At 72.8% G+C, this 112,222-nt stretch carries 106 protein-coding genes (1 of these 106 cut by a window edge); 65 read left to right on the top strand and 41 right to left on the bottom strand.

Annotated features, from left to right (window positions below; translation table 11 throughout):
• Positions 1-260 precede the first annotated feature (260 nt).
• The 3 genes from ACCP09_RS21480 to ACCP09_RS21490 all read right to left on the bottom strand — a co-directional run bounded on the left by ACCP09_RS21480 (position 261) and on the right by ACCP09_RS21490 (position 3,796).
• A complete protein-coding gene (locus ACCP09_RS21480; protein WP_433749439.1) occupies positions 261-2,642 on the bottom strand; it encodes a glycoside hydrolase family 65 protein in 2,382 nt (793 codons plus the stop codon).
• Positions 2,639-3,373, bottom strand: coding sequence for an HAD family hydrolase (locus ACCP09_RS21485; protein ID WP_433749442.1), 735 nt, complete (start codon positions 3,371-3,373; stop codon positions 2,639-2,641). Before ACCP09_RS21485 ends, ACCP09_RS21480 begins: the two co-directional genes overlap by 4 nt.
• Before the next feature lie 72 nt (positions 3,374-3,445).
• Positions 3,446-3,796 (bottom strand): ArsR/SmtB family transcription factor, encoded by a 351-nt coding sequence (locus ACCP09_RS21490; protein WP_433749446.1) that lies wholly within the window; start codon positions 3,794-3,796, stop codon positions 3,446-3,448.
• Positions 3,797-3,845: 49 nt separating this feature from the next.
• On the opposite strand from ACCP09_RS21490, the gene ACCP09_RS21495 reads away from it, so the two are divergent.
• On the top strand, positions 3,846-5,261 hold the full coding sequence (locus ACCP09_RS21495; protein ID WP_433749449.1) for an amidase: 1,416 nt from the start codon (positions 3,846-3,848) through the stop codon (positions 5,259-5,261).
• Positions 5,258-6,082, top strand: coding sequence for an SCO6745 family protein (locus ACCP09_RS21500; RefSeq protein ID WP_433749452.1), 825 nt, complete (start codon positions 5,258-5,260; stop codon positions 6,080-6,082). Before ACCP09_RS21495 ends, ACCP09_RS21500 begins: the two co-directional genes overlap by 4 nt.
• Before the next feature lie 479 nt (positions 6,083-6,561).
• Here ACCP09_RS21500 and ACCP09_RS21505 read toward each other — a convergent pair whose 3' ends face one another.
• The 3 genes from ACCP09_RS21505 to ACCP09_RS21515 all read right to left on the bottom strand — a co-directional run bounded on the left by ACCP09_RS21505 (position 6,562) and on the right by ACCP09_RS21515 (position 10,286).
• Positions 6,562-6,849 carry a DUF6480 family protein gene (locus ACCP09_RS21505; protein WP_433749455.1) on the bottom strand — a complete coding sequence of 96 codons (288 nt, stop codon included), beginning with the start codon at positions 6,847-6,849 and terminating at the stop codon, positions 6,562-6,564.
• Positions 6,846-9,374, bottom strand: coding sequence for an ATP-dependent Clp protease ATP-binding subunit (locus tag ACCP09_RS21510; protein ID WP_433749458.1), 2,529 nt, complete (start codon positions 9,372-9,374; stop codon positions 6,846-6,848). The genes ACCP09_RS21505 and ACCP09_RS21510 overlap by 4 nt, the downstream gene beginning before the upstream one ends.
• Positions 9,375-9,491: 117 nt before the next feature.
• Positions 9,492-10,286, bottom strand: a complete 795-nt coding sequence (locus ACCP09_RS21515; RefSeq protein WP_027930844.1) for a SigB/SigF/SigG family RNA polymerase sigma factor — start codon at positions 10,284-10,286, stop codon at positions 9,492-9,494.
• 139 nt (positions 10,287-10,425) lie between these two features.
• On the opposite strand from ACCP09_RS21515, the gene ACCP09_RS21520 reads away from it, so the two are divergent.
• From ACCP09_RS21520 to ACCP09_RS21530, 3 genes are all read left to right on the top strand, one after another.
• Entirely contained in the window at positions 10,426-10,830 is a 405-nt protein-coding gene (locus ACCP09_RS21520) for a DUF4383 domain-containing protein (protein ID WP_433749461.1), read from the top strand.
• A 235-nt stretch (positions 10,831-11,065) separates the two neighbouring features.
• Complete coding sequence (locus ACCP09_RS21525; RefSeq protein ID WP_037322531.1) at positions 11,066-11,890, top strand: glycosyltransferase; 825 nt, start codon at positions 11,066-11,068, stop codon at positions 11,888-11,890.
• Positions 11,887-13,122: a glycosyltransferase gene (locus ACCP09_RS21530; protein ID WP_433749464.1), complete on the top strand. Its 1,236-nt coding sequence runs from the start codon at positions 11,887-11,889 to the stop codon at positions 13,120-13,122. Before ACCP09_RS21525 ends, ACCP09_RS21530 begins: the two co-directional genes overlap by 4 nt.
• Positions 13,123-13,174: 52 nt before the next feature.
• Here ACCP09_RS21530 and ACCP09_RS21535 read toward each other — a convergent pair whose 3' ends face one another.
• On the bottom strand, positions 13,175-14,041 hold the full coding sequence (locus tag ACCP09_RS21535) for a manganese catalase family protein (protein WP_433749467.1): 867 nt from the start codon (positions 14,039-14,041) through the stop codon (positions 13,175-13,177).
• Between the two features lie 138 nt (positions 14,042-14,179).
• On the opposite strand from ACCP09_RS21535, the gene ACCP09_RS21540 reads away from it, so the two are divergent.
• The 11 genes from ACCP09_RS21540 to ACCP09_RS21590 all read left to right on the top strand — a co-directional run bounded on the left by ACCP09_RS21540 (position 14,180) and on the right by ACCP09_RS21590 (position 26,042).
• Positions 14,180-14,713: a MarR family winged helix-turn-helix transcriptional regulator gene (locus tag ACCP09_RS21540; RefSeq protein WP_433749470.1), complete on the top strand. Its 534-nt coding sequence runs from the start codon at positions 14,180-14,182 to the stop codon at positions 14,711-14,713.
• 513 nt (positions 14,714-15,226) lie between these two features.
• Positions 15,227-16,048 carry an EamA family transporter gene (locus tag ACCP09_RS21545; RefSeq protein ID WP_433749473.1) on the top strand — a complete coding sequence of 274 codons (822 nt, stop codon included), beginning with the start codon at positions 15,227-15,229 and terminating at the stop codon, positions 16,046-16,048.
• Between the two features lie 52 nt (positions 16,049-16,100).
• A complete protein-coding gene (locus tag ACCP09_RS21550) occupies positions 16,101-17,039 on the top strand; it encodes an NAD-dependent epimerase/dehydratase family protein (RefSeq protein WP_433749476.1) in 939 nt (312 codons plus the stop codon).
• A 60-nt stretch (positions 17,040-17,099) separates the two neighbouring features.
• Entirely contained in the window at positions 17,100-18,728 is a 1,629-nt protein-coding gene (locus ACCP09_RS21555) for a carbamoyltransferase family protein (RefSeq protein ID WP_433749479.1), read from the top strand.
• A complete protein-coding gene (locus ACCP09_RS21560) occupies positions 18,725-20,215 on the top strand; it encodes an HAD-IIIA family hydrolase (RefSeq protein WP_027930835.1) in 1,491 nt (496 codons plus the stop codon). Before ACCP09_RS21555 ends, ACCP09_RS21560 begins: the two co-directional genes overlap by 4 nt.
• Positions 20,212-21,225 carry a glycosyltransferase family 9 protein gene (locus tag ACCP09_RS21565; protein WP_433749482.1) on the top strand — a complete coding sequence of 338 codons (1,014 nt, stop codon included), beginning with the start codon at positions 20,212-20,214 and terminating at the stop codon, positions 21,223-21,225. The genes ACCP09_RS21560 and ACCP09_RS21565 overlap by 4 nt, the downstream gene beginning before the upstream one ends.
• Positions 21,222-21,785 (top strand): D-sedoheptulose-7-phosphate isomerase, encoded by a 564-nt coding sequence (locus ACCP09_RS21570; protein ID WP_027930833.1) that lies wholly within the window; start codon positions 21,222-21,224, stop codon positions 21,783-21,785. Before ACCP09_RS21565 ends, ACCP09_RS21570 begins: the two co-directional genes overlap by 4 nt.
• Positions 21,782-23,143, top strand: coding sequence for a D-glycero-beta-D-manno-heptose 1-phosphate adenylyltransferase (rfaE2, locus tag ACCP09_RS21575; protein ID WP_433749485.1), 1,362 nt, complete (start codon positions 21,782-21,784; stop codon positions 23,141-23,143). The genes ACCP09_RS21570 and rfaE2 overlap by 4 nt, the downstream gene beginning before the upstream one ends.
• A gap of 10 nt (positions 23,144-23,153) precedes the next feature.
• Entirely contained in the window at positions 23,154-23,843 is a 690-nt protein-coding gene (locus tag ACCP09_RS21580) for an SDR family oxidoreductase (RefSeq protein WP_123682695.1), read from the top strand.
• Entirely contained in the window at positions 23,840-24,784 is a 945-nt protein-coding gene (locus ACCP09_RS21585; RefSeq protein WP_433749488.1) for a glycosyltransferase family 9 protein, read from the top strand. Before ACCP09_RS21580 ends, ACCP09_RS21585 begins: the two co-directional genes overlap by 4 nt.
• Before the next feature lies 1 nt (position 24,785).
• On the top strand, positions 24,786-26,042 hold the full coding sequence (locus ACCP09_RS21590) for a UDP-glucose dehydrogenase family protein (RefSeq protein WP_433749491.1): 1,257 nt from the start codon (positions 24,786-24,788) through the stop codon (positions 26,040-26,042).
• A gap of 3 nt (positions 26,043-26,045) precedes the next feature.
• On the opposite strand, the gene ACCP09_RS21595 is transcribed toward ACCP09_RS21590, so the two are convergent.
• Both ACCP09_RS21595 and ACCP09_RS21600 read right to left on the bottom strand, forming a co-directional pair.
• On the bottom strand, positions 26,046-26,420 hold the full coding sequence (locus ACCP09_RS21595) for an STAS domain-containing protein (RefSeq protein ID WP_431902226.1): 375 nt from the start codon (positions 26,418-26,420) through the stop codon (positions 26,046-26,048).
• Between the two features lie 317 nt (positions 26,421-26,737).
• On the bottom strand, positions 26,738-27,118 hold the full coding sequence (locus ACCP09_RS21600; RefSeq protein WP_027930827.1) for an ATP-binding protein: 381 nt from the start codon (positions 27,116-27,118) through the stop codon (positions 26,738-26,740).
• Positions 27,119-27,218: 100 nt separating this feature from the next.
• Here ACCP09_RS21600 and ACCP09_RS21605 point away from each other — a divergent pair, with 100 nt between their 5' ends.
• The 8 genes from ACCP09_RS21605 to ACCP09_RS21640 are packed head-to-tail and all read left to right on the top strand — an operon-like array spanning position 27,219 to position 31,799.
• Complete coding sequence (locus tag ACCP09_RS21605; RefSeq protein WP_123682690.1) at positions 27,219-27,776, top strand: hypothetical protein; 558 nt, start codon at positions 27,219-27,221, stop codon at positions 27,774-27,776.
• Positions 27,776-28,036: a BON domain-containing protein gene (locus ACCP09_RS21610; protein ID WP_123682689.1), complete on the top strand. Its 261-nt coding sequence runs from the start codon at positions 27,776-27,778 to the stop codon at positions 28,034-28,036. The genes ACCP09_RS21605 and ACCP09_RS21610 overlap by 1 nt, the downstream gene beginning before the upstream one ends.
• Complete coding sequence (locus ACCP09_RS21615) at positions 28,033-28,749, top strand: metallophosphoesterase family protein (protein ID WP_027930824.1); 717 nt, start codon at positions 28,033-28,035, stop codon at positions 28,747-28,749. The genes ACCP09_RS21610 and ACCP09_RS21615 overlap by 4 nt, the downstream gene beginning before the upstream one ends.
• Before the next feature lie 58 nt (positions 28,750-28,807).
• On the top strand, positions 28,808-30,589 hold the full coding sequence (gene ctaD, locus ACCP09_RS21620) for an aa3-type cytochrome oxidase subunit I (RefSeq protein ID WP_027930823.1): 1,782 nt from the start codon (positions 28,808-28,810) through the stop codon (positions 30,587-30,589).
• Between the two features lie 53 nt (positions 30,590-30,642).
• On the top strand, positions 30,643-31,062 hold the full coding sequence (locus tag ACCP09_RS21625) for a phage holin family protein (protein ID WP_027930822.1): 420 nt from the start codon (positions 30,643-30,645) through the stop codon (positions 31,060-31,062).
• Positions 31,059-31,277 carry a DUF3618 domain-containing protein gene (locus ACCP09_RS21630; protein ID WP_027930821.1) on the top strand — a complete coding sequence of 73 codons (219 nt, stop codon included), beginning with the start codon at positions 31,059-31,061 and terminating at the stop codon, positions 31,275-31,277. The genes ACCP09_RS21625 and ACCP09_RS21630 overlap by 4 nt, the downstream gene beginning before the upstream one ends.
• A 4-nt stretch (positions 31,278-31,281) precedes the next feature.
• Entirely contained in the window at positions 31,282-31,623 is a 342-nt protein-coding gene (locus ACCP09_RS21635) for a DUF3140 domain-containing protein (protein ID WP_017981901.1), read from the top strand.
• Positions 31,623-31,799, top strand: coding sequence for a hypothetical protein (locus ACCP09_RS21640; protein ID WP_167344585.1), 177 nt, complete (start codon positions 31,623-31,625; stop codon positions 31,797-31,799). Before ACCP09_RS21635 ends, ACCP09_RS21640 begins: the two co-directional genes overlap by 1 nt.
• Positions 31,800-32,216: 417 nt before the next feature.
• Here the strand turns inward: ACCP09_RS21640 and ACCP09_RS21645 are convergent, their stop codons facing one another.
• The 5 genes from ACCP09_RS21645 to ACCP09_RS21665 all read right to left on the bottom strand — a co-directional run bounded on the left by ACCP09_RS21645 (position 32,217) and on the right by ACCP09_RS21665 (position 38,606).
• The gene (locus tag ACCP09_RS21645; RefSeq protein ID WP_433749500.1) at positions 32,217-32,846 is read right to left on the bottom strand and encodes a pyridoxamine 5'-phosphate oxidase family protein; all 630 of its coding nucleotides are present in this window, start codon (positions 32,844-32,846) and stop codon (positions 32,217-32,219) included.
• 166 nt (positions 32,847-33,012) lie between these two features.
• Positions 33,013-34,290 carry a 4-hydroxy-3-methylbut-2-enyl diphosphate reductase gene (locus ACCP09_RS21650; protein WP_378365781.1) on the bottom strand — a complete coding sequence of 426 codons (1,278 nt, stop codon included), beginning with the start codon at positions 34,288-34,290 and terminating at the stop codon, positions 33,013-33,015.
• A 434-nt stretch (positions 34,291-34,724) separates the two neighbouring features.
• Positions 34,725-35,756, bottom strand: coding sequence for a family 2 encapsulin nanocompartment cargo protein polyprenyl transferase (locus ACCP09_RS21655; RefSeq protein ID WP_433749503.1), 1,032 nt, complete (start codon positions 35,754-35,756; stop codon positions 34,725-34,727).
• Positions 35,753-37,150 carry a family 2B encapsulin nanocompartment shell protein gene (locus ACCP09_RS21660; protein ID WP_433749506.1) on the bottom strand — a complete coding sequence of 466 codons (1,398 nt, stop codon included), beginning with the start codon at positions 37,148-37,150 and terminating at the stop codon, positions 35,753-35,755. The genes ACCP09_RS21655 and ACCP09_RS21660 overlap by 4 nt, the downstream gene beginning before the upstream one ends.
• 40 nt (positions 37,151-37,190) lie before the next feature.
• The gene (locus ACCP09_RS21665) at positions 37,191-38,606 is read right to left on the bottom strand and encodes a family 2B encapsulin nanocompartment shell protein (protein ID WP_123682683.1); all 1,416 of its coding nucleotides are present in this window, start codon (positions 38,604-38,606) and stop codon (positions 37,191-37,193) included.
• A 645-nt stretch (positions 38,607-39,251) separates the two neighbouring features.
• Here ACCP09_RS21665 and ACCP09_RS21670 point away from each other — a divergent pair.
• The gene (locus ACCP09_RS21670; RefSeq protein ID WP_027930816.1) at positions 39,252-40,019 is read left to right on the top strand and encodes a DUF4239 domain-containing protein; all 768 of its coding nucleotides are present in this window, start codon (positions 39,252-39,254) and stop codon (positions 40,017-40,019) included.
• Positions 40,016-41,155: a DUF6923 family protein gene (locus ACCP09_RS21675; protein WP_433749511.1), complete on the top strand. Its 1,140-nt coding sequence runs from the start codon at positions 40,016-40,018 to the stop codon at positions 41,153-41,155. Before ACCP09_RS21670 ends, ACCP09_RS21675 begins: the two co-directional genes overlap by 4 nt.
• Before the next feature lies 1 nt (position 41,156).
• On the opposite strand, the gene ACCP09_RS21680 is transcribed toward ACCP09_RS21675, so the two are convergent.
• Complete coding sequence (locus ACCP09_RS21680) at positions 41,157-41,741, bottom strand: TetR/AcrR family transcriptional regulator (RefSeq protein ID WP_433749514.1); 585 nt, start codon at positions 41,739-41,741, stop codon at positions 41,157-41,159.
• A 79-nt stretch (positions 41,742-41,820) separates the two neighbouring features.
• On the opposite strand from ACCP09_RS21680, the gene ACCP09_RS21685 reads away from it, so the two are divergent.
• Complete coding sequence (locus ACCP09_RS21685; RefSeq protein ID WP_433749669.1) at positions 41,821-42,630, top strand: class I SAM-dependent methyltransferase; 810 nt, start codon at positions 41,821-41,823, stop codon at positions 42,628-42,630.
• A gap of 50 nt (positions 42,631-42,680) precedes the next feature.
• Here ACCP09_RS21685 and ACCP09_RS21690 read toward each other — a convergent pair whose 3' ends face one another.
• Genes ACCP09_RS21690 through ACCP09_RS21710 form a run of 5 tightly spaced genes read right to left on the bottom strand, consistent with a single transcriptional unit; the run spans position 42,681 to position 47,119 of the window.
• Entirely contained in the window at positions 42,681-43,049 is a 369-nt protein-coding gene (locus tag ACCP09_RS21690; protein ID WP_027930812.1) for a nuclear transport factor 2 family protein, read from the bottom strand.
• A 19-nt stretch (positions 43,050-43,068) separates the two neighbouring features.
• Positions 43,069-44,238 (bottom strand): aldose epimerase family protein, encoded by a 1,170-nt coding sequence (locus tag ACCP09_RS21695; protein ID WP_231960559.1) that lies wholly within the window; start codon positions 44,236-44,238, stop codon positions 43,069-43,071.
• 15 nt (positions 44,239-44,253) lie between these two features.
• The gene (locus tag ACCP09_RS21700) at positions 44,254-45,003 is read right to left on the bottom strand and encodes an ATP-binding cassette domain-containing protein (RefSeq protein ID WP_051362663.1); all 750 of its coding nucleotides are present in this window, start codon (positions 45,001-45,003) and stop codon (positions 44,254-44,256) included.
• The gene (locus tag ACCP09_RS21705; protein ID WP_433749519.1) at positions 45,000-46,022 is read right to left on the bottom strand and encodes an ABC transporter permease; all 1,023 of its coding nucleotides are present in this window, start codon (positions 46,020-46,022) and stop codon (positions 45,000-45,002) included. The genes ACCP09_RS21700 and ACCP09_RS21705 overlap by 4 nt, the downstream gene beginning before the upstream one ends.
• The gene (locus tag ACCP09_RS21710) at positions 46,019-47,119 is read right to left on the bottom strand and encodes a substrate-binding domain-containing protein (protein WP_378364201.1); all 1,101 of its coding nucleotides are present in this window, start codon (positions 47,117-47,119) and stop codon (positions 46,019-46,021) included. Before ACCP09_RS21710 ends, ACCP09_RS21705 begins: the two co-directional genes overlap by 4 nt.
• Positions 47,120-47,264: 145 nt before the next feature.
• Here ACCP09_RS21710 and ACCP09_RS21715 point away from each other — a divergent pair, with 145 nt between their 5' ends.
• The 8 genes from ACCP09_RS21715 (at position 47,265) to ACCP09_RS21750 (ending at position 55,696) form a co-directional block, all read left to right on the top strand.
• Entirely contained in the window at positions 47,265-48,002 is a 738-nt protein-coding gene (locus tag ACCP09_RS21715) for a FadR/GntR family transcriptional regulator (RefSeq protein ID WP_027930808.1), read from the top strand.
• Between the two features lie 15 nt (positions 48,003-48,017).
• Positions 48,018-48,863 carry an SMP-30/gluconolactonase/LRE family protein gene (locus ACCP09_RS21720; RefSeq protein ID WP_123682677.1) on the top strand — a complete coding sequence of 282 codons (846 nt, stop codon included), beginning with the start codon at positions 48,018-48,020 and terminating at the stop codon, positions 48,861-48,863.
• 97 nt (positions 48,864-48,960) lie between these two features.
• Positions 48,961-49,983, top strand: coding sequence for an alpha/beta fold hydrolase (locus tag ACCP09_RS21725; protein WP_433749524.1), 1,023 nt, complete (start codon positions 48,961-48,963; stop codon positions 49,981-49,983).
• Positions 49,984-50,013: 30 nt separating this feature from the next.
• Entirely contained in the window at positions 50,014-52,332 is a 2,319-nt protein-coding gene (locus ACCP09_RS21730) for an ATP-binding protein (RefSeq protein WP_433749527.1), read from the top strand.
• A 104-nt stretch (positions 52,333-52,436) separates the two neighbouring features.
• Entirely contained in the window at positions 52,437-52,610 is a 174-nt protein-coding gene (locus ACCP09_RS21735) for a hypothetical protein (RefSeq protein WP_017981913.1), read from the top strand.
• A gap of 293 nt (positions 52,611-52,903) precedes the next feature.
• Positions 52,904-54,124 carry an LCP family protein gene (locus ACCP09_RS21740; protein ID WP_433749530.1) on the top strand — a complete coding sequence of 407 codons (1,221 nt, stop codon included), beginning with the start codon at positions 52,904-52,906 and terminating at the stop codon, positions 54,122-54,124.
• A 1-nt stretch (position 54,125) separates the two neighbouring features.
• Positions 54,126-54,458 (top strand): hypothetical protein, encoded by a 333-nt coding sequence (locus ACCP09_RS21745; RefSeq protein ID WP_433749533.1) that lies wholly within the window; start codon positions 54,126-54,128, stop codon positions 54,456-54,458.
• A gap of 119 nt (positions 54,459-54,577) precedes the next feature.
• On the top strand, positions 54,578-55,696 hold the full coding sequence (locus tag ACCP09_RS21750) for a S1 family peptidase (RefSeq protein WP_378364195.1): 1,119 nt from the start codon (positions 54,578-54,580) through the stop codon (positions 55,694-55,696).
• 55 nt (positions 55,697-55,751) lie between these two features.
• On the opposite strand, the gene ACCP09_RS21755 is transcribed toward ACCP09_RS21750, so the two are convergent.
• The gene (locus ACCP09_RS21755; protein ID WP_017981917.1) at positions 55,752-55,964 is read right to left on the bottom strand and encodes a hypothetical protein; all 213 of its coding nucleotides are present in this window, start codon (positions 55,962-55,964) and stop codon (positions 55,752-55,754) included.
• Positions 55,965-56,120: 156 nt separating this feature from the next.
• Here ACCP09_RS21755 and coaE point away from each other — a divergent pair, with 156 nt between their 5' ends.
• Entirely contained in the window at positions 56,121-57,296 is a 1,176-nt protein-coding gene (gene coaE / locus ACCP09_RS21760) for a dephospho-CoA kinase (protein ID WP_378335972.1), read from the top strand.
• An 88-nt stretch (positions 57,297-57,384) separates the two neighbouring features.
• Positions 57,385-58,218, top strand: coding sequence for a hypothetical protein (locus ACCP09_RS21765; RefSeq protein WP_433749538.1), 834 nt, complete (start codon positions 57,385-57,387; stop codon positions 58,216-58,218).
• Positions 58,219-58,642: 424 nt separating this feature from the next.
• On the opposite strand, the gene ACCP09_RS21770 is transcribed toward ACCP09_RS21765, so the two are convergent.
• The 6 genes from ACCP09_RS21770 to ACCP09_RS21795 form a co-directional block, all read right to left on the bottom strand.
• Positions 58,643-59,269, bottom strand: a complete 627-nt coding sequence (locus tag ACCP09_RS21770; protein WP_433749541.1) for a response regulator — start codon at positions 59,267-59,269, stop codon at positions 58,643-58,645.
• Positions 59,266-60,492: a sensor histidine kinase gene (locus ACCP09_RS21775; RefSeq protein WP_400989235.1), complete on the bottom strand. Its 1,227-nt coding sequence runs from the start codon at positions 60,490-60,492 to the stop codon at positions 59,266-59,268. The genes ACCP09_RS21770 and ACCP09_RS21775 overlap by 4 nt, the downstream gene beginning before the upstream one ends.
• Positions 60,492-61,925: a glycosyltransferase family 39 protein gene (locus tag ACCP09_RS21780; protein ID WP_433749545.1), complete on the bottom strand. Its 1,434-nt coding sequence runs from the start codon at positions 61,923-61,925 to the stop codon at positions 60,492-60,494. Before ACCP09_RS21780 ends, ACCP09_RS21775 begins: the two co-directional genes overlap by 1 nt.
• An 80-nt stretch (positions 61,926-62,005) precedes the next feature.
• Positions 62,006-62,743 carry an ABC transporter permease gene (locus ACCP09_RS21785; RefSeq protein ID WP_378335977.1) on the bottom strand — a complete coding sequence of 246 codons (738 nt, stop codon included), beginning with the start codon at positions 62,741-62,743 and terminating at the stop codon, positions 62,006-62,008.
• Positions 62,743-63,660, bottom strand: a complete 918-nt coding sequence (locus ACCP09_RS21790) for an ABC transporter ATP-binding protein (protein WP_378335978.1) — start codon at positions 63,658-63,660, stop codon at positions 62,743-62,745. Before ACCP09_RS21790 ends, ACCP09_RS21785 begins: the two co-directional genes overlap by 1 nt.
• A 121-nt stretch (positions 63,661-63,781) precedes the next feature.
• On the bottom strand, positions 63,782-64,309 hold the full coding sequence (locus tag ACCP09_RS21795; protein ID WP_027930794.1) for a DUF402 domain-containing protein: 528 nt from the start codon (positions 64,307-64,309) through the stop codon (positions 63,782-63,784).
• 59 nt (positions 64,310-64,368) lie between these two features.
• On the opposite strand from ACCP09_RS21795, the gene ACCP09_RS21800 reads away from it, so the two are divergent.
• The 4 genes from ACCP09_RS21800 (at position 64,369) to ACCP09_RS21815 (ending at position 69,191) form a co-directional block, all read left to right on the top strand.
• Positions 64,369-65,622, top strand: a complete 1,254-nt coding sequence (locus tag ACCP09_RS21800; protein WP_027930793.1) for a PucR family transcriptional regulator — start codon at positions 64,369-64,371, stop codon at positions 65,620-65,622.
• A gap of 279 nt (positions 65,623-65,901) precedes the next feature.
• Positions 65,902-66,156, top strand: a complete 255-nt coding sequence (locus ACCP09_RS21805; RefSeq protein ID WP_020420360.1) for a hypothetical protein — start codon at positions 65,902-65,904, stop codon at positions 66,154-66,156.
• Between the two features lie 49 nt (positions 66,157-66,205).
• Complete coding sequence (gene uvrB, locus ACCP09_RS21810) at positions 66,206-68,359, top strand: excinuclease ABC subunit UvrB (RefSeq protein WP_027930792.1); 2,154 nt, start codon at positions 66,206-66,208, stop codon at positions 68,357-68,359.
• 511 nt (positions 68,360-68,870) lie between these two features.
• Complete coding sequence (locus ACCP09_RS21815) at positions 68,871-69,191, top strand: MmcQ/YjbR family DNA-binding protein (protein WP_433749552.1); 321 nt, start codon at positions 68,871-68,873, stop codon at positions 69,189-69,191.
• A 559-nt stretch (positions 69,192-69,750) separates the two neighbouring features.
• Here the strand turns inward: ACCP09_RS21815 and ACCP09_RS21820 are convergent.
• Genes ACCP09_RS21820 through ACCP09_RS21835 form a run of 4 tightly spaced genes read right to left on the bottom strand, consistent with a single transcriptional unit; the run spans position 69,751 to position 74,670 of the window.
• Positions 69,751-70,131 carry a VOC family protein gene (locus ACCP09_RS21820; protein WP_027930789.1) on the bottom strand — a complete coding sequence of 127 codons (381 nt, stop codon included), beginning with the start codon at positions 70,129-70,131 and terminating at the stop codon, positions 69,751-69,753.
• A 39-nt stretch (positions 70,132-70,170) separates the two neighbouring features.
• Entirely contained in the window at positions 70,171-70,929 is a 759-nt protein-coding gene (locus ACCP09_RS21825; protein WP_123682661.1) for an enoyl-CoA hydratase/isomerase family protein, read from the bottom strand.
• Between the two features lie 19 nt (positions 70,930-70,948).
• Positions 70,949-71,875: an ABC transporter permease gene (locus tag ACCP09_RS21830; protein ID WP_020420365.1), complete on the bottom strand. Its 927-nt coding sequence runs from the start codon at positions 71,873-71,875 to the stop codon at positions 70,949-70,951.
• Complete coding sequence (locus ACCP09_RS21835; protein WP_433749672.1) at positions 71,872-74,670, bottom strand: alpha/beta fold hydrolase; 2,799 nt, start codon at positions 74,668-74,670, stop codon at positions 71,872-71,874. The genes ACCP09_RS21830 and ACCP09_RS21835 overlap by 4 nt, the downstream gene beginning before the upstream one ends.
• 297 nt (positions 74,671-74,967) lie before the next feature.
• Here ACCP09_RS21835 and ACCP09_RS21840 point away from each other — a divergent pair, with 297 nt between their 5' ends.
• Positions 74,968-75,957, top strand: coding sequence for a TerC family protein (locus tag ACCP09_RS21840; protein ID WP_027930787.1), 990 nt, complete (start codon positions 74,968-74,970; stop codon positions 75,955-75,957).
• 10 nt (positions 75,958-75,967) lie between these two features.
• Complete coding sequence (locus ACCP09_RS21845; protein WP_433749557.1) at positions 75,968-77,896, top strand: S9 family peptidase; 1,929 nt, start codon at positions 75,968-75,970, stop codon at positions 77,894-77,896.
• A gap of 369 nt (positions 77,897-78,265) precedes the next feature.
• Here the strand turns inward: ACCP09_RS21845 and ACCP09_RS21850 are convergent, their stop codons facing one another.
• On the bottom strand, positions 78,266-78,922 hold the full coding sequence (locus ACCP09_RS21850; protein ID WP_433749560.1) for an RES family NAD+ phosphorylase: 657 nt from the start codon (positions 78,920-78,922) through the stop codon (positions 78,266-78,268).
• A 16-nt stretch (positions 78,923-78,938) separates the two neighbouring features.
• Positions 78,939-79,523 (bottom strand): hypothetical protein, encoded by a 585-nt coding sequence (locus tag ACCP09_RS21855; RefSeq protein WP_027930784.1) that lies wholly within the window; start codon positions 79,521-79,523, stop codon positions 78,939-78,941.
• 152 nt (positions 79,524-79,675) lie between these two features.
• Between ACCP09_RS21855 and ACCP09_RS21860 the strand changes: the two genes are divergently transcribed.
• From ACCP09_RS21860 to ACCP09_RS21870, 3 genes are read left to right on the top strand one after another with little or no spacing between them, the layout of a single operon-like run.
• Positions 79,676-81,232: a sugar ABC transporter ATP-binding protein gene (locus ACCP09_RS21860; RefSeq protein ID WP_027930783.1), complete on the top strand. Its 1,557-nt coding sequence runs from the start codon at positions 79,676-79,678 to the stop codon at positions 81,230-81,232.
• Entirely contained in the window at positions 81,229-82,254 is a 1,026-nt protein-coding gene (locus ACCP09_RS21865; protein ID WP_433749563.1) for an ABC transporter permease, read from the top strand. Before ACCP09_RS21860 ends, ACCP09_RS21865 begins: the two co-directional genes overlap by 4 nt.
• Before the next feature lie 18 nt (positions 82,255-82,272).
• Positions 82,273-83,268 carry a substrate-binding domain-containing protein gene (locus tag ACCP09_RS21870; protein ID WP_027930782.1) on the top strand — a complete coding sequence of 332 codons (996 nt, stop codon included), beginning with the start codon at positions 82,273-82,275 and terminating at the stop codon, positions 83,266-83,268.
• A gap of 71 nt (positions 83,269-83,339) precedes the next feature.
• Here the strand turns inward: ACCP09_RS21870 and ACCP09_RS21875 are convergent, their stop codons facing one another.
• Complete coding sequence (locus ACCP09_RS21875) at positions 83,340-84,320, bottom strand: LacI family DNA-binding transcriptional regulator (protein WP_027930781.1); 981 nt, start codon at positions 84,318-84,320, stop codon at positions 83,340-83,342.
• Between the two features lie 110 nt (positions 84,321-84,430).
• Here ACCP09_RS21875 and ACCP09_RS21880 point away from each other — a divergent pair, with 110 nt between their 5' ends.
• From ACCP09_RS21880 to ACCP09_RS21905, 6 genes are all read left to right on the top strand, one after another.
• On the top strand, positions 84,431-85,846 hold the full coding sequence (locus tag ACCP09_RS21880) for an L-fucose/L-arabinose isomerase family protein (protein WP_433749568.1): 1,416 nt from the start codon (positions 84,431-84,433) through the stop codon (positions 85,844-85,846).
• Positions 85,839-87,329 (top strand): FGGY-family carbohydrate kinase, encoded by a 1,491-nt coding sequence (locus tag ACCP09_RS21885; protein WP_433749571.1) that lies wholly within the window; start codon positions 85,839-85,841, stop codon positions 87,327-87,329. Before ACCP09_RS21880 ends, ACCP09_RS21885 begins: the two co-directional genes overlap by 8 nt.
• A gap of 9 nt (positions 87,330-87,338) precedes the next feature.
• Positions 87,339-88,043 carry an MgtC/SapB family protein gene (locus tag ACCP09_RS21890; RefSeq protein ID WP_027930778.1) on the top strand — a complete coding sequence of 235 codons (705 nt, stop codon included), beginning with the start codon at positions 87,339-87,341 and terminating at the stop codon, positions 88,041-88,043.
• Between the two features lie 145 nt (positions 88,044-88,188).
• The gene (locus ACCP09_RS21895; protein WP_378335986.1) at positions 88,189-88,683 is read left to right on the top strand and encodes an MmpS family transport accessory protein; all 495 of its coding nucleotides are present in this window, start codon (positions 88,189-88,191) and stop codon (positions 88,681-88,683) included.
• Positions 88,684-88,729: 46 nt separating this feature from the next.
• A complete protein-coding gene (locus ACCP09_RS21900) occupies positions 88,730-89,476 on the top strand; it encodes an ABC transporter permease (RefSeq protein ID WP_433749575.1) in 747 nt (248 codons plus the stop codon).
• 9 nt (positions 89,477-89,485) lie between these two features.
• Positions 89,486-89,992, top strand: coding sequence for a mycothiol transferase (locus tag ACCP09_RS21905; RefSeq protein ID WP_378335987.1), 507 nt, complete (start codon positions 89,486-89,488; stop codon positions 89,990-89,992).
• On the opposite strand, the gene ACCP09_RS21910 is transcribed toward ACCP09_RS21905, so the two are convergent.
• On the bottom strand, positions 89,989-90,639 hold the full coding sequence (locus ACCP09_RS21910; protein WP_431902294.1) for a hypothetical protein: 651 nt from the start codon (positions 90,637-90,639) through the stop codon (positions 89,989-89,991). The two genes, ACCP09_RS21905 and ACCP09_RS21910, sit on opposite strands and share 4 nt — an antisense overlap.
• Positions 90,640-90,902: 263 nt before the next feature.
• On the opposite strand from ACCP09_RS21910, the gene ACCP09_RS21915 reads away from it, so the two are divergent.
• Positions 90,903-93,089: a terpene synthase family protein gene (locus ACCP09_RS21915; RefSeq protein WP_433749579.1), complete on the top strand. Its 2,187-nt coding sequence runs from the start codon at positions 90,903-90,905 to the stop codon at positions 93,087-93,089.
• Positions 93,090-93,290: 201 nt separating this feature from the next.
• Here ACCP09_RS21915 and rnhA read toward each other — a convergent pair whose 3' ends face one another.
• A complete protein-coding gene (gene rnhA, locus ACCP09_RS21920; RefSeq protein ID WP_026153069.1) occupies positions 93,291-93,749 on the bottom strand; it encodes a ribonuclease HI in 459 nt (152 codons plus the stop codon).
• 122 nt (positions 93,750-93,871) lie between these two features.
• Between rnhA and ACCP09_RS21925 the strand changes: the two genes are divergently transcribed.
• The gene (locus tag ACCP09_RS21925) at positions 93,872-94,642 is read left to right on the top strand and encodes a hypothetical protein (protein WP_378335990.1); all 771 of its coding nucleotides are present in this window, start codon (positions 93,872-93,874) and stop codon (positions 94,640-94,642) included.
• 1 nt (position 94,643) lies between these two features.
• A complete protein-coding gene (locus tag ACCP09_RS21930) occupies positions 94,644-96,497 on the top strand; it encodes a DNA/RNA non-specific endonuclease (RefSeq protein ID WP_400989267.1) in 1,854 nt (617 codons plus the stop codon).
• Positions 96,498-96,515: 18 nt separating this feature from the next.
• Here the strand turns inward: ACCP09_RS21930 and ACCP09_RS21935 are convergent, their stop codons facing one another.
• Both ACCP09_RS21935 and ACCP09_RS21940 read right to left on the bottom strand, forming a co-directional pair.
• Entirely contained in the window at positions 96,516-96,977 is a 462-nt protein-coding gene (locus tag ACCP09_RS21935; RefSeq protein WP_231960557.1) for an STAS domain-containing protein, read from the bottom strand.
• A 114-nt stretch (positions 96,978-97,091) separates the two neighbouring features.
• A complete protein-coding gene (locus ACCP09_RS21940) occupies positions 97,092-97,772 on the bottom strand; it encodes an IclR family transcriptional regulator (RefSeq protein ID WP_027930769.1) in 681 nt (226 codons plus the stop codon).
• A 65-nt stretch (positions 97,773-97,837) separates the two neighbouring features.
• Between ACCP09_RS21940 and ACCP09_RS21945 the strand changes: the two genes are divergently transcribed.
• The 6 genes from ACCP09_RS21945 (at position 97,838) to ACCP09_RS21970 (ending at position 103,562) form a co-directional block, all read left to right on the top strand.
• A complete protein-coding gene (locus ACCP09_RS21945; protein WP_378335994.1) occupies positions 97,838-99,037 on the top strand; it encodes a styrene monooxygenase/indole monooxygenase family protein in 1,200 nt (399 codons plus the stop codon).
• 20 nt (positions 99,038-99,057) lie between these two features.
• Entirely contained in the window at positions 99,058-99,990 is a 933-nt protein-coding gene (locus ACCP09_RS21950) for a helix-turn-helix domain-containing protein (protein WP_433749585.1), read from the top strand.
• 79 nt (positions 99,991-100,069) lie between these two features.
• Positions 100,070-101,500: an aldehyde dehydrogenase family protein gene (locus tag ACCP09_RS21955; protein WP_378335996.1), complete on the top strand. Its 1,431-nt coding sequence runs from the start codon at positions 100,070-100,072 to the stop codon at positions 101,498-101,500.
• 14 nt (positions 101,501-101,514) lie between these two features.
• Positions 101,515-102,738: a styrene monooxygenase/indole monooxygenase family protein gene (locus ACCP09_RS21960; RefSeq protein WP_123682644.1), complete on the top strand. Its 1,224-nt coding sequence runs from the start codon at positions 101,515-101,517 to the stop codon at positions 102,736-102,738.
• Between the two features lie 18 nt (positions 102,739-102,756).
• Entirely contained in the window at positions 102,757-103,065 is a 309-nt protein-coding gene (locus ACCP09_RS21965; RefSeq protein WP_433749590.1) for an EthD family reductase, read from the top strand.
• Positions 103,062-103,562: a flavin reductase family protein gene (locus ACCP09_RS21970; protein WP_027930763.1), complete on the top strand. Its 501-nt coding sequence runs from the start codon at positions 103,062-103,064 to the stop codon at positions 103,560-103,562. Before ACCP09_RS21965 ends, ACCP09_RS21970 begins: the two co-directional genes overlap by 4 nt.
• A gap of 85 nt (positions 103,563-103,647) precedes the next feature.
• On the opposite strand, the gene ACCP09_RS21975 is transcribed toward ACCP09_RS21970, so the two are convergent.
• A complete protein-coding gene (locus ACCP09_RS21975) occupies positions 103,648-105,171 on the bottom strand; it encodes a CBS domain-containing protein (RefSeq protein WP_433749593.1) in 1,524 nt (507 codons plus the stop codon).
• Positions 105,172-105,403: 232 nt separating this feature from the next.
• A complete protein-coding gene (locus ACCP09_RS21980) occupies positions 105,404-106,081 on the bottom strand; it encodes an MBL fold metallo-hydrolase (RefSeq protein WP_123682641.1) in 678 nt (225 codons plus the stop codon).
• Between the two features lie 115 nt (positions 106,082-106,196).
• Between ACCP09_RS21980 and ACCP09_RS21985 the strand changes: the two genes are divergently transcribed.
• The 4 genes from ACCP09_RS21985 to ACCP09_RS22000 all read left to right on the top strand — a co-directional run bounded on the left by ACCP09_RS21985 (position 106,197) and on the right by ACCP09_RS22000 (position 111,871).
• Entirely contained in the window at positions 106,197-107,456 is a 1,260-nt protein-coding gene (locus ACCP09_RS21985) for an acyltransferase family protein (protein WP_433749596.1), read from the top strand.
• 54 nt (positions 107,457-107,510) lie between these two features.
• Entirely contained in the window at positions 107,511-110,366 is a 2,856-nt protein-coding gene (gene uvrA, locus ACCP09_RS21990; RefSeq protein WP_017981962.1) for an excinuclease ABC subunit UvrA, read from the top strand.
• A gap of 566 nt (positions 110,367-110,932) precedes the next feature.
• Complete coding sequence (locus ACCP09_RS21995; RefSeq protein WP_378336000.1) at positions 110,933-111,394, top strand: hypothetical protein; 462 nt, start codon at positions 110,933-110,935, stop codon at positions 111,392-111,394.
• Positions 111,395-111,415: 21 nt separating this feature from the next.
• Positions 111,416-111,871 carry an SRPBCC family protein gene (locus tag ACCP09_RS22000; protein WP_027930758.1) on the top strand — a complete coding sequence of 152 codons (456 nt, stop codon included), beginning with the start codon at positions 111,416-111,418 and terminating at the stop codon, positions 111,869-111,871.
• On the opposite strand, the gene ACCP09_RS22005 is transcribed toward ACCP09_RS22000, so the two are convergent.
• A protein-coding gene (locus ACCP09_RS22005) for an alpha/beta hydrolase family esterase (protein WP_433749600.1) crosses the window boundary here: on the bottom strand, positions 111,849-112,222 show its 3' portion. Its footprint extends 553 nt past the window's final position; only the last 374 of its 927 coding nucleotides appear in the window; its start codon lies beyond the right edge, outside the window — the gene reads right to left on this strand; it ends in the stop codon at positions 111,849-111,851. The two genes, ACCP09_RS22000 and ACCP09_RS22005, sit on opposite strands and share 23 nt — an antisense overlap.

Here is a 112,222-nt window from a genome sequence, read left to right on the forward strand (position 1 = left end):
GTCGGTGGCTGATGGGCAGGCAGCGATGGCCCGGCCCCCTCCGCGGGAAGCGGCGATGGTTTGCCGCGCGGCGTCGCGGGGTCCGGTCGGTGGCTGATGGGCAGGCAGCGATGGCCCGGGCCCGGCCTTCTCCGCGGGAAGCGGCGATGGTTTGCCGCGCGGCGTCGCGGCGTTCGCCCGACGGGCAGGCGCCGCAGCCCCGGCCAGCTGGCCGGGGCTGCGGCGCGCCATCTCGTCGTCGGCGGTGCGGGCCCGGCCCGTCAGCGGGAAGCGGCGAGGTTGCGCCGCACCTGGGCGGGGTCCCTGCGGGCGGGCTCGCGGCCCGCGGGCTGGTGCGGTGCCGGGCCGGGGTCGATCGGCGGGATCGGTTTCGTCGTGGCGGCCTCGGTGACCGACATCGGCTCCCCGTGGTGCCGGATCTCCACCGGCTTCCCGGACAGCAGCCGGTACGTCGCGTCGTCGCGGTGGATCTCCACCAGGAAGCGGCTCTCCCGGAAGCACATGCGGAACTGGATCCGCTCCAGCGCGGGCGGCAGCCGCGGCGCGAAGGTCAGCTTGCCGTCGTGGTCGCGCATCCCGCCGAAGCCCGCGACCACCCCCATCCACGCCCCGGCCAGCGACGCCATGTGCAGCCCGTTGCGCACGTTGTTGTGCACGTCGTGCAGGTCGGTCAGCGCCGCCTCGCCCAGGTAGTCGTAGGCCAGGTCCAGGTGCCCCACCTCGGCCGCGATCACCGACTGCGTGCCCGCCGACAGCGACGAGTCCCGCACCGTCCTTGCCTCGTAGTAGGCGAAGTTGCGCTGCTTCTGCTCCGGCGTGAACGCGTCGCCGCGCAGGTGCAGCGCCAGCACCAGGTCGGCCTGCTTCACCACCTGCTTGCGGTACAGGTCGAAGTACGGGTAGTTCAGCAGCAGCGGGTAGTTCTCCATCGGCGTGCCGGCGAAGTCCCAGTCCAGGTGCTCGGTGAAGCCTTCCGACTGCGGGTGCACGCCCAGTTCTTCGTTGTAGGGCACGTACATCTGCTCGGCGGCCCGTCGCCAGCCCGCCAGCTCGGTTTGGTCCACACCGAACAGTGACGCGACCTCCGGCACCCGCTCGCAGGACGCCGCCGCCTCGCGGAAGTTCCGCTGCGCCATCAGGTTCGTGTACACGTTGTTGTCCGCGACCGCCGAGTACTCGTCGGGCCCGGTCACCCCGTCGATGCGGAACCGGCCGTGCCGGTCGAAGTGCCCGAGCGACATCCACAGCCGCGCCGTCTCCAGCAGCAGCTCGGTGCCGCACTGGCGCTCGAACTCCGCGTCGCCGGTGGCCCAGTAGTAGCGGGCGACCGCGTCGGCGATGTCGGCGGTGACGTGGAACGCCGCGGTGCCCGCCGGCCAGTACGCCGAGCACTCCGCGCCGTTGATCGACCGCCACGGGAACGCCGCGCCGCGCAGGCCCAGCTGCCGCGCCCGCTCCCGCGCCTTGGGCAGCGTGGAATGCCGCCACCGCAACGCATCCCGCGCCGCCTCCGGCACGCTGTAGGTCAGCACCGGCAGGACGAACGACTCGGTGTCCCAGAACGCGTGGCCGTCGTAGCCCGGCCCGGTCAGTCCCTTGCCGGGGATCGCGCGGCTTTCCCCGCGGGCCCCGGCCTGCAGGATGTGGAACAACGCGAACCGGGTCGCCTGCTGCAGCTCCGGGTCGCCGTCGATCTCGACGTCTGCGGTCTCCCAGAAGTCGTCGAGAAACGCGCGCTGCTCGGCGAGCAGCCCGTCCCAGCCGGTCTGCAGCGCCCCGGCGAGCGCGGCGTCGACCTGCGCGCGCAACGCGGGCACCGAACGCTGCGCCGACCACCCGTACCCGACGAACTTCGTCAGCCGCAGCACCTTGCCCTGCGGCACGTCCACCGCGATGCTCAGCCGCGCCAGGTCCTCCTCGGCGAGGATGTCGGTGCGCAACCCGTCCGGCGACTCGATCTGGTGGTCCATCGCGGCCGCCACGCGCAACCCGGACCGCCGCGTCTGGTGCACCAGCACCGCGCGGTAGTGGTCGGCGAGGAAGAACTCCGACTCCAGCGGCGACTGCAGCGCCGCGGCCACCCGCGGGTCCTTGCTGTCGGACTCGATCGGCTCGTTCGCCAGCAGGTCCGACTGCAGCACCAGCTGCATCTTCCCGTCCAGCGGCTCGACCTCGTACCGGATCGCCACCACCGCGCGCTGGGTGAACGACACCAGCCGCTGCGTGCGCACCCGCACGTGCCGCCCGGTCGGCGACGACCACTCGGTGGTGCGGGTCAGCGTGCCCGTCCGGAAGTCCAGCACCCGCTCGTGCGAAGTGGCCGTGCCGTAACGCATGTCGAACGGCTCGTCCTCCACGAGCAGCCGGATGATCTTGCCGTCGGTCACGTTGACGACCGTCTGCCCGGCCTCCGGGTAGCCGTACCCCGCTTCGGCGTAGGGCAGCTCGTGCTCCTCGTAGAAGCCGTTCAGGTACGTGCCGGGCAGGCCGCGCGGCTCGCCCTCTTCGAGGGTGCCGCGCAGGCCGATGTGCCCGTTCGACAATGCGAACGTCGATTCCGTGCGCTGCAACTGGTCGACCGCGAGGCCGCGCCACCGCAGTTCCCACGGCGCGCACTCGTAGCCGCGTGTCACGAGGCTCATGCGTCGTCCCCCAGCAGTTCCGCGAGATCGTCCACCACCACGTCGGCGCCGTGCTCCCGCAGCGCCTCCGCCTGGTCCGCCCGGTTCACGCCGACGACGAACCCGAAGTTCCCGGCCCGGCCCGCTTCCACACCGGCCAGCGCGTCCTCGAACACCGCCGCCCGCGCGGGTTCCACGCCCAGCGCCTTCGCCCCGGCCAGGAACGAGTCCGGCGCCGGTTTGCCGCGCAGCCCGTCGCGGGTGATGACCAGCCCGTCGATGCGGGCCTGCACGAACGGGGTGAACTCCGCCGCGTCCAGCACCGCTTGTGCGTTCGCCGACGACGTCACCACCGCGATCGCCAGCCCGGCGTCCCGCGCGGCCTCCAGGTACCGGCGCGACCCCGGGTAGGGGTTCGGTCCGCGCTCGGCGATGATCCGCAGCACGAGGTCGTTCTTGCGGTTCCCCAGGCCGTGCACGGTGTGCTCGGTGACCGCGTCGCCCGGATCGCCCTCGGGCAGCTCGATCCCGCGCGAGGCGAGGAACGTGCGGACCCCGTCCAGCCGGGGCCGCCCGTCCACGTAGCGGGCGTAGTCCGCGTCGGTGAACGGGTGGAAACCGCTTCCGTCCCGTTCGCGCAGGAACTCATCGAACGTCTGCTTCCAGGCTTCCCGGTGCAGCGCGGCGGTGCCGGTCAGGACACCGTCCAGGTCGAACAGGCACGCGGTGATGCCGTCGGGCAACCCGATCATGCCTGCACGGTACCTGCGAACCCGCGCGCTCGCCGCGTGCCGCGGCCGTATAACGACCTATACCGCGCGGCTCTAGTGCTGCGGGTGCGGCCGGACGTGGTGGATGAGCTCGTGGACGGTGGCGTCCGCCAGCCGGTACCGGACGATCCGCCCGGTGCGCTGCGCGGTGACCAGGCCGTGCGCGCGCAGCAGCCGCAACGCCTGGGACACCGCGGTGTCTGTCATGCCAGCCGCCACCGCCAGGTCGGACACGCAGATCTCCCGCGCGTAGTGGATGCACACGAGCAACGTCAGGCGCGACGGGTCGGCCAGCACCGAGAACCGCCCGGCCCACTCGCGCACCACGTCGCGGTCACCGAGGCCGTCCAGCGCCGCCTCGATGGCCGGGCCGTCGATCACCCGGCGTTCCGCCTCACCTGCCACCCCGGAATCGTCTCATCCACGCGCGCCCGCGGGCTGGCAGGATCACACCGTGACCGACATCCCCTTCCGCACCGCACGGGAACTGCGCGCCGCGCTCGGGGCGCGCGAGCTGTCCGCCCGCGAGGTCGTGCAGGCGCACCTGGACCAGATCGAGCGCGTGAACCCGGACGTCAACGCCGTCGTCACGCTCGTCGCCGAGCGGGCGCTGGCCGAGGCGGCCGCGGCCGACGAACGCGCCGCCCGCGGCGCGGAACTGCCGCCCCTGCACGGCATCCCGGTCGCGCACAAGGACACCCACGAGACGGCGGGCATCCGCACCACCTTCGGCTCTCCCCTGCACGCCGACCACGTGCCCGATCGCGACGAGCTGGTGATCGAGCGCATGCGGGCGGCCGGGGTGATCAGCATCGGCAAGACCAACGTGCCGGAGTTCGCCGCGGGCTCGCACACCTTCAACCCGGTCTTCGGCGCCACCCGCAACCCCTACGACCTGTCGCGTTCGGCGGGCGGGAGCAGCGGTGGCGCGGCGGCGGCGCTGGCCACCGGGATGCACCCGCTGGCCGACGGCAGCGACCTCGGCGGGTCGCTGCGCAACCCGGCGTCGTTCTGCAACGTCGTCGGCTTCCGGCCGTCGATCGGGCGGGTGCCGTCGTGGCCGGCGCCGCTGGGCTGGTCGGGGCTGGCCACGGCCGGTCCGATGGCCCGCACGGTCGCCGACGCGGCCCTGCTGTTGTCGGTGCTCGCCGGCCCGGACCCGCGGTCGCCGATCGCGCTGGACGAACCGGGGGCGACGTTCGCCCGGCCGCTGGACCGCGACGTGCGAGGCCTGCGGATCGCGTGGTCGCCCGACCTGGGCGGCAGCGTGCCGGTGGAACCGGAGGTGGCGGACGTGGTCGAGGCGTCGGCGAAGGTGTTCGGCGACCTGGGGTGCGTCGTGGAGCGCGACTGCCCGGACTTCGCCGGCGCGGACGAGGCGTTCCGGATCCTGCGGGCCTGGCAGTTCGCGGTGAAGTACGGGCCGCTGCTGGACACCGAGCGGGACCGGATCAAGGACACCATCGTGTGGAACACCGAGGAGGGGCTGCGGCTGTCCGCGACCGACGTCGGCCGCGCCGAGGTGCTGCGCACCGAGCTGTTCCACCGCTTCCGCGAGTTCTTCACGCGCTACGACTTCCTGCTGCTGCCGGTCAGCCAGGTGCCGCCGTTCGACGCGGAGCTGGAGTACCCGGTGCGGGTCGCGGGCCAGGACATGGAGACCTACCTCGACTGGATGCGCTCGGCCTACTTCGTGACAGTCAGCGGCTCGCCCGCGTTGTCGGTGCCCGCCGGGTTCACGCCCGGCGGCCTGCCGGTCGGGCTGCAGATCGTCGGGCCGCACCGCGCGGACTTCGCCGTGCTGCAGATGGGGCACGCGTTCGAGCAGGCTACCGGGGTGGCCCAGCGGCGGCCGGCGGTGGCGCGGTGAGGGCGCGGGAGCTGTGGGTGGTGCTGGAGACGTTGCACGACGTCACCTACTTCGCGCCGCAGGCCAAGGCGGCGCACGAGGCGGCGGGGCTGCGCGGGTTCTGGCGCGGCTACGTCGGGACGCGGGCCGCGCCGCTGGGGGCGGCCGGGCTCGGCGTGGTGACCGCCGTGTTCTACGGCTTCGCGCCGTCGTTCCTGGCGCGGTCGGTGCCGTCCATCTGGGAGGTGGTGTCCCCGGCGGAGGCGCTGGCCGCCCGGAGCGCGGGCGCGGTGGCGGCGTTGCGGGAACACGTGCGCGAGGTGCCGGCGCCGGTGCTGCCGGTGCTGCGGCGGATCGTGGCGGCGGCCGGCTGGGCAGGCCGGCCGCTGGGGGCCGCGAACGCCGCGCTGCCGTGGCCGGACGACCCGCTCGCGGCGCTGTGGCAGGCGGCGACGACGTTGCGCGAGCACCGCGGCGACGGGCACGTGGCGGTGCTGGCCGCGGAGGGCGTCGACGGCCTGGAAGCGCACGCCCTGCGCGACGCGGCGGACGGCAGCCGGAGCGTCGTGGCGCCCAACCGCGGCTGGACGGACGAGGAATGGGCGGCGGCGCGGGACCGGCTGGCCGCCCGCGGCCTGATCGACGGGCGCGGCCTGACCGATCGCGGCGCCCGCATGCGCGAGCACATCGAGCGGCGCACGGACGAGCTGGCGGCGGTGCCGTACGCCGCGGTGGGCGAGGACGAGCTGGCCGCGCTGGACGGCTGGTTGCGGCCGATCGCGCGCGGGCTGGTGCCGGTCCCGGTACCGCACCCGAACCCGGTGGGGGCGCCGGCGCCCTGAGCAATGGGCCGAATCGTGGGCGCGGGCCGCTGCGCCCGCTGCGCGGTGGGCGTCGCGTGGCGAGCCGGTGGGGGCGCGGATGCGCTGCCCGAGCGGCCCGACCGTGGGCGGGGGCCGGGCCGTTGGGCCGCCCGTGGCTGTGTTGTGGCATCGCGCGGCGAGCGGATGGGGGCGTTGACGAGCGGGCAGGTTCGTGGGCACGGGCCAGACGGGCGGTTGCGCCGCCCGGTGGCTGTGTTGTGGCATTGCGCGGCGGCGGGTGGGGTGCTGGTGCGCGGCAAGTTTGTGGGCGGGGGCCGGGCCGTTGGGCGCGCGTGGTGGCTCTGTCTTGACATTGCGCGGCTAGCCGGTCGGGGCGCGGGCGCCCTGGCCAGCGGGCCGGGCTGTGGGCAGGGGTGATCGGCCGCTGCGCACCGGCCAGCGGCGTTGCGCGGCGAGCCTGCCGCGAGCCGGCGGCTCCGGCAGCCGCCGCGACCGCCTCAGAACTGCAGCCAGCCCACCGCCGAGGACACCAGCAGCGCCGCGACCAGGATGGCCAGCACCACGGAGATCACGATCGTCACCACGGGCAGCGCCCGCGGCGGGTTCTGCTGGTGGTGCGACAGTCCGGAGGTCTGGCCGGAGTCCGGGGGCGTGTCGCCGGGGGCGACACCGCCGCCGGGTTCCAGTCCGGGCGTCCGGGCGGGATCCGGGTCGGGCGGGGTGTCGCCCGGCACGCCGCCGCCGGGTTCGGCCCCCGAAGTGGACCGCGGATCGGGACTGCTCATCGGTCTTCCCTTCCCACCGACCCTGACACGTCGAACGACAGGCCCTTGTCACCGGCGCCCACGCGCACCCGCGCGCCGGGGGTCAGCTCGCCGCGCAGCATCATCCGCGACAGCGGGTTGTCGACCTCGCGCTGGATCGTGCGGCGCATCGGGCGCGCCCCGAACTCGGGCTGGTACCCGGCCCGCGCCAGCCACTGCACGGCTTCGGGCGTGAACTCCAGCGTGATGTCCTGCGCGTGCGCGCGCCGTTTCGTCTGCTCCAGCATCAGCTCGGTGATCTGCTCCAGCTGCGCGGCCTCGAGCTTGCGGAACACGATGACCTCGTCGATCCGGTTGAGGAACTCCGGCCGGAACTGCTCCCGCAGCCGCCGCATCAGCCGCTCCCGCAGCGGCCGCTCCGAGTCGCCCCGGTCGGCGGCGAACCCGAGCGCACCCTGCGTGCTGCTGGAGATGATCTCCGACCCGATGTTGCTGGTCATGATCAGCACCGTGTTGGTGAAGTTGACCGTGCGCCCGCGCCCGTCGGTCAGGCGGCCGTCGTCGAGGACCTGCAGCAGCACGTTGAAGATCTCCGGGTGCGCCTTCTCGATCTCGTCGAAGAGCACCACCGAGTAGGGCCGCCGCCGCACCGCCTCGGTCAGCTGGCCGGCCTCCTCGTAGCCGACGTAGCCGGGGGGAGCGCCGATCAGCCTGCTGACCGTGTGCCGCTCGCCGTACTCCGACATGTCCAGCCGGATCATCCGGTCCTCGTCGCCGAACAGCGCCGCCGCCAGCGCCCGCGCCAGTTCGGTCTTGCCGACGCCCGTGGGGCCGAGGAACAGGAAGCTGCCGTAGGGCCGGTCCGGCGGCGCGAACCCGGCGCGCGAGCGGCGCACGGCTTCGGCCACCGCGTCCACCGCCTCCTCCTGCCCGATGACCCGCTCGTGCAGGTGCTCCTCCAGCCGCAGCAGCCGGTCGCGCTCGTCCTCGGTCAGCTGGTTCACCGGCACGCCGGTGAGCCGCGAGATCACCTCGGCGATGTCCTGCGGCGTCACCTCCTGCACGCCGCTGGGCCGCCCGTCGCTGTCGGCGGTGCGCAGCTGCTCGCGCAGGCCGGCGATCTCGTCCCGCAGGGCCGAGGCGCGCTCGAAGTTCTCCTCGGCGACCGCCTGGTCCTTGTCGCGGGACAGCTCCTCCAGCCGGGCCTGCAGTTCGCGCACGTCGTTGGGGCGGCGGCCGGACCGCAGCCGCACCCGCGCGCCCGCCTGGTCGATCAGGTCGATCGCCTTGTCCGGCAGGAACCGGTCGGTCAGGTAGCGGTCGGACAGGTCCGCGGCCGCCGCGAGCGCCTCGTCGGTGAACCGGACCTGGTGGTGCGCCTCGTACCGGTCGCGCAGGCCGTGCAGGATGGCGACGGTGTCGGACACCGACGGCTCGGGCACCAGGATCGGCTGGAACCGCCGCTCCAGCGCCGGGTCGTTCTCGATGTGCTGCCGGTACTCGTCCAGCGTGGTCGCGCCGACGATGTGCAGCTCACCGCGGGCCAGCGCCGGCTTGAGCATGTTGCCCGCGCCCATCGACCCCTCCGACGCGCCCGCGCCGACCACGGTGTGCAGCTCGTCGATGAACACGATCAGCTGGTCGCGGTTGCGGCGGATCTCGTCGAGGAGGTTCGTCATGCGCTCCTCGAAGTCGCCGCGGTAGCGGGTGCCGGCGACCATCGCGGTCAGGTCGAGCCGCACCACGCGGCGGCGGGCGAGCAGGTCGGGCACGTCGCCGTCGCAGATGCGCTGCGCCAGGCCCTCCACGATCGCCGTCTTGCCCACGCCCGGTTCGCCGATCAGGACCGGGTTGTTCTTGGTGCGCCGGGACAGCACCTCGACGGTCTGCTCGATCTCGTCGTCGCGCCCGACGACCGGGTCGATGTTGCCCTCGGCGGCCTCTGCGGTGAGGTCGCGGCCGTACTGGTCCAGCGTCGGGGTGTCGGTGCGCGGCTGCGGCCGCTGCTCGGCACGGCCGCGCGACATCGGCTGCCCCTGCGGCTGCCCCTGGAACGCCTCCGGGGTGACCCCGGCGCGGGCGAGGATGCGGCCGGCCGCGGAGTCCGGGTTCGCCACGAGCGCGAGCAGCAGGTGCTGCGGCCCGATGTAGCTGGAGCCGAGGGTGCGGGCGATGCCGTGCGCGTCCAGCAAGGTGCGCTTCGCGCCCGGCGCGAGCATGGCCGGGGTGGTGCGCTCGCCGTCGCCACGGCCGTGCCGGTCGATCTCCCGCGCGATCTCCTCGGGCTTCGCGCCCGCGCTCTCCAGCAGCTGCCGTGTCGGCGACGCCTGCGTGGCCGCCCACAACAGCTGTTCGGTGTCGACGTCGGTCCGGCCCTGTTCGGCCGCCTTCTCGGCGGCGTGCGCGACGAGTTCCCGCGCCTGGTCGGACATCAGCCGCGTGATGTCGACCGCGTTCGGGCGCCTGCTGGGCACGGCGTTGCCGAAGAACTGCGCCAGGAACTGGTCGAACGGACTGCCGGGCCCGCCTGCGAAAAAGCCGGTCATGGGGGAACGCTCCTCAGCCGTCGGGGGTGCGGGGCCCGGCGCTCCACTTCGGACGGAGCGGGCCCGGGCCGTCCACCGCCGTCGGCTACCCGTGCCCGGGCGGGGCGAAACGACGCGTCAGGGCTCTTCGGTGAGCTTCTCCCGCAGGTGCTGCAGGGTCTGCGCGAGCAGCCGCGACACGTGCATCTGGGAGATGCCGACGCGCTTGGCGATCTGCGTCTGCGTCATGTTGCCGAAGAACCGCAGCATCAGGATGGTCCGCTCGCGCGGGGCCAGGTCGCGCAGCAGCGGTTGCAGCGCCTCGTGGTTCTCCACCGTCTCGATGCCGTAGTCCTCTTCGCCGAGGGTGTCGGCCAGCGACGCGGCCTCGTCGTCCTCACCGGCCGGTTTGTCGACCGACACCGCGTAGTAGGCGTTGCCCGCCTGCAGGCCCTCGCTCACCTCGTCCGGCGTGAGGTCCAGCTCGCGCGCGATCTCCGTCGGCGTCGGCGCGCGGCCGAGGCGCTGGCCCAGCTCGCTGCTGGCCTGCCCGATCTGCAGGTGGAGTTCCTTGAGCCGCCGCGGCACCCGCACCGACCAGCTGGCGTCGCGGAAGTGCCGCCGGACCTCGCCCATGATGGTCGGCACGGCGAAGGACAGGAAGTCGGTGCCGCGTTCCGGCTCGAACCGGTCGACGGCGTTGATCAGGCCGACCCGCGCGACCTGCAACAGGTCTTCGTACGCCTCGCCGCGCCCGCTGAACCGGCGCGCGATGTGCTCGGCCACCGACAGGTACTGGGTGACCAGCGCGGTGCGGAGCCGTGCCCGGCACGGATCGTCCGGCGCGGCGGCCGCCAGATCGGCGAAAGTGGGGGTGTTCTCCTCCGAGGAATCGTTGTCCTCGACGGTGCCCGCGAGGCGCGTCTCAGCCAACGTTCCGCTTCCCCCCGCTGTCTCGTGCCGACCTGGTCATGGCCCGGACTACCCCGTACCGCCGTTCGCCACACCTGGTTGCACGGGCCCGGTCCGGGGAACCCCGCGCCGAGAGGAACGGATGCAAGGAGGTCTTTCCATGGCTGATCGCACCACGGGGCGAGCGCCGGTGGCACAGGGTTTCGCGTTGCTGGTCGGCGTGGTGTTCCTGGCGCTGGGCATCGGCGGGTTCGCCACTTCGGGCGACCTGCTGGGATTCCACACCGGAACGCTGCTGAACCTGACGCGGACCGCGGTGGGCGTGCTCGCGCTGGTGGCGGCCTGGAAGGGACCGTCCGCGCGGATCATCGGGCTGGTGGTCTTCTTCGGACTGCTGGGGATCACGATCTGGGGTCTGCTTTCGGCGGGAACCGGAAACCCGGCCGACGTCCGGCGACTGTTCGACCCCACCTGGGCGGACAACGCGCTGCACGGCGTCGTCGCGGTGCTGGGGCTCGTCGTGTTCCTGCTGCCCGCCCGGTCGAGGACCACCGAACGCGTGTGACGATTACCGAGAGTAGCAGTATTGCGTAGCGTGTTTAGTTCCTCTGCCAGGGTGAAAGAACTCCATCATGAGACGGGCAGAGGACGATCCGCTGCGAATACTTCTTTGGCACGTACACGGATCATGGACCAGTTCCTTCGTGCGCGGACGGCACGAGTACCTCCTTCCGCTGCTACCGGAGGGCGGTCCCTGGGGGCGGGGCCGCTGTGACCGAGCGTGGCCGTCCGCGCGAGAGGTGAGTCCGGCCGAGCTGCGGAACGCCGACATCGACGTGGTCGTCCTCCAGCGCCCGGACGAGATCGAGCTGACCGAGCGCTGGACGGGGCGGCGCCCCGGCCGGGACGTGCCCGCGGTGTTCGTCGAGCACAACACCCCGACCGGCGACGTGCCGCGCACGCGGCACCCGCTGGCCGACCAGGACGAGATCCCGCTGGTGCACGTCACGCACTTCAACAACCTGATCTGGGACTCCGGCCGGGCGCCGGCCACGGTCATCGAGCACGGGGTGGTCGACCCGGGCGAGCTGTACACCGGCGAGGAAGCCTCGATCGGCCTGGTCATGAACGAGCCGGTGCGCCGCGGCCGCGCGGTCGGCACCGACCTGCTGCCCGCCTTCGCCGAGGTAGCCCCGCTGGACGTGTGGGGCATCGGCGTCGAGAAGCTCGACGACCACTTCGGCCTGGGGGAGCGCCTGCGCACGCGGGGTGACCTGGGGCAGGACGCCCTGCACGCGGGGCTGGCGCGGTGCCGGTTGTACCTGCACACCCCGCGCTGGACGTCGCTGGGCCTGTCGCTGATCGAGGCGATGCACCTCGGGATGCCGGTGGTGGCGGTGGACAGCACCGAGGCGTCTCGTGCGGTGCCGCCGGAGGCGGGTTTCGTCTCGGCGGATGTGAACGAACTGGTGCGCGCGGCCGCCGACCTGGTGGCGGACCCGGAACTGGCGCACCGGATGGGCAAGCAAGCGCGCGAGCACGCGCTGGCCAGCTACGGCCTGGACGCCTTCCTGCGCAACTGGGACGTCCAGCTCGGCCGGGTGACGAGTGGAGGTAGCGCATGAAGATCTCGATGGTGTCGGAGCACGCCAACCCCCTGGCCGTCCTGGGCGAGGTGGACGCGGGCGGGCAGAACCTGCACGTGGCGGAACTGTCCGCGGCGCTGTGCCGCCAGGGCCACGACGTCACCGTCTACACCCGGCGCGACGACCGGGAGCAGCCGGAGGAGGTCCGGGCACCCGCGGGTTACCGGGTGGTGCACGTGCCGGCGGGCCCGGCGGAGTACCTGCCCAAGGACGACCTGCTGCCGCACATGACCGAGTTCGGCCGCTACCTGGCGAAGGCGTGGCAGCGGGACACCCCGGACGTGGTGCATGCGCACTTCTGGATGTCCGGGCTGGCGTCGCTGCTCGCGACGCGCGGCTCCGACGTGCCGGTGGTCCAGACCTTCCACGCGCTGGGTGTGGTGAAGAAGCGCTACCAGGGCAAGGCGGACACCAGCCCGCCGGAGCGGATGCAGCTGGAGCGGCTGATCGGCAAGAACGCCGCGCGCGTCGCCGCGACCTGCTCGGACGAGGTGTTCGAGCTGGCCAGGATGGGACTGCCGCGCTCGCGGATGTCGGTCGCGCCGTGCGGGGTCGACCTCGAACGGTTCACCCCGGACGGGCCGGTCGCGCCGCGCGGCAACCTGCACCGGATCGTCAGCGTCGGGCGGCTGGTGCCGCGCAAGGGGTTCGCGACGGCGATCGCCGCGCTGCCCGCCGTGCCCGGCGCCGAACTGGTCATCGCGGGCGGCCCCGAGCAGGGGCGGCTCGCCGACGACCCGGAGGCCAAGCGCCTGGTGGAACTGGCCGAGCGGCTCGGCGTGGCCGACCGCGTGCGGTTGCTGGGCCAAGTGACGCGGGACGAGATGCCGTCGCTGCTGCGCTCGGCGGACCTGGTCGTGTGCACGCCGTGGTACGAGCCGTTCGGGATCGTGCCGCTGGAGGCCATGGCGTGCGGTGTCCCGGTGGTCGCGGCGGCGGTCGGCGGGCTGATCGACACCGTCGTGGACGGCGTGACCGGGGAACTGGTGCCGCCGAAGCGCCCGGAGGCACTGGCCGCGACGCTGCGCCGCCTGCTCGGCGACCCCGCGCAGCGCGAGGCCTACGGGATCGCGGGCTGCGACCGCGCCCGGTCGCGGTACTCGTGGGACCGCATCGCGATCGACGTCATGCGGATCTACGAGAAGGCGCTGGGGGACAAGGCGCCCGCCGGTGCGGTCGTGCCCGCCGACGCCGCGGCGAGCCCGGTCTGACGAGGACGAAGGGAAGCCCCTCGGGATCGTGGTCCCGAGGGGCTTTTTTCCGTCACGTCAGCTTGTTGACCGCGGACTGGGCCTTGCCCTTGACCGTGCCCATCGCGTCCTGCGTGGGCGAGTAGGTGGCGTAGAGCTCGGGGTCGGGCTTGGGTGCGCTGCCGGGGCCGCCGAGGGGTTTGGGGTCCATCAGGTATTCGATGCGGTCTTCGCCGCTGGACCAGGTGCCCTTGTTGCCGTCGGGGCCGTCGGAGAGGTGCCAGATGGTGTTGTTGTGGGTCTGGTCCTCCTCGTCGAGCAGGGCGCCGGGGGCGATGTCCGATTCGAGGCCGTCGGCCTGGAGTTCTTCGATGGCGCGCAGCCACTGCTTCTGGTGCACGGTGTCGCGGGCCAGGTTGAATTTCAGCATCTCCTTCACGCCCGGGTCGTCGGTCATGTTGTACAACCGGGCGGTCTGCAACCGGCCCTGCGCCTCGGCCGCGGCGTTGGCCCGGAAATCGGCCAGCAGATTCCCCGAAGCCACGATGTACTTGCCGTTCCACGGGGTGCCGTTCGAATCAGCGGGAACCGCGCCACCACCGGAGACGATGGCTTGCTGCGGGTCCATTCCGCCCAGCACGGCGGCCATGACCGGGTCCTGGGCGGCTTCGGCGGTGGCGGTGGCCGGCGCGCCCTCCAGCAGCCGGGCGACCATGGTGGCCAGCATTTCCACGTGACCGATCTCCTCGGTCGCGGTGTCCATGATCAGGTCCTTGTACTTGCCCTCGATGCGGCAGTTCCAGCCCTGGAACAGGTACTGCATCGTCACCGTCATCTCACCGTAGGCACCACCGATGAGCTCCTGCAGCTTGCGCGCGTAGTACGGGTCCGGACGCTCCGGCTTCGCCTCGAACTGCAGCAGTTTCGTGTGTCGGAACACAGAGATCTCCCTTGGAAAAGAAGGAAAAGTTGTAGTCGGTACGCGTACGCAGACCGGGGGGCTTCCCACGGGCGGGCGGGTTATTCGTGTCCGTCCGCCCGACTTGCGTAATCCACGCCGATGATTTATGCATGAGTCATGCATGAAGAACGGCTGGCGAACCTGCTCGGCGCTCTCGCGCTGACGGTCAACGACCTCGCGCTGACCGACGCGACGGCCGCCGCGGGCACGAGCGTGAGCGGATCGGCCGCGCTGGTGGTGCTGTCCACGGCGCCCGGGCTGTCGGTGACGGAGCTGGGGCGGCGGGTCGGCCTGAGCCAGCCGGCGGCCGCGCGGATGGTGGACGTGCTGGAGCGGCGGGGCCTGGTCGAGCGGCGGCCCACCCTCGCGCGGGCGGTCGCCGTGCACCTGACCCCGGCCGGCGCCGAGGCCGCGGGTCGGATCCTGGGCCGCCGCGGCGGACGGCTCGGGACGCTGACGGCCGCGCTCGACGAGCGGGAGCGGGCGGTGTTCGCGGAGCTGGCCGGAAAGCTGCTGACGGCGGCCTACGAGCAGCTCCCGGAGGCCGACCGCCTGTGCCGGCTGTGCGACCGCTCGGCGTGCGTGGCGGAGGGGGAGGTGTGCCCGGTGGGGGCGGCCTGCCGGGCGCGGGAGGCCGCTGATGAGGGGTGAGCAGGGGTGGGGTGGCTCGGCCCGCGCTGGGCGGTGGCCCGGAGAACCGTCTGCCAGGTGCGGGAGGCCGCTGATGACTCTTGTGTCGGCGCGAGGTGGGTGCTGGTCGGATGGCTGGTATCAGGCAGCGGAGGCGGGGCGGCGTGGACGCTCTGCCGGGCACGGGAGGCCGCTGATGACCGGTGAGCTGGGTTGGGCCTGGTCCCGGGGTGGGCGGTGGCCGGTGGGCGCTGGGTCGGACGGCCGTTGCCAGGCAGCGGTGGCGGTGCGGCGCCGTGGCGGGGGTGCTGCTGGGCACGGGAGGCTGCTGGTGACCGGTGAGCAAAGCCCTGGTCCGGGGCGGGCGATGGCCGCTGGGCGGCGCCGCCGCGCGGGGTGCCCGTGCTCCCGGTGCGTGGTGGCTTCTGAGGGAGCCGGAGCCGCGGAATCGTCGTCTGGGTGGCCGCGCGGCGGCTCGATGCGCCTGGGCGCGGCTGCCGTCGCGGGCGGTCTGTCCGGCCTCGGGGGGCGCCGATGACCGGGGAGTTGCTCGCCCTCGCCTCGGCTGGGTGCTTCGGCGTCACCCACTTCGTCAACGGCGTCGTGGCGCGCCGGGCGCCTGGGCTCACCGTTTCCCTCTACGCGCAGCTCGGCGGCACCCTCGTCACCCTGCTCGTCGCCCTGGTCTGGTCGGCTCCCACGAGCGACGGCATCTGGTGGGGCGCGCTCTCCGGCGCCGGCACGGGGATCGGCGTCGGCTTCCTCTACCGGGCCATGAGCCGGGACGCGCTGAGCGTCGTGGTGCCCGTCAGCGATGTCGGGGCCGTCGCGCTGCCCGTCGTCGCCGGGCTGGCCTTCCTCGGGGAACGGCCCTCGCCCGCGGCGATCGGCGGGATCGTGCTCGCCCTGCCCGCCATCTGGCTCGTCTCCGGCGGCGGGCGGCCCGCGGGACCGGGCATCCGGGACGCGCTCGTCGCGGGGGCCGGCTTCGCGATTCAATTCCTCGCCATGAAACCCGTGCCGCTGGACGCCGGGCTCTGGCCGATCGTCGTCAGCCGCGCCGCGTCCGTGGCCGTCATCCTGCCCCTCGTGCTCACCACGGGCACCCCGCTCGCGCTGCGGCCCCGCCTGGCCTGGCCGGCCGCGGCCGCCGGCGCGCTCGGCAGCGTTGCGATCGTGCTCTACTGGGTCGCCACCCACCAGCAACTGCTCGCCGTCGCCACCGTCCTGGCCGCCCTCTACCCGGCCATCCCCGTGGTGCTCGCACTGCTCTTCCTGGGTGAACGCCTCAGCCGGAAACAGACTCTCGGTGTCTGCGGAGCCGCCGCGGCACTCGCCCTGTTGGCCCTGGCGTAGGAGAAGTACCTCCGTAGCGTTTCGAAGTGACTCCGCCGGGTAGGAGGAGTGCGTGCCAGGGCATGCGGTCGTCACGGGTGGAGCGGGCTTCGTCGGCTCCCACCTCTGCGAGCGCCTGCTCGCCCGCGGCATGCGCGTCACCTGCGTGGACAACCTGTCCACCGGCCGCGCGGACAACATCGCGCACCTGCACGGCGACTTCCGCTTCGTCGAGGCCGACGTCGCGCGTGGACTGGACATCACCGGCCACGTCGACCTGGTGCTGCACCTGGCCAGCCCCGCCTCGCCCCGCGACTACGACCGCCTGCCGGTGGAAACGCTGCAGGTGGGCGCGGCGGGCACCAATCACGCCCTGGATCTCGCGCAGGCCAACGGCGCCCGGTTCGTGCTGGCCTCGACCAGCGAGGTCTACGGCGACCCGCGGGAACACCCGCAACGCGAAACCTATTGGGGCAACGTCAACCCGGTCGGCCCGCGCAGCGTCTACGACGAGGCCAAGCGCTACGCGGAAGCCCTCACCGCCGCCTACCGCCGCGCCCGCGGTGTGAACACCGGCATCGCCCGCATCTTCAACACCTACGGCCCCCGCATGCGCGCCGACGACGGCCGCGCGATCCCGACGTTCGTCAAGCAGGTCCTCACCGGCGAGCCGGTCACCATTGCCGGCGAGGGCGCCCAGACCCGCTCCCTGTGCTATGTGGACGACACCGTCGACGGCCTGCTGGCGCTGGCGGACAGCGATTTCCCGGGACCGGTGAACCTCGGCAACCCGCACGAACTCCGCATTCGCGACCTGGTCGGGGAAATCCAGCGGCTGGCGGGCACCAGCGTGCCGGTGCGCAGCATCCCGGCCCCGGTGGACGATCCGCAACGACGCTGCCCCGATATCGCGGTGGCGCAACGGGAACTGGGCTGGCAGCCGCGGGTGGAGCTGCACGAGGGCCTGCGCCGGACCCTGGAGTGGTTCATGACCCACCTCAGTCTCGTTTAGACGAGGAGTAGCAGGGGTAGCGCTAAGTAGCAGTGGTAACCGGATGTGGAGGTAACGAGCTTGCGGATCCTCGGGATCAACGCGGTGTTCCACGATCCGGCCGCCGCCCTCGTGGTGGACGGCCGGGTGGTCGCCGCCGCCGAGGAGGAGCGGTTCACCCGCCGCAAGCACGGCAAGCGCCCGGTCCCGTTCGCCACCTGGGAACTCCCCGAGCAGGCCGCCCGCTGGTGCCTGGCCCAGGCCGGCCTGGAGCCCGGGGACCTGGACGCCGTCGGCTACTCCTATGACCCGGACCTGGTCGACCACGGCCTCGACGGCGTCGACCCGGGCTGGGAGGAGCTGCGCACCACGTACGCGCGCCGCGCCCCGAACTTCCTGAAGACCGCGCTGCCCGGCCTCGACCCGGCGAAGGTGCGGTTCGTCCGCCACCACGTCGCGCACGCCGCGTCCAGCGGCCTGGCCGCGCCGTTCGGCGACGCCGCCGTGCTGGTCGCGGACGGCCGCGGCGAGGCGACGTCCTACCTGGCAGGCGAGTACCGCGACGGCAAGCTGGTCGAGCTGGCCGCGCAACGGCTGCCGCACTCGCTCGGCCTGCGTTACGAGGACCTCACCGAGCACCTCGGGTTCGCGCGCTCCAGCGACGAGTACAAGGTGATGGCCCTTGCCTCGTACGGGAAACCGCGGTTCCGCGACCAGCTGTGCGAAGCGATCGCCGCGTCGCCGGACGGCGGTTTCCGCGCCCCACCGGTGGATCTGACCCGGTTCGCGCCGCGGCGGGAACCCGGCGCGGACTTCCGGCCCGAGCACGCCGACCTCGCGGCCAGCGTGCAGCAGCGGCTCGAAGAGGTCCTGCTCGACCTGCTGCGCTGGCTGCACGCCCGGACCGGGCAGTCCAGGCTCACGATGGCCGGCGGCATCGCGCTGAACTGCGTGGCCAACACCCGGCTGCTCGCCGACGGCCCGTTCGACGAGATCTGGGTGCAGCCCGCCGCGGGCGACGCGGGCACGGCTCTCGGCGCCGCCCTGCACCTCGCCGCGGAACTGGGCGAACCGGCCGCCCCGATGCCGGGCGCCGACCTCGGGCGGGGCTTCACCGAGGCCGAGATCCAGCAGGCGCTCGACACCGCCCGGCTGCGCTACGACCGGCCGGACGACCTCGCCGCCACCGTGGCCAAGGCGCTCGCCGACGACGAGATCGTGGCCTGGTTCCAGGGCCGTGCCGAGTTCGGCCCGCGCGCGCTGGGGCACCGCTCGCTGCTCGCGCACCCCGGCCACCGGCGCAACCTGGAACGCCTCAACGACGTCAAGGGCCGCGAGCAGTTCCGCCCGGTCGCGCCGATGGTCCTCGCCGACCGCGCGCGGGAGCTGTTCGAGCGTGGCCCCGTGCCCAGTCCGCACATGCTGTTCGTGCACGACGTCCGTCCGGAGTGGAGGGACCGCATCCCGGCGGTGACCCATGTGGACGGTACCGCGCGGATCCAGACGGTGGACCCGGCGAGCGAGCCGCTGGTCGCGCGGATGCTCGGAGAATTCGCCGCCCGGACCGGGATCCCCGTCGTCGTCAACACCAGTCTCAACACCGCGGGCCGCCCGATGGTCGACTCGCCGCGCGACGCGCTGGAGTGCTTCGGCTCCAGCCCCATCGACCTGCTCGCCATCGGCCCGTTCGTGGTCCGGAGGCCGGCATGACGGCCTACACCGTGGTTGTCCCGACGACCGGCCGGGACAGCCTCCGGGCTCTGCTGTCCGCGCTCGGCCACGGCATCGGGCCGGGCCCGGCGGAGGTCATCGTCGTCGACGACCGCCCCGAACCCGGCGACCTGCCCCTGCCCGACACCAACCTGAAGGTGCGCGTGCTGCGCTCCGGCGGCCGCGGCCCGGCCGCGGCGCGCAACGTGGGCTGGCGTGCCGCGGACACCGAGTGGATCGCGTTCCTCGACGACGACGTCCGCACCACCGCCGACTGGCCGTCGCGGCTGGTGACCGACCTGGAGTCGCTGGCCGCCGACGTGGCGGCCTCGCAGGGCCGGATCGTGGTGCCCGGCCCGACCGGCGGCCGCCGCCCCACCGACCTGGAACGGGACACCGCGGGGCTCGCCACCGCGGAGTGGATCACCGCGGACATGGCCTACCGGCGCGCGGTTCTCGCCGCCGTGGGCGGTTTCGACGAGCGGTTCCCGCGGGCCTTCCGCGAGGACGCCGACCTCGCGCTGCGCGTCCGGCAGGCCGGGTGGCGGCTGGAGCACGGCACCCGCCGGACACTGCACCCCGCACGGCACGGCGGTTTCTTCGCCAGCGTGCGCGCGCAGCGGGGCAACGCCGACAACGCGCTGATGCGCCGCAAATTCGGTCCACAGTGGAGGGAGCTGTCCGCCGCAGGCCCCGGCCGTCTCGGCCGCCACGCGCTCACCACCGTCAGCGGCGCGGCCGCGCTCGCGTTCGCCGCCGCCCGCCGCAACACGCCGGCCGCGTTCGCGGGCCTCGCCTGGCTGGGCCTCACCGCGGAGTTCGCGCTGCGCCGCATCCTGCCCGGGCCGAAGACGGCGGACGAGCTGGCGAAGATGGCCGTCACGAGCGTGCTGATCCCGCCCGTCGCGGTGGGCCACCGGCTCGCCGGCGAGGTGCGGGTGCGCCGTCCGCGCCCGGTCGCCAAGGCGATCCTGTTCGACCGCGACGACACCCTCATCCACGACGAGCCCTACAACAACGACCCGGACAAGGTCCGCCCCGTGCCCGGCGCCGAGGACGTGCTGCGCCGCCTGCGCGCCGCCGGCGTCCCGGTGGGCGTGGTGAGCAACCAGTCCGGTGTGGCCCGCGGGCTGATCACCCGGGACGAGCTGGCCGCGGTGAACGCCCGCGTCGAGGAGCTGCTCGGGCCGTTCGGCACCTGGCAGGTGTGCGTGCACGCCGACGGCGACGGCTGCTGCTGCCGCAAGCCCAAGCCCGGCCTGGTGACGCGCGCCGCGCTGGCACTGGGGGTGCGGCCCGAGGACTGCGTGGTCATCGGGGACATCGGCGCCGACATCGAGGCCGCCCGCGCCGCGGGCGCGCGCGCTGTCCTCGTGCCGACCCCGCGCACGCGGGCCGCGGAGATCGAAGCCGCGCGGCGGGACGCGCACGTGGCGGGTGACCTGGCCGAGGCGGTCGGGCTGGCGATGGGGGACCGGAAGTGGTGAGGTCACGGGTTGTGGTGGCGCGGCTGGACAACGCGGGCGACGTCCTGCTGTCCGGGCCGCTGGTGCGCGCGGTCGCGGCGGAGGCCGACACGGTCACGTTCCTGGCCGGGCCGCACGGGCGCGCGGCCGCCGAACTGCTGCCCGGCGTCGACGAGGTGGTCGAGTGGTGCGCCCCGTGGATCGACCCGCAGCCCCCCGCGGCGACCCCCGCCCACCTGGCCGCGTTGCGCGCCCACATCCGCGCCGCGCAACCGGACGCGGCGCTGATCGTCACGTCGTTCCACCAGTCGCCGCTGCCGCTCGCGCTGGTCCTGCGCGAGTGCGGGGTGCCGTGGATCGGCGCGATCTGCGAGGACTACCCGGGGTCGCTGCTGGACCTGCGGCACCGCGTCGAGGGCGACCCGCCGGAGGCCGAACGCGCCCTGTCGCTGGCGCGGGCCGCCGGGTTCGAGCTGCCGCCCGGCGACGACGGGCGGCTGGCCGTGCGCGAGCCCCTGCCGGACGTGTCCGGCCTGGTCGGCGAACCGGGCTACGTCGTGGTGCACCCGGCGGCCTCGGTGCCCGCCCGGCAGTACCCCGCCGAGCACAACGCGGAGGTCGTCCGGCTGCTCGCCGAATCCGGGTACCGGGTCGTCGTCACCGGCGGCCCGTCCGAACGCGATCTGACCGCCCGGGTCGCCGGTGACCACGGCCTGGACCTGGCGGGGCAGACCGACCTGCACGGCCTCGCCGCCGTGCTCGCCGGGGCGCGCGTGACCGTCGCCCCGAACACCGGGCCCGCGCACCTCGCCGCGGCCGTCGGCACCCCCGTGGTGTCGCTGTTCGCGCCGGTGGTGCCTGCCGCGCGGTGGGCGCCCCACGGCGTGCCGCTCGTCCTGCTCGGCGATCAGGACGCGCCCTGCCGCGACACCCGGGCCCGGACCTGTCCGGTGCCCGGCCACCCGTGCCTGGACCGGGTTCCGCCCGAGGAAGTCCTGCGGGCCGTGGAGAAACTAGGAGGTGCAGCGTGATCGAAGAGCGGTTCGCGGCGTTGGCCGCGACCATGCGGGACCTGACCGCGCTGGCGCCGAGGATCGAGGCGTGGGGTCGTCACCTCGCCGAGGTGCTCGGCGCCGGCGGACGGCTGCTCGCCTGCGGCAACGGCGGCAGCGCCGCTGAGGCCCAGCACCTGACCGGCGAGCTGGTCGGCCGGTTCGTCAACGACCGGCAGCCGCTGTCGGCGATCGCCCTGCACGCCGACACCTCGGCGGCCACCGCGATCGTGAACGACTACGGCGACCAGGAGGTGTTCGCCCGGCAGGTGCGCGCGCACGGCCGTCCCGGCGACGTGCTGGTGGCGCTGTCCACCAGCGGCCGCAGCCAGAACGTGTGCGCCGCGGCCAAGACAGCGCACGAACTGGGCATCACGACGTGGGCGCTGACCGGCCCCGGCCCGAACGCGCTGTCCTCGGTCAGCGACGACGCGGTGATGATCGACGCGCCGAGCACCGGCACCGTGCAGGAGGCGCACCTCGCGGTGATCCACGGCCTGTGCGCCGCGCTGGACGAGGCGCTGGGAGTGCCCTCGTGACCGGCCCGCTGGTGGTGGTCGGCGACACGCTGCTCGACATCGACGTGGACGGCAACGCCGACCGGCTGTGCCCGGAGGCGCCGGTGCCGGTCGTCGACGTCGGCCGCGAATGGCACCGTCCCGGCGGCGCCGGGCTCGCCGCCCGACTTGCCGCCCGGTCCGCGGCGGACGTCGTGCTGGTCACGGCGCTCGGCGCGGACGAGGGCGGGGCGCGGCTGGCCCGGCTGCTGGCCGGCGAGGTCGAGCTGTGCACGCTGCCGCTGGAGGGCGAGACGGTCCGCAAGACCCGCATCCGCGCGGCCGGGCAGTCCGTCGTGCGGCTGGACCACGGCGACGGGCGCGCCGCGCACGAGCCGCTGGACGAGCGCACGGTGGCGGTGCTGCGTGCGGCGTCCGCGATCCTCGTCGCCGACTACGGGCGCGGCGTGGCGAGCCACCCGCGGATCCGGGAGCTGCTGGCCGCGACCGAGGCGCCGGTGGTGTGGGACCCGCACCCGCGGGGTGGCCCGCCGGTGCCCGGCGCCGCGCTCGTCACGCCCAACGACAGCGAGGCCGCCAAGTTCGCCGGAGTTGCCGGCACGCCCGGGGAGCTGGCCGAGCGGCTGCGGGCGGAGTGGGCGGCCGAGGCCGTCGCCGTGACCGTCGGCTCGAAGGGCGCCGTCCTCGCCGACGGCACCGGCACGCGGACCATCCCGGTGCCCAACGCCGCGCGCGTCCCGGCGAGCGTCCGGCCCGACACCTGCGGCGCGGGCGACCGGTTCGCCAGCGCCGTCACCGCGGCCCTTTTCGAGGGCGCCGCGCTGCCCAACGCCGTCGCGTCGGCGGTCGAGTCGGCGGCCCGGTTCGTCGCCGCAGGCGCGGCCACCGCGCTGTCCGAGCCCGCCGAGCCGATCCGCCCGCCCGAGGGGCTGACCGGCGTCGAGCTGGCCGAGCGGGTCCGGCGCCGCGGGGGCCGGGTCGTCGCCACCGGCGGGTGCTTCGACATCCTGCACCCCGGTCACGTGACGCTGCTGCGGCGCGCCCGCGAGCTGGGCGACGCGCTGATCGTGTGCGTCAACTCCGATGAGTCGGTGCGCAGGCTGAAGGGACCGGGCCGGCCGGTCGTGACCGCCGCCGACCGGGTGCGCGTGCTCAGCGCGCTGGAGTCCGTCGACGCCGTCGTGGTGTTCGAGGAGTCCTCGCCGGTCGAGGTGCTGCGCACGCTGCGGCCCGACGTCTGGGTCAAGGGCGGCGACTACGAGGGCGCCGACCTGCCCGAGGCCGACGTCATCCGCGAGAACGGCGGCAAGGTCGTGCTCGTGCCGACCGTCGAGGGCTACTCCACCACGCGGCTCATCGAGACCGTGTCCAACGGATAGAAGGGAAGACATGGCTGCATCGCCAGGCAAGGTGCTGATCACCGGGGGCGCGTCCGGGCTGGGCGCGGCGACCGTCAAGGCGGTCGCGGACGCCGGCGGGACCCCGCTGGTGCTCGACCGCAAACCCCCGGCCGCCGGCGTGCCCTACGTGCCGGTCGACCTCACCGATACGGCCGAGACCGAGCGGGCCGTCGCGGAGCTGGCCGGGCAAGCCGGCGGGCTGGACGCGGTGTTCACCGCCGCGGGCATCGACTTCCCCGGCAAGCTGACCGATGTGTCCACAGAGGACTGGGAGCGCGTCGTCAAGGTCAACCTGTTCGGCACCGCCGCGGTGGTGCGCGCCGCGCTGCCGTACCTGGAGCGCTCGCGCGGCAAGGTCGTCACCGTGGCGTCCACCCTCGGCATCAAGGCGGTCAGCGACGCCACCGCCTACTGCGCCTCGAAGTGGGGCGTCGTCGGTTTCACCCGCGCGCTGGCCGCGGAGACCGCGGGCCGCATCGGCGTCACCATGCTGGTGCCCGGCGGCATGCACACGGCGTTCTTCGACTCCCGCGACGAGCAGTACAAGCCGCCTGCGGACGCGAAACTGAACAACCCGGAGAACGTGGCGCAGACCGTGTTGTTCGCGTTGTCCCAGCCGGCCGGCTGCGAGGTGCGCGAACTGGTCGTCGCGCACTCGGAGGAGGGCTCCTGGCCGTGACCGGCGACGTCCTGGTGCTGCGGGCGCTCGGGATGGGCGACCTCCTGGTCGCCGTCCCGGCGCTGCGCGGCCTGCGGGCCGCGTTCCCGGACGCGCGGATCACCCTCGCCGCGCCCGCGGCGCTGGACGAGCTGGCCGCCCTCACCGGCGCGGTCGACCGGGTGCTTCCCACGACCGGTCTCGGCGCGCTGCGCTGGACCGGCGCGCCGCCCGCCCTGGCGGTCAACCTGCACGGCAGCGGCCCGGAGAGCGTGACGGATCTGCTGGCCACGCGGCCGGACCGGCTGTTGACCCACCGGCACCCGGACTTCCCGGATCTGGACGGCCCGGACTGGCGCGAGGACCAGCACGAGGCGTTGCGCTGGTGCCGGATGCTCACGTTCTACGACATCGCGGCCGACCGGCACGACCTCGGGCTGGCCCGGCCCGAGGTGCCGAGCCCGGCGGCGGACGCGGTCGTCGTGCACCCCGGCGCGGCGTTCGGGTCGCGGCGCTGGCCGCCCCGGCGCTTCGCCGAGGTGGCGCGCGAGTTCTCCCGCGCTGGTCACCGTGTCGTGGTGACCGGTAGCGCCGCGGAACGGGACCTCGCGGGAGACCTCGCGGCCGCCGCCGGCCTCGGCGGCGACGCGGTGCTGGCCGGGCGCACCGGGCTGACCGAGCTGGCCGCCCTCGTGGCCGGGGCGCGGCTGGTGATCAGCGGCGACACCGGCGTCGGCCACCTGGCCACCGCCTACGGCACCCCGTCGGTGCTGCTGTTCGGCCCGACCCCGCCGTGGCGGTGGGGGCCGCCGCCGGGCACCGAGGACCGGCACGTCGTGCTGTGGGCGGGGGAGGAGGGCGACCCGTTCGCCGGCACGCCGGCCGCCGGGCTGCTGCGGATCACCGTCGACGAGGTCGTCGCCGCGGGCCGGAAGGTGCTGCGGCCGGTGGCGGAGGTGTGACGTGGCCGCCGTCGGGGTCGCCGGGGCCGGCTACGTCGGCCTGACGACCGCCGCCTGCCTCGCCGGCCTGGGCCACGACGTGGTGTGCGCCGAGGTCGATCAGTCCAAAGTAGACGAGCTGTCCCGTGGCGAGGTTTCGCTGGGGGAGCCGGACCTGGCCCCGCTGGTGCGGGACGAGCTGGCCGCCGGGCGGCTGCGGTTCACTGCGGACCCCGGCGCGCTGGACGGCCGGGAGTTCGTGTTCGCCTGCGTGCCCACCCCGGCGGGCCCCGACGGGGCGGCCGATCTCGGCGCGGTCGAGGCCGTGCTCACGGCGCTGCACCCGGGCCCGCGCACCGTGCTGGTGGTCAAGTCGACCGTGCCGGTGGGCACCTGCGCCCGCATCGCGGAGACCGCCGGGATCCCGGTGGTGAGCAACCCGGAGTTCCTGCGCGAAGGCCATGCCGTGCACGACTTCCGCCACCCGGACCGGATCGTGCTCGGTGGCGAGGAGCCCGCGGTGACGCGGGTCGCCGCGCTGTACGCGGACCTGGGCGCGCCGGTGGTGCGCACCGACCACGCCAGCGCCGAACTGGGCAAGTACGCGAGTAACGCGTTCCTGGCCCTGAAGCTGTCGTACGTGAACCTGCTGGCCCGGCTGTGCGAGCGCACCGGCGCCGACATCGACGCCGTCACCCGCGCGATGAGCCTCGACGAGCGGATCGGGCCGCACTTCCTGCACCCCGGCCCCGGCTGGGGCGGGTCGTGCCTGCCCAAGGACACCAGGGCGCTGGTCGCCACGGGCGCCGCGGCCGGGGTGGACCTGACCGTCCTGCGGGCCGCGATCGAGGCGAACGACCGCCAGCACGACCACGTCGTCGCGCGGGTCCGGGAGGCCGCGGGCGGGCGGCTGGACGGGGTGCGGATCGGCCTGTTCGGGCTGACGTTCAAGGCGGGGACCCACGACCTGCGGGACTCGCCCGCGCTGGCCGTGGCCGGCCGGCTCGCCGCGGCGGGCGCCGTGCTGACCGGCTACGACCCTGGCGTGACCGGCGACCAGGCCGGGCCTGTCCAGCGCGTGGACGACCCGGTCCTGGCCGCCAAGGGCGCGCGAGTGCTGATCGTGCTGACCGAGTGGCCGGAGTTCGGCGGGCTCGACTGGAGCCAGCTGGCGGCCGTCGCCGAGGGCGACGCCGTGGTGGACACCCGGGGCGTGCTCGATCCCGCGGCGCTGCGGGGGAGCGGGCTGCGCTGCCTGCGGCTCGGGCACCCGGCGTGACGGTCAGTGGGCGACCGGCGCGCCCTGCGTGAGGTGGCGCGTGGCCACGGTGACGCTCGGGAAGAGCGGCAGCTGTTCGTGCAGGCCGGTGACCTCCAGCGGGCGGATGACCACGCGGTGGCTGCCTGCCAGCGCCCAGCGCACGGAGCGCCCTGCGGCGGCCTCGTCGGCGTCGACCAGGGCCTGCAGGCCCGCCGAGCCGAGGAACGTAATCGATTCGAGGTCGACGATGAACGTGCGGCCGTCGTCGACGCAGCCGGTCAGGAAGGCGCGCAGCGCGGGCGCCGCGGCGAGGTCGAGTTCACCGGTGAGGCGGGCCAGCCGGATCCCGTCGGCGCCGTCGGTGAGGTCGATGCGGAGTTCGTGAGCTTCGTACACGGGAGTCTCCCCGGGTCGTGGTGAGCACAGCGGGGAAGCCCACACACACGTCCAAGAATCCGAAGAGTCGAAATTCGAAAGCGCAAGGGCCGGGTGTGTCCTTCCCCGGCACGGCTGGTCACTCAACCGCTCCCCACCGACCGTACGGACCAGCGAGCCGCGTTGGCAACCCGGGTCATCCGGTTAGCGATGTTCCGGGTGGGTATCCGGTGCTCGTCGGCACGACGGCGAGCCGTTCGCGGCCGCCGCCAGGGTCGTCTCGTGGTGGGTGCGCCGGCGGTGCGGGACAGCGGTGGTCCGCACCGCCGGTCCGCGGCTCACCGCACGGTCGCCCACACCGTCTTGCCGCCGGCGGGCTCCCGGTCGCACCCCCACTGCTCGGAGGTCTGCGCGACCAGCAGCAGCCCGAGGCCCGGCGGGTGACCGCTTTCCCGGATGACCGCCTCGCGCGGGTCGTCGTCGGTGACCTTGACCGTCAGCTGGTCCCCCTTCAGCTGGTCTCGGTGCAGCTCCAGGCCGAGCCGGGGCGTCGCGCGGGTGTGCCGCAGCGTGTTCTCCACCAGCTCCGTGGCGATCACGACCGCGTCCGGCGCCAGCCCGGGCACCCGCCACTTCGCGCACACCTCGGTGGTGAACCGGCGCGCCCGCCGCGCCGCGTCCAGTGTCCTGGGCAGCCTCAGCTCCGTACTGCGGCGCATCGCGCTCCCAACCGTCGCGGACGGAACGGGACATACCCGGTGGCCGGGGCCCGAAACCCGCGCCGTTTTGCCCCGGTCGGGCACGGGTACCCGGCCGGTCATGGACGAGCAGTCGTTGCTGCGCACGCTGACCAAGGTGGTCACCACGCTGACGGCTCGGGAGATCCCGTTCACCGTGTCCGGCGGCTGCGCGGTCTACGCCAGGGGCGGTCCGCCGTCCGACCACGACGTCGACGTCTTCCTCAAGGAGGAGGACGTGCCCGCCGCGCGTGCGGCGCTCGTCGCGGAGGGCATGCGGCCGGAGGACCCGCCGGAGGACTGGCTCAGCAAGGTCTGGGACGGCGACGTGCTGGTCGACCTGATCTTCCGGCCCAACTACCGCGCCGTCACCGACGAGACGCTGAGCCGCTCCGACGTGATGCGCGTCGGCCCGACCATGGCGCCGGTCCTGAACGGCACCGACATCATGGTCGACAAGCTGCTCGTCCTCGACGCGCACCGCTGCGATTTCGCCCCGCTCCTGCACATCGCCCGCGACCTGCGGGAACAGGTGGACTGGGAGCGCGTGGCGAAGGAGACCGGCGAGTCCCCGTACGCGCAGGCGTTCCTGACGCTGCTGGACTCGCTGGACGTCGTCGAGCTCGAAGGAACCGCGTGATGACAGCCGAGCAGGAGACACCCCAGTACCGCGCGGCCCACCTGCGCCGCGCGCTGGCCGAGGACCCCCGGACCGCCGAGATGGGCGTCCGGGTCAACGTCCGCGGCGACGACGTGCACCTGTCCGGGGAGGTGACCTGCGACGAGCGGCGCGCCGAGCTGGAGAACGTGCTGCACGAGGCCGCGCCCGGCCTGCGGGTGCACAACGACGTGCGGGTGGCCGACACCCGCGAACCGGCCCGGAGGGAGGACCTGCGGTGATCCGCGTGGCGGCGGTCGGGGACGTCCACCTCGGCGAGGACGCGCGGGGCCTGCTGCGCCCCGCACTGGAACACCTCGGCGACCTGGCCGACGTGCTGCTGCTGGCCGGCGACCTGACCCGGCACGGCGCGCTGGAGGAGGCCGAGGTGGTCGCCGACGAGTTCAGCGGCCTGGACCGGCCGGTCGTGGCCGTGCTGGGCAACCACGACTACCACAGCGACCGGCAGGACGAGATCACGAAGCTGCTGTCCGACCACGGCATCCAGGTGCTGGAGGGCGCCTCGACCCGGGTGGAGGTCGACGGGCAGACCCTCGGCGTCGCCGGGGTGAAGGGCTTCGGCGGCGGGTTCGCGGGCAAGTGCGCCAGCGCGTTCGGCGAGCGGGAGATGAAGGCGTTCGTCGAACACAGCATCGAACGGGCGGACGCGCTGCGCCGCGCGATGATGGAACTCGACGACGTCGACTACCGCGTCGCGCTCACCCACTACTCACCCATCCCGGAGACGCTGCGCGGCGAGCCGCCGGAGATCTACCCGTTCCTCGGCGCCTACCAGCTGGGCGAGGTCATCGACGAATGCGGCGCCGACCTGGCCCTGCACGGCCACGCGCACTTCGGCTGCGAGCAGGGCGTGACCCCGGGCGGGGTGCGGGTGCGCAACGTCGCACAGCCGGTCATCCGCAGCGCCTACGCCACCTACGGGTTAGGGTCTTGATTCACCGATGTGATCCGGAGCACTCTGGGTTCGTCCACTCGGCACCCGGGGAGGGCGCATGACGGAGCTGAAGGCACGTCCCATCGTCCTGGGCAACCGGTACGAACTGCCGGCCAGGCACCGCAGGGGCAACCTGCTGGTGAAGATGGCGAAGACGACCGATCACAAGCTGATCGGCCAGATGTACCTGTACACGTCGCTGGGCTTCTTCGTCGTCGGTGGGTCGCTCGCGCTGCTGATGCGGGGCGAGCTGGCGCGGCCCGGGATGCAGTTCCTGTCGCCGGAGCAGTACAACCAGCTGTTCACCATGCACGGCGCCATCATGCTGCTGCTCTACGCGACGCCGAACGTGTTCGCCTTCGCCAACCTGATCCTGCCGCTGCAGATCGGCTCCCCGGACGTGGCGTTCCCGCGGCTGAACGCGTTCTCCTACTGGCTGTTCCTGTTCGGCGGCTCGATCGTGCTGTCCTCGTTCCTCACCCCGGGCGGGGCCGCGGACTTCGGCTGGACGGCCTACACCCCGCTGTCCGACGCGATGCACTCGCCCGGCATCGGCGGCAACCTGTGGATCACGGGCCTGATCGTCTCCGGTCTGGGCACCATCCTCGGCGCGGTCAACATGCTGACCACGATCGTCACCCTGCGCTGCCCGGGCATGACCATGTGGCGGATGCCGATCTTCACCTGGAACATCCTGTTCACCAGCGTGCTGGTGCTCGCGGTGTTCCCGATCCTGACCGCGGCGCTGTTCGGGCTGCTCGCCGACCGGCTGATCGGGGCGCACGCGTTCGACCCGGCCGTCGGCGGGGCGATCCTGTGGCAGCACCTGTTCTGGTTCTTCGGCCATCCCGAGGTCTACATCATCGCGCTGCCCTACTTCGGGATCATCACCGAGATCGTCCCGGTGTTCAGCCGGAAACCGCTGTTCGGCTACCGGCTGATGGTGTTCGCGACGATGGGCATCACGGCGTTGTCGTTCGTGGTGTGGGCGCACCACATGTTCGCCACCGGCGCGGTGCTGCTGCCGTTCTTCTCGATCATGACGTTCTTCATCGCGATCCCCACCGGCATCAAGTTCTTCAACTGGATCGGCACGATGTGGAAGGGGCAGCTCACCTTCGAGACGCCGATGCTGTGGTCGGTGGGGTTCATGGTCACGTTCCTGCTCGGCGGGCTGACCGGCGTCATCCTCGCCTCACCGCCGCTGGACTTCCACATCACCGACAGCTACTTCGTGGTGGCGCACTTCCACTACGTGCTGTTCGGCACGATCGTGTTCGCCACCTTCGCCGGCGTGTACTTCTGGTTCCCCAAGATGACCGGGCGGATGCTCGACGAGAGACTCGGCAAGCTGCACTTCTGGACCACGTTCGTCGGGTTCCACACGACGTTCCTGGTGCAGCACTGGCTCGGTGACATGGGCATGCCGCGCCGCTACGCCGACTACCTGGACAGCGACGGGTTCACCGTGCTGAACACGATCTCCACGATCGGCGCGTTCATCCTGGGCGCCTCGATGCTGCCGTTCATCTACAACGTGGTGCGCAGCTACCGGTTCGGGGATCCGGTCGAAGTGGACGATCCGTGGGGTTACGGCAACTCGCTGGAGTGGGCGACCTCGTGCCCGCCGCCGCGGCACAACTTCCTGGAGCTGCCCCGGATCCGGTCCGAACGGCCCGCGTTCGAGCTGCACTACCCGCACCTGGTGGAGCGGCTGCACGAAGAAGGACACATCACCCTCACCGGGAAGACCGTCCCGCACTCCGAGGCGTCGAAGACGCCGTCGGAGAAGGCCACCGAGGAGCTCAGCGAGGGCAGCTCGCCCACCGCGCACGATTAGCGCTCTCCGCCCGGGGGTAGCCGGACTACGAGCTACCCCAAGGGAGGCGAGGCATGACTGAGAGCACGGGCCGCGGCTCGACCGCGGTCGACGACCGCTCGATCGGGCAGCTCGTCCAGGACATGTCGCAGCAGGTCCAGCGGCTGGTCCGGGACGAGATGCGGCTGGCGGCCGAGGAGCTGCGGCGGAAGGGCAAGCGCGCCGGGACCGGCGCGGGCCTGGCCGGCGCGGCCGGGATGCTCGCGCTGTTCGGGGCGGCGACGCTGGTCGCCGCCGCGGTGCTGGCGCTGGCCCTGGTGGTGCCCGGGTGGGCCGCCGCGCTGATCGTCGGCGGCGCGCTGCTGCTGATCGGCGGGGTGGCCGGGCTGGCAGGCAAGAAGCAGCTGTCGGCGGCGGTGCCGCCGGTGCCGCAGGAGGCGGCGTCCGGGGTGCCCAAGGACGTGGCGGCCCTGCGGGAGGGGGTGCGCCGATGACCACGAAGAAGGACACCTTCCCGCACGACGCCGAACAGGCGCGGCTCGACCTCGAACTGACCCGCCAGGAGCTCGGCGAGACCGCCGAGGCCCTGGCCGGGAAGGTGCGGGAGACCGCGCACACGACACAGCGGATCGCGCTCGGCACCGGTGCCGGGATCGGGATCCTGGCGCTGGTCTTCGTGATCGTGCGAAGGCTGACCGCCCGGAGGTGACACGATGGCGACGCAGTCGCATGTGGACGAAGCACTGTGGGACGAGTTCCACCGCGTGGTGAACATGACCTCGCGCGAGCTGGGGGACTGGCTGCGGGTCCGCTCGGCCGGCACGGACAGCGAGGAGCTGCCGGACCAGTCGGGCACGAAGACCGGGCAGCACGTCCTGGAGATCCTCGGCAAGCGCCGGACGGACCTCACCGAGGACGACGAGCGCGTGATGCGCAAGGTGGTGGACAGGGTGCACGCCGAACGGCGGGACGACCTGGAGCCGACGGCAGGCCAGGAGAACTGGCGCCACCGGCTGATGACGATCGGGCACGACCCGTTGAAAGGGGCCGGCTGATGGAACGCGGCAGTGAGAAGCACAGCGCGCGCGAGGACGACGCGATGAAGGCCGAACTGCGCGGCACGTTGCAGGGCAACCGGTCCAGCCGCGCCGAGGAGTGGCGCGACCCGGAGCCGCCGGCGGACGACGACCCGGACGTCCCCCTGGCCGGCGAACGGCCCGAGGGGCAGTAAGGGGAAGCGAGCGGCCCGTGGTGTTGTCGGGGAGGGGGCACCACGGGCCGTTCCGCGTTCCCGCCCGCGTCAGGCGATCCGGCGGTGCCGCTTGGCTGGTGGATGGCCCGAGGGGGCGGAAGGGGAAGTTCGTGGTGTTGTCCGGGAGGGGCAGCGCGGGCTGTTGCGCGTTCCCGCCCCGCCGACGACGACCCGGACGTCCCCCTGGCCGGCGAACGGCCCGAGGGGGCAGTAAGGGGAAGCGAGCGGCCCGTGGTGTTGTCGGGGAGGGGGCACCACGGGCCGTTCCGCGTTCCCGCCCGCGTCAGGCGATCCGGCGGTGCCGCTTGACTGGTGAATGGCGCGAGGGGCGGTAGGGGAAGTTCGTGGTGTTGTCCGGGAGGGGGCACCACGGGCCGTTCCGCGTGCCGGCCCGCGTCAGGCGTACAGCTTCTTCGCGTACTCCGGGCCGTAGTAGCGCTCGAGTTCCGCCAGTGACGCGTCCGGCTGCTCCAGCGTCTTGGCGATCACCGCGCGCGGGGCCATCTCCTCCGGCGCCCAGGTGTCCGCCTGCCACAGCCGCGACCGCAGGAACGCCTTCGAGCAGTGGTGGAACACCTCGTCGATCTCGACCAGGATCGCCAGCCGCGGCCGGTGCCCCTCCACGACCATCTCGTCGAAGAACGGCGCGTCCCGCACCAGCCGTGCCCGGCCGTTGATCCGCAGCGTGTCGCCCCGGCCGGGGATGAAGTACAGCAGCCCGACGTGCGGGTTGGCGAGGATGTTGCGGAACCCGTCGGCGCGCCGGTTGCCCGGCCGCTCCGGCACGGCGATCGTGCGGTCGTCGAGCACCACCGTGAACCCGGCCGGATCGCCCTTGGGGGAGACGTCGCAGCGGCCGGCCGCGTCGGACGTGGCGATCAGGCAGAACGGCGACAGCGCGAGCCACTGCCGGTCCAGCTCGTGCAGCGCCGCCCGCTGCTTGTGCAGCACCCGCGGCAGCGGGTGCCCGATCAGCTCCCGCAGCTCGTCCTCGTCCGACACCTCGGTCACCCCAGTGAGATCCATGCCCGCAGGTTATCGGTCATCCGGGGAACCGCTCGAGCGCCACGTCCAGCAGCGTCTCCACGATCCGGCACCGGCGCACCGCCGCCGACGGGCACGTCGCCGACCATCACCTGACGGGAGTTCCGGCGCGGCGCGGGCACCTGCGGCACGTCCAGCGGCACCGCGGTCACGGCTTCCTCCGCACGGCCGTCGGCAGCGTGAAGTGGATGGTCTCGCGGGTGGTCTCCCGTTCGCCGACGGTGAGCGGGCCGAGGCCGCCGAGCGCGGCGACCACGGAGTCGACCAGCCCCGGCGGCGCCGACGCGCCCGCGGTGAGCCCGATCCGCTCCACCCCGGACAGCCATTCGGGCCGCACGTCCCGCGCGTCGTCGATCAGGTGGGCCGGCGTGCCCGCCCGCTCGGCGAGTTCGACGAGGCGCAGCGAGTTCGACGAGTTCCGCGACCCCACCACCAGCACCAGGTCGCTGTCCCTGGCGACCGAGCGCAGCGCGTCCTGCCGGTTGGTGGTGGCGTAGCAGATGTCGTCGGAGGCCGGGCCGCGCAACGCGGGGAAGCGCCGTCGCAGCTCGGCGAGCACGTCGGCGGTCTCGTCGACGCTGAGAGTGGTCTGCGTCAGGTAGGTGACGCGGTCCGGGTCCGGCACCCGCACCCGGCGGGCCTCCTCGACCGACTGCACGAGCACGGTCCGCTCGGGCGCCTCGCCGAGGGTGCCCTCGACCTCCTCGTGCCCGGCATGTCCGATCAGCAGGACGGTGTCGCCCTGCCCGGCGAAGCGGCGCGCCTCGGCGTGCACCTTGGTGACGAGTGGGCAGGTGGCGTCGACGACCTTGAGGCGGCGGCGGTCCGCCTCGGCGCGCACGGCGGGGGAGACGCCGTGCGCGGAGAACACGACGGTCGCTCCCCGCGGCACGGCGTCCAGTTCGTCGACGAACACCGCGCCCCGCGCGCGGAGGTCGCCGACGACGTGGCGGTTGTGCACGATCTCCTTGCGCACGTAGATCGGACCGCCGCGCTGGGCGAGGAGGCGTTCGACGATCTCGATGGCCCGTTCGACGCCCGCGCAGAACGACCGCGGCGCGGCGAGCAGCACCGACCGGGGCCGCCCGGCGACGGCGAGCACCGAGGCCATCGCGGCGCTCACGGCGGCCGCGAGTGTGGAGGAGGCCTGCCCGGTGGCCGCGACGCCCAGCCCGGCCGGCCCGCGCGCCGCAGGGAGCACGGCACGCAGGGCGACCGCAGCGGCGTGGTCGGTGTCGACGTAGAGGGGCCCGCGGGCGGTGGCGATCCCGCGGCGCCGGAGCTCGCCTTCGAGCAACCCCGCGCCGGGACAGCGGACCGACGGACGATCCGGCCAGAGCAACTCGTCGGCGACGAGGACCTCCCCGGGAGCCGGCCGGCCCGGATGATGCGCGGCGAGGATGCTCTGCGCTGCGGTGAACGACATGGTTTTCTCCCGTTCCAGGTGGGGTTGGTCCTCTCGGGCGGTTCGGCGTGCTGGCGAGGGCTTCGGGCGGCCTGCGGGCGCGCCTCGCTCCGCGGGGTGGCTTCTGGCGGTGTGGCTGGGCTTCGCGGATGGCGGCCCGCGCAGCGGGCGCAACCGGCCCGCCCCTGATGTGGCGGCCTGGCGGCCATTCCGCCGCGGAGTCAGTCCCGCAGGGGCGGCTGCGCCCGGGCCGGGTTCGCCCCGGGCGCGCCCGTCGGCGAGCCGCCGCTCCCGGTCACACCCGCTCCGCGGGTGCCCGGGGCGCGGCCCGCCGAGCCCCGCCCCCGGCATCCACTCCCGGCCACACCCGCTCCGCGGGTGGTCAGCCGCTACCCGCTCCGCTACCCGCTCCGCTACCCGCTCCGCGGGTGGTCGGTCCAGGCCACCGCCGCCGGTTATCTGTCCCGGTCCGCGAGCAGTGCCGCCAGCGCCTCCAGCTCCGCGGCGCCCCGCGGGTCCGGCACCGCGGCTTTCAGGTGCTCCCGAGCCCGCTCCAGCAGCGCCGCCGCCTCGGTGCGGGTCCACTCCCGGCCACCGGCCTGGTCGACCAGCCGCGCGGCCCGCACCAGGTCCGCCCCGGCCGGCTCACCCGGCGCCGCGTACAGGGACGCCAGCTCCCGGCCCGCCGCCGTCCCCGAGGTCAGCGCCGCCACCACCGGCAGCGACTTCTTCCGGTTGCGCAGGTCCGAGAACACCGGCTTCCCGGTCGCCGCCGGGTCGCCCCAGATCCCGAGCAGGTCGTCGACCATCTGGAACGCCAGCCCGGCCGCCTCCCCGAACCGCCGCAGGTGCGCGACCTGCTCGGACGAGCCGCCGCCGAGCAACCCGCCCAGCGCGCACGCGCACCCCAGCAGCGCCCCGGTCTTGCCCTCCGCCATCAGACGGCACTCGTCCAGCCCGACGTCGGCACGCTGCTCGAACGCCAGGTCCGCGCCCTGGCCCTCGATCAGGTCCTGCACCGCCGCACCGAGCATCCGCAACGCCTCCCGCGCCGCCGGGTGACCGCTCGCCGCCAGCACGTCCGACGCCGCGACCAGCAGGCTGTCCCCGGCCAGGATCGCCGGCCCCGGGCCGAACAGCTTCCACACCGTCGGCCGGTGCCGCCGCGTCTCGTCGCCGTCCATGACGTCGTCGTGCAGCAGCGAGAAGTTGTGCACCAGCTCGACGGCGACCGCGCCGGGCAGCGCCGGCCCCCACTCGCCGACCGCCCGCGCCGCCGCCAGCACCAGCGCCGGCCGCACCGCCTTGCCGCCGCCCCCGCTCGCCGGCGCGCCCGTCTCGTCCGCCCACCCGAAGTGGTAGGCGACCAGCGGCCGCATCGACTCCGGCAGCCGCGCCACCGCCGCCCGCAACGCCGGGTCCACGCATCCGCGGCTCCACGCCAGGAGGTCCCGCGCCGTCCGCGCCCCGGCCACCGTCTCCGTCACCGTCCGACCTCCACGTGCTCGAGCACGCCCAGCGCGTCCGGCACCAGCACCGCGACCGAGAAGTACGCCGTGACGAGGTAGGACACGATGGCGCGCGGGTCGATCCCCATGAACCGCACGGTCACGCCGGGCTCGACCTCGTCCGGCAGCCCGGTCTGGCGCAGCCCGATCACGCCCTGGCTGTCCACACCGGTCCGCATCGCGAGGATCGACGTCGTCCCGGTCCGCGACACCGGGATCTTGTCGCTGGGAAAGATCGGCACCCCGCGCCACGTGGACACCACATGACCGTCCACTTCGGTGCTTTCCGTCGCGATCCCCCGCGCCGAGCACTGCCGCCCGAACGCCGCGATCGCCTTGGGGTGCGCCAGGAACAGCTTCGTCTTGCGGCGGCGGCACAACAGCTCGTCCAGGTCGTCCGGGGTGGGCGGCCCGGTGCGGGTGTGCAGGCGCTGGCTGAGATCGGCGTTGTTGAGCAAGCCGAACTCGGCGTTGTTGAGCAGCTCGGACTCCTGCCGCTCGCGCAGCGCCTCCAGCGCCACCCGCAGCTGCTGCTGCGTCTGGTCCATCGGCTGGTTGTAGAGGTCGGCCACGCGGGTGTGCACCCGCAGGACCGTCTGCGCCACCCCGAGTTCGTACTCGCGGGGGCTGAGGTCGTAGTCGACGAACGTGGCCGGCAGCGCGGGTTCGCCGGTGTGCCCGGACGCCAGCTCGATGTTCGCCTCGCCGTGCTTGTTCTGCGCCAGCTGCGAACTCCGCCGCAGCCCGTCCACATGCGACCGAAGCTCCGGGGAGGTGTCCAGCAAAGCCAGCACTTCCCGCTGCGGCAGGGCGAGCACGGTCACCGGCGTCTCCGCCCGGACGCCGTACGCCCACCGTTCCGGCGACTCGGCGAGCACCTGCTGCCCGAGGTAGTCGCCGTCGGCGAGCACCCCGAGCGTCACCGGGTCGCCGTAGTCGCCGCGGCCGACCTTGGTCACCTTGCCGTGCGCTACGAGCAGCGCCTCGCCGGTCGGCGCGCCCGCGGTGACGATCGTTTCCCCGGCCCGGTACTCGCGCTGCTCGAACCGGTCGGCCAGCGCGGTCAGGACGAGCTGGTCGCCGAAACCGCGGAACAACGGCAGTTCGGCCAGGCTGGCCGGCACCACCCGGACGCGGCCCGCCTCGACGGTGAACGCCACCCGGCCCTGCCCGGCGACGCACGTCAGCCGACGGTTGACCCGGTAGGTGCCCGCTTCGGTCTCCTCCCACGGCAGCAGGCTCAGCAGCCACCGGCTGGTGACCGCCTGGTTCTGCGGCACGGACTTGGTGGTGCTGGCCAGTTTGCGGGCCGCCGCCGTGCCCAGGCTCAGCCGGGTTTCGGTGTGCTGGAAGGTCTGCAGGGTTACGGTCAACGGACCCAACCACCCCTCGTTCGCTCGTGGCTTCCGCGGGTCAGCTCTCGCGGCCGATCTCCACCTTCTCCAGCACCGCCAGCGCGTCCGGCACCAGCACGGCCGCCGAGAAGTACGCCGACACCAGGTAGGAGATGATCGCCTTCTCGTTGATGCCCATGAACCGCACCGACAGGCCGGGCTCGACCTCGTCCGGCAGACCGGTCTGGTGCAGGCCGATCACGCCCTGGTTCTGCTCGCCGACGCGCATCAGCAGGATCGAGCTGGTGCGGGTCTCCGACACCGGGATCTTGTTCGACGGCAGGATCGGCACGCCGCGCCAGGACGGCACGTGGTGCCCGTTGAACTCCACGCCGGCCGGGTAGATCCCGCGCGTGTTGCACTCGCGCCCGAACGCCGCGATCGTCTTCGGGTGCGCCAGGAAGAACGCCGGCTCCTTCCACACCGCGCCGAGCAGCTCGTCCATGTCGTCCGGCGTCGGCGGGCCGGTGCGGGTGTGCAGGCGTTGCTTGACGTCGGCGTTGTGGAGCAGGCCGAAGTCCTTGTTGTTCAGCAGTTCGGACTCCTGCCGCTCGCGCAGCGCCTCGATGGTCAGCCGCAGCTGCTGCTCGGTCTGGTTCATCGGCTGGTTGTAGAGGTCGGCGACGCGGCTGTGCACGCGCAGGACGGTCTGGGCGACGCTCAGCTCGTACTCGCGCGGGGACATCTCGTAGTCGACGAACGTGCCGGGCAGCTCCGGTTCACCTTCGTGCCCGGAGGACAGCTCGATGCTGGCCTCGCCGTATTCGTTGCCACTGGACAGTTTCCGGGCGCGGAACAGCTCGATCTGCTCGCGCAGCGCCGCGGACTGCTCGACCAGCTCGTCGAAGCCGCGCTGTTCGAGCACCAGCACCGTGCAGGAGGTGACGGCCTTGACCGTGTACTCCCAGATGCTCGAGTCGTCCAGCAGCGAGTCGTCGCCGAAGTGGTCGCCGTTGGCCAGCACGCCGAGGTTGGTGAAGTCGCCGTACTCGCCGGGGCCGACCTTGCTGACCTTGCCGTGCGCGATGAGGAAGGCCTGGTCGGAGGCGCTGCCGAACTCGACGATCACGTCGCCGGGCTCGTACTCGCGCTGCTCGAACCGGCCGGCGAGCGCGGCGAGCACCTCCTGGTCAGTGAAGCCGCGCAGGATCGGCAGCTCACCGAGCTCGGCGGGGATGACCTCGATGTTCCCCGCGGTCGTCACGAACGTCACGCGCCCGTCGCCGACCGCATAGGACAGCCGCCGGTTGACCCGGTAGGCGCCGCCGGAGGCCTCCACCCAGGGCAGCAGGCGCAGCAACCACCGCGACGTGATGGCCTGCATCTGCGGGACGGACTTGGTCGTGGTCGCCAGGTTCCGCGCGGCCCGGGTGCTCAGGCTCTGCTGCTGGCTGCCGCTGTCCAGGGCGGGCACGGCGGGATCGGTCACAGTCACGGCAAATACCACCCATCGTCGAAAACTTGATCCGCGAATTGGAAATTGATGATCCGGCGAACTGGCGCCTTGTTTTCTCGGCCGGCGGAAGCGACGTTAGCACCGGCGTCGCGGACCCGTACAGTCACTCGTCCGTGGCGCGGCGTGATGGCAATTTCCGGAAAAGCACACGTTCGGCGGTTCCGGCAAACTCACGGTAGACCGGAATGGACGGTGATCACCCGGGCCGCCCAATCGGGCCGGTCCGGACGGCGTGACCCGCTCGGCAGCGTGCTCCCGGCATTTCCGGTCCACTGCTCCGAACGGGCTGAAACTTCCCGGACTCTGGGAAGACCGTGGTCCGGGTAGGGCAACCGGGACGTTCTACCCTTGGCTGTCAACGGAAACCACCGTGAAGTCCGAGGTGGAGTGACGTCCGGTGACCGGAACTCGCCCGGTCGGCCCAGCGGCGCGTCCGGCCGCGCGTTGGCCGCGGGACAACAGGGCCGGTAAATTCGCGGAATACGCGCCGGCTGCTCCGAACAAGTGACCGGTAATAATCCGTCCTATTCCGTCGGGTTGAAAGAGCGGAACCGAACTTGCCGCCGTGATCCGGCCGTGCCTAGCGTGGGCCGACGTCCTTTTCCCGTTCGGGAGGCACAGCCGATGAATGTCTACGTGGCCGGTTCGCTGTGGGTGGTGGGCGCCGTCGGGCTCGGTGCGCTCATCGCCTACCTGGTCCGCCGTTACGGTCTGGACGAGGGCAGGCCGGACAACAACGACGCGGCCGGCCAGGCGTTCACCATCGTCGGCGGCCTGCACGCCGCGGTGATCGCGTTCGTGCTGATCTCGCTGTTCGACGCGGCGAGCACCGTGCGGGACTCCTCCTACGAGGAGTCGCAGAGCCTGGTCGCCGCCTCGTGGGCGGCCGACGCGCTGCCCGAGCCGGCACGCACGGAGATCCGCGAGCTGGCCGCGGGCTACGCGGACACGGTGGTGAACCGGGAGTGGCCGCGCATGCGGGACGGCGGCGTCCTGCCCGAGGAGGGCTGGGACCAGCTCGACCGGATGCGCGCAGTGGTGGACACCGCCGATGTGCCCGGCGACGACGACTGGCTGACCAGCCGCAAGACCGAGGTCGCCGACTCGCTGCTGGACGTGTTCAAGGAACGGCAGGCCCGGCTCAACGCGGTGCAGGACAACAACGTCGGCATGGTGGTGTGGTTCGTGCTGATCGGCGGGAGCGTGATCTTCGTGCTGCTGCCCAACCTGTTCGGCGGCACGAAGTCGCTCACCCACGTCGTGATCGTGTCCACCCTCGCCGCGGCGACGACCCTGCTGCTCTTCGCGATCTTCCAGATGCAGAACCCGTTCGCGGGCGGGTCGAAGGTGGGCCCGGACGCGTTCAGCCAGGCGATCGAGCGGCTGCGGTGAGGGTGCGGCGCCCGGCCCGGGCGCTGGCGGCCGCGGGCGTCCTGGCGGCGTCGCTGCTGCCGGTCACGCCGGCCGCCGGGGCGGCCCCCGCCACCGCCTGCACGGTCCTGCGGGTCGTCAACACGGCTCCGGGTGGACCGTCCACTGTGGAGCTGGTGCGGATGCCGTCCGGGGCGGTGGAGAGCCGGACCGCGCTCGGCGTGCAGGTCAACGCCCTCGGCTACGCGCGCGCCCAGGACCGGGTGTACGGCCTGACCCGCGACGGCACGGCGGTGGCCGTGGGCCGGGACGGCGAGCTGACCCGGCTCGGCCCGGTGCGGACGACGGACCGCCGCGGGCTGGACCGGGCCACCGCGGGCGCGGTGTTCGGCGACCGCTGGTACGTCCTGCGGGACGACGACCTGTACGTGATCGACATCGACCCGGGCGGTGACGGGTACCTCTCGGCGGTGCGCGGTGTCGGCCTGTGGCCTGCGCCGTTCACGTCCGGCATCGACGACTTCGACTTCGCCGGGGGCGCGCTCTACGGGGTGACGAGCACGTTCCCGTTCCGCGGGCGGGTCGTGCGGATCGACCCGGTGTCGGGGTGGACGCACCCGGTGCCCGGGCCGGTGCTGCCGCCGGCGACCGCGTACGGCTCGGTCGTGCTGGCGGGGGAGACGCTGTACGTCACAGCGAACCGCAGCGCCGGCCGCAGCCGCACGTTCCGGGCCGCCCGGGACGGCTCCGAGCCGGTCACCGAGGTGTCCGCCGGGGCGCCGCTGTCCGGTTCGGACAGTGCCGGGTGCCTGCGGGCGCCCGCGCCTCCGCCGCCCCCGCCTCCGCCGCCCCCGCCTCCGCCGTCACCTCCTGCTCCGCCGCCCCCACCACCTCCGGCAGTGGCTCCGTTCGTGCCCGCGCCGCCGTCTCCTCCGGTGCCGGACCCGCCGCCGCGACCGGTGACCACGCCGCGCCCGGCGCCGCCGACGGTCCCGCCGCCACCGCCGTCCACCGCCAAGCGCCGTCCGGTGACCACGAAGAAGCCGGTGGCGCAGGTGTCCACACAGGAGCGGACCGAGGAGAAGCGCGGGTGGTCGTTCACCGTGCTGGTGCTGATCCTCGGCGCCGGGATCGCGGTGCGGCGGCTGAGCCGGTGAGTCAGAGCAGGCGGCGCTGCACGACGTCCGCGACGACGGTCTCCACGACCCGGCCGACCTCCCCGGCCGCCGGGCGGTGCGCGCGGTCGGCGAAGAGCAGGTGGCCGGCGCCGATCAGGGCGAGTGCGAGCGAGTCCACGTCGGCGTCGGCGGCGATGCGGCCCTGCGCGCGTTCCTCGGTCAGGTAACCGGCGAGCATGGCCGCCGCGTCGGCGAGGACCGGGATGCCGCGCCCGAGCCGGGCTCGCAGCTCGTCGCGGAAGACGACGAGCCCGACGATGCCGACGGCGACCGGGTCGAACAGCTCGGTCAGGGCCGCGGTGAGGTTGCCGGTGACGGTGCCGGTGCCCGCCGACGCGCGCAGGATGGCGCTCTGGTCCCCGATGCGGCGCACGCGGTCCTGGACGAGCTCGGCGAGGAAGGCGTCGAAGTCGGCGAAGTGCCGGTGCAGCACGCCCTTGGCGACGCCCGCTTCGGTGGTGACGGCGCGGCTGGTCAGCGCGGCCGCGCCGTCGCGGAGCAGAACGCGCTCGGCGGCGTCGAACAGCTGCTGGCGCGCGTCGCGGATGTGCACCCCGGTTGGCATGCGCCCATTGTCCTCCTTGCCGTTGTGGGCGCTTGCCCACTAAGGTGGGCGCATGCCCACTTCGCACGAGGCCCGAGAAATGGCCGAATCATTCGGGATCGACGCAAGCCGCTACGACCGCGCCCGGCCGCCCTACCCGGACGCGCTGATCAAGCGCATTGCCGCACTCAGCCCCGCGAGTTCCACACTCAACGGGGAGAGTTCCGCGTTCGGGGACCCCTCGGACCACGGCCCGGTGGTCCTGGACGTCGGCTGCGGCACCGGCATCGAGGCCCGGCAGTTCCGGGCCGCGGGCTGCCGCGTGCTCGGGGTCGACCCGGATCCGCGGATGGCGGAGTTCGCGCGCCGCGGTGGGATCGAGGTCGAGGTCGCGACGTTCGAGGACTGGGACCCGGCAGGCCGCGAGTTCGACGCGGTGGTGGCGGGGCAGGCGTGGCACTGGGTGGCGCCGGAGGCGGGCGCGGCGAAGGCGGCGGCGGTGCTGCGGCCGGGCGGGCCGCTGGCGGTGTTCGCGCACGTCTTCGAACCGCCGCCCGCGGTCGCGGAGGCCTTCGCCGAGGTGTTCCGCCGGGTGGTGCCCGATTCGCCGTTCGCCGGGCAACCGGGCGGCGACGCGGTGGCGGCCTACCGCGCCGGCTTCGAGCGGTTCGCCGAATCCTTCCGGCAGACCGGGGCGTTCGCCGAACCGGAGCACTGGCGGTTCGACTGGGAACGCACCTACACCCGTGCGGAGTGGCTGGACCTGCTCCCGACGACCGGCGGCCTGACCCGCCTGCCCGCCGCCGCGCAGGCGGAAATCCTGACCGCGGTCGGCGCGGCGATCGACGACCTCGGCGGTGCGTTCACGAAGACGTTCACCACGCTCGCGGTGGTCGCCGTGCGCACCTGAAGCGGCGGTGCCGCCGGAGTGGCCGGCACCGCCGCGTCACGTTGTCAACGTCAGTCCTTCGCTCCGGCCGGGTTGGTGTCGTCGCCGAGGTAGGTTCCGTGGCCTTCGCGGACCAGTGGGCCGTCGAAGTGCAGCACCTCGTTGACCAGGCCGCCCTTCTGGTTGCGGTAGTTGATGACCACGGTGTCCACACCGGAGTACACGCCGACCACCTCGAAGCGCAGGTCCGGGATGCGGCGCAGGCCTTCGCTCCAGTAGGCGCGCAGGGCGTCCTTGCCGCGGATCACCGCGGTGCCGGTCAGCTGTGCGGCGACCGGTGAGGTGAACACGACGTCGTCGGTGAAGTGCGCCAGCAGCGCGTCGAGGTCGTGTGCGTTCCAGGCCTTGGCCCAGTCGTCGGCGAATTCGCGGGCGTCCATGCCCCGGAGCCTATCCGGCTCACTCCGCGCTCAGGGCGAAGACGGTCGTGGTGTGGTACACCTCTCCGGGCCGCAGCACGGTGCTCGGGAAACCGGGCTGGTTGGGCGAATCCGGGAAGTGCTGCGTCTCCAGCGCGAACCCGTAGCTCTGCCGGTAGGCCTTCCCGCCGGTGCCGACGAGCGTGCCGGTCAGGAAGTTGCCCGAGTAGAACTGGATCCCCGGCTCGGTGGTGTAGACGGTGAGCACGCGGCCGCTCGCCGGGTCCGCGGCGCGGGCCGCTTGCGCGAGGCGTCCGGAGGAGTTCAGCGCCCAGTTGTGGTCGTAGCCCTGGCCGATCAGCAGCTGCGGGTCGTTGTCGGCGATGCGGGCGCCGATCGGCACCGGGCGGCGGAAGTCGAACGGGGTGCCTGCCACCGGGGCCAGTTCACCGGTCGGGATCTGGGTCGCGTCGGTGGGGGTGTAGCGGTCGGCGTCGATGCGCAGGGTCTGGTCGTAGATGTCGCCGGAGGACTCGCCCGCCAGGTTCCAGTACGTGTGGTTGGTCAGGTTCACCACGGTCGGCTTGTCGGTGGTGGCGCGGTAGTCGATGGTGAGCCGGTTGTGGCTGTCCACTGTGTACGTCACGGTCGTGGTCAGGGTGCCCGGGTAGCCCTGGTCGCCGTCGGGGCTGACCAGGCTCAACCGCAGCCCGGCCTTGCCCGGCTCGCGCACCTCGGCGGCGGACCACACCTTGTCGTCGAACCCGGCCGTGCCGCCGTGCAGGCTGTTGCCGTTGTTGTTGACCGGCACCTGGTACTCGACCCCGTCCAGGGTGAACCGGCCACCGGCGATCCGGTTGGCGTAGCGGCCGATCAGCGAGCCGAAGTACGGTCCGCCGCCTTCGGCCGGGCTGTTCTTCGCCACATAGTCGGCCAGGGTCGGGAACCCGAGCACGAGGTTCGCGGTCCGCCCGCGCTTGTCGGGCGCCTCCAGCGTCTGGATGGTGCCGCCGTAGGTCAGGATCCGCACCCGCATCCCGTTGCCGCTGGTCAGCGTGTACCGCTCGACGGACTGGCCGCCGACGCTGCCGAACGCTTCCTTGGAGATCGCGGGAGCCGTGGGCCGCGGGGCGGCGGAGGAGGTCACGGCGGGCAACCCTACCGCCGCGGACAGGATTGTGGCGCAGGCGATCGGAACGAGCTTTCGCATGAGGGCTCTCCTCGGTCACTGCTGGAGCCGGTACTCGGCGTGCACGAGCTCGAGCAGCTCGGCCACCGAGGTGTCCCGGGACGGTTTGTCGAACGTGATCTCGCCGTGCTGGAGCAGGTTGACCCGGTCGCACACGTCCACGACCTGGCTGTAGTTGTGCGCGATCAGGATGATCGCGAGGTCGCCGCGTTGTTTGAGCTGGGCGAGCAGCCGCAGGATCAGCCCGCCCTCCTTGGCGCCCATCGCGGCCAGCGGCTCGTCGAGCAGCAGCAGCTTGGTGTTGCGGGTGAACACCGAGCGGGCCACCGCGATCGCCTGCCGCTGCCCGCCGGAGAGCTGACCGACCTCGGCGGTCACCGAGGGGATGCTGATGCCGATCTCGTCCAGCGCCTCCCGCGCGCGCCGCTTCATCTCCCGCCGCTTCAGGAACGGCAGCGGCCGGTGCACCAGTTCCTTGTTGAGGTGCAGGTTCAGGTACACCGGCAGGTCGTTCACCATCGCCAGGTCCTGGAAGACCGTTTCGATTCCCAGCGACCGGGCGTGCGTCACCGACTTCAGCTGCACGGGCCGCCCCTCGAACAGCAGCCGCCCGCTGTCCGGCTGGTGGTAACCGGTCAGGATCTTGATCAGCGTGGACTTGCCCGCGCCGTTGTCGCCGATCAGGCCGAGGACCTCGCCCGCCGACACGTGCAGGCTGACGTCCGACAGCGCCCGCACCGGCCCGAACCGCTTGCCGATGTGCTCGGCCCGCACCACCTCGGTCACGGCCGCCCCCTCGATCCGAGCCGTTTGCGCATCACCGACACGTACACGTTGAGCAGCGCCGCGACCAGGATCGCGACCCCGAGCACCAGGTAGAACGCGTTGGCGCTGATGCCGGTCAGGTTGAACCCGTCGTAGACGAGCCCGAGCAGCAGCGCGCCGAGGAACGCCCCGACCACCGTGCCGGACCCGCCGAGCAGCGCGGTCCCGCCGATCACCGCAGCCGCCACGGCGTAGAACATGACGTTGAACCCGCCGTTGGTCGGGTCGTAGGAGCCGACCCGGGTGCCCTGCAGGATGCCGGCGAGCCCGGCCAGCGCGCCGACGATCGCGAAGTTGACCACCTTGATCCGGTTGGTGCGGATGCCGGCCTCGGCGGCCCCGACCGGGTTGCCGCCGGTGGCCTGCGTGGCGATGCCGAACCGGGTGGTGGACAGCACGACCTGCATGACCACCACGACCACGACCGCCCACACGAACTCCGACCAGCCCCACGCGCCGAAGACGTCCATCACCCAGCCGTCCGCCGGGGCGCTCACCGGGGAGCCGCCGGAGATGACCAGCGACAGGCCCCACAACAGGAACGCCATGCCGAGGGTGGTGATGAACGAGGACAGGCCGAAGACCGTGTGGATCAGCCCGTTCACCATCCCGATGGCGCCGCTGACCACGATCGCCCCGATGACGGCGAGCAGCAGCGGGAAACCATTGTTGTGGAACAGCACCAGCACGAACGGGGACAGCGTGAACACGAACCCGGCGGAGAGGTCGATCTGCCCGCAGATCAGCACCATCACCTCGCCCGCCGCGACGATCGCCCACGGCGCCACGTACTGGGCGATCGTGTGGTAGTTGTCCGTGGTGGTGAACCCGGGCCCGCTGGTGCTGGCGAAATAGATCGCCGCGGCGACCGTCACCAGCAGGATGCTCAGCTCCTTGACCCGGATCAGGCCGGGCAGGAACCCGCCGCGGCCACGCGCGCGGGCCGCGGCCGGTGGCCGTTCGGGAAGCGCTTTCGTCATCGCGCCTGCCCGGTCGCGGGCGGGAGCGGGATGGACGACGGCATCGGCACCAGGTCCGTCTTGGCGCCGCCCTCGAACTTGCTGTCCGCGGTCAGGTACGGCCCGACGTTGTCCTTGGTGACGAACGTGAGCCCGGTGTCGGTGAACGGCGGTGTGACCAGCGTGCCCGACACGCGGTAGAGAAAGAGGTAGAGCACGGACAGGAAGCCCTGCAGGTAGGCCGACTGGTCGATGGTGAAGTCCAGCGCGCCGGACTGGACGCCGCGCAGGGTGTCGGTCAGCGTGTCGTACCCGCCCGCCCGCACCTGTCCCTGCAGGCCGCGGGTGGTGAACAGCTGCGCGATCGAGGCGGTGCTGCCCGCGTCGACGGCGTACACGCCCTTCGCGTCCCGGTGCCCGTCGTAGGCGGCGGTGATGGCGTTGAGCTCGGCGGCCTGCTCCGCGCCGGTGTTGATCGGCAGCACGGTCACCCCCGGCGCGGCCTGCCGCAGCGCGTCGGTGATGCCGTCCAGCCGCGGCTGTACGTTGTTGCCGCCGGGCTGGGAGATGCCGACCAGGATGAGCCCGGACGTGACGTCCCGCGCGATGCGTTGTCCCATCAGGAAACCGGACTGGTAGAGGTCCTGCCCGACGTAGGTGAGCGGATGGTTGCCCGCGGCGGTCGCGTTGTACGCGATCACCGGGATGCCGCGCTCGAACGCGCGCTTGGTCGGCTCGACGAACGCGTTGTTGTCGGTCAGCGCGATCGCGATGCCGTCGACCCCGCCGTTGACCGCCGTGGAGAACGCGTTGGCCATCTCGGACACGTTGCCGTCGGCGGAGCCGGTCCACTGTGGCTCGGGGATGCCGACCAGCCGGGCCGCGTCGGCCATCCCGGTCCTGGTCGGCACGAAGAACGAGTTGGTCGTGACGTGGTTGACGAAGACGAAGCGCCAGTCCGGGGTGTCCGGGAACGCGCCGCCACCGCCCGATCCCGGGCTGTCGCGGACGCCTTGGCAGGCCGCCAGCAGGGCCGAGGCGGCCACGGCTCCGCCGCCTGCCCCGAGGAATTTCAGGGCGCTCCGCCGGGAGGTGAGGCTGATCTGGTCGTCGGTCATGGGGGACCACCCATCCACGTCGTCGGGGAGCTGGGATATCGAACCAAGAACCTGCATGAATGATTGGATGATTCGTCGATACAGTCAACCCCTGTCGTGTGATGGGCGCATTGACTTTATGGATCAATGATTTGAGGATTACTCCGTGAGCAGGAGTCAGAGCGGGCCGCTCGGGCGGCACCGCACCCTCCACGGCCAGGTCGTGGAGTGGCTGGGGCGGCGCATCGTGTCCGGCGAACTCGCCAACGGTAGCCAGCTGCCCAACGAGGCCGACCTGGCGGCCCAGCTGAACGTCAGCCGCGGCGGGGTGCGCGAGGCGGTCAAGGCGCTGGCCGCCAAGGGGCTGGTCGAGCCGCGGCCCCGCCTCGGCACCCGGGTGCTGCCGCGCGAGCAGTGGAACCTGATGGACCGCGAGGTGATCAGCTGGCACGGCCAGCTCTCCGACGCGGCCTTCCTGCGCGACCTGCTCGAGCTGCGGCTCATGGTCGAGCCCGGCGCCGCGCAGCTGGCCGCCGAGCGCGCGACGGACGAGCAGCTCGCCGTGCTCGAGAACGCCTGCGCCCGGATGGCGGAGGAGGCGGGCCGGGTCGACGCGGACTCCGCCGCGTTCGTCGAGGCCGACCTCGCCTTCCACCTGACCCTGCTGCGCGCGAGCGGCAACCAGCTCGTCGAGCAGCTGGGCCGGCTGCTGGAGGCGAGCCTGCACCACGGCCTGGCGGCCAGCTCGCACGCGCCCGGCGGGGTGTCCGCGACGCTGCCCCTGCACCACGCGGTGCTCGTCGCGGTCCGCGCCCGCAGGCCGACGGCGGCCGCGCGAGCGATGCGGAAGCTGATCGAGACCACCACCGACGCGGTGCGGCGGATGACGCCCGAGGGGGACTGACGCGTGGTGTCCACAGTGGACCAGGTGACGGAACCGGTGGCGGCGCACGGCGAAGGGCCGGTGTGGGCGCCGGAGTGGCCGGGTGTGCGGTGGGTGGACATGCTCGCCGGGGACGTGCTGGAACTCGACGGCGAGGAGGTCCGCCGCCACCACGTCGGCCCGGTCGCGGCGGCGCTGCGGCCGGGCGCCGCGGGCGGGGTCGTGCTGGCGCTGGAGCGCGGGTTCGCCCTCGCCGACGCCGCGCTGACCGAGGTGCGGCCGCTGGGGGAGGTGTGGACCGGCGCCGGGGTGCGGATGAACGACGGCGGGTGCGATCCGGACGGCCGGTTCTACTGCGGCTCGATGGCCTACGACGAGACGCCGGGCGCGGGCGCCCTGTACCGGCTCGACCCGGACGGCGCCGTCACCACGGTGCTCACCGGGGTCACGATCTCCAACGGCCTCGCCTGGAGCCCGGACGGCGGCACGGCCTACTACGTCGACACGCCCACCGGCCGGATCGACGCCTTCGACTACACCGCCGCGGCCGGGCTCACGCACCGTCGCCCCGTCGTCACCATCCCGGACGGAACCGGCTCCCCGGACGGCCTGACCGTCGACGCGGAGGGCAACATCTGGGTCGCGCTGTGGGGCGGCGGCGCGGTGCACTGCTACACCCCGGCCGGCGAGCAGGTCGCCCGCGCCGAACTCCCGGTCACCCAGGTCACCGCGTGCGCCTTCGGCGGGCCGGACCTGGCCGAGCTGTACGTCACCACGTCGCGACAGGGCGTCGAGGAAGGCACGCAGCCCGAAGCCGGGGCCCTGTTCCGCCTCCGGCCCGGCGTGCGAGGCCTGCCCGCCCACCGCTATTCCGGCTGCTGACATCTCCGTACCGAAATACGTACTTTCCCGGTGCCCGGGTTTGGCCGCGACCAGGCAGGGTCACTCTGTCGTGATTTGCCCACCCGGAGGAGTGACCATGCGAGCGGTCAAGGCGGTCGAGCTGGGCCTGGTGGCCGGGCTCGTGCTGACCAGGACCGCGCTGCGCGCCGCGACCGGCGGCCTGCTCGGCCCGGCGTCCCGCACCGGGCCGGTCATCCCGGTCACCCGCGGCCGCGGCCAGTCCCGGACCGTCACCGCCGACGACGGCGTCGAGCTGCACGCCGAGGTCTTCGGCGACCCGGCCGCGCCGGTGACGGTCGTGCTGTGCCACGGCTACGCCCTGTCCAGCGCCAGCTGGTGCTTCCAGATCGCCGAGCTCGCCCGCCACGCCCGGGTCGTCACCTGGGACCAGCGCGGGCACGGCCGCTCCCAGCGCGGCGCGGCCGCGCACGCGACCGTCGACCAGCTCGGCCGCGACCTGCGCGCGGTGCTCGACCAGACCACGCCCCACGGGCCGGTGGTCCTCGCCGGGCACTCGATGGGCGGCATGACGATCATGGCGCTGGCCGAGCAGGAGCCGGAGCTGTTCGGCACCCGCGTCGCCGCCGTCGCGCTGCTCGCCACCAGCGCCGAGCCGGTGCTCGGCGGCCTCGGCCTGCCCCGGCACGGCATGCGCGCGCTGCACTGGGTCACCCCGTGGGCGCTGGCACTGCTGCAGCGGGCCACCGTCCTGGCCGGGCCGCTGCGCGAGCTGACCGGGGCGGTCGTGCCCCGGCACGCGTTCGCCTCCGACGTCCCGCCGCACGTCGCCGAATTCCTGGTCGAGCAGATCGGGCAGACGCCGCTGGACGTGCTGGCCGACTTCTTCCCGCAGTTCCGGGTGCACGACAAGACCGCCGCGCTCGCCGCGCTGACCCGGGTCGACTGCCTCGTGCTGGCCGGCTCACACGACGTGGTCACGCCGCCGGAGAACAGCGAGGCGATCGCGCGGGCGGTGCCCGGCGCGGATCTGGTCGTCCTGCCCGACGCCGGGCACGCCTTCCCGCTGGAGCACCCGGAGCTGGTCAACGCGCACCTGGTGACCCTGCTGCGGCGGCAGAGCCACCGCCGAACCGCCTGATCAACCGCGAACCCGGCCTAGAATCGGGGGATGCCCGACGTCTCGCGAGGCGCAGGCAACCTGCCCAGCGAACTCACCAGCTTCGTCGGGCGGCGCCGCGAACTCGCCGAAACCCGCCGCCTCCTGGCCTCCGCCAGGCTGGTCACGCTGACCGGGGTCGGTGGCGTCGGCAAGACCCGGCTGGCCCTGCGCGCGGCCGCCGACGTGCGGCGGGCGTTCCCCGACGGCTTGTGGTTCGTGCCGCTGGCCGAGCTGCGGGATCCGGCCCTGCTGGCCCACACGATCGCCACCACGCTCGGCCTGACCGACGAGGCCGGCGCGCAGGTGGGCGGGCTCGCCGAGTACCTCGAGGACCAGCGCGTGCTGCTGGTGCTGGACAACTGCGAGCACGTGCTGGACGCGTGCGCGGTGCTGGTCGCCAAGCTGCTGTCGGCCACCTCGTCGGTGCGGGTGCTGGCCACCAGCCGCCAGCTGCTGCGCGCCGACGGCGAACAGGTCCTCGTCGTGCCGCCGCTGCCGGTGCCCTCGGAAGGGGAGCCCGCGGTCGAGGCGGTGACGTTGTTCGCCGAGCGCGCCGCCGCCGTGGTGCCCGGGTTCACCGTCGACGCGTCCAACCGCGACACCATCGTCCGCATCTGCCGCCGCCTGGACGGCATCCCGCTCGCACTGGAACTGGCCGCGGTCCGGCTGCGGGTGCTCTCGGTCGAACAGCTGCTGCAGCGCCTGGACGACCGGTTCCGGCTGCTCACCGACGGCAGCCGGACGGCGCCGGACCGCCAGCAGACGCTGGAGGCGGCGATCGCGTGGAGCTACGACCTGTGCAGTCGTGCCGAGCAGGCCGTGTGGTCGGCGGTGTCGGTGTTCGCCGGCGGCTTCGACCTGGAGGCCGCCGAGGCGGTGTGCGCCGCGGTCGGGATCGGCCCGGACGAGGTGCTCGACCTGATCGCCGCCATGGTGGACAAGTCCATCCTGGTCCGCCGGGACGGCACCTTCGGGCGGGCGGCGTGGTACGGGATGCTGGAGACCGTCCGCGAGTACGGGCACGTCCAGCTCGTGCGCTCCGGCCGCGAGAACGCCGTGCGGGGCCGCCAGGTCGAGCACTGCGCCCGCCTGGCCCGCCGCTACCACACGGAGAGCTTCGGCCCGCACCAGCTGGACTGGGTCGGCCGGATGCGGCGCGAGCAGCCCAACATCCGCGTCGCGCTGGAGCACTGCGTGTCCGGCGGCCCGGAGGGCGCCTGCCGCGCGGCCGAGATCACCGGGCCGCTGTGGCACTACTGGTTCGCCGGCGGCTACGTCCGCGAGGGCTACCGCTGGCTGCGGGCGTCGCTGGCCCAGGAGGTCGCCCGCGACACCCCGGCCCACGCCCTCGCCCTGCAGGGCGCCGCGTTCGTGGCGGCCCAGATCGGCGACGAGGAACCGGCCCGCGCGATGCTCGCCGAGCTGCGTGAGCTGGCCGACGCGCTGGACGACGACAACCTGCGTGCCGGCTGGGCCCAGTGCGCCGGCATGGGCTCGATGTTCCTCGGCAGGCTCGACCGCGGCCGCGAACTGATGGAGCAGGCCCTGGACGGGTTCCTGCGCACCGGCGACGAGATGCAGGCGTGCAACACGCGGATCCTGCTGGCCGCGGCGCTGTTCTTCCTCGACGACCCCGAGGGCCTGGTGGTGGCCGAGGCGGCGCTCGCGCAGTGCGAGGAACACCAGGCCGACTGGTCCCGGGCGTACGCGCTGTGGGCGGTGGCGATCAACACGTGGCGGCGGGGCGACCACCGCCGGGCGTCGGCCCTGCTGCGCGAGGCCATCGCGATGCGGCAGCCCGACCGCACCCAGCTGGCCTTCACGCTGACCGCGCTGGCCTGGTGCGCGGGCGCGGCGGGGGAGCACGAACGCGCCGCCGGGCTGCTCGGAGCGTCCAGCGCGGTGTGGCGGATCAGCGGCGCCGGCGTCGCCGAGACCGGCCCGTACCGCCAGTTCGACGAGGAGTGCGAAGCGCGGGCCCGCGACGCGCTCGGCGACGACGGCTACACCCGCGCGTTCGCCGCGACCAGCGGGTTCGACGTCGACGAGGCGATCGCGTACGCGCTGGCGGAGAAGCCGGGCGGACCGCGGGCGCCGCGCCGGGGCAGGCAGAGCAGCCCGGGCGGGCTGACCCGGCGCGAGCGCGAGATCGCCGAGCTGGTCGCCGACGGCCTGAGCAACAAACAGATCGCGGGCAGGCTGGTCATCGCGCAGCGCACCGCGGAGACCCACGTGGAGAACATCCTGACCAAGCTGGGCTTCACCTCACGCGCCCAGATCGCCGCGTGGCTGGCCGAGCAACGCGCCGCACCGGGGGACGGTACGTAGCCCGGTTCTACGTACCCAGATGCGTAGGACTCCCGGTTCCCCGGCCCCTCTTCCCAGGCACTCTGGTATTCGCGACCGGAGCCGAGAACACCGGAGGGGTGGTCATGAAGGTCGATTCGCCGCCGCAGCCCTGCTCGCGGTGCCACCGCCAGGTGGTGCTCGCCGGGTTCAGCTGGGGACGGCAGTGGGTGCACCTGGGCACGTGGCGGCCGCAGTGCGGTCCGCCGTCCTGGGCGCTCGCCCGCTCGGCCGGGACCACCTCGACGGCGGCTTCCTGACCCCGGTCCGGTCCACAAGTCCAGCCGTCCGGCGCCGCCCTCCCCCTCGCGTGCCGGCCGGTCGAGCGCGGCGGGTCGTGCCCAGCCTGCCCGCGAACTCCGGCACCCCGCCGCGCTCACTCCAACCGAACACGGAAGAACCGCCCCGCTCCCCGGGGCGGTTCTTCGCGTGACAAGAAGTTCACCGGCCGCGGCCCGGATTTCACAGCAAACTGTCAGATTTCTCGTGGATCCTGGTGTTAGCTGGATCGAGTGATCTTCGAGGGGGAACCGGGGTGCTGCGCAAACGGGGAGTGACTGCTGCGCCCGCGCGCGGTCACCGGTGGCGCCCGGTCGCGTACACCGCCGTCGGGCTGGCGTCGCTGGTCGTGCTCGGCGGCACCGGCTTCGCCTGGACCCAGCTGTCCCGCCTGGACACCGGCCTGGCCACCGCGGACGTGATCGCGCCGTCCGCGCAGGTCCCGTCCGGGCGGGCGAGCCTGTCGGTGGACCAGAACATCCTGCTGGTCGGCCTCGACTCGCGCACCGACGTGCAGGGCAACCCGCTGCCGCAGGACGTGCTCGACCAGCTGCACGCCGGGGACGCCGCGGACGGCGGCGACACCACCGACACGATGATCGTGGTGCACATCCCGGCGGGCGGCGGTTCCGCGTCGGCGATCTCGATCCCGCGCGACTCCTACGTCCAGATCGCCGGCGGGTTCGGCAAGCACAAGATCAACTCCGCGTACACCTACGGCAAGCAGGCGGCGCTGGACACGTTGCGCGAGCAGGGCCTGACCGGGGCCGCGCTGGAGCGCGCGGCGTCGGCGGCCGGGGCCAGGACCGCGATCGAGACGGTCGAGGACTTCACCGGACTGACGATCAACCACTACGCGGCGGTCAACCTGGCCGGGTTCTACGCGCTCAGCAACGCCGTCGGCGGGGTGCCGGTGTGCCTGAAGCAGGCGGTGCACGACAGCTACTCGGGCGCGGACTTCCCGGCGGGGGAGCAGACGCTGTCCGGGGCGCAGGCGCTGGCGTTCGTGCGGCAGCGGCACGGGCTCCCCGGCGGCGACCTGGACCGGATCGCGCGCCAGCAGGCGTTCCTGTCCGGGATGGCCCAGGTCGTGCTCGGCGCCGGGACGCTCACCAATCCGCTCAAGCTGTCCGGGCTGATCGACGCGGTGCAGCAGTCGGTGGTCCTCGACCAGGGCTGGGACGTGCTGACCTTCGCCGAGCAGATGCACGGCCTGACCTCGGGGTCGATCACGTTCGCCACCATCCCGGTGCAGAGCCTGAGCCTGCAGACCCCCTACGACGGCGACGCGGTGAAGGTCGACCCGGTACAGGTGCGTGACTTCATCACCGCCCTGCTGGGCGGCCCGGCCGCCGCGACGCGGGGCGGCAGCACCGCCACGACGCCGACGAGCGTGGCGAAGCAGGCCGCGGAGACGGCAGGCGCGACCACGACCACCCCGTCCACGATCGCGCCGGAAACGGCCAGCACGGACCTGTCCGGCTGCGTGAACTGACGTGACGGGCGACCCGCACATCCACGTCGAGCGGGGCGTCGCGCACGCCGGCTCCGCGCTCCGCGGCCTGGTCGCCTCGACGTTCGGCCTCATCGCCGACGCGCCGGTGGAGGTCACCACCGGGTGCGGCGCCCGCGTGCCCTACGCGATGACCTCCACCCGCCCGGAAAGCGTCACCTGTCTGGCCTGCCGCGAACACGCCCGGCGGGAGCACCTGCGGCTCGCCGGCCAGGTCGAACTCCTCGGCCGGACGCCGGGCGCACCGGTGTCCGCGGCGGACGCGGCAAGCGCCGCGCGGGGGCTGCGAGACCTCGCGGAGCGCTACGCCGGATAGTCCGGACGGACGGGGCCGGCCGGGTGAGACATTCTCCAACCCTACTTCCGGCGGGTGTGAAGTTGTCGTGGCCCGCAGCAGACTGCGCGTGTCCCCATCGGCAGCGAAGGAAGGCACCCATGAAGCGACCACCCCTCGTCCGCACGATCGGCCTCACCGCGCTGGCCGTCGGCTCGGTTCTCGCCGCCACGGTGAACTCCGCCGGGGCCGCACCGGCCTCGCCGCTCCTCGGCGCGGTGCAACGGGACCTCGGGCTCACCGCCGAGCAGGCCGGCGTCCGGCTCGCCCAGGAGGCCGCGGCCGCGAACGTCGCCCCCGCCGCCGAGGCCGCGGCCGGTCCCGCGTTCGGCGGCGCCTGGTACGACGCCGCGTCCGGCAAGCTGGTCGTCGGCATCACCGACGCCGCCCGCGCCGGCGCCGTCGAGGCCACCGGCGCCGACACCGCGCTGGTCGCCCACACCGAGTCGGCGCTGGACGCGGCCAAGGCGAGCCTCGACACCCTCACCGCCCCGCGCGAGGTCACCGGCTGGTACGTCGACGAGCGGGCCAACCGCGTGGTGGTGACCGTCGTGCGCGGCGCGCAGGGCGCCGCGGTCCAGGGCTTCCTCGACCGGGCCCGCGCCGCCGGTCCCGTCCAGGTCGAGGAGACCACCGACGTGCCGCGGCTGTTCGCCGGGAACATCGTCGGCGGCGACGCCTACTACATCAACGGATCCGCGCGCTGCTCCATCGGTTTCGCCGTGCAGGGCGGGTTCGTGTCGGCCGGCCACTGCGGCAGCGCGGGCGACTCGGTCAGCGCGCCGGACGGCTCGGCGATGGGCACGTTCCAGGGCTCTTCGTTCCCCGGCAACGACTACAGCTACGTCCGCACCACCTCGTCCTGGACACCCACGCCCGTCGTGGACGGTTACGGCAACGGGAACGTTACGGTCACCGGGCACACCGCGGCCCCGGTCGGCTCGTCGGTGTGCCGCTCCGGTTCCACCACCGGCTGGCACTGCGGCACCATCCAGGCCACCAACCAGACCGTCAACTACGCCGAGGGCTCCGTCTCCGGCCTGACCAGGACCACCGCGTGCGCCGAGCCGGGCGACTCCGGCGGCTCGTGGGTCAGCGGCAGCCAGGCGCAGGGCGTGACCTCCGGCGGGTCCGGCAACTGCAGCAGCGGCGGGACGACCTACTTCCAGCCCGTCAACGAGATCCTGTCCGCCTACGGGCTCACGCTCGTCACCGGCTGACCGGCACGACCCGCGGCCCCCGTCCGGAAGGCCGGGGGCCGCGTCGTGTCCGTGCTCAGGTGGTGGCCGGCGCCCAGGCGCGCTCGAGCGCCGCGGCGCGCGCCCGGCGCTTCAGGCCGGCGAGGCTGTGCTTGGCGGGGATCAGTAGCGCGGTCAGCCAGGTGCGCCGGTACTCCTCCAGCGCCAGCGCCACGGGGCGATGCATGACGCAATGCACCAGACCCGGCGTGCCGAGCCGGTGCCTTCCGGTGTGCTTGCTCTGCGTCATCGTTCCTCCGTGCGGGCGACCTTTCCCGCCGCGCACCGTACGCAACGAGAGGCCCGAAGCGTAGTAGCGCGGCGGCGTGTCACCGATCTCGTTCCGGTCACAGACCGATCAGGGAGTAAAGAACACCCGATCGTGGCGTCTGGTCTAATGCGAACCATGCTGCGGGTGGGGTTGTCCGGTGGGATCGGTGCGGGGAAGTCGACTGTCGCGGCGCGACTCGTGGAGCACGGCGCCGTGCATGTGGACGCCGACGCGATCGCCCGCGAGGTCGTGGAACCGGGCACCGAGGGGCTCGCCAAGGTCGTGGAGGCCTTCGGCGCGGACGTCCTGGGCGAGGACGGCCGGCTGAACCGCCCCGCCCTGGCGGCGAAGGCGTTCGCGGACGAGGATTCGCGCCGCCTGCTGAACGGGATCCTGCACCCCCTGATCGGCGCCCGCACCGCCGAGCGGATGGCCGAGGTGCCGCCGGACGGGATCGTGCTGCACGACGTGCCGCTGCTGGTCGAGGGCGGGTACGCGCCGAACTACCACCTCGTGGTGATCGTGGACGCGCCGGTGGAGACGCGGGTGCGGCGGCTGACCGAGCTGCGCGGGATGTCCGAAGCGGACGCCCGCGCCCGGATCAAGGCGCAGGCCGGTGACGAGCAGCGTCGCGCGGTGGCCGACGTGTGGCTGGACAACTCCGGCGCGGCGGAGGACGTGCTGTCCGAGGTGGACCGGTTGTGGCGCGAGCGGCTGGTGCCGTTCGAGGAGAACGTCCGGCTGCGCCGCCCGCGCCCGCCGATGCCGCCGAAGCTCGTGCCCTACGACGGGACGTGGCCGGCGCAGGCCGCCCGCGCGCTGGCCCGGCTGCGGCTGCTGACCGCGGGGCGCGCGTTGCGGGTGGACCACATCGGGTCCACGTCGGTGCCCGGGCTGCCCGCGAAGGACGTGCTGGACCTGCAGGTGACGGTCTCGACGCTCGCGCAGGCCGACGAGTTCGCCGACGTCCTGTCCGACGCGGGTTTCCTGCGCGCCGAGGGCGAGTGGTGGGACGACCCCCAGGGCGGCGGTGAGCGCTGGGAGAAGCGGTTCCACTACGGCGCCGACCCGGCGCGGCCGGTCAACGTGCACGTGCGCAGCACGGCCACCCCGGCCTGGCGGCTGGCGCTGCTGTTCGCCGCGTGGCTGCGGGCGAACCCGGACGAGCGTGACGCGTACGCCGAGGTGAAGGCGTCGCTGGCGAAGGCGCACGCGACTGTGGACGGCTACGCCGAGGCGAAGCAGAGCTGGGTCAACGACGGCTTCCGGCGGGCCGAGGAGTGGGCGGAGCGCACCGGCTGGTCCGCCTGACGCCTGGCGTCAGCGGTGTGACAGCCCGGTGTCAGGTCCGGTGGCGAGGGTGATCACCACGAACCGCACACCGGATGAGGAGCCCCCGATGAACACCTTCGCCACGCCGTCGCCCATCACCGCCGCCCTGATCACCGCGGGCGCCCGGGTCCGCATCGCCGCGAGCGAGCGGCCGGACACGGTGGTCCGGGTCGAGCCGCTCGACGCCGCGAACGCCTCGGACGTGACGGTGGCGGAACGGACCGAGGTCGCCTTCGCCGGTGGCGAGCTGTCGGTCAAGACGCGGAAGCCGGGCGGCCGGACGGGTTCGGTCGCGATCACGATCGAGCTGCCCGCCGGATCCCGGCTCGTGCTGCACAGCACCTGGACGGACGTGCGGGCCGAGGGCCGGTTCGGCGACTGCGAGCTGAACCTCGGTTCCGGGCACGTCCAGCTCGACCACATCGCCGCGCTGCGCGGGAACCTCGCGGCAGGCTCGGTCGCGATCGCGCACGTCGCCGGGCCGGCCGACGTGGACGGTGGCGCGGCCGGGCTGCGGATCGGCGAGGTCGACGGCGTCGTCCGGTACCAGGGCTCGACCGGGCAGGTGTGGATCGGCCACGCCCGGTCCGACGTGGACCTCGGCAGCGCGCGGGGCGGCTTCGACATCGACCGCGCCGACGCCGGGGTCGTCGCGAACGCGGGCGACTGTCCCATCCGGATCGGCCGGATGACCCGCGGAGGCGCCGAGCTGGCGAACGCCTCGGGCGGCATCGAGGTCGGCATCAGCGAGGGGGCCGCCGTGTCGGTGGACGCGAAGAGCACGAAGGGGGCGGTGCGCAGCTCGCTGTCCGCGCAGGACGCCGAGGGTTCCGGCGAGCGGGTCAGAGTGCGCGCCCGCACCCGGCTGGACGACATCGTGATCCACCGGGTGGCCGCGTGAGCGGGGGCCGCGCCTCTGCCGGTGCGGGCCCCGCCGGCGCAGTGCCGCCGCGAGTGCCCCGCGGCGGCGCGGGTGCCCGCGTACGTTGGGCGCGTGGCCCGGCGCGTGCTGCGAGTCCCGGGCGACCGGCGACCGGGCGCGGGGGTGCCGGGCGGAGGCCCGGGCCGCGCGCTCTGGAGGCATCGCGGGGCCCGCGCGCAGATCCGCGAGGTGACGCGGGTGCCGCTCGCGTCCCGTGCGCGCTGCGGATGCCCCGGCAACCCGCGCCCTCTCCCCGCGCCGCCGAGCAGCACTTCCCACCACCCGGCTCGCGCCCCCGAGGCACTGTTGAGCAGCCAGGGCTATCCGCGCTCTATCCCGGCGCCGCCGAGCAGCACTCCCCGCCCCAGCACCCAGCCCCAGCGCTCACCCCGGCCTCCAGAACTCAGTCCAGCTCGATGAGCCCCCGGCGCAGCGCGAGCGCCACCGCGGCGGCCCGGTCCTTCACGCCGAGCTTGGCGTAGGCGTGCAGCAGGTGCGTCTTCACGGTGGCCTCGCTGATGAACAGCTTCGCGGCCGCGTCCTTGTTCGTGCCGCCGCGCGCGACGAGCGTCAGCACCTCGATCTCGCGCTGGCTCAGCTCCTCCCGGGCCGGCGCGCGCACCTGCCCCATCAGCCGCGTCGCCACGGCGGGGGAGAGCACCGCCTCGCCCCGCGCCGCCGCCCGCACCGCCCGGAACAGCTCCTCCCGCGGCGCGTCCTTGAGCAGATAGCCTGTCGCGCCGGCCTCGATCGCGGGCAGCACGTCCGAGTCGGTGTCGTAGGTGGTCAGCACGAGCACCCGCGCCGGGTTGCCGCGGCGCGCCAGCTCGGCGATCGCGTGCACCCCGTCGGTGCCCGGCATCCGCAGGTCCATCAGCACGACGTCGGGCCGCACGCGTTCGGCGAGCGCCACGGCCTCCGCGCCATCCCCGGCACCGCCGAGCACCTCGAACCCGTGCTCGGCGGTGAAGATCCCGCGCAGCCCGTCCCGCACCACCGGGTGGTCGTCGGCGAGCACCAGCGTGATCATGCGGCTCCGATCGCGGGCAGGCTGGCCGAGATGGCCGTCCCGGCGCCGGGTTCCGACTCCACCGCGAGCGTCCCGGCGAGCCGCTGCACCCGCTGCAGCATCCCGGGCAGCCCGAACCCGTCGCCCCGCCGCGCCGGGTCGAACCCGGACCCGTCGTCCCGCACGTCGAGCGTCACCTGATCCTCCATGTAGGACAACGTGAGGCCGACGCGCCGCGCGCCGGCGTGCTTGGCCACATTGGACAGTGCCTCCTGCGCGACGCGCAGCAGCGTCGCCTCGATCTCCGGGTGCATCGGGCGGGCGGTGCCGGTCGCGGTGAACTCGATCGCCACCTCCGACCGCTGCGCCCACCGCTCCGCCACCGCCTTCAGCGCGTCCGGCAGCCGGGCCTCGTCGAGCGGGCCCGGCCGCAGCGCGCGTACCGACCGCCGCGCCTCGGCGAGGTTCTCCCGCGCCAGCGCGGTGGCCGTGGCCACCCGCCGCCGCCACTCGCCGGGGTCCTGTTCGGCGGCCTCGAGCTGGGTGATGATCCCGGTGAAGCCCTGCGCGAGGGTGTCGTGGATCTCCAGGCTGAGCCGCTGCCGCTCCTCCATCACGCCGGCCTCGCGGGCCTGGGTGAGCAGCTGCCGGTGCAGGCCCGCGTTCTCCGCCTGCGCCGCCTCCAGCTGTTCCAGCGCCGCGCGCCGCGCCTCGTTCTGCTCGCTGACCTTGCGCGAAACGACGGTGCCGAAGCCGATCGCCCCGGTCTGCACGGCCACGATGGTCACCCACAGCAGCGGCTCGGTGCTCAGCGCCTCGCCCGGCCCGCCCGCGCCGATCGTGTTGATCAGCAGGGAGGTCGTGGCCAGCGCCAGCACGCCCAGCGGCGCGGGCTTGAGCCGCAGGGCGCCGAAGAAGCAGGTGAGCATGAACACCAGGAACAGCACGTCCTGGAACATCAGCAGGGACGCCAGCGTCAGCGTCCCGGCGAAGGACACCGCCAGCGTGATGCCGTGCGACCGCCACCGCCGCGGCACCGCGGGACCGGTCAGCAGCAACCACACCAGCGCCGCCCCGGCCAGCGGCAGGGTGTCGGCGCGGTGGACGAGCAGGGTCGCCAGTCCCAGCAGCAGGTACGGCAGGTAGTGGTCGACCAGCCGACTCCACGTCCGCGACAGCGGTCCGCCGGAGCCCTCGGCGAAGTCGAGGGGCTGCATCCAGGAGCGGCGGTTCACACCGGGCATTATCCGGTCCCCACGCCCAGATCCCGCATCCGCGGCCACACCGCGGACCACGGTTCGGCTCGGCCGGTGGCCAGCCACAGCGCGGTGCCCTGGCCGAAGCCCGGGCCGTCGTCGATCCGCCCGGCCGGGGTGATCGCGGCGAAGTGCCCGGCCAGCACCGTCGGGTCGTCGCCGACGAACAGCACGTGCCGCGCGCTTTCCGGCGGTGTGCCCAGGTCCCAGTAACCGCGGCTGCCGCTGAAGGGCCCGGGCAGCCCGAGCGGACGGCCGAAGCGGTCCAGCGCGGCCGCGTGCCAGTAGAAACCGGTCACGATCGCCGTGCGGGCGGGGTCGGGCACCTGCCGGTAGGCGCGCGCCACCGACGCCGCGACCTCGGGCCAGCCGATCTCCGCGGTGGCGAACCCCGGCGCGGGCGCCCTGCCCAGCCAGGACACCGGCGCCACGGGCAGCGCGAGCGGCACCGCGATCAGCGCGCTGACCGCGTACACGGGCCAGGTCGCGACCCAGCGCCACCACCGCGCGGCCGCCCCGGCCTCCAGGCTCACGGCGGCGGCCGCCCAGCACACCGCGAACATCCCGGCCACGTAGTAGGACCGCCCGCCCGTCACGAGGAACACCGCGGTGAGCCCGGCCGTGGCCGCCCCGAGGAACCGGTACGCGCGCAGCTCCGGCGCCCGCAGCAGCCGCCACACCCCGTGCACCAGCAGGACCGCGCCCACCACGATCCCCGCGCCGGCCAGCATCCCGGGCAGGAACATCAGGCGCCCGCCGTAGACGTGCTCGACCTCCGCGGCGATGGCGGCGTTCATCTCCAGCTGCGGCCAGCCGTGCGCGGCCTGCCAGACCACCGTCGGCGCCGCGCCGGCCGCGGCGATCAGCGCGCCTGCCCACAACAGCGGCCGCCGCAGCAGCCCGCGCGGCCCGAACACCAGCACGCAGATCCCCGCCACCAGCCAGAACGCCAGGACCAGGAACTTCACGTTGACCGCCACCGCGGTCACCACCCCGGCCCACACCAGCAGCCCGTTGGCGCGGGTGCGCACCCAGCGGACCAGCAGCCAGCACAGCACCGTCCACAGCAGCGGGTCGAACGTGGAGGTCGCCAGGTAGTGGCCGGTGCCGAGGAGCTGCCCGCTGATCGCGAACGCCCCGGCGGTGAGCACCTGCGCGCGCCGACCGCCGCCGAGCTCCCTGGCGATCAGCGCGGCGACGACCACCCCGGCGGCGGTCGCCAGCGTCGCTGGCAACCGGAACACCACCAGCGACCCCGGGGCCAGCGCGTCCATCAGGTGCGCCAGCAGGGGGAGTGCCGGCGGCTGGTCGGCATACCCCCAAGCCAGATGCCGACCAGCCGCCAGGAAATACAGCTCGTCGCCGAACCAGCCGTAGCGGCCGCTCGTGACGAGCAACAGCAGCCCGACGGCCCCCGCCATGGCGAGCACGGGAACGCGAGCGAGCTTCGCAACTCTGACGCCGCCCGGGGCCGTTCGGTTGCCCACGAAAGTCAACTTCTTCACTCCCACCGGAAGAAGCGGACCGCCAGACCACCGCAGACCAGTGCGAACACGATCATCGCCGCCAGCTGCAGCGGCTCCGGCGAGCCGCCGGTCCAGCACGCGCGCAGCGCGTTCAGCATCGCGCCCAGCGGCAGCACGTCGGCCAGCTCCCGCAGCACTCCCGGCAGGTTCTCCTTCGGCACCCACACCCCGCCGAGCGCGAGCATCGGGAAGAACAGTGCGGTCCCGACCCCGCCCGCGGTCCGGCCGGTCGGCGCGAGCGCCGCGACCAGCAGCCCCGCGGCGAACAGCGCCGTGGTGCCCAGGACGAGCGTGAGGAGGAAGCCGCCCGGGTTCGCGGGCAGCGCCAGGCCGAGCACGACGTGCCCGCCGACGACGATCAGCAGCACGACCACGAGCGCGGCGGCCAGGTTGACCAGCAGTTGCGCGGTGAGCAGGCGGGACGGCGGCACCGGGCTCGCGGCGAGCCGCCGCAGCACGCCGCGTTCCCGGTGCGTCGCCATCGCGCCGGGGAACAGCGTCAGCGCCAGCATCCCGATCAGGATCGCCACCGCGAGCGGCGCGATGAACCCGGACAGCGGCGGCCGGCCGCCGAACTCCTCGCTCGGCTGGTTCGCGTCCGGCAGCAGCCCGAACACCAGCAGCAGCGCGATCGGGACGCCGAGCACCGTGATCGGCGCTCCGGGGTCGCGCAGGAACAGTTTCGCCTCGACGGCGGTGAGCCTGGTGAGCATCAGTGGTCCCCCTGTCCGATCCGGCGGCCGGTGAGCGCGACGAACGCGTCGTCCAACCCGGCCTGTTCCACCCGCAGCTCGCCGGCGACGATCCCGCGCCGCGCGAGGACGGACGTGACGGCGTGCAGCACGTTGCCCACGCCGCTGACCTCGACCTGCTCGCCGCGCCGCGTCACGGTCCGCACCTCGGGCAGGCCGGTGAACAGCTCGTCCGGCACCGGCTCCGACGGGCGGAACCGGATCACCTGCTCGTCGGCGACGCGCGCGACGAGCCCGGCCGGCGTGTCGACGGCGACGACGCGCCCGGCGTCGATCACCGCGATCCGGTCGCAGAGCCGTTCGGCCTCCGCCATGAAGTGGGTGACCAGCAGGATGGTCACCCCGCGGTCGCGGATGCCCTCGATGACCTCCCAGGTGTCCCGGCGGGCCTGCGGGTCCAGCCCGGTGGTGAGCTCGTCGAGCACCGCGACCTCGGGGTTGCCGATCAGCGCCAGCGCGATCGACACACGCTGCTGCTGGCCGCCGGACAGCTTCCGGTAGGCCGTGCCGCGCCGCCCGGACAACCCCAGCTGCTCGAGCAGCACGTCCGGATCGGCCGGGTTCCGGTAGAACGACGCGTACAACTCCAGCGCCTCGCCGACCCGGAGCTTGTCGGGCAGCCTGCTCTCCTGCAGCTGCACGCCCAGCCGCTGGCGCAGTTCCGCGGTGTCGCGCCACGGGTCCAGCCCGAGCACCGTCGCGGCGCCGCCGTCCGGGCGCCGCAGTCCCTCCAGGCACTCGACGGTCGTGGTCTTGCCCGCGCCGTTTGGCCCGAGGATCCCGAAGATCTCGCCGCGTTCGACCGTGAAGGACACGTCCTCCACGGCGGGTTTCCCGCCGTAGTGCTTCCTGAGGTTCCGCACCTCGATGACCGGCATCGTGCCGCCCCCTTTCCTCCGCCGGACCAGCATGCGGGGGAAGGGGCGGGCGCCGGATCGACTCCGCGGCGGGACTTCGGTCAGCCGCCCGGTGACCGGGCATCCACCGATCGGTGGATGCTCAGCGGCGGCGCCAGGTCAGCTCGATGTCGTGGGTGGCCAGCCAGCGGTCCACGCGGTAGCCGTGCGCGGCCAGGCCGTCCACCGCGTGGTAGGCGATCTCCAGCGCGCGCCGCGCCTCGCCCGCGGTGAGCAGTCCGGCGCCGGCCGCGGCGAGCAGCTCGTCGATGTCGACCACGTCGACCCGCGCGCCCTCGCGCACCACGAGGTCCAGGTACCAGTCGGTGGTGCGCCAGGTGGCGCCGTCGCGCTCGACCGAAACCACGTCGAGGTAGAAGTCCTGGTCGCGTTCGTGGCCGGGCCGGAACCAGAAGTCGGTCAGCCGCAGGCCGAGCCCGGGCAGCAGCCAGGATTCGAGGTAGTGGAACTGGGCGCGGCCGGGGGTGGGCCGGGCGAGGTAGAGCCCGAACGGCTCGACCCGGTACTCCTCGACGGCGCGGGCGATGCCCTTGGGGTCGGTGTTGGTCCGGTTCGCGACGTCGAAGGTCTCGATCTTCGGGGGGTGGATCGTCCCGGCGTGCGCGGTCATGCCTCCCATTCTGCTGGTTTACATAAGTTTGGGAACTGTCACGACGGTAGGGTGATCACGTGGCGGACGAGGCAGACGCGGTCGAAGGAGTGGCGCGGGTGGCCGCCGTGCTCGCGGAGCGGGCCACCGAGCTCACCGGCGAGCTGGTGCAGTTGTACGCGCGCGAGCTGCCGAACCTGGTCAACGACGACGAAAGCGTCGTCAGCCTGCTCTCGGCGAGCGTCTACCAGAACGTGGACACCGCGCTGCGCATCTTCCAGCACGGCATCGACCCGCGCCGGGTGGAGGCGCCCGCCGCCGCGATGGAGTACGCGCGCCGCCTCGCCCAGCGCGGCACCCCGGTGGTCGACCTGATCCGCGCCTACTACCTCGGCCAGACCGCGCTCCTCGATTATTCCCTTCGCGAGGCGGTCAAGCTCGAGTCCGACCCGGAGCTGCTGGGCGGCATGATGGGGCACGCGCTGACCGGCGCGTTCGCCTTCATCGACCGCGTGACACAGCAGGTGGTGTCCGCCTACCAGGAGGAACGCGACCGCTGGCTGGTCAACCGCAGCGCGGTCCGGGCCGCCAGGGTGCGCACCCTGCTGGAGGGCGGGGCCACCGACACCAGCGAGACCAGCCTCGGCTACCGGCTGCGCGGCACGCACCTGGCGATGATCGTGTGGCAGGCCCCGGTCCCGGGCGCCGGGCACGTGCTCGGCGGGCTGGAAGCGGTCGCCGCCGAGCTCGCCGCCGGCCTGCCCAGCACGGGCGCGCCGCTGTTCGTGCCGAACGACGAGGTCTGCGCGTGGGTGTGGTTCCCGCTGGAGCGGCCCGCGATGCCGGACGAGGAGCGCGTCCGGAAGGTGCTGGAGAAGGCCGATCCGGGCATCCGGCTCGCGCTCGGCGACCCGGGGGATGGGTTGGACGGCTTCCGGCGCAGCCACCGGCAGGCGCAGCGGGTGCACAACCTGGCCTTCGCCGCGGGCGAGCACTGCGACCGGGTCCTGACGTTCCGCGAGGTCGGGGCGATGGCCCTGATGGCGGGCGACATGGCGGCCGCGCGCGGCTGGGTCGCGGACACGCTGCGAGACCTCGCCACCGACGACGAGCAGCACGCCCGGCTGCGCGAGACGCTGCGGGTGTTCCTCGCCGCGGGCGGCAGCTACACCGCGGCGGCCACCCAGCTGACGATGCACAAGAACTCGGTGCAGTACCGGGTGCGCAAGGCGGAGGAGATGCTGGGCCGCCCGGTGTCGGAGAACCGCCTGGACGTCGAGCTCGCGCTGCGGCTGTGCCACCGGCTCGGCGGGGCCGTGCTGACGACGCAGTAACTCTGCTGTCTCGCCCCGCACCTCGGAAACCCGCCGCCGACAAGCCTTCCCCGTCTGGCTTCCCCGTCTGGCCGAGCGCGGCCACGCCCATCCGGCCGCGGAACCAACCGCACGGAACGACACACCGAGCGGCACGCCTGGTTTGTCACTTTCGGGTGTTTCATCGACCCCCGCGGCACGCCGCGGTCCAGCGCTTTCGTCCTTCAGGACCAGTCCTGGCCCCCAGGATTGGGCCGACGGCACGAAGATTCCACGATTATTCCGGTTTACGCTTCGCCCATGGGGAACGTCGTCCACGCCGAGCCGACCGGAGTGATGGCCCTCGTGCGCCTGCGCCGGGGCGCCGCGGGTGAGCGCGACCGGGTCTGCCACCTCGTCCCGATCCCCGAGACCGGCCCCATCCCGGAGGTCCTGATCGCGCGCTGCGGCGCGCCGATCGCCTGCGGGAGCGCCGAGCTGCTGGAGCGGATCTGCGGCATGCCGTGCGAGTCGTGCCTGGCCCGCGCCGCCCGCGACCGCCGTCTGGCCTGCTAGAACGCCGCCTCGCTGAAAACTGTCGGTGGGTCGGCCTACCCTGGTTCCCGTGGCTTTCGCAACCGAACACCCCGTGCTCGCCCAGTCCGAGTTCCGGCCCGTCTCCGAGATCCCGCGCGCGGGCGGCCGGTTCGAGGTCGTCAGCGAGTACCAGCCCGCCGGTGACCAGCCGGCGGCCATCGACGAGCTCGCCAAGCGGCTCGAGCGGGGCGAGAAGGACGTCGTGCTGCTGGGCGCCACCGGCACCGGCAAGTCGGCGACCACGGCCTGGCTGATCGAGCGGGTGCAGCGGCCCACGCTGGTCATGGCGCCCAACAAGACCCTGGCCGCGCAGCTGGCCAACGAGCTGCGCGAACTGTTCCCGCACAACGCGGTCGAGTACTTCGTCAGCTACTACGATTATTACCAGCCGGAAGCCTACGTCCCGCAGACCGACACCTACATCGAGAAGGACTCGTCGATCAACGACGACGTCGAGCGGCTCCGCCACTCGGCGACGATGAACCTGCTGTCCCGGCGGGACGTCATCGTGGTCGCCTCGGTGTCCTGCATCTACGGCCTGGGCACGCCGCAGTCCTACCTCGACCGGTCCTCCAAGCTGGAGGTCGGCATGGAGGTCGAGCGCGACACGTTCCTGCGCGCGCTGGTCGACGTCCAGTACACCCGCAACGACCTGGCGTTCTCGCGCGGCACGTTCCGGGTGCGCGGCGACACGGTGGAGATCATCCCGGCGTACGAGGAGCTGGCCGTGCGGGTCGAGTTCTTCGGCGACGAGGTCGACAAGCTGTACTACCTGCACCCGCTCACCGGCGAGATCGTGCGCGAGGTCGACGAGGTGCGGATCTTCCCGGCCACCCACTACGTGGCGGGGCCGGAGCGCATGGAGAAGGCGATCCGCGGCATCGAGGCGGAGCTGGCCGAGCAGCTGGAGCGCCTGGAGAAGCAGGGCAAGCTGCTGGAGGCGCAGCGGCTGCGCATGCGCACCAGCTACGACATCGAGATGATGCGGCAGGTCGGGTTCTGCTCGGGCATCGAGAACTACTCGCGGCACATCGACGACCGCCCGGCCGGGTCGGCGCCTGCCACCCTGATCGACTACTTCCCGGAGGACTTCCTCCTGGTCATCGACGAGTCGCACGTGACGGTGCCGCAGATCGGCGGCATGTACGAGGGTGACGCGTCGCGCAAGCGGACCCTGGTCGAGCACGGGTTCCGACTGCCCAGCGCGCTGGACAACCGGCCGCTGACGTGGGAGGAGTTCACCGACCGGATCGGCCAGACGGTGTACCTGTCGGCGACGCCGGGGCCGTACGAGCTGGGCCAGACCGGCGGTGAGTTCGTCGAGCAGGTCATCCGCCCGACCGGCCTGATCGACCCGGAGGTCGTGGTCAAGCCCACCGAGGGCCAGATCGACGACCTGGTGCACGAGATCCGGTTGCGCGCCGAGCGGGACGAGCGGGTCCTGGTGACCACGCTGACCAAGAAGATGGCCGAGGACCTCACGGACTACCTGCTGGAGCTGGGCATCCGGGTGCGGTACCTGCACTCCGAGGTGGACACGCTGCGGCGGGTGGAGCTGCTGCGGCAGCTGCGGTCGGGCGATTTCGACGTGCTGGTCGGCATCAACCTGCTGCGTGAGGGCCTCGACCTGCCCGAGGTGTCGCTGGTGGCGATCCTGGACGCGGACAAGGAGGGCTTCCTGCGCAGCGGCACGTCGCTGATCCAGACGATCGGCCGCGCGGCGCGCAACGTCTCCGGCGAGGTCCACATGTACGCGGACAAGATCACCGACTCGATGCGGTACGCGATCGACGAGACCAACCGCCGCCGCGAGAAGCAGATGGCGTACAACAAGGAGCGGGGCATCGACCCGCAGCCGCTGCGCAAGAAGATCGCGGACATCCTGGACCGCGTCTACAGCGAGGCGGAGGACTCCGAGCAGGCGGTGCAGGTCGGCGGTTCCGGCCGCAACGCCTCGCGCGGCAAGAAGCCCGAGCAGGGCGGCCGCAGCTCCGGGGTGCTGGTGGACCGCGACGTGGCCGGCATGCCGCGTGCCGAGCTGGCCGACCTGATCCAGCAGATGACGGACCAGATGATGCAGGCGGCGCGCGACCTGCAGTTCGAGCTGGCGGCCCGCCTCCGCGACGAGATCGCCGAGCTGAAGAAGGAGCTGCGGGGCATGGACGCCGCCGGCGTGAAGTGACCCTCCGCGGTGCTCGGCACCGGAGTGCCGGTGGTCGGCGATTCACCCGGGATGGGGCGTGGGTGGTCGGGTACCGGAGTGCCGGTGGCTGGTCACCATCCGCGGTGCTCGGCACCGGAGTGCCGGTGGCCGGCGATTCACCCCGGGATGGGGGCGTGGGTGGCTGGGTACCGGAGTGCTGGTGGCTGGTCACCATCTGCGGTGCTCGGTACCGGGGTGCCGGTGGTCGGCGACTCACCCCGGGATGGGGGCGTGGGTGGTCGGGTACCGGAGTGCCGGTGGCTGGTCACCATCCGCGGTGCTCGGCACCGGGGTGGCGGTGGTCGGCGACTCACCCGGGATGGGGGCGCGAGTGGCTGGGCGCCGGGGTGCCGATGCCCGGTGACCTGCCCGGGCGGAGGGCGCGGGCAGCGGGCGCCGGAGTGTCGGTGGCCGGTCACCAGCCTGGCCGCGGGGAGTGGCTGGGCGCCGGGATGCCGGAGCCCAGCGACCCGGATGGAAGGAGCGGCCGTTGACCCGCGACGAGGTGATCGCCTGGTGCCTGGCGCAGCCCGGCGCCGTGGAGACCTATCCGTTCGGTGAGCACGTGCTCGTCATGAAGGTCACGGGCAAGGCGTTCGCCTACATCGGCTTCGAGGAGAACTCGATCGCCCTCCGGTGCGGCGTCAACGCCGAGGAGGCCGCCACCGTGCGGGCCCGCCACCCGGACGCCGTGCGGCCCATGGGCTACCAGTCCCGCCACGGCTGGAACACGATCACCTTGGACAGCGCCATCCCCGACGCCGAACTCCACGAACTGCTGGCCGCGTCCTACGACCACGCCCGCTCCTGACACGGCAGCACCCTCGCGGTGGCTCCATCGGAGCCCGCCCGCCGAACCAAGCTTCCTGCGCTCGAACCTGCCGCGCCATCTTGGGCACGGCACCGCGGTTCGCCGCTCGCGGCGGCAGGCGCCACCTGCCCCGGGGCGTGAGCCTCAGGCCCGGCTCACCGCCCGCGGCGCTTCGCATCCACCCACCCCAGCACCGAACCGACCCGCTTCGCAGCGGCATCACCCGCCCCCCGCTGCGGCAGCGGCATCATCCGACCCCTGCTGCGGCAGCGGCATCACTCGACCCCTGCTGCGGCAGCGGCATCACTCGACCCCTGCCGTGGCAGCGGCATCACTCGACCTCCGCCGTGGCAGCGGCATCATCCGACCCCCGCCGTGGCAGCGGCATCACCCGACCCCCGCCGCCGCAGCGGCACCCCCGACCCCCGCCGCCGCAGCGGCATCACCCAACCCCGCCGCCGCAGCGGCATCACGCAACCCCGCCGCCGCAGCGGCGCCCCTCGACCTCTACCCCAGCAGCCCGTACCGGCTCCATCCGGCCTACAGCCCCCGCCCCACCTCACTCGGCTTCCGGGGCTGGCTCCAGCATCCCGAAGATGTTCCCCTCGGTGTCCACGCAGTACGCGAGCCACCCGATCCCCGGGATCGGGCTCCGCGGCACCGCGACCTGACCGCCCGCCTGTTCGACCCGCCGCACGGCCGCGTCGAGGTCGTCCACCTCGACGGTCAGCGGGAAGGCGTTCACCGGCGCGTCCTCGGTGGGCGCGGGGCCCTGCCGCGGCACCAGCCCGCCGTCGATGCCCGGTCCGTCGCCGGTGCTGATCAGCCAGTACGGGTTGCTGCCCCACCGCTCGAACGTCCACCCGAAGACCGTCGCGTAGAAGGTGACGGCTCGTTCCGGGTCGCTCGCGTGGATCTCGAAGTGCACCGGACGCGGCATGGCGGCCTCCGGGAGGCGGTGGGCGGGGAACCGAGAATGCTACCCGCCGAGCGTGGTCCGCACGTACTCCTCGATCGCCGCCAGCGAGGACGGCGCCGACCACACCCGCTCGACGTGCGCGTCGTCCCCGGCGCGCTGCTCGCCGATCCGCTCGTCGAACGGCCGGTGGATCTGCGCCTTCGTGTGCCGGAACGCGTCCGACGGCACCGAAGCCAGCCTCGTCGCCGTCTCGATCGCCCTCGGCAGCACCTCCTCCGGCGCGGCCAGCTCGTCCACCAGACCGCGGGAAAGCGCTTCGCGGCCGGCGTAGGTCTCGCCGAGGAACGTCAGCCCGGGCAGCCGCTCCGTCCCGTACGCGCAGCGCAGGATCTCCAGCGCCACCAACGGGAACGGCACCCCGACGAGCAGTTCGGTGACCCCGAACCGGCCCTGCCGCTCGTTCAGGATCCGCCGGTCGCACGCCGCCGCCAGCACCGCCCCGCCGGCGATCGCGTGCCCGGTGACCGCCGCGACGACCGGGCCGGGGAACCCGAACACGGCCAGGAACGCGTCCGACAGCGCGGGCAGGAACTCCCGGAGGTAACCGGCCCGGCCCGCGGCGACCCGCTTGAGGTCGACGCCGGCGGAGAACATCCCGTCCCGCCCGGTCAGCACCACGCCCTTCGCGCCGCCGAGCTCGGCCTCCTCCAGCCGCGCCACCAGCTCCCGGCACAGCTCGGTGTCCATCGCGTTCGCCTTGCCGTGGGCCAGTTTCAGCACGGCGACGTCGCCGGCCTTGTCCACCTCGATCGTCGTCATGGCCCCACCGTAGGGCACGTCAGCTGGTGATGTCCTTGGTCGCGAAGCGCCGCGCGGCCAGCAACGTGAACACGGTCGCGTAGATCACCGCGGACAGCGTCCCGGCGGCCATGTTCGTCCAGTCGATGTCGGTGGCGATCAGGTCCATCCAGCCGTACGAGTAGTGCGTCGGCAGGTAGTTGCGCAGCGTGCCCAGCGCGGTGATCTGGTCGAGGATCTGCGACAGGATCGCCGCCAGCACCGCCCCGCCGACCGCGCCCAGCGGCGCGTCGGTGAGCACCGACAGCAACAGCGCCAGCCCGGCCACCCACGCCAGCTGGATCACCACGTACACCGTGGACAGCCCGATCGCGATCAGGCTCTGCCCGAACGGGATCGCGTCGCCGGTGGGGCTGACCGCGTCCCCTGCGCCGTAGAAGATCAGCCCCGCCACCAGGGCCACCAGCGGCAGCAGCACCAGCGCCACCACCGACAGCAAGCCGGACGCGATCGCCTTCTGCCGCAGCAGCCGGTGCCGCGGCACCGGCATCGCCAGCAGGTACTTCAGGCTCGACCAGGACGCCTCGCTCGCGATCGTGTCCCCGAAGAACAACGCGACGATCGTGGGCAGCAGGAACGTCCCGGACACGAACAGCGCCAGCACGACGAAGTTCGGCGCGCTCGCCGTCGCCAGGTCGACGAACCCGCCGGACCGCCGGTTCGGGCTGGACTCGCCGATCTCGAACGCCACCACCAGGATGAACGGCAGCAGCACGACGAACCCGAGCACCAGCTGGGTGCGCCGGCGCCGCAGCTGACGCCGCAGCTCGACGCCCAGCCGCAGCGTCCGCCGCGCCCGGTAGCCCTCGACCGCGCCGTCCGCGCCCACCCCGGAGTGGGTGTGCGCGGCGGCGTCGGTCAGCTCGTCCAGTGCCGCGGGATCGGTGTGGACCCCGTTCTCGCTCATGACGTTTCCTCTCCCACGAGCTGGAGGAACGCGTCCTCCAGCCGCCGCCGCGGCCCGGCCTGCTCGACCGCGACCCCGGCCCGGACCAGCGCCGCGACCGCCTCGGCGCGCGGCATGCCGTCCAGGTCGGCGTGCACGAGGGTCCCTTCGACGTCCACACCGGACACGCCGGGCACCCCGCGCAGGGCGTCGGCCGCCGCCTCGGGCCGGTCGACCCGGAAGGTGGCCTCGCCGCCGGCGGCCACGATGTCGCCGACCTCGCCCGCGGCCACCAGCCGGCCGCGGTGCATCACCACGACGTGCGTGCAGGTCTGCTCGACCTCGGCCAGCAGGTGGCTGGAGACCACCACGGTCCGGCCGGTCGCGGCGTACCGCTGCAGCACCTCGCGCATCTGGTGGATCTGCGGCGGGTCGAGCCCGTTGGTCGGTTCGTCGAGCACGAGCAGCTCCGGCAGCCCGAGCATGGCCTGCGCGATCGCGAGCCGCTGCCGCATGCCCTGGCTGTAGGTGCGGACCTTGCGGTGCACGGCGTTGCCCAGCCCCGCGATCTCCAGCGCCTGCTCCAGGTGCGCCTGCTCGATCGGGCGGCCGGTCGCGTCCCAGTACAGGCGCAGGTTCGCGGTGCCCGACAGGTGCGGCAGGAACCCGGAGCCCTCGACGAACGAGCCGATCCGCGACAGCACCGGCGCGCCCGGCGTGATCCGGTGGCCGAACACCCTGATCTCCCCGGCGGTCGGGGTGATCAGGCCCATCAGCATGCGCAGCGTCGTGGTCTTGCCGGCGCCGTTCGGCCCGAGCAGGCCGAGCACCTGGCCCGGTTCGACGCGGAAGGACAGGTCCTTCACGGCGGTGAGCCCGCCCGGGTAGGCCTTGGTCAGCCCGTCGATCACCAGCGGCACCCCGGCCAGGTTCGGATCGGCCTGGTGCGACCGCCGCCTGCGCACCGCGGCCAGCGCAGCGACCGCGGCGGCGAGCGCGAGCGTGACGGCGATTCCGACGAGCGTGCCGACCGGCCACCCGCCACCGACGGCGTTGCCCGGCACGACCGGCACCGCGATGGCCGGGTCGGCGAGCGAGACGCGGTAGGCGGCCGGGGTCACCGGGGTGGCGTACGCCTGGTCGGTCGTCGTGACCACGAGCTGCAGGGCATGCCCGGCCTCGACCGGCCGCACCACCCCGGGCAGCGTCACGGTCACCTCGGCGGTGCCGGACGCCGGGATCGCGACCCGCACCGGGGCGATCTGGTTCGCCGGCAGCGTGCGGGTGCCGTCCGGGTTGAGGTCGTAGAGCTTGACGAACAGCACCGCCTCGCCGGTGCCGGACACGCGCAGCCGGACGGTCGACGAGCCGGTGATCAGCAGCTGCGAGTCGACGGGCGCCGTGGTGAACCGCGCGGACTGGCCGGGCGGGTCGACGCTGAACAGCCCCGACAGCCGCGACGATCCGCTGACCAGCGCGTTCAGGCCGGGGATCCCGCTGACCGCGGCGGGCGTGCCGCCGGGCGGGTTGATGATCGTCTGCTCGTCGCCGGTGAGCTGCAGCGTCCGCCGCTGCGCCTGCGCCGGGTACTCGCCCGCGTCGACGGTGCGCACCGACGGCGAGCCGGACGCGCGCAGCGAGCCCTGCACGTCGTAGGAGAACCCGCTGAACGGGTTGCCGCCCTCGCCGGTGAGCTGGAACCACAACCAGTCGCCGAGCTTCGCGCGCAGCTGCGGGCCCGGCCGTCCGCCGTCGTGCCCGCCGGTGTACCAGACCTGCTGCACCGTCCCGCCCGCCGCGGTGATCTGCCGCGCGGTGGCGTCGGACTGGTCGAGCCCGAACAGCGTGTCGGCCTCGCCCTGCACCAGCAGGGTCGGCGCGGTGATGTGCCCGGTGACCGCGGCGGGGGACAGGCGCTGCAGCAGGGCCGCGACCTGCGGGCTCACCTCGCCGGTGGTGGCCAGGTCGGCGTAGGCCCGGCAGATCTCGGCGGTGAAGCGGCCGCACGTCGTCCCGCCGAGCTGCTGCGGCGGCTGCTGGGGGAGCGGCGCGGCGGCGGCCGAGCCGCCACCGCCCGTGGTGCCGGCGCTCTGGGTGTCGTTGTCGGTCTCCTGGCCCGGCTCGGGCGCCTCCGCGCCCAGCCCGCCCGCGCCCGAGGGCGAGGTCCCGGCGGAGAAGAGCAAGCCTGCCCACGACTTCTTGAACACCCCGTCCGGGGAGAACGCGCCCGCCGCCGGGGTGCCTGCCGCCGGCGCCGTCGCCGCGGCCGCGTTCGGCGTGAGCCCCTGGGCCAGGTCGTTGTAGGTGATCACCGGCGTGATCGCGTCGACCCGCTTGTCGCGTCCGGCCAGCTGCAGCGCCAGCGCGCCGCCGTAGGAGGCGCCCAGCACGCCGACCCGCGGATCGCCGGGACCGTCCAGCCGGACTTCCGGGCGGGTGGCGAGCCAGTCGAGCAGCCGGGCGGCGTCCGCGACCTCGAAGTCCGGGTCGTTCAGCCCGATCTCACCCGTGCTGCGGCCGAAGCCGCGCGCCGAGTAGGTGAGCACCACGAACCCGCGCCGGGCCAGCTCCTGCGCGTCGCCCGCGACGCTGTTCTTGTCCCCGCCGAACCCGTGCGGCAGCAGCACCGCCGGGGCGGGCGTGCGCTCGGGCAGGTAGAGCGTGGTGTCCAGCGTGACCTTCGCGGCGGAGCCGGGCGCGGCGGGCACGTCGAGGAAGGCGTCCTGCGTCGGCACCGCGGCGGGCTCGCTCGACGAGCGCGTCCAGACGAGCACGGCGGCCGCCACCAGCAGGACGACGACCCCGAGGGCCACCATCCGGGAACGGCGCGTGTGCGGGAGCGGGATTCGGGGCACACCGAAACCGTATGGGAGCTTTCCTGAGAACGCGTCAGCGCGGGTCCTGATCTTGGAATCCGGGTGATGAGGGTTACCTAAGGTGGTGTTCGTCCGGTTGATCAGGAAAGATGGATACGACGTGGAGGGGAGTATTCCTTCGCGGCGGTGTCGTCAGCACGGCGGTCCTTCGGGACACCCGGCACCGTCGGCCGGTTCCACCGGCGGAAGAGACCTCCGGCTAGCTGCTGCTGCGCGCTAACCGGAGGTATTGCGTAGATGAATGTCCCCGTGTGGCTGTGGGCTGCCACTGTTGCAGGCCTGCTCGTGTTGATCGCGATCGATCTCGTGATCGTCGACCGGAAGCCGCATGAAGTCACCACCAAGGAAGCGGCCAAGTGGGTCGTCTTCTACGTCACCTGCGCGGTGCTGTTCGGCATCGGCGTGTGGGTCCTCGCCGGGCACGACTACGGCGTCCAGTTCTTCACCGGGTACATCACCGAGTACTCGCTCTCGGTGGACAACCTGTTCATCTTCATGATCATCATGGCCTCGTTCCGGGTGCCCGCGATCCACCAGCACCGCGTGCTGCTGATCGGCATCCTGCTCGCGCTGGCCATGCGCAGCGTGTTCATCGCGGTGGGCGCGGCCCTGATCGCCCAGTTCGTGTGGGTGTTCTTCCTGTTCGGCGCGGTCCTCGTGTGGACGGCCATCAGCATGCTGCGCGGCAACGACCACGAGGACGAGTACCATGAGAACGCGGTCGTGCGGTGGATCCGCAAGGTCTACCCGGTCACCGACGACTTCCACGGCCACAAGATGACGATCAAGCGGGACGGCAAGCGCTGGCTGACCCCGATGTTCGTGGTGATCGTGGCCATCGGCAGCGCCGACCTGCTCTTCGCGGTCGACTCGATCCCGGCGATCTTCGGCATCACGCAGGAAGCCTTCCTGGTGTTCACCGCCAACGCGTTCGCGCTGATGGGGCTGCGGCAGCTGTACTTCCTGCTCGGCGGCCTGGTGAACAAGCTGGTCTACCTGTCCTACGGCCTGGCGGTCATCCTCGCCTTCATCGGCGCGAAGCTGATCCTGCACGCGCTGCACGAGTATCACGCCGTGCCGGACTGGCTGGACATCAACAACTGGGTGTCGCTGGGCGTGATCGTGGTCGTCCTGACCGCCACCACCGTCCTCAGTCTGGCCAAGGCCAAGCGGGACGAGAAGAAGTCGGAGTCAGAGGCTCTTAGCGAGGCTAACGAAATCCGGTAGGTTCGGGGGCATGCGTCCCTCGGATCTCGAACTCCTCGCCGTGCCCGGCACTCCGGCGCTGCACGGCACCCTGCTGCTGACCGCGGTCACCACCCCCGACCTCGGCGGCAACACCTATCGCAGTTCGCTGTGGCGGGCCGCCCCCGACGGCGGGGCGGCCCGGCAGTGGACCCACGGTGAGCGGGACACCGATCCCGCGATCTCCCCGGACGGCCGCTGGGTGGCCTTCCTCCGCGCGGACGGCGACAAGCCGCAGCTGCACGTGATGCCCGCCGACGGCGGCGACGCCCGGCGCCTCACCGAACTGCCGCTCGGCGCCGGCGCCCCGGTGTGGGCGCCGGACTCGCGCCGCGTCGCGTTCACCGCGCGGGTGCCCGAAGCCGGCCGTTACGGCGCGCCGGACGAGGACGGCGAAGTCCTCGAACCGAGTGCGGAGGCGCCCCGCCGGATCACCCGCTACGACTACCGGCTCGACAACGTCGGCTTCCTGCGGGACCGCCCGCGTCGGCTGTTCGTCCTCGACGTCACCGACCCGGGCGAACCGGAGCCGCTGACCGACGACCAGGCCGACGTCTCCGACCCGGCGTGGCTGCCGGACGGCTCGGCCGTGCTCGTCGTCGCGCCCCGCGAGTGGGGCGCCACCGGCACCGAGGAGAGCGACCTCTACCTGGTGCCGGCCGAGGGCGGTGAGCCGGTGCTCGCGGTGCGGAGCGCGGGCAGCGCGGCCAAGCCGTCGGTGACCGCGGACGGGACGATCCTCTTCTACGGCCAGGAGTACACGTGGCCGCACGTCGTCGCCCGCAACCCGGGACTGTGGTCGGCCGAGCTGCCCGCCGACGGCGAGCCGGCGAAGCCGCGCCGCCTGACCGACCCGGAGTCCGTGTACTGCATGGCCGACGTGCCGCCCGCGCAGTTCCGCGACGAGGTCCTGGTGACCGTGCTCAACCGCGGCGCGATCGAGCTGCGGGCCGTGCCGCGGGACGCCGACCGGGCGCCGCTGGACGGCCTGGGCAGGCTGCTCGGTGAGCGCGGCGCGGTGCGGTCGTTCACGGTGCACGGTGAGCGGATCGCCGCGGTCGTGGCGCGGCCGGACAGCTCGGGTGACGTGGTGCTGCTCGACGGCCCGGACCAGCTGGTGCTCACCGACTTGTCGAAGCCGGTGCGGGAGAAGGGGATCCGCCCGGTCGAGGAGCTGACCGCCACGGCGCCGGACGGGTACCCGGTGCACGGCTGGCTGGTGCTGCCCGAGGGCGACGGGCCGCACCCGGTGCTGCTCGTGGTGCACGGCGGCCCGTTCGCGGCCTACGACTGGGGCCTGTTCGACGAGGCGCAGGTGTACGCGTCGGCCGGGTACGCCGTGGTGATGGGCAACCCGCGCGGTTCGGCCGGCTACGGCGAGAGCCACGGGCAGGCGATCGTGCACGGCCTGGGCACGGTCGACGTCGACGACGTCCTGGCGCTGCTGGACGCGGCACTGGAGCGCGACGACCTGGACTCCTCGCGGGTCGGCGTGATGGGCGGTTCGTACGGCGGTTTCATGACCACGTGGCTGGCGGCCCACCACGGCTCCCGGTTCCGCGCCGCGTGGAGCGAGCGGGCCGTCAACGCGTGGGACTCGTTCACCGGCAGCTCCGACATCGGCTGGTTCTTCACCGAGGCCTACGTCGGCGCGGACCCGGTGGTGCAGCGCGAGCGCAGCCCGCTGACCTACGCCGCGCAGATCCGCATCCCGTTCGCGGTGGTCCACTCCGAGCACGACTGGCGGTGCCCGGTGGAGCAGGCCCAGCGGCTGTTCGTGGAGCTCAAACGCAACGGCACGGAGGTCGAGATGCTGCTCTTCCCCGGCGAGGGCCACGAACTGAGCCGGTCCGGCAAACCGCGCCACCGGGTGCAGCGCTTCGACGCGATCCTGGACTGGTGGTCGCGCCACCTGGCCTGACGCGCCGGTTGCCGAGGCGGAGACGCCGGCCCGGATCAAGGTCGAGGGCTGGCGCTCCACCCGCGCACCTGGACAGCTTGCGGACCGAGGGTCGAGCCGAGCGCTTCCGCGCCCGGCTCGGCCTCGCTGGCCCCGGAGCCGGCTGGATAACGGAGCCGGCTGGATCGCGCTGCGTCCCGGACCGGTTGCCCCGGCGCGCCCACCGGCGAGGTGGCGTCGTGGTACGGCGCGCCGGGGTTCCCCGGCTCCGGTGCCGGCGCTCCGCAGAGCAGCAGGCGGGCTGGCGGCGGGGTCTCGCCACGCGTTGATCCAGGTGTGCCGGGCCAGCACCGGCGCGCCGCCCCTGGAAATCCGCTGTTCCCGCGCCCTTCAGTTGAGCAGCACGTAGTTCAGTTCCTCGCACACCCGGCCCAGCGGCACGTCCAGGCCGGGGTGGTCGAGCGGCAGCAGCACGTCCGGCGCCAGCGGCAGCGCCTCGCCCGCCGGCGGGTCCCACAGGCACAGCGCGGGGTGCCCGCCGTCCATCGACGAGCGGTACCACAGCCCGTCCAGTTCCGGGAAGGCCGCGCGGATCGCCCGCGCCCACGCCTGCGTGATCTTCTTCGGCCCGCTCGAAATCTCCTGCGACGCCCCGACCCGCGTCGGCCACAGGCCGGTCAGGTCGAGCAGCCTCAGCGGCCGCGAGGGGCGCACCACGACCAGCCGCGGGAGCCGCGTCCTGCGGTCGACCAGCGACGTCGTCTGGAACACCTCGGCCACGCTCGTCCGCACGGTCAGCCCGAAGTACAGCACCCCGTGGCCGGGGTCGGCGGTGGCGCGCCCGTCCCGGCTGGGCGGCTGCGGGTCGAAGCGGCCGTGCGGCAGCGGACCGGTGTAGCGGAACGTGTTCCACTGCTGCGGGTGGTTGCCGCCCGCGGTGAAGATCCGGACGAGCCGCCGCGTCGGCGCCACGGTCACGATGTCGACGTCGGCGCGCAGGGCAGCGACGAGCTCCGCCCGCGACGGCGGGAGTGGCAAGCGGGCCATGGGATGCGGCGCGGCCTCAGAACGGGGTGCCGAGCGTGGCGGCGAGCGCGGCGACCGGCCCGGGGTCGCCCCCGGCCAGCAGCCACTGCCGCGGGGTGGCGGGCCGCCCGCCGATCTGCAGGTCGGCCTGCTCGGTGTTCATGAACGCGGCCACGACCAGCGCGGGCTGGTCGTCCGGCACCGCGGCCAGCACGGCTTCCAGCCCGGGCAGCGCGCCCCGCTCGCCGAACTGCCACGACGGCAGCCGCCAGCCGCCCTGGTCCTTCCAGCCGGTCAGCCGCCGGTCGGCCAGCTTGTGCCGGATCCGGCTCGGGTCCACGCCCAGCCGTCGCGCGGCCTCGGCGACCGTGAGGGCGGACTCGGCCAGCACCGCGTGCGCCGCGACCGACGGCGCGCGGCTGTCCGGCTCGTCGTCACGCCGGGGCGACAGATCGAGCCCGGTCTCGGCGAGCGCGGCCCGCTGCCCCTCGGAGAAGAACGACACCGGGTCCGGGTTCGGCGGGGCGAGGCGGCGCGCGGCGTCCTCGACCAGCGAGAGGAAGTCCGCGGCGTCGATCCGGAGGCCTGCCTTGGCGAGGACGTTCTCCAGCGCGACCGTCATGGGCCCCAGCATAGCGCTCGGCGTGCGGGTTCGTGCGCCCTGGGGGAAACTGTCCGCAGAGGACACGACCTTGTCCACTCTTGACATGTGGGTCGGGTCACTCTAGGTTCGGCCGAGTAATCGATTTCTCGCAGCGTGGCGAGGGGGCCGGCATGGACGCGGAGGCACGGTCGTCCCTGGTCGAACTGGCCGGGGTGAGCAAGTCCTACGGCGGCGTTCATGCGGTGCGTGACGTCGATTTCACTGTTCGTGCCGGAGAAGTGCACGCGCTGCTCGGTGAGAACGGCGCGGGCAAGTCCACTTTGATGAAGATCCTCTCCGGTGAGGTCGGCGGCCACCGCGGGGAAATCCGCATCGACGGCTCGCCCGTCCGGTTCGCCCGGCCCGCCGACGCGCAGCGCGCCGGGGTCGCCATGATCCACCAGGAACTCGACCTCGTCCCGGCGCTGCCGATCGCCGAGAACGTGTTCCTCGGCCGCGAACCACGCACCCGCTTCGGCACCATCGACCGCCGCCGGATGGTGCGCGAGACCGCGCGCCTGCTGGACCGGATCGGCATCGCGCTCGACCCGCGCCGTCCGGTGGAGGAGCTGCGCACCGGCGAGCAGCAGCTGGTCACCATCGCGAAGGCGCTGTCGCTGGACGCCCGGATCATCGTGATGGACGAGCCGACGTCCGCGCTGTCCGCGCCGGAGATCGACCGGCTGTTCGCCGTGATCGCCGAACTGCGCCGCGCCGGCGCCGGCGTCGTCTACATCTCGCACCGCATGGACGAGATCGGCCGCGTGGCGGACCGGGCGACCGTGCTGCGCAACGGCGAGGTGGTGGCGGAGTTCGACGCGCGGGCGATGACCGCGCAGCAGGCGTCCGAGGCGATGGTCGGCAGGCCGGTCGAGTCGATGTTCCGCACCGGCGACGGCGCGGGCGCGGGGGAGGAGCTGCTGCGCGTCGAGGACCTGGTCGTGCAGTCGCGGCGCCCTGGCCGTCGTGATCCGGCCGGCATCAGCCTGCGGGTCGGGCGCGGTGAGATCGTCGGCGTCGCCGGGCTCCTCGGCGCCGGCCGCACGGAGCTGCTGGAGACGATCTACGGCGTCGGGGGACGCTGGTCCGGGCGGATCCTGCTGCGCGGCGAGGAGATCCGTCCGCGCGGCCCCCGCGGCGCGCTGCGGCTCGGCATCGCGTTCGTGCCCGAGGACCGGCGCGTCGCGGGCCTGGCGCTGGAGCACTCCGTGCTCGCCAACACGGTGCTGTCCATAGTGGACCGCATCGCCCGGGCCGGGGTGGTGCCGCGGCGGCGGGAACGCGGCGCGGCGCAGGAGATGGTCGACCGCCTCGGCGTGAAGCTCGCGTCGCTGCGGGATCCGGCCGGCTCGCTGTCCGGCGGCAACCAGCAGAAGGTCGTGCTGGGGCGCGGCCTGCTCACCGAACCGGCGCTGCTGTTGCTGGACGAGCCGACCCGCGGTGTGGACGTCGGCGCGAAGGCCGAGATCTACCGGCTCCTCGGCGAGGCGGCGAGCAGGGGCGTGGGGGTCCTGCTCGCGTCGTCGGAGCCGGCCGAGCTGATCGGCGTGTGCCACCGCGTGGTCGTGCTGCGGGACGGCCGCAGCGTGCGGGAACTGGACACGGCGAGCACCACCGAAGCGGAGCTGCTGGCGTTCTCGATGGGCGAGGGGGCCGTCGAGGACCTGGTGGCGGAAGGGACGTCATGACCAAGGTGGCCGCGCTGCCCGACCTCGCCCGCCCCGGCGGCGGGCTGCTGGCGACGCTGTTCCGGTTCCAGAGCCTGTTCGGCCTGGTGCTGGTGTTCATCGCCGCGGTGGTGTACTCGCCGAGCAAGAACGGCGAGCTCGTGTTCCTGGACTCGGGCAACCTGTTCAACGTCGTGCGCTCCATGTCGGAGATCGGGATCCTCGCCGTCGGGATGACGCTGGTGATCCTCATCGGCGGCATCGACCTGTCCGTCGGGTCGGTGCTCGGCCTGGCCAGCGTGGGTGCGGCGGTCCTGCTCACCGAGAACGACCTCGGGCTGATGCCCGCGGTGGCGCTGGTGCTCGCGATCGGGCTCGGGTTCGGGCTGTTGCAGGGGTTCGCGATCACGTCGTTCGGCATCCAGGCGTTCATCGTGACCCTGGCCGGCATGCAGATCGCGCGCGGGCTGGCGCGGATCTGGTCCGGCGGGCAGGGCGTGTCGATCACCTACGGCGAGGGGCCGGGGCAGGCGCCCGAGACGTTTTCACTGCTGGGGGAGCGCACCTTCAACGGGCTGGTGCCGATCCCCGCGCTGATCTTCCTGGTGGTCGCCGCCCTGGCGGTGGTGCTGCTGCGGGTCAGCGCGTTCTCCCGGCACATCTACGCCATCGGCGGCAACGAAAAGGCCGCGCGCCTGTCCGGCGTGCCGGTCAAGCGGGTGAAGATCATCGTGTTCGGCCTGTGCGGGCTGCTCGCGGCGCTGGCCGGAATCGTGCACGCCGGGCAGCTCAACTTCGGCGGGCCCAACGACGGCGCGATGTACGAGCTGGACGCGATCGCCGCCGTGGTCATCGGCGGCACCAGCCTGATGGGCGGGCGCGGCTCGGTCGTCGGCACGGTGGCCGGCGCGCTGCTGGTCGGCGTGCTGCGCAACATCCTGGGCCTGAACAACGTGGACTCCAACGTCCAGCTGCTCGTGATCGGCCTGGTCATCGTGCTCGCCGCGGGGTTGCAGCGGCTGCGCCCGGCATCGGTTTCCTGACGAGAGGGGATAAGGACCATGAGGAAGTCCCGTGGCCTGGCGGCGGTGGGCGCGTGCCTGCTGCTCGCGGCCTGCGGCACCACGAACGAGAACTCGGGCAGCGGCGGCGGCGCGCAGGGCGTGCCGGAGCGGTGCGGCGCCGACGGGCAGTACACGATCGGGATGAGCCAGGCCAACGTCGCCGAGCCGTACCGGCAGCGGATGGACGACGACATCCGCGCCGCGGCCGCGTCGGTGCCGCAGTTCACCGTCAACTTCGCCGACGCCGCACAGGACAACTCGAAGCAGGTCGAGCAGGTCGACAACTTCATCACCCAGCAGGTCGACCTGCTCATCATCAGCCCCAACGAGGCCACGCCGCTGACCGCGCCGGTGAAACGCGCCTACGACAAGGGGATCCCGGTGCTGGTGCTGGACCGCAAGGTCGACGGCGACGCCTACACGTCGTTCATCGGCGCGGACAACGTCGACATCGGGCGGCAGGCAGGCGAGTACTTCAAGACGACGTTGCTGCCGGACGGCGGGAAGATCGGCGAGTTGCGCGGGCTGGCCGGGTCGACCCCGGCGCGGGAACGGCACGACGGCTTCATGCAGGGCATCCAGGGTTCGAAGATCGAGATCGTGGCCGCGCAGGACGGCGACTGGCTGCGGGACAAGGGCCAGCAGCAGGCCGACGCGATCCTCAAGGCGAACCCGGACATCCAGGCGATCTACTCGCACAACGACCCGATGGGCGAGGGCGCCCGCATCGCCGCCGCGAACGCCGGGCGGCCCGACCTGCCGATCACCGGGATCGACGGGCTGCCGATCGAGTCGGGCGGGCTGAAGGCGGTCGAGGCGGGCCGCCTGTCGGCGACGTTCATCTACCCGACGGGCGGGCAGGAGGCGATCGCCGCGGCGAAGAGCATCCTGGTGGACTGCCGCCAGGTGCCGAAGACGCAGACGCTGCCGACGAAGCTGGTGACGAAGGACAACGCGGCGGCCACGTACGCCGAGCTGAACAACGGTTCCTGACCGTTTCGCGCGCCGTCCCGTCCCCCCGGCGGCGGGACGGCCCCGGATCGCCGCCGGAAACGAACCCCCGTTCAGGCGCGGTGGCTGCTGCCCCGCTCGATGAGCTGCGCCTCCAGCGTCGTCGCGGTCGGGGGCAACGAGCCATCGGCTATCCGGGCCAGCAGCAGCCGCGCCGCTTCCGCTCCTATTTCGTACGCCGGCTGGGCCACGACCGTCAGCGGCGGGTCGATGAGCGTCGCCCAGGGGACGTCGTCGAAGGCCACCACCCCGACGTCCCGCCCCAGCCTCAGCCCGGCCGCCCGCAGCGCCTCCAGCACGCCGATCGCCATCGCGCTGTTGGCCACCAGCAGCGCGTCCGGCGGCTCCGCCTCGGCCAGCAGCGCACGCGTCGCCGCCTCGCCGCCGGACGCCCGGTACTCGGCCCGCCGCTCGCGCCGCTTCCGCCGCCCGAGCGCGTCCCGGTACCCCGCCAGCCGGTCGTCGGCCGTGCGCACCCCCGCCGGCCCGGTCACACACCCGACCCGCTGGTAACCGGCCGCCAGCAGATGCTCGGCCGCCGCCCTGGCCGCAGCCCGGCTGTCGACCAGCACCTGATCACCGGTGCCCGCGCGCAGCGGCCGGTCCACCGCGACGACCGGGGTCCCGCGCCGCAGCAGCATCTCGACCCCGGCCCACTCGTCGGTCGGCGAGATCACCACCCCGGCCACCCGTTCCTGCAGCGCCACGTCGATGTAGCGGCGCTCCTTCTCGGCGCTCTCGTCGGAATTGCACAGCACCACGGAGTAACCGGCCGTCTGCGCCACGTCCTCGACGCCGCGGGCGATCGCGGTGAAGAACGGGTTCTCCACATCGGAGATGATCAGCGCGAGCACCGCGGTCTCCTGCCTGCGCAGGTTCCGCGCGAGCCCGTTCGGCTGGTAGCCCAGCTCTTCCGCCGCGGCGCGTACCCTGGCGACCAGCGCCGGATCCACTGTGGACACGCCGTTCAGCGCCCGCGACACGGTGGCCGTGGACACCCCGGCGCGCCGCGCCACATCGCTGATGGTCGCCACCGCGACCTCCCGTCTTCCTCGCCGCTCACGCGGTGGACGGGCGGCTATTGACACCGTCCGGGGTCCAGAATAGCGTCTTGAGTAATCGATTACCCGCCCTAGGAGGCAGCGTGGCCCGCATCGGCGTGATCAGCATTTCCGACGGGCGTGACCATGTGCACGCGCGCAACGCCCGGTTCATCCAGTCCAAACAGGACGAGCTCGTGCGCTCGCTGACCGCGGCCGGGCACGACGTGGTCGCGGGGCCGGACCTGGTCGCGACCAACACGCTGGCCACGTCGGTGGCGCGGGAGGTCGCCGCCGCCGGGGTGGACGTCACGATCTTCTACTACGCGGTGTGGAGCTTCCCGCACTTCACGATGCTCGCCGCGGACGCCACGCGCAGCCCGCTGATCCTGGTCGCCAGCACCGACCCCACCGAGCCGGGGCTGGTCGGCATGCTCGCCGCCGGTGGCGCGCTGGACCAGATCGGCCGCGCCCACACCCGGATGTGGGGCGCGCCGGACGACGCGGACCTGGCCGGCCGGGTCGGCGCGCACGCGCGGGCCGCCGCCGCGGTCGCGTCGCTGCGCGGGTCCACCTTCGGCCGCTTCGGCGGCCGCCCGATGGGCATGAACACCGCGGTCGCCAACACCGACCAGTGGATGCGCCAGTTCGGCGTCGACGTCGAGGAGATCGACCAGTACGAGCTGGTGCTGCGCGCGGAGAAGGCCGACGTCGGCGAAGCGGCCAAGGCGCGCCGCTGGATCGAGGAGCACGCCGCCGGTGTCCACTACGACGGCCGGAAGCTCACGCCCGAGCTGCTGGAGCGGCAGATCCGGTCGTACCTGGCGATCCGCGACATCATCGACGAGCGCAAGCTCGACTTCTCCGGCATCAAGGGCCAGCCGGAGCTGACCGAGCACTTCGCCACGATGGACATCACCGAGGCGTTCCTCAACGACCCCTACGACTGGAACGGCCCCAAGCCGGTGCACGTCACCGCCACCGAGGCGGACATGGACGGCGCGCTGACCATGCAGCTCATGCACAAGATCTCCGGCGACCCGGTGCTGTTCGCCGACGTGCGCCACTACCACGCCGACCGCGACATCTGGGACCTGTGCAACTCCGGCCAGCACGCCACCTGGTACGCCGCGCGCAGCGACGACCCGGCGGAGAACCTGGCGAAGGTCCACTTCTACCCGGAGGTGTTCTTCTTCCCCGCGGGTGGCGCGTCGGTCCAGCACATCGCCGCGCCAGGGCAGATGACGCTGGGGCGGCTCACCCGGCAGGCCGGGGAGTACCGTCTGCAGCTGATGCTGGGCGAGTTCGAGAACTACGACGACGAGACCAACGAGTCCCTGATGCGGCAGTCCACGCCGGAGTGGCCGCACGCGTGGGCGCGGCTGGACGCGCCCGCCGAGACGTTCCTGTCGCAGTTCGGGGCCAACCACATCCACGCCATCCCGGGCGACCGCCGCGCCGAGCTGCGGGCCGCGGCCGGCCTGCTCGGCGTCGACGTGCACGAGTGGTCCCGTGACTGATCTGCTGCTCGGCATCGACATCGGGACGTCCAGCTCGAAGGGCGTCCTGGTCACCCCCGACGGCGAGATCGTCGCCCGCGTCTCGCGGGCGCACGAGACGTCGTGCCCGCACCCGGGCTGGGTCGAGCACGACGCGGAAACCGTGTGGTGGCAGGACTTCCTCGCACTGACCCGGGAACTGGTCGCGGCGGCGGGCGATCGGAAGCCGGCCGCGCTTGCGGTGAGCGGCATCGGGCCGGTGCTGCTGCCCGCCGACTCGGACGGCACGCCGCTGCGGCCCGCCATCCTGTACGGCGTGGACACCCGGGCGTCCCGGGAGATCGAGGAGCTGACCGCCGAACTCGGCGCGGAGTCCATTCTGGAGCGGGCCGGGACGGCGCTGTCGTCGCAGGCGGTCGGCCCGAAGTGGCGCTGGCTCGCCCGCCACGAGCCGGAGGTGTTCCGGCGCACCCGGCTGTTCTTGATGTGCAGTTCCTACCTCGTGCACCGGCTGACCGGCGAGTACGTCCTGGACCACCACTCGGCCAGCCAGTGCGACCCGATGTACGACCTGCGCGCGGGGGACTGGGCCGCGGACTGGGCGGCGCTGTGCGCGCCCGGCGTCGAGATGCCGCGGCTGGTGTGGCCGACCGAGGTGGCCGGCGTGGTGAGCGCGGCCGCGGCGGCGGAAACCGGTCTGCCGCAAGGTCTTCCGGTCACCGCCGGGACCGTCGACGCGTGGGCCGAGGCCGCCAGCGTCGGCGTCGCCGAGCCGGGCGACACGATGGTCATGTACGGCACCACGATGTTCCTCATCCAGGTGCTGGCCGACCCGCGCCCGCACACCGGCCTGTGGACGACGTGCGGCGCCTTCCCCGGCACGTACTCGCTCGCGGCCGGAATGGCGACCTCCGGCGCGATCACCGACTGGCTGCGCCGTCTCGTCGGCGGCGACTTCGCCACGCTCGTCGACCAGGCCGCGAAGGTGCCGCCGGGCAGCCGGGGACTGCTGATGCTGCCCTACTTCGCGGGCGAGCGCACGCCGCTGTTCGACCCGGACGCCCGCGGCGTGCTGGCGGGGCTGACCACCTCGCACGGCATCGGCGAGATCTACCGCGCTGCCCTGGAGGGCATCGCGTACGGGGTGCGGCACAACCTGGAGGCCATGCGCGACTCCGGCGGCGCGGCGGGCCGGCTGGTCGCGGTCGGCGGCGGCACGCAGGGCGGGTTGTGGACGCAGATCGTCAGCGACGTGACGGGCGCCGACCAGCAGGTGCCCGCGGAGACGATCGGCGCCGCGCTCGGCGACGCGCTGCTGGCGGCCGTCGCGATCGGCGCGGAGCCGGACATCACGCGCTGGAACCCGGTGGCGAGCACGGTTCGCCCGGATCCTGCCGCCGTGGACACTTATGACCGGTTCTACGCGCGGTACCGCGAACTCTACCCCTCCACAAAGGACATAACGCACTTTCTGGCCGAGCAGCAGCGGGAGAGCGGGCACTAGCCTGGCCGGGTGTTTTCCGAACCCTCGGGCCAGGGCTGGCAGCAGGTCGGCGAACTCGTGCTCGCGCTGGTGCTGTGCTCGCTGATCGGCCTGGAACGCGAACTGAAGCAGAAGAGCGCCGGCCTGCGCACGCACACGCTGGTCGGGGTGGGCGCGGCGCTGTTCCTCCTGGTGAGCAAGTACGGCTTCACCGACGTGCTCGAGCCGGGGCGGGTCGTGCTGGACCCGTCGCGGGTGGCGGCGCAGATCGTGTCCGGGATCGGGTTCATCGGCGGCGGGCTGATCTTCGTGCGGCGCGACGTGGTGCGCGGCCTGACCACCGCGGCGGTGGTGTGGATGAGCGTGGCGGTGGGCTGCGCGTGCGCCGCCGGGCTGCCGCTCCTGGCGGTGGTCGTCACCGCGGCGCACTTCGTGGTGGTCTACGGCTACCCGCCGCTGGTGCGGCTGCTGACGCGCCGGAGCCCCGCGACGACGACGGTGCGCCTGGCCTACCGGGACGGCGAGGGGGCGCTGCGGCGCATCCTCGAACTGGCGACCCGTTCCGGCTACTCGGTCCAGCAGGCCCTGACCGACCGCCGCGACTCCGGCGGCGTGATCGACCTGAGGATGCGGCTGCTCGGGCCACGGGGCGTCGACGACCTGCTCGCGGCGCTGGCCGAGCAGCCCGGGATCCTGGCCGTGGAGACCGGCGCGATCGACGATACGAGCGAGTAGAAGTCGCAGGTCAGCGGGGTTGCACTACCCCGAGCGGGTGAAAAGCGGACGGTGGTGTTCCCGCCAGGTAACGATTCACGCTCGGCTTGCGAGGAATGGTTGACGCGCTCGGTGGAAGCGCGGTGAGCCGAGAGAAGACGACGCCATGGGTGTTGTTCCCACCGTGGGTCCCGGGCCGGGACCGCGGCGGCCGCTGGCCAGTTCGATGGCGGTGTTCGCCGCCCTCGGGGTGGTCCTGACGGTCGGCCTCACCTCGCTGCTCGTCGCCGGGCAGCGCTCCGCCGACCCGTCGGTGGGGTCGCTCAGCGGGGCCAGCGCGCCGGTCGTGGCGCCGGTCGCGCCGGTGCCGCAGGTGTCCTACGCCGTGACGTACGAGCTGACGGGCGGCGCCGGTGCGCTGAACGTGACGTACGTGGCGAAGGGCGCCGACATCGCCCAGGTCCTCGAAACGGACACGCCGTGGTCGGTGTCGATCGAGCGCACCGGGCCGCAGGGCTCGGAGCAGTACTTCAGCCTGACGGCGCAGAACGCCGGCGGCGGCACCCTGACGTGCCGCATCATCGTCGACGGGGTCGTGGTGAGCGAGCGGTCCGTGTCGGCGCCGCAGGGCATGGTGCGCTGCTCGAAGTCGCTGCCCTGACCCGTCCGCGCCGCCTCCCGCGGTCGCCGTGGGGCACGATCACCTCGTGAACGGTGCGACGCTGCAGACCGGGCCGGTGCTGGCCGTCGTCCTCGCCGCGCTCGTCGTGGTGGGCGCCCTCGCGGTGTGGCTCGGCCGGCTCGGGCCCGGGTGGGCGGTCGCCACGGCGGCCGGCCGCGCGGTCGTCCAGCTGGGCGCGGTGTCGCTGCTGATCACCGCCGTGCTCCGGTCCGGCTGGCTGACCGCGCTGTTCGTGCTGCTCATGTTCACCGTCGCCGCGGTCACCTCGGCCCGCCGCGTCGGGCTCCGGCTGCGCCGCGTGCCGTGGATCGCCGTCGCCCTGGCGTGCGGTGTCCTCCCGGTGCTCGCGCTGGTGCTGGGGTCGGGTGTGGCGCCGCTGGAGCCGATCGCGGTGGTGCCGATCGCCGGGATCGTCATCGGCGGCGCCATGAGCGCGACGTCCCAGGCCGCCCGCCGCGCCCTCGACGAGCTGGCCACGCGGCACGGCGAGTACGAAGCCGCGCTCGCGCTCGGTTTCCTGCCACGGGCGGCCGCGCTGGAGATCTGCCGTCCCAGCGCCGGGCAGGCGCTGATCCCCGCGCTCGACCAGACCCGCACGGTCGGCCTGGTGACCCTGCCCGGCGCCTACGTCGGCGTGCTGCTCGGCGGGGCCAGCCCGGTGCAGGCCGGGGTGACGCAGGTGCTGGTCCTGATCGGGCTGCTGGCGGCCGAGGCGATCGCCGTGCTCGTGGTGGTCCAGCTCGTGGCGGCGGGACTCGTCGATCGCGGTTAGCGTGGGGGCATGACTGTTGCGGACTTGGTGATCGACGGGTTCGGCCGCATCCAGGAGGTCGTGCACGAGGCCGTCGACGGGCTGACCGAGGACCAGCTGGCCGAGCGCCTCGACGCGGACGCCAACTCGATCGCGTGGCTGGTCTGGCACCTCACGCGGGTGCAGGACGACCACATCGCGGACCTGGCAGGCACGCCGCAGGTGTGGACCGAGCAGGGGTGGCACGAGCGGTTCGGGCTGCCGTTCCGTCCGGGGGCGACGGGCTACGGGCACCGCTCCAAGGACGTCGCCGCGGTGCGCGCGGAGGCCAAACTGCTCACCGGCTACCACGACGCGGTGCACGACTCGACGGTCGCGTGGCTGGGCTCGCTGCGCGAAGACCGGCTGGACGACGTGGTCGACGAGGCGTGGGACCCGCCGGTGACCCTCGGGGTCCGGCTGGTCAGCATCCTCTCCGACGACCTCCAGCACGCCGGGCAGGCCGCGTTCATCCGCGGCGTCCTGGAGCGGCGTTAGGGCGGTGGGAACTCGGCCGCGACCTCGGCGGCGTCGTCCATCGTCGCGGGGTCCGGCCGACCGCCGCCGGGCGCGGCCTCCGCGATGACGACGAGCGAGCCGTCGCGCCGGGACCCGTAGTACCGCCCCGTGAACTCGACGCCGGTGAGGCCGAGCGCGCCAGCCGCCAGGGGCTCGACGTTGCCCGTGCCGTCGGTGTCGGCGAGCTCCTTGAGTTCGGCCGCGGTGCCCGCGCTCGGCATGCGCACCCACGCGATCGACACGACGACGGTGTTGCCGCGCGTGTCCCCGATCGCGAGGAGGAGCCGGTCCAGCTTGCGGCACGGGTGCGTCCGGAAGAACTGCTGGACCTGGCCGTAGGAGTGGGCGCCGCAGGTCGTCGCGGCGTGAGCGGTCTGCCGCAGCTGGCGCAGGCCGATGCGGTTCCAGGCCTCGCCGCGCTGTCCCTTGCGGGCGGCGTCCTTGCCGGCCGACTTGCCGTGGGCGGAGGTGGCGGAACCGCCGGTGACGCCGCCGCCCGTGGTCAGTCCGGCCCCGCCGACCACGGCCAGGCCCACGGCCACGGCGGCGATCGCCGCGCCGCCCTTCTTCTTGTAGCCAGGTCTGCGCCTGCCCTGCGCATCCGTCCACCAGTAGTCGGGTTCCACGGCTGGAAATAATCGCCGCTTCACTCCATTGGTTTCATCGGTTGCGGTGAAATCGCTCGAACGGCCCAGTCCCGAATTCTGGTGAGATTTCAAATGCTCCCAGTATTCCGAGAAGAACCGCTGGTCGTGACTGACATAACCGGCACTGTCCGAAAAGGACACCGAGGCCACTGAGGGTGTTCTCGCTCGTTCATCCGAACAGGACCCCGGGTCGCTCGCCTGGCCGTTGCCGCCACCCGATCACCGATGGCACCGTCGAAGACATGCAGGCCTTCACTCTGCCCGAGTTCTACGTCCCCCATCCGGCCAGGATCAACCCGAACCTGGAGGGCACCCGCGCGCACAGCATGGACTGGGCGCGTCGCATGGGCATGCTCGACGCGGCCAAGCCCGGCGGGGGTGTGGTGTGGACCGAGGCGGCGCTGGCCGAGATGGACTACGCCCTCATGTGCGCCTACACGCACCCGGACTGCGAGGGCCCGGCCCTCGACCTGATCACCGACTGGTACGTCTGGGTGTTCTTCTTCGACGACCACTTCCTCGAACAGTTCAAGTACTCCCGCGACATGGCTGGTGCGAAGGAGTACCTGGACCGCCTCGAGCTGTTCATGACCGCGCCCGGCCAGGAGCCGCCGGAGCCGGCGAACCCCGCCGAGGCCGGGCTGAAGGACCTGTGGGAGCGCACGATCCCGGCGATGTCGGAGGGGTGGCGGCGGCGGTTCACCCTGAGCACCCACAACCTGATGGTCGAGTCGATGTGGGAACTGGCGAACATCGACCTGGGCCGCGTCGCCAACCCCATCGAGTACATCCAGATGCGGCGGCGGGTCGGCGGGGCGCCGTGGTCGGCGAACCTGGTCGAGTACGCCGTGCGGGCCGAGGTGCCGGACCGGTTGTCGGCGACGCGGCCCGTCGAGGTCCTGTCCGACACGTTCGCCGACGCCGTGCACCTGCGCAACGACCTGTTCTCCTACCAGCGCGAGGTGCAGGAGGAGGGCGAGAACTCCAACGCCGTGCTGGTGCTCGAACGGTTCCTCGGCTGTTCCACCCAGGAGGCGGCCGAGCTGGTCAACGACCTCCTGACGTCCCGGCTGCAGCAGTTCGAGGACACCGCCTTGGTCGACGTGCCCGCGCTGCTGGCCGAGCACGCGGCCCTGCCGCACGAGCAGATCGCCGTCGGGGCGTACGTCAAGGGGCTGCAGGACTGGCAGTCCGGCGGTCACGAGTGGCACGCGCGGTCCAGCCGCTACATGAACGAGGGCGCGGCCGGCGGCGGCTCCAGCCGGCTCACGGCCGGACCGGTCCTGCGCACCCGCACGCAGCAGCGTGACCACGTGCCGTTCACGAAGGTCGGGCACCTGCCGCTGCCGGAGATCTACATGCCGTACGCGTTCCGCACGAGCCCGCACCTGGACGAGGCGCGCGAGCGCAACGCACAGTGGTGCCGGGAAATGGGTTTCTACGATTCCGTGCCGGGTGTGGAGGCCGGCGGGGTGTGGGACGAGGACCGGCTGCGCGGGATCGACCTGGCGCACTGCGCGTCGATGATCCACGCGGACGCCGATCCGGACGAGCTGCACCTGTCCACGGCGTGGCTGGCGTGGGGCACCTACGGCGACGACTACTTCCCGGCGGTGTTCGGCACGGGCCGCAACGTGCCTGCCGCGAAGGTGACCAACGACCGGCTGTCGCTGTTCATGCCACTGGACGCGGGGGAGACGCCGGAGCCGCTGACCCCGCTCGAGCGCGGCCTGCAGGACCTGTGGCGGCGCACGGCGACCCCGCTGAGCGGCGACGCGCGGCGGGTGTTCCGGAAGGCGGTCGAGGACATGACCGCGAGCTGGGTGTGGGAGCTGGCCAACCAGGCGCAGAACCGCATCCCGGACCCGATCGACTACGTCGAGATGCGGCGGCGCACGTTCGGCTCGGACATGACGATGAGCCTGGCCAGGATCACGCACCTGACCGAGGTGCCGCCGGAGCTGTTCGGCACGAGGACGCTGCGTGAGCTGGAGACCGCGGCGCAGGACTACGCGTGCTTCGCGAACGACCTGTTCTCCTACCAGAAGGAGATCGAGTTCGAGGGCGAGCTGCACAACATGGTGCTGGTGGTGGAACATTTCCTCGGTCTGGACCGGCTCGCCGCGCGGGACGTGGTGAACGACCTGATGACGGCACGGATGGGACAGTTCGAGCACATCCTCGCCACGGACCTGCCACAGCTCTTCGAGGACGCCGAACTGGACCAGCCCGCCCGCGACGCGCTTCTCCGCCACGCCGACGAGCTGAAGGACTGGATGTCCGGCATCCTCGAGTGGCACCGCCAGTGCGTGCGCTACACCGAGCCGGAGCTGAAGCGCCTGACCACTCGCGCGGCGCCGGCGTTTCCCGCCGGGCTCGGCATGTCGGCCCTCCGGCTGGCCGACCGTTTCCGGGCCGCCTCGGCCTGAGGAACCGCTCGGGCCGGGGGCGCGGGTCAGCGGCGGCTCCCGGGTTCAGGCCGGGGCGACCAGGCGCCGAGGGCGGACCCAGCCGCCGCGCCTGGCGCGGCAGGGGCAGTGGCGAGCAGCTTCCGTCCCGGGAGATCGCGGCGGTGAGGAAGTCACCCCTGCCGGGAGGCCACTCCCGGGGAAATCACCCCCGCCGGAAGATCACCCGCGCCCGGCGGCTTCCTTCGCGCCTCGCACGGCGAGCTTGTCCGCTCGTTCGTTCTCGGGGTGTCCGGCGTGCCCCTTGACCCAGTGCCACTGCACCTCGTGGGCGCCGATCGCCGCGTCGAGGCGTTGCCACAGGTCCGCGTTCTTCACCGGCTCGCGGCTCGCCGTCTGCCAGCCGTTCGTCTTCCAGCGCGGCATCCACTGCGTCACGCCGTTGCGGACGTAGCTCGAGTCCGTGTACACCCGCACCACCGAGGGCCGCGTCAGCGCCTCCAGCGCGCGGATCGGCGCCATCAGCTCCATGCGGTTGTTCGTCGTCGTGCCGGGTTCGCCGCCGTAGAGCTCCTTCTCGTGCCGCCCGTAGCGCAGCACCGCGCCCCAGCCGCCCGGCCCGGGGTTCCCGCTGCACGCGCCGTCGGTGTAGATGTCCACGACCGGCCCGTCCTCCTGCACGCGCGGAAGCGTAGCAGCGGCAACGAATCGTTCACCCCACGGCCACACCGGATCAAGTAACTTCCGCGCCCCGGCCGCGACTCCAGGAGGAGGCCCTCCGGACTCACCCGCGGGAGTGGATCATGCGTTACCGTCCCATCGGCAGCGATCCCCTGGACGGGCGGCTCGGCCGCTACATCCCGGACGACTGGCGCCACCTGGAGAACTACCCGATCACGGCGCTGCCGGAGGTGGACCGCCCCAGCGCCGTGCCCGTGGTGATCGGCGTCAACTGGTACGAGGCGTTCGACGAGCCGGAGCGCGACGAGCGGTCCGGCGAGTTCTTCATCGGCCACCGGGGCGACCTCGGCCGGATCCGCGGCGGGCACTGCGTCTGCCTGGAACCGGGCGGCGACCCGGACACGGACGACTGGTACCGCTTCTACGACCAGGGCCACGAGGGCGCCTGCGTCGGTTTCGGCTGGTCGCGCTGCATGACCCTGCTGAACAAGGGCCTGTACGCCGCGCGCTGGCTGTGGGACCGCGCCAAGGAACGCGACGAGTGGCCGCAGACCAACCCCGGCGACGACGAGGGCACCTCCGTCCGTGCCGCCGCCGAAGTGCTCGTCGCCGCAGGCCACGTCGACTGGCGGGAGGACTTCGCCGGGGACGACTCGGGCGAGCGCGCCGGGTACGAGCCGGACGTGGCGGACGGGATCCTCGCGTTCCGCTGGGCGACCTCCGCCGCGGACGTGCACCAGGTGCTCGCCAACTCGCGCGCCGACGAACTGAACGCCGTGCCGATCCTCAACTCGTGGGGCGACAACTACCCGCACCGGGTGTGGCTGCCCGACGAAGTCCTCGACCGGCTCATCGGCGAGGACGGCGAAGTCGCGATCCCCACGGACCGCTGACATGACGTCCTACCCGGACCGCGACGCGGTCGAGAAGCGTGTGCACGAGCGCGAGGACGAACGCCTGCGCAAGATCGCCATCCTGGCCGAGCCGTTCGGGCTCGCGAAGGCCGACGACCCCGGCCGGGTCGCCACCCGCATCGACCGGCTGAGCCGCTCCCGCCCGGACGTCCGCCCGGTCGACCCGGTGGCCATCGCGGAGGGGCAGGAGGACGCGCTGCGCGACGCGGGCACCGTGCTGGAGCGGATCATCCGCACCGACGACCTGCTCGGCGTCGGCTACCTCGAAGGCGGGGTGCGCGCGGCGAAGGCGGTGGGCCGCATCTCCATCCGCGACGACCGCGGCCGCCTGCGCGGCTACGGCACCGGATCGCTGGTGTCGCCGGAGCTGCTGCTCACCAACCACCACGTCCTCGCCGACGCCGCGACCGCCGCGTGCAGCGTCGTCGAGTTCGACTACCAGGACGGCGCCGACGGCCTGCCGCTGCCGGTGCGGCTGCTCGCGCTGGACCCGGCGCGGTTCTTCGCGGCCGACCAGGGCCTGGACTTCGCGCTCGTCGCGGTCCGGGCCACCGCCGCGGAGCTGGCGCCGTTCGGGTTCAACCGGCTGGTCGAGGCCGAGGGCAAGGCGATCGTCGGCGACTTCGTGACGATCGTGCAGCACCCGAACGGCGAGCGGAAGCAGATCGCGTTGCGGGAGAACAGGATCGTCGACGTGCTGGAGCGTTTCCTGCACTACGAGACCGACACCGAACCGGGCTCGTCGGGCTCGCCGGTCTTCAACGACCAGTGGGAGATCGTGGCGTTGCACCACGCCAGCGTCCCCGCGCCGGAGAAGGGCGAACTGGGCGGGGTCGTCAACGAGGGGGTGCGGGTCAGCCGCCTGCTGGCCGCCCTGCGCGCCCGCACGTTCCCGCCCGAGCAGCAGGCCCTGCTGGCCGGTGTGTTCGGCGAGCCCTCGCCGGTGGTCGCCGCCCCCGTCACCGAGGCCATCCGCATCGACCCGGACTACGGCAACCGGGCCGGTTACGACCCGGATTTCCTGGCCGGTCACCGGGTTCCGCTGCCCGAGCTGTCACCGGACCTGGTGCCGCTGGCCGCGGTGAACCGGCAGGCCACGAGCGAGCCGAAGCACGTGCTGCCCTACCACCACTTCAGCGTGGTGCTGAACAAGCAGCGCAGGCTCGCGTTCTTCACCGCGGTCAACATCGACGGCGCGACGAGCGTCCGGTTGCGCCGCGAGAAGGACAAGTGGTCGCTGGACCCGCGGGTGCCGGAGGAGGAGCAGACCGGTGAGCCGGTCTACGCGGACAACCCGCTCGACCGCGGGCACCTCGTACGCCGGCTCGATCCGGCGTGGGGACCGTCGCGGGAAGCGGCGAAGTCGGCCAACGACGACACCTTCCACTTCACCAACTGCACGCCGCAGCACGAGGACTTCAACCAGAACCGCACGACGTGGGCGGGGCTGGAGGACTACGTGCTGGAAAACGCCGACAACCGGGACCTGCGGGTCAGCGTCGTCACCGGCCCGGTGTTCGCCGCCGACGACGACCAGTACCGGGGCGTGCAGCTGCCGCGGCAGTTCTTCAAGGTGGTGGCGATGGTCCGGCAGGACGGCAGCCTGTCGGCCACCGGCTATCTGCTCAGCCAGGAACAGCTGCTGCAGGGCCTGGAGGTCGCGGCCGCCGAGTTCTCCTACGGCGCCTACCGCACGTTCCAGGTGCCGGTCCGGCGCATCGAGGACCTGACCGGGCTGTCGTTCGGCCCGCTCGGCGACGCGGATCCGCTGGGGCAGCAGGAATCGGCGACGACCGCGAAGGAGGTCGGCGGGCCGGCGGACCTGGTCCTCTAGGGTGTCACGCCCGCGGCGTCACCAGGGCGCCCGCCCGACGTTCTGCTCCGCGACGTGCCGCAGCACGATGTCCTCGGCGGGCTCGTCGGCGGCGGGCAGGCTGTGCAGCATCCCCGCCGCGCGCAGCGCGCGTTCGACCGGGCGGGCGCCGGTGCCGGTGACCCGCAGGGCGGCGCCGCGGCGCGCGGCGGCCTGCTGGGTCTCCACGAGCACCGTCAGCCCGGCCGTGCCGAGGAAGGTGACCTCGGACAGGTCCAGCACCAGCAGCGTCACCGGGCCGCGCAAGCGGTGACCGATGACCTGGGACAGTTCGGGGGCGGCGGCCAGGTCGACGTCGCCGCCGACCTCGACGAGCAGGGTGTGCGGCGCGGGCTGGGAGACCTCGACCGTGAACGCGCCGGCGTCCGGGGGCTGGATCGATCGCGGAACCGGGATGGCCCCCTGCGTGACCGGGGCGGGGCGGGTTTCCGGAGGAGCCATGAGCACGGCCTCCACACTGCGCGGCAAGCGCCTGTCGGATACGTCATGACGGCTACCTGCTCAACCGCAGGCCCGATGCTACCCCCGGGCCACCACTTCTGCGAGGCGCCCAGGTCAGCGGCCGGCGAGCTGGGTGGCCGCGGCGTGCAGGCCGGTCAGCGCGGCCTCCTCGTCCAGGCGACCGGGGACGAACAGCACGCACGCGCTCGCCACCCGCCCGGCCCGCAGCGCGACGGGCACCGCGAGCGCGCCGATGCCGGGCAGCACCTCGCCGGTGGTGCGCACGTGGCCCAGCTCGCGGGCCAGGGTGACCTCGGGTCGTTCGTTCGGGCGCGGCGGGAGCGCGGCGAGCAGGGCGAGGCCGGGCGCGCCGCGGGTGATCGGGTGGCGCACACCCGGCCGGTAGGACACCGGGCCTGCCGCGGCCGGTGGTTCGACGGTGACCAGCGTGAGCGCCTCCTCGCCGTGGGGGACGGCGAGGAACGCGACGGTCCCGGTGGCCTCGGCGACCGGCGTGAGCGCGGAGTGCGCCAGCGATTGCAGGTCCGAGCGCACGGCCGAGGCGACGGTGAGCACGGCCAGGCCCACCTCGTAGCGGCCCGCCGGGTCGCGCTGCAGGTAACCGTGCGCCTCCAGCGTGCACAGGACGCGGTAGGCGATCGACCGGTGCAGGCCGGTGACCTCCGCGATCGTCGCCGTCGTGCACGGGGCGTGTTCGGCGACGGCCTCCAGCACGGCAAGCCCCCGTTCGAGTGTTTGCAGCCCCGCGCCGCCGACGACCTTGCCTTCTGCCATGCCGCCCTCGTACTGTTCTCTCAGAAATAGAACTCTCTGCTCGATAATAGAGTAAGGACAGCGCAGTGACCACGGTCGGCATCGTCGGGGCGGGCATCGCCGGTCTGCACCTCGGCCTGGCCCTGCGTGCCGCCGACGTCCCGGTCACGCTGTACGCCGACCGGCCCTTCGACGAGCTGGCGGCCGGTCCGCTGCTCAACACGGTCGCGCACCACCACCCGCTGCTGGAACGCGAGCGGGCGCTCGGCGTGCACCACTGGCCCGCGACCGAGTTCGGATACCGGGCGCACCACCACTGGATCGGCGGCCTCCGCTTCACCGGCCGGTTCACCCACCCGTCGTGCGCCGTCGACCACCGCCTCTACCTGCCGCGGCTGGCCGAGGACCTGGCCGCGCGCGGCGGGCACGTCGAGGTGCGCGAGGTCGGCCCGCGCGACCTGGGCGCGCTGGCCCGGCGGCACGACCTGCTCGTCGTCGCGTCCGGCCGTGGCGCGCTGAGCGGCCTGTTCCCGCGCCGCCCGGAACACAGCCCGCACGACGCGCCGCGCCGGCTGGTGTGCGCCGGCCTGTACACCGGCATCGCGCCTGCCGAACCGGCCGCGGTCACCATCGGCGTCGCACCGGGGCAGGGCGAGCTGCTGGAGATCCCGCTGGTGTCCCGGCACGGCCGGGTCACCGCGCTGCTGTTCGAGAACGTGCCGGGCGGCGACCTCGCGGTGCTGAACGAGCTGTCCCCGGCGGATGACCCGGCGCTGTTCCGCAAGACGGTCGTGGAGAAGCTGCACGAGCACCATCCGGCGACGGCCGAGCGCGTGCTCGGCGACTTCGCCCTCACCGACCCGCGGGACCTGCTGCAGGGCGCCGTCACGCCCGCGGTGCGGGAGGACTTCCTGCCGCTGGGCGACGACAGGTTCGCCCTCGCGCTCGGCGACGCCCACGTCGTCGTGGACCCGGTGATGGGGCAGGGCGCGAACATCGCCGCCTACAGCGCGGCCGTGGTCGCCGCGGAGATCGCCGCCGAAACCGTCTACGACGAGGTGTTCTGCCGCCGGGTCGCGCGGGCGCGCGAGGAGGTTCTGCTGGGCGCGTCGGCGTGGACGAACCTGGTGCTGGACCCGCCGCCGTGGCTCGGCGAGCTGTGGCGGGGCCTGGCGGACGACCCGCGCCGCGCGGACGAGTTCACCGACAACTTCGACCACCCGGACCGGCAGTGGCGCGCGCTGGCCACCCGGCGCCGGGTGCGGGCGTTCCTCGACGGAAGCTGACCGGGAGAGCGGAGGACAACGTGGTCCACACAGCGACGAAGATCCTGAGCACGCGAGCGGCGCCCGGCGGCGAGACCGTCGACTACTGGCGGCACGTCATCTCCGACGCGTTCGTGCCGCTGGAGGCGGCCGCGCCGGAGCCGTCGTTCCGCGGCGAGGTGCGCATCGACCGCCTCGGCTCGACCCTGGTGTCCAGAGTGGACGCGGGGCCGCACCGCGTCCGCCGCACGAAGGCGATGATCAGCGCGAGCGAACGCGGCTACTACAAGCTGGGCCTGCAGGTGCGGGGCAGCTGCCTGCTCGTGCAGGACGGCCGGGACGCGCTGCTCGGGCCCGGCGACTTCGCGCTCTACGACACCGACCGGCCCTACACGCTGGCCTTCGGCGAGCCGACCTCGATGGCGGTGTTCATGTTCCCGCGCGAGCGGCTGCGCCTGGGCGCCGGGGGAGCGCGGCAGGTCCTGGGGCAGCCCATCCGCGGCGACGACGAGCCGGGTTCGCTGCTGTCGCCGCTGTTCCGGCGGCTGGTGCGCCAGCTGGGCGGCGCCACGTCGCCGATCCCGCTGGCCGACGCCGTGCTCGACCTGCTGGCCGCGCTGCTGACCGAACAGGCCGGCGCGGCGCCGGATTCGCTCGTCCTGCAGGCCCAGGCCTACATCGACACGCATCTGTCCGATCCGGACCTGTGCCCGGATTCGGTCGCCGCCGCGCTGCACATCTCCATCCGCTACCTGCAGAAGCTGTTCGCCGAGCAGGGCACGGGCGTCGCGAGCTGGATCCGCACCCGGCGGCTGGAGCAGTGCCGCCGCGACCTGTCCCGGCCGGAGCTGACCCGCCCGGTGAGCGCGGTGGGCGCCGCGTGGGGCCTGCCGGACGCGGCGCACTTCAGCCGCGCCTTCAAGGCCGCGTACGGGCTGAGCCCGCGGGAGTTCCGCGCCCAGGCGCTGTCCTGACGCCCGGCCGTTCGCGAATCGTCAAGAAGCGTTCGCCTGAGGGAAAGACCGGCGGGGCCGCGCCGCGCAGGATGGTCCCATGAACCTGACCGGGCAACTCCTCATCGGCGGCGAGTGGACGGCCGCAAGCGGCGGAGGCGTCTTCGAGACCGTCGACCCGGCCACCGCGCGGCCCATCGGCACGGTCGCCGACGCGCGCCAGGCCGATGTGGACAGTGCCGTCGCCGCCGCCCGCGCCGCGTTCGAACCGTGGCGCCGCCTCAGCCCCGCCGCCCGCGCGCGCATCCTGTGGCGCGTCGGCGACCTGATCGACGAGCACGCCGACGAACTGGCCGCGCTGGAGACCCGCGACCAGGGGCAGCCGATCGGCATCGCGCGGAACGTGTCGGTCGCCGCGGCCGCCGAGCACTTCCGCTACTACGCCGGCTGGGTCACCAAGATCGAGGGTGAGACCTCGCCGGTGTCCGTTCCGGACGTCCTCCAGTACACCCGCCGCGAGCCGGTCGGCGTGTGCGCGCTCATCACGCCGTGGAACTTCCCGCTGATGATCGCGTCCTGGAAGCTCGCCCCGGCGCTCGCGTGCGGCAACACCGTCGTCGTCAAGCCCGCCGAGCAGACCCCGCTCACCACGCTGCGCCTCGCGCGGCTGATGGTCGACGCCGGTGTCCCGGCCGGCGTCCTCAACGTCCTCACCGGCGGCCCGGAAACCGGCCGCGCCCTGGTGGACCACCCGGACGTGGACAAGGTGTCGTTCACCGGCTCCACCGACGTCGGGCGCGAGATCGTGCGCGGCAGCGCGGGCAACCTCAAGCGGGTGTCGCTGGAACTGGGCGGCAAGGCGCCCGCCGTCGTCCTGCCCGACGCCGACCTGCCCGCCGCGGTGCAGGGCTGCCTGCAGGGCGCGCTGCTGAACTCCGGCCAGGTGTGCGCCGCCTACACCCGGTTCTACGTGCACAGCTCCCTGGTCGGCGAGTTCGGCGAGCGGCTCGCGCGGGCCGCGGAGAAGATGGTCATCGGCCCCGGCCTGGACCCCACGACCCAGCTGGGCCCGCTCGTCTCCGCCGACCACCTGTCCGCAGTGGACACCGCGGTGCGCAAGGCCGCGGCCGAGGGCGCCCGCATCGCCACCGGCGGCGAAACCACCGGCAGCGACGGCTACTTCTACCGCCCGACCGTCCTCACCGGGGTCACCGACGACATGGCCGTCGCCCGCGACGAGATCTTCGGCCCGGTGCTGGCGGTGCTGCCGTTCGACGACACCGACGAGGTCGTGCACCGCGCCAACGACACCGAATACGGCCTCGCCGCGTCGGTGTGGACCCGCGACGTCAGCGCCGCGCACCGCCTCGCCGACGCCATCCGCGCCGGCACCGTCTTCATCAACATGCCCAACCCCGTCGACGCCGCGGCGCCGTGGGGCGGGTTCAAGTCCAGCGGGTGGGGCCGCGAGATGGGCAGGCACGCCATCGAGCTGTACACCGAGATCAAGAGCGTCTGGACCCACCTGTGAGGAAAGGAGCGACCATGCCGGACATCGGCATCATCGGCGCCGGGATCGCCGGCCTGCAACTGGGACTGCTGCTGCGCAAGCACGACGTCCCGGTGACGATCTACACCGACAAGACCGCGGCCCAGCTGGCCGGCGGGCGGCTGCTCAACAGCGTCGCCCACCACGCGCCGACCCTGAAGCGCGAACGCGAGCTGGGCATCGACTTCTGGCCGGTGGAGGAGTACGGCTACTCCTGCCACCACCACTACGTCGGCGGGCCCGAGCCGATGTCCTGGCGCGGCGACTTCGCCGAGTGGTCCAGCGCCATCGACTACCGCCTCTACCTGCCCAAGCTCACCGAGGCGTTCGAGGAGCGCGGCGGGCGGCTGGAGGTCCGGACGCTGCAGGCCGAGGACATCGAGCCGATCGCCGACCGGCACGACCTGCTCGTCGTCGCCGCCGGACGGGGCGCGTTCGCCGCGTTGTTCCCGCGCCGGCCGGAGCTGAGCCCGTACGACGGGCCGCAGCGGATCCTGTCCGTCGGCCTCTACCGCGGCATCACCTACTCGGAGCCGAAGGGCGTCACTATCAGCGCCTCGCCCGGGCACGGCGAGCTGCTGGAAATCCCCATGTACGGCAAGGACGGGTTCACCACCGCGCTGCTGTTCGAGAACGTGCCGGGCGGCGACCTGGAGATCCTCGGCCGCCAGTCCTACGACGCCGACCCGAAGGCGTACGAGCGGCTCGTGCTGGACAAGCTCGCCAAGCACCACCCGCAGACGTTCGAACGCGTCGACCCGGCGAGCTTCGCGCTGACCGGCCCGCTGGACATCTTGCAGGGCGCGTTGACCCCGACCGTGCGGCAGGACTACGCGAAGCTGCCGAACGGCAAGTTCGCGCTGGCCATCGGCGACGTGCACACCGTGGTCGACCCGGTCGTCGGGCAGGGCGCGAACTCGGCGTCGCACTCCGCGTGGGTGACCGGGCAGGCGATCCTGGAGGACTACGGGTTCGACGAGCTGTTCTGCCAGGACGTGGCCGCGCGCCGCGCGGACGTCGTGCTGGGCGCGGCGAACTGGACCAACCTGATGATCGGCCCGCCGCCGGAGCACCTGCTGCGCCTGTTCGGCGCGATGCACGCGGACAAGGCGATCGCCGACGAGTTCACCAACAACTTCGACTACCCGGACCGGCAGTGGCGCATCCTCGCCACCGCCGAGCGCACCGACGAGTTCCTGGCCCGCCACGCGAAGGCCTGAGGAAGGGAGTTTTTCCGCATGTACCGGCTGACCGTGTTGTACCCGCCGCCGGCGGACCCGGAGCACTTCAAGCAGTACTACGTCAGCACGCACCTGCCGCTCGCGGCGAGGCTGCCGGGCCTGCGGGCCATGCGGTACAGCTTCGACGTGGCCGCGATGGGCGGGGAGAGCCCGTATTTCGCGATCTGGGAGGGCGAATTCGACTCGGCGGAGGCGATGGCCGCGGCGATGGCGTCGGAGCAGGGCCAGGCCGTGGCACGCGACGTGCCGAACTACGCGACGGGCGGGGCGCAGATCCTGCACTACGCGCCCGTCGAAGGCTCGTGACCGCGGGCGTGGCCACCGACCCGCGCCGGTTCCGCACGGCGATGGGACGGTTCGCCACCGGGGTCACGGTGATCACGACGAGGACCGCCGACGGGCACGTGCACGGCATGACGGCGAACGGGTTCCTGTCGGTGTCGCTGGACCCGCCGCTGATCCTGGTGTCGCTGGGCGCGTGCACGATGGCGCGGCACCTCGAGGCAGGCGACCGGTACGCGGTGACCGTGCTGTCCGCGGAGCAGGAGGAGGTGTCCCGCCACTTCGGCGGGCGCCCGTCACTGTCCGTGGAGTTCGCGTCGGAGGGCGGGTTCGACTTCGTCCCCGGCGGCCTGGCGTTCATCGGCTGCCGGATCGTGGACCGCCACCCCGCCGGGGACCACACGCTGTTCCTCGGGGAGGTCGAGCACCTGGCCTACCGGGACGGCGCACCGCTGCTCTTCTACACCGGCTCGTACCGCACGCTGCACGCCGGCCTGACGGAGGACGTGTTCTTCTACTGAGCCCGGTGATCAGTCCCGGGGATCGACGGTCCGGAGCAGGCGGACGAACCCCTCGACGCGATTCAGCTGCTCCTGGGTCAGGGGATCAGGCGTGAAATGCATCAACTCGTTGCGGATCCGCCTGATCTCCTCCAGACGGCTGAGGAACAGCCGGTGGTCGATCGCCCATCCCAAGCGCCGCCAGCGTTCGACGTCGGCCAGCAGGTGCTTGTAATTGCCGATGGTCATGTCGGCGGCCGAGGTGACCGGACGCGGGGAGCGCACCAGAGCGCGAAGTTCGTCCTCGTCGAACACCTCGTCCACCCGGCGCCGCAAACCGGCGTTCGGCCTCCTCGACGAGGGCGAAGGGGCGGACCTGATCACCGAACTGGAGCGAGAGGTCAGCAGCGGTCACGATTCCGGTGACCTTGCGGTCGTTGCCGATCACGAACACGTAGCCACTGCGGTAGATCTCCTCGATCTGGCCGAGCAAGTCCTCGTTGTGGTCGACCGACCTGGCGCTCACCAGTGCGTCGGCGATCGTGGTGACCGTCCGGGAGATGCGGGCCTGGCCCATCGATTCCCAGCTGATCGCACCGTGCAGTTTGCCGGTTTCGTCGATCACCGCGAGCTGGGAGTAATTGCCGTCGATCATCATCGTCTCCGCGACGATCAGGTCGTCGTCGGGACGGACGGAAGCCACGCCGCTGTTCGCGGAGGCGAGCACGCCCAGGCGCAACGTGATGGCGGGAAACTCGGACACGTCTTCGGTGTGGTAGGCCAACGCGGGTTCGGTGGTGCGGGCACCATCGCCGGGTTCCTCGCCGACGGCCACGATGTCGACCACGGTGTCGATCCAGCCTTCGGTGAACGGTGGTCGGGTCGTCAGCCCCTTCTCCTGGAGATCTCGCTCGATCTGGGAGACGACGGCAGGAGTGCGCCGCACGGCATCCCAATGGCTGAGCAGCTCCCGGATCGTGAGCCGGAGCGGTTCGTCCGGCGCGCTCGGTTGCATCGCCTTGTCGAACAGATCCTCCCTGTTCTTCACGCCGTACCGGGGCGACTCGTCATGGCTGGGGCCGGGATCGGTACCGGTGTCCGCGAGCCGCGCCAGCCGTCGGGCCGCTTCGTGCCGCTGGAGCCGGCAGACGGTCAGCAGCGAACCGAGCGTGTCGAGCAGGTCCTGCTCGACAGCGGTCCGGGGGAGGTCCTGGCGGATCCAGTGCACCGGCCGGACGTGCCGGAACCCCGGCGGCGCGTCGTGGCGGAAGCGGTAATCGCCGGTGAACCGGCCGATCGCGATCTTCTGCGGATAGGTCTTCAACGGCATCACCACGAGATCGCCGACTTTGATGTCGTGCCGGAACCGCCAGAGCTGACCGGTCCAGTTGGCGATCGTCGCCTTGCCTTCGCCCGGGTACGCCTGCCGCAACGCTTGACGCAGTTCGTCACGGGTTTGGCAGGATGCGATGTCGCCGAGTTCGTCCCAGCCGACGATGACCGACCCCTCGCTGAGGGCGGCCCCTTCACGTTCTCCGTCGCGACCGCCTCGGACCATCCACGCCGGAGCGGACCGGGTGTCGGAACCTCCGCTCGTCTTCGAGCGCTCCAGAGCCGGTTGTACCGGCATCCGCAGTTGAAACGGCCACGTTGTCCCCCCAGGACGATGCACGGCTGTGCGATCGGATCAACGAAAATTGTACGACGTTCAGTGCCGCTACAGCGTGCTGTCGGCGTTGTTGATCGCCGCCACCGCATCGGTTCGCGGGTTGCCGCTCTGCACCCGGAATCCGGGCGACTTCACGGGGCTGGAGGGATGGTGGAGATCGTTCCCGTCCAGGAGCGATCTCCACCACCGGCTATCACCAGCCGCGCTCGCGCCACTCCGCCAGCTTCGGCCGCTCCGCGCCGAGCGTCGAGTCGTCGCCGTGGCCCGGGTAGAACCACGTCTCGTCCGGCAGTCGGCCGAACACCCGCGTCTCCACGTCGCCCAGCAGGGACTGGAAGTCCTCCGGCGAGTTCGTCTTCCCGACGCCGCCGGGGAACAGCGAATCGCCCGTGAAGAGGTGCGTGCTGCCGTCCGCGTCGCGGTACAACAACGCGATCGAGCCCGGAGTGTGCCCCCTCAGGTGAATCACCTCGAGCGTGCAGTCACCCACCGTGAGGGTGTCGCCGTCCTCGACCAGGAAGTCCGGGGGGACCGGCAGGGCCGAAGCGTCCAACGGGTGAGCCGCCGTGTTCGCTCCGTACGCGCCCGCCACCGCGCCCAGCGCCTGCCAGTGGTCGGCGTGCTGGTGGGTCGTCACGATCGTGCGCAGCGCGGGACGGTCCGGGCCGTGACCGATGAGGTCCGAGATCCGCTCCGGGTCCGCCGCGGCGTCGATCAGCAGCGCCTCGTTCTGCCGGCGGCAAACCAGCAGGTAGGCGTTGTTGTCCATGGGGCCGACCGACAGCTTGGTGATGGCCAGCCGGTCCAGTACCCGCCGGGCCGCGTCCCCGCCCGGCTCCACGTGGCCGGTGTAGTCCTCTACGACGTTCACGCCGCCAACCGTAGTCGCCGCGCCACATCGCGTTCCACCCGTTCAGGTTGGTCTCGGATCGGTAACGTAGGCTCCGGTGCGTCCCCGAACCCGATCTTGCGAGACGCCCCGAGACGTGCCGAGCTTCCTCCCCGAGAACCCCCGCACCAGCACCCGCCGCATCAGCTGGGACGCCGTCCGCGTCCTGGCGGTCCTGTCCGTGGTGCTCGGTCACATCACCCACCAGGGACCGCTGGCCCACACCGAGCTGAACGACTACCCGGTCAAGGTCACCGCCCAGTTCGGCGCCGCGATCCTGATGGTCGTCTCCGCGTTCTTCGTCTGCCAGACCGTCCGGCGCGGCGACAGCGGGCGGTGGATGTGGAAGAAGGCCGCCCGGCTCGTCCCGCCGTACCTGGTCGCGGTGCTGCTGACCTACTTCGTGATGCGCTGGGCGGACGCCTCGTTCAACGGCCAGGAGTTCGGCAGCCACTGGTGGGACAAGCTGTTCGGCCCCACCACCGACGGCGTCGCGTGGGCGAGCTCCTGGTACGTGCCGGTCGGCTGGGACCTCCTCGTCAACCTGACCATGATCCAGGGCTGGCACCAGGGGTTCATCTGGCTCGACGGCTCCTACTGGACGCTGCCCGTCCAGCTGATGGTCTTCGCGGGCGCCGCGCTGCTGTGGTCGCGCACCCCCTGGTTCCGCTCGCCGCACGCGGCGCGGCACGCGAAGCTGCTCGCCTGGGCGATGGTCGTCGTCCCGCTCGTGCTGCGGTTCTGGGTGTTCGGCGTCACGAACACCTCGCCGTGGGCGTTCGCCGTCGTCTTCGGGTTCGGGCTGCACCGGCTGCACGCGTTCGCCGCAGGCGTCGCGGTGTGGCTCTGGTCGCGCGACCGGTTGTCCACGCCGCACCTGGCGCTGCTGCTCGCCGCCGTCGTCGCCGCGCAGGACCTGCACCTCTACCCGTTCCACGTGGCGTTGCCCACGGACCCGTCGCGGCTGCCCTCCATCATCGGGTTCGCGCTCGTGCTCGTCCTGGTGTGCGCCGCGGCGAAGGGCCCGGACTGGACGTTCCTGCGGCCGCTGGCGCCGGTCATCGGCTGGTTCGCCGGAATTTCCTACGGCGTGTACCTGTTGCACCAGGAGCTGGGCTACATCCTGGCCAAGGCGCTGCAACTCGCGGGACTGCAGGGCTGGGCGCGGCTGCCGCTCGTGCTGGGGGCGGCGACCGGCGCCGGATGGCTGCTCACGAAACTCGTCGAACGGCCGGCCCACCGCTGGCTGACCACGCCGCGCGGCGCCACCGCGCCGCCGCCCCGGAAGGCTCCGGACGACCTCGTCCGCGAGGAGCCGACCGGTCCGGCTCCGGTTTCTGTCGGTGGGTCGTCCTAGCATGGATGCGGCTGGCTGATCCGGCCGTCACATTCCAGGGAAGGGACCTCATCCGTGGCTGATCGCCTCGTTGTTCGCGGTGCGCGCGAGCACAACCTCCGCGGCGTCGACCTCGACCTGCCCCGGGACAGCCTGATCGTGTTCACCGGCCTGTCCGGGTCGGGCAAGTCGAGCCTGGCCTTCGACACGATCTTCGCCGAGGGGCAGCGGCGGTACGTGGAGTCGCTGTCGGCCTACGCCCGGCAGTTCCTGGGGCAGATGGACAAGCCGGACGTCGACTTCATCGAGGGCCTGTCGCCCGCGGTGTCGATCGACCAGAAGTCCACCTCGCGCAACCCGCGCTCCACCGTGGGCACCATCACCGAGGTCTACGACTACCTCCGGCTGCTCTACGCGCGCGCGGGCAAGCCGCACTGCCCGCAGTGCGGGGAACCGATCAGCAAGCAGACCCCGCAGCAGATCGTCGACCAGGTGCTGGCGATGGAGCAGGGCACCCGGTTCCAGGTGCTCGCGCCGGTCGTGCGCGGCCGCAAGGGCGAGTACCTCGACCTGTTCAGCAACCTCCAGCAGCAGGGCTACTCGCGGGCGCGCATCGACGGGCAGGTGTACCAGCTCACCGACCCGCCGAAGCTGAAGAAGCAGGAGAAGCACCACATCGGCGTCGTGGTCGACCGGCTGACGGTCAAGTCCTCGGCGAAGCAGCGGCTGACCGACTCGGTCGAGACCGCGCTGCGCCTCGCGGACGGCCTGGTCGAGCTGGAGTTCGTCGACCTGCCGGAGGGCGACCCGCACCGCATCCGCGGGTTCTCCGAGAACCTCGCCTGCCCGAACGGCCACCCGCTGGCCATCGAGGACCTCGAGCCGCGCTCGTTCTCGTTCAACTCGCCCTACGGCGCGTGCCCCGAATGCACCGGCATCGGCATCCGCAAGGAGGTCGACCCGGAACTGGTGGTGCCCGACGACGAGCTGTCGCTGGCCGACGGCGCGATCGCGCCGTGGTCGGGCGGGCAGAGCGCCGAGTACTTCCAGCGGCTGCTGGAGTCGCTGTCGGAGACCATCGGCTTCCGCATGGACACGCCGTGGCGCAAGCTGCCCGCGAAGGCGCAGAAGGCGGTCCTGCACGGTGTCGACGAGCAGGTCCACGTCCGCTACCGCAACCGCTACGGCCGCCAGCGCAGCTACTACGCGAGTTTCGAGGGCGTCATCCCGTTCCTGGAGCGGCGGCTGGACCAGACCGAGTCCGAGTACATGCGCGAGCGGTACGAGGGCTACATGCGCGAGGTGCCGTGCCCGGCGTGCCAGGGCAGCAGGCTCAAGCCGGAGATCCTCGCGGTCACCCTGGAGCACGCCGAGCGCGGCGAGCGGTCGATCGCCGAGGTGTGCGCGCTGTCCATCGAGGAGGCCTCGGAGTTCCTCGACGGCCTCAAGCTGGGGCAGCGCGAGGCGATGATCGCCGGCGCCGTGCTGAAGGAGATCCAGGCGCGGCTGCGCTTCCTGCTCGACGTCGGCCTCAACTACCTGTCGCTGGACCGCGCGTCGGCCACGCTGTCCGGTGGTGAGGCCCAGCGCATCCGGCTGGCCACGCAGATCGGGTCCGGCCTGGTGGGCGTGCTGTACGTGCTGGACGAGCCGTCGATCGGCCTGCACCAGCGCGACAACCGCCGCCTGATCGACACGCTGACGAGGCTGCGCGACCTGGGCAACACACTGATCGTCGTCGAGCACGACGAGGACACGATCCGCGCCAGCGACTGGGTCGTCGACATCGGCCCCGGCGCGGGCGAGCACGGCGGGCACATCGTCCACAGCGGACCGTTCGCGAAGCTGCTGAAGAACAAGAAGTCGCTGACCGGCCAGTACCTGTCCGGGCAGGAGGTCATCCCGGTGCCGGCGATCCGGCGGCCGGCGAACAAGAAGCGTCAGCTGACCGTGGTGGGCGCGCGGGAGCACAACCTGCGCGGCGTGGACGTGTCGTTCCCGCTGGGCTGCCTGGTGTCGGTCACCGGCGTGTCCGGGTCGGGCAAGTCGACGCTGGTCAACGACATCCTCGCGACGGTGCTGGCGAACAAGCTCAACGGCGCCCGCCAGGTGCCGGGACGGCACACCCGCGTGCGGGGACTGGACCACGTGGACAAGCTGGTGCGCGTCGACCAGTCGCCGATCGGCCGTACGCCGCGGTCCAACCCGGCGACGTACACGGGTGTGTGGGACCACGTGCGCAAGCTGTTCGCGGCCACCACCGAGGCGAAGGTGCGCGGCTACCAGCCGGGCCGGTTCTCGTTCAACGTCAAGGGCGGCCGCTGCGAAGCGTGCGCGGGCGACGGCACGATCAAGATCGAGATGAACTTCCTGCCCGACGTGTACGTGCCGTGCGAGGTCTGCAAGGGCGCCCGGTACAACCGCGAGACGCTCGAGGTGCACTACAAGGGCAAGACGGTCTCCGACGTCCTCGACATGCCGATCGAGGAGGCCGCCGAGTTCTTCGAGCCGATCAAGGCGATCCACCGGCACCTGCAGACGCTGGTCGACGTGGGCCTCGGCTACGTCCGGCTGGGCCAGCCCGCGCCGACGCTGTCCGGCGGCGAGGCGCAGCGCGTGAAGCTCGCCTCCGAGCTGCAGAAGCGGTCGACCGGCAAGACGGTGTACATCCTCGACGAGCCGACCACCGGCCTGCACTTCGAGGACATCCGCAAGCTGCTCGGCGTGATCAACGGCCTGGTGGACAAGGGCAACAGCGTGATCGTGATCGAGCACAACCTCGACGTGATCAAGACTTCCGACTGGGTCATCGACCTGGGTCCGGAAGGCGGCTCCGGCGGAGGCACCGTCGTCGCCGAGGGCACGCCCGAGCACGTGGCCACGGTCGAGGGCAGCTACACGGGCAAGTTCCTGCAGGAACTGCTGAACTGACCGTGACGAGCCGCGCGGCCGGCGAGCTGCGCGGCGCGTTCCCGGTCGCCTCCGGACCGTGCGGGGGCGGGTGGCGCGCCGGCCTCGCGGCGGGGTGGTGACCGTCGCGGAGGCGACGACCCGCTCGGAGGCTCGCCAGGCACCTCGCCCACACCGCGTGGGACTGCGGCGGGGCGGGCGGGCCGCCCTGGCTCGGAGCTGCCGAAAGTTCGGGCGTGCGCTGGCGGAGCAGGGTTGGGTGGCGCTGGGGGATCAGGCCCTTGGGTGTGCGCCGGCGGAGCAGGCCCTTGGGCGTGCCCCGGCGGAGCAGGCCCTTGGCCGTGCGCCGGCGAAGCAGGCCGCCGCGGCCGCGGCGCTGCGCGGCGCGCTCGGCGGGCAGCGGCTCGGCGAGTGCGGCGACCCGGCTCGGCGTCGCTCCCCGGGCGTCCGCCGGTTGGCGCTCCCGAGACCCGTCGGGTGCCCGCGCCGACCGAGCGTGCCGGATCGGTGAACCGCGTAGCGCGCCCTCTCGTGTCATGGGGTGACCCGGTCGCCGTGCACCGGGCTCGCACCGCGGGAGGTGCCCGATGACCCGCCTGCTCATCGCCGTGATCGTGGCGGCGTTCGTGTCCGCGTGCGGCCCGGCCGCGCCGGAGCGCGCGCCCGCCGACCTGCGCGTTGCCGTCGTCAGCGGGCTCGGGGACGTCGTGGCCGACAGCCAGGGCCGCACGCTCTACCGCTTCGACCTGGACAGCGCGTCACCACCGGCGACCAACTGCGCCGGCGCCTGCGCGACCCTGTGGCCGCCGGCAGCGGCCGGCGCCGCCCCGCCCACCACCGACGGCATCGACGGCGGGCTCGCCGGGGTTCTCGTCCGCCCGGACGGGTTCCGGCAACTCACGCTCGGCGGCTGGCCGCTGTACCGCTACGTCAACGACACCGCACCCGGCCAGGTCAACGGCCAGGGCGTCGACGGCACCTGGTTCGTGATCGCCCCGTCCGGGGTGAAGGTGACCGGCACCCCCGCCGACGGCGGGTCCGGGTATTGATCTCGGCGGATACTCGGTGCCATGCGGATCAACGCCTACCACTTCCGGGACACCTGGCTGCTCTCCGCGCCCGTGCGCAGCGTGTTCGACGCGGTCACCGACGTCGCCGGGTATCCGCTCTGGTGGCCGGACGTGCGTGAGGTCACGCGCGTCGACGACGACACCGCCCAGCTCGTCTGCCGCGCCGCGCTGCCGTACGTGTTGGTCGTCCGCATGCGCCGCGCCGAGCAGGATCCGGACCGCGGCCGCCTGCGCGTCCACCTGACCGGCGACCTCGAAGGCTCACTCGCGGCGGTCGTCCTCGGCAGGCCGGGCGGCACCCGGCTGGAGATCACCCAGCGGGTCCTCGCCACGAAACCGCTGCTGCGCACCTTCTCCCCGCTGGCACGGCCGGTGTTCCGCGCCAACCACGCCCTGATGATGCGGCGTGGCAGGCGCGGACTCCAGCACCACCTCAGCGCAGCGGGTGCGCGTTGAAGAACCGCAGGATCACCGGCGTCGCATCGATCACCGACGGGACGTCCGAATCCGGGTTGGGCGCCGTGCTCGGCCAGTCGTGACCGAGGCCCTCGACCCGGTAGTGCACGACGTCCGCGGCACAGGACCGCCACCGCTCGACCCGCACCCCGTCGCCGAGATCACGCACCACGGGCTCCGCGGCGCACCCGTCGCGCGACGCCCAGCCCGCGAGCCAGTCCGGAATGGACGGCAGCCCGCGCGCCGGATCGCCGGCGTAGGGGATGGTCGCGTCCGCGGTGCCGTGGAAGTCCAGCACCGGCGCCGGCCGCGACGGGTGGCACTCGCCGCCCTGCGGGTAGAACGCCCCGG

This window comes from Amycolatopsis sp. 3B14 (assembly GCF_050958625.1).
GTDB lineage: Bacteria > Actinomycetota > Actinomycetes > Mycobacteriales > Pseudonocardiaceae > Amycolatopsis_E > Amycolatopsis_E thermoflava.

Bases quoted from the DNA above. Each gene is read 5' to 3' on its own strand.
- ACCP09_RS21480 (WP_433749439.1), bottom strand. From the start codon at position 2,642: ATGAGCCTCGTGACACGCGGCTACGAGTGCGCGCCGTGGGAACTGCGG.
- ACCP09_RS21485 (WP_433749442.1), bottom strand. From the start codon at position 3,373: ATGATCGGGTTGCCCGACGGCATCACCGCGTGCCTGTTCGACCTGGAC.
- ACCP09_RS21505 (WP_433749455.1), bottom strand. From the start codon at position 6,849: ATGAGCAGTCCCGATCCGCGGTCCACTTCGGGGGCCGAACCCGGCGGC.
- ACCP09_RS21510 (WP_433749458.1), bottom strand. From the start codon at position 9,374: ATGACCGGCTTTTTCGCAGGCGGGCCCGGCAGTCCGTTCGACCAGTTC.
- ACCP09_RS21520 (WP_433749461.1), top strand. From the start codon at position 10,426: ATGGCTGATCGCACCACGGGGCGAGCGCCGGTGGCACAGGGTTTCGCG.
- ACCP09_RS21530 (WP_433749464.1), top strand. From the start codon at position 11,887: ATGAAGATCTCGATGGTGTCGGAGCACGCCAACCCCCTGGCCGTCCTG.
- ACCP09_RS21540 (WP_433749470.1), top strand. From the start codon at position 14,180: ATGCATGAAGAACGGCTGGCGAACCTGCTCGGCGCTCTCGCGCTGACG.
- ACCP09_RS21545 (WP_433749473.1), top strand. From the start codon at position 15,227: ATGACCGGGGAGTTGCTCGCCCTCGCCTCGGCTGGGTGCTTCGGCGTC.
- ACCP09_RS21560 (WP_027930835.1), top strand. From the start codon at position 18,725: ATGACGGCCTACACCGTGGTTGTCCCGACGACCGGCCGGGACAGCCTC.
- ACCP09_RS21580 (WP_123682695.1), top strand. From the start codon at position 23,154: ATGGCTGCATCGCCAGGCAAGGTGCTGATCACCGGGGGCGCGTCCGGG.
- ACCP09_RS21600 (WP_027930827.1), bottom strand. From the start codon at position 27,118: ATGCGCCGCAGTACGGAGCTGAGGCTGCCCAGGACACTGGACGCGGCG.
- ACCP09_RS21605 (WP_123682690.1), top strand. From the start codon at position 27,219: ATGGACGAGCAGTCGTTGCTGCGCACGCTGACCAAGGTGGTCACCACG.
- ACCP09_RS21610 (WP_123682689.1), top strand. From the start codon at position 27,776: ATGACAGCCGAGCAGGAGACACCCCAGTACCGCGCGGCCCACCTGCGC.
- ctaD (WP_027930823.1), top strand. From the start codon at position 28,808: ATGACGGAGCTGAAGGCACGTCCCATCGTCCTGGGCAACCGGTACGAA.
- ACCP09_RS21625 (WP_027930822.1), top strand. From the start codon at position 30,643: ATGACTGAGAGCACGGGCCGCGGCTCGACCGCGGTCGACGACCGCTCG.
- ACCP09_RS21630 (WP_027930821.1), top strand. From the start codon at position 31,059: ATGACCACGAAGAAGGACACCTTCCCGCACGACGCCGAACAGGCGCGG.
- ACCP09_RS21635 (WP_017981901.1), top strand. From the start codon at position 31,282: ATGGCGACGCAGTCGCATGTGGACGAAGCACTGTGGGACGAGTTCCAC.
- ACCP09_RS21640 (WP_167344585.1), top strand. From the start codon at position 31,623: ATGGAACGCGGCAGTGAGAAGCACAGCGCGCGCGAGGACGACGCGATG.
- ACCP09_RS21645 (WP_433749500.1), bottom strand. From the start codon at position 32,846: ATGGATCTCACTGGGGTGACCGAGGTGTCGGACGAGGACGAGCTGCGG.
- ACCP09_RS21650 (WP_378365781.1), bottom strand. From the start codon at position 34,290: ATGTCGTTCACCGCAGCGCAGAGCATCCTCGCCGCGCATCATCCGGGC.
- ACCP09_RS21670 (WP_027930816.1), top strand. From the start codon at position 39,252: ATGAATGTCTACGTGGCCGGTTCGCTGTGGGTGGTGGGCGCCGTCGGG.
- ACCP09_RS21680 (WP_433749514.1), bottom strand. From the start codon at position 41,741: ATGCCAACCGGGGTGCACATCCGCGACGCGCGCCAGCAGCTGTTCGAC.
- ACCP09_RS21685 (WP_433749669.1), top strand. From the start codon at position 41,821: ATGGCCGAATCATTCGGGATCGACGCAAGCCGCTACGACCGCGCCCGG.
- ACCP09_RS21690 (WP_027930812.1), bottom strand. From the start codon at position 43,049: ATGGACGCCCGCGAATTCGCCGACGACTGGGCCAAGGCCTGGAACGCA.
- ACCP09_RS21695 (WP_231960559.1), bottom strand. From the start codon at position 44,238: ATGCGAAAGCTCGTTCCGATCGCCTGCGCCACAATCCTGTCCGCGGCG.
- ACCP09_RS21705 (WP_433749519.1), bottom strand. From the start codon at position 46,022: ATGACGAAAGCGCTTCCCGAACGGCCACCGGCCGCGGCCCGCGCGCGT.
- ACCP09_RS21710 (WP_378364201.1), bottom strand. From the start codon at position 47,119: ATGACCGACGACCAGATCAGCCTCACCTCCCGGCGGAGCGCCCTGAAA.
- ACCP09_RS21725 (WP_433749524.1), top strand. From the start codon at position 48,961: ATGCGAGCGGTCAAGGCGGTCGAGCTGGGCCTGGTGGCCGGGCTCGTG.
- ACCP09_RS21730 (WP_433749527.1), top strand. From the start codon at position 50,014: ATGCCCGACGTCTCGCGAGGCGCAGGCAACCTGCCCAGCGAACTCACC.
- ACCP09_RS21735 (WP_017981913.1), top strand. From the start codon at position 52,437: ATGAAGGTCGATTCGCCGCCGCAGCCCTGCTCGCGGTGCCACCGCCAG.
- ACCP09_RS21750 (WP_378364195.1), top strand. From the start codon at position 54,578: ATGAAGCGACCACCCCTCGTCCGCACGATCGGCCTCACCGCGCTGGCC.
- ACCP09_RS21755 (WP_017981917.1), bottom strand. From the start codon at position 55,964: ATGACGCAGAGCAAGCACACCGGAAGGCACCGGCTCGGCACGCCGGGT.
- coaE (WP_378335972.1), top strand. From the start codon at position 56,121: ATGCTGCGGGTGGGGTTGTCCGGTGGGATCGGTGCGGGGAAGTCGACT.
- ACCP09_RS21765 (WP_433749538.1), top strand. From the start codon at position 57,385: ATGAACACCTTCGCCACGCCGTCGCCCATCACCGCCGCCCTGATCACC.
- ACCP09_RS21770 (WP_433749541.1), bottom strand. From the start codon at position 59,269: ATGATCACGCTGGTGCTCGCCGACGACCACCCGGTGGTGCGGGACGGG.
- ACCP09_RS21775 (WP_400989235.1), bottom strand. From the start codon at position 60,492: ATGCCCGGTGTGAACCGCCGCTCCTGGATGCAGCCCCTCGACTTCGCC.
- ACCP09_RS21780 (WP_433749545.1), bottom strand. From the start codon at position 61,925: ATGGCGGGGGCCGTCGGGCTGCTGTTGCTCGTCACGAGCGGCCGCTAC.
- ACCP09_RS21785 (WP_378335977.1), bottom strand. From the start codon at position 62,743: ATGCTCACCAGGCTCACCGCCGTCGAGGCGAAACTGTTCCTGCGCGAC.
- ACCP09_RS21790 (WP_378335978.1), bottom strand. From the start codon at position 63,660: ATGCCGGTCATCGAGGTGCGGAACCTCAGGAAGCACTACGGCGGGAAA.
- ACCP09_RS21795 (WP_027930794.1), bottom strand. From the start codon at position 64,309: ATGACCGCGCACGCCGGGACGATCCACCCCCCGAAGATCGAGACCTTC.
- ACCP09_RS21805 (WP_020420360.1), top strand. From the start codon at position 65,902: ATGGGGAACGTCGTCCACGCCGAGCCGACCGGAGTGATGGCCCTCGTG.
- ACCP09_RS21820 (WP_027930789.1), bottom strand. From the start codon at position 70,131: ATGCCGCGTCCGGTGCACTTCGAGATCCACGCGAGCGACCCGGAACGA.
- ACCP09_RS21825 (WP_123682661.1), bottom strand. From the start codon at position 70,929: ATGACGACGATCGAGGTGGACAAGGCCGGCGACGTCGCCGTGCTGAAA.
- ACCP09_RS21830 (WP_020420365.1), bottom strand. From the start codon at position 71,875: ATGAGCGAGAACGGGGTCCACACCGATCCCGCGGCACTGGACGAGCTG.
- ACCP09_RS21835 (WP_433749672.1), bottom strand. From the start codon at position 74,670: ATGGTGGCCCTCGGGGTCGTCGTCCTGCTGGTGGCGGCCGCCGTGCTC.
- ACCP09_RS21840 (WP_027930787.1), top strand. From the start codon at position 74,968: ATGAATGTCCCCGTGTGGCTGTGGGCTGCCACTGTTGCAGGCCTGCTC.
- ACCP09_RS21845 (WP_433749557.1), top strand. From the start codon at position 75,968: ATGCGTCCCTCGGATCTCGAACTCCTCGCCGTGCCCGGCACTCCGGCG.
- ACCP09_RS21850 (WP_433749560.1), bottom strand. From the start codon at position 78,922: ATGGCCCGCTTGCCACTCCCGCCGTCGCGGGCGGAGCTCGTCGCTGCC.
- ACCP09_RS21855 (WP_027930784.1), bottom strand. From the start codon at position 79,523: ATGACGGTCGCGCTGGAGAACGTCCTCGCCAAGGCAGGCCTCCGGATC.
- ACCP09_RS21860 (WP_027930783.1), top strand. From the start codon at position 79,676: ATGGACGCGGAGGCACGGTCGTCCCTGGTCGAACTGGCCGGGGTGAGC.
- ACCP09_RS21865 (WP_433749563.1), top strand. From the start codon at position 81,229: ATGACCAAGGTGGCCGCGCTGCCCGACCTCGCCCGCCCCGGCGGCGGG.
- ACCP09_RS21870 (WP_027930782.1), top strand. From the start codon at position 82,273: ATGAGGAAGTCCCGTGGCCTGGCGGCGGTGGGCGCGTGCCTGCTGCTC.
- ACCP09_RS21895 (WP_378335986.1), top strand. From the start codon at position 88,189: ATGGGTGTTGTTCCCACCGTGGGTCCCGGGCCGGGACCGCGGCGGCCG.
- ACCP09_RS21905 (WP_378335987.1), top strand. From the start codon at position 89,486: ATGACTGTTGCGGACTTGGTGATCGACGGGTTCGGCCGCATCCAGGAG.
- ACCP09_RS21915 (WP_433749579.1), top strand. From the start codon at position 90,903: ATGCAGGCCTTCACTCTGCCCGAGTTCTACGTCCCCCATCCGGCCAGG.
- ACCP09_RS21925 (WP_378335990.1), top strand. From the start codon at position 93,872: ATGCGTTACCGTCCCATCGGCAGCGATCCCCTGGACGGGCGGCTCGGC.
- ACCP09_RS21930 (WP_400989267.1), top strand. From the start codon at position 94,644: ATGACGTCCTACCCGGACCGCGACGCGGTCGAGAAGCGTGTGCACGAG.
- ACCP09_RS21935 (WP_231960557.1), bottom strand. From the start codon at position 96,977: ATGGCTCCTCCGGAAACCCGCCCCGCCCCGGTCACGCAGGGGGCCATC.
- ACCP09_RS21940 (WP_027930769.1), bottom strand. From the start codon at position 97,772: ATGGCAGAAGGCAAGGTCGTCGGCGGCGCGGGGCTGCAAACACTCGAA.
- ACCP09_RS21955 (WP_378335996.1), top strand. From the start codon at position 100,070: ATGAACCTGACCGGGCAACTCCTCATCGGCGGCGAGTGGACGGCCGCA.
- ACCP09_RS21960 (WP_123682644.1), top strand. From the start codon at position 101,515: ATGCCGGACATCGGCATCATCGGCGCCGGGATCGCCGGCCTGCAACTG.
- ACCP09_RS21965 (WP_433749590.1), top strand. From the start codon at position 102,757: ATGTACCGGCTGACCGTGTTGTACCCGCCGCCGGCGGACCCGGAGCAC.
- ACCP09_RS21975 (WP_433749593.1), bottom strand. From the start codon at position 105,171: ATGCCGGTACAACCGGCTCTGGAGCGCTCGAAGACGAGCGGAGGTTCC.
- ACCP09_RS21995 (WP_378336000.1), top strand. From the start codon at position 110,933: ATGACCCGCCTGCTCATCGCCGTGATCGTGGCGGCGTTCGTGTCCGCG.
- ACCP09_RS22000 (WP_027930758.1), top strand. From the start codon at position 111,416: ATGCGGATCAACGCCTACCACTTCCGGGACACCTGGCTGCTCTCCGCG.